Origin of the sequence: Polynucleobacter sp. JS-JIR-II-b4 (assembly GCF_018687815.1) — a bacterium.
Lineage (GTDB): Bacteria > Pseudomonadota > Gammaproteobacteria > Burkholderiales > Burkholderiaceae > Polynucleobacter.
Genome location: NZ_CP061306.1, coordinates 1,024,628 through 1,139,970 on the forward strand (window position 1 = coordinate 1,024,628; position 115,343 = coordinate 1,139,970).

General features: G+C 45.4%; 116 protein-coding genes and 7 tRNA genes (2 of these 123 running past the window's edge). 41 read left to right on the forward strand and 82 right to left on the reverse strand.

The features are described from left to right. The 4 genes in view from ICV90_RS05195 to ftsB are tightly spaced (at most 41 nt apart) and all read left to right on the forward strand, a layout consistent with a single transcriptional unit that may run on beyond the window. Nucleotides 1–1,236, forward strand: the 3' portion of a protein-coding gene (locus tag ICV90_RS05195; protein WP_215356782.1) for a CTP synthase. 426 nt of this gene lie to the left of the window's left edge; only the last 1,236 of its 1,662 coding nucleotides appear in the window; its start codon lies beyond the left edge, outside the window; its stop codon occupies nucleotides 1,234–1,236. A gap of 9 nt (nucleotides 1,237–1,245) precedes the next feature. Then, complete coding sequence (kdsA, locus tag ICV90_RS05200) at nucleotides 1,246–2,109, forward strand: 3-deoxy-8-phosphooctulonate synthase (protein ID WP_215356783.1); 864 nt, start codon at nucleotides 1,246–1,248, stop codon at nucleotides 2,107–2,109. 41 nt (nucleotides 2,110–2,150) lie between these two features. Further along, nucleotides 2,151–3,437 carry a phosphopyruvate hydratase gene (gene eno, locus ICV90_RS05205; protein ID WP_215322172.1) on the forward strand — a complete coding sequence of 429 codons (1,287 nt, stop codon included), beginning with the start codon at nucleotides 2,151–2,153 and terminating at the stop codon, nucleotides 3,435–3,437. A 20-nt stretch (nucleotides 3,438–3,457) separates the two neighbouring features. After that, nucleotides 3,458–3,763 (forward strand): cell division protein FtsB, encoded by a 306-nt coding sequence (gene ftsB, locus ICV90_RS05210; protein ID WP_215356784.1) that lies wholly within the window; start codon nucleotides 3,458–3,460, stop codon nucleotides 3,761–3,763. Between the two features lie 4 nt (nucleotides 3,764–3,767). Here the strand turns inward: ftsB and ICV90_RS05215 are convergent, their stop codons facing one another. Then, the gene (locus ICV90_RS05215; RefSeq protein WP_215356785.1) at nucleotides 3,768–4,733 is read right to left on the reverse strand and encodes an Hsp33 family molecular chaperone HslO; all 966 of its coding nucleotides are present in this window, start codon (nucleotides 4,731–4,733) and stop codon (nucleotides 3,768–3,770) included. 65 nt (nucleotides 4,734–4,798) lie between these two features. Here ICV90_RS05215 and gltX point away from each other — a divergent pair, with 65 nt between their 5' ends. The 4 genes from gltX (at nucleotide 4,799) to ICV90_RS05235 (ending at nucleotide 6,587) form a co-directional block, all read left to right on the forward strand. Beyond that, nucleotides 4,799–6,196, forward strand: coding sequence for a glutamate--tRNA ligase (gene gltX, locus ICV90_RS05220; RefSeq protein ID WP_215356786.1), 1,398 nt, complete (start codon nucleotides 4,799–4,801; stop codon nucleotides 6,194–6,196). A 78-nt stretch (nucleotides 6,197–6,274) separates the two neighbouring features. Next, nucleotides 6,275–6,350 (forward strand) — tRNA-Ala (locus ICV90_RS05225). A gap of 32 nt (nucleotides 6,351–6,382) precedes the next feature. Beyond that, nucleotides 6,383–6,458 (forward strand) — tRNA-Glu (locus tag ICV90_RS05230). A gap of 52 nt (nucleotides 6,459–6,510) precedes the next feature. Continuing rightward, nucleotides 6,511–6,587 (forward strand) — tRNA-Asp (locus tag ICV90_RS05235). A gap of 36 nt (nucleotides 6,588–6,623) precedes the next feature. On the opposite strand, the gene ICV90_RS05240 is transcribed toward ICV90_RS05235, so the two are convergent. Continuing rightward, a complete protein-coding gene (locus tag ICV90_RS05240) occupies nucleotides 6,624–7,478 on the reverse strand; it encodes a carboxylesterase (protein ID WP_215356787.1) in 855 nt (284 codons plus the stop codon). A 58-nt stretch (nucleotides 7,479–7,536) separates the two neighbouring features. Between ICV90_RS05240 and ICV90_RS05245 the strand changes: the two genes are divergently transcribed. Then, a complete protein-coding gene (locus ICV90_RS05245) occupies nucleotides 7,537–8,007 on the forward strand; it encodes a DUF4118 domain-containing protein (protein WP_215356788.1) in 471 nt (156 codons plus the stop codon). A 63-nt stretch (nucleotides 8,008–8,070) separates the two neighbouring features. Here the strand turns inward: ICV90_RS05245 and ICV90_RS05250 are convergent, their stop codons facing one another. Next, nucleotides 8,071–8,667 carry a hypothetical protein gene (locus ICV90_RS05250; protein WP_215356789.1) on the reverse strand — a complete coding sequence of 199 codons (597 nt, stop codon included), beginning with the start codon at nucleotides 8,665–8,667 and terminating at the stop codon, nucleotides 8,071–8,073. Nucleotides 8,668–8,829: 162 nt separating this feature from the next. On the opposite strand from ICV90_RS05250, the gene hyi reads away from it, so the two are divergent. From hyi to ICV90_RS05275, 5 genes are all read left to right on the forward strand, one after another. Continuing rightward, nucleotides 8,830–9,609, forward strand: coding sequence for a hydroxypyruvate isomerase (gene hyi / locus ICV90_RS05255; protein WP_215356790.1), 780 nt, complete (start codon nucleotides 8,830–8,832; stop codon nucleotides 9,607–9,609). 15 nt (nucleotides 9,610–9,624) lie between these two features. Further along, nucleotides 9,625–10,524 carry a 2-hydroxy-3-oxopropionate reductase gene (gene glxR / locus ICV90_RS05260; protein WP_371743811.1) on the forward strand — a complete coding sequence of 300 codons (900 nt, stop codon included), beginning with the start codon at nucleotides 9,625–9,627 and terminating at the stop codon, nucleotides 10,522–10,524. A gap of 9 nt (nucleotides 10,525–10,533) precedes the next feature. Then, nucleotides 10,534–11,118: a YqiA/YcfP family alpha/beta fold hydrolase gene (locus tag ICV90_RS05265; protein WP_215356791.1), complete on the forward strand. Its 585-nt coding sequence runs from the start codon at nucleotides 10,534–10,536 to the stop codon at nucleotides 11,116–11,118. An 83-nt stretch (nucleotides 11,119–11,201) separates the two neighbouring features. Next, nucleotides 11,202–11,771: an HNH endonuclease gene (locus ICV90_RS05270; protein ID WP_371743812.1), complete on the forward strand. Its 570-nt coding sequence runs from the start codon at nucleotides 11,202–11,204 to the stop codon at nucleotides 11,769–11,771. A 254-nt stretch (nucleotides 11,772–12,025) separates the two neighbouring features. Then, entirely contained in the window at nucleotides 12,026–12,772 is a 747-nt protein-coding gene (locus ICV90_RS05275; RefSeq protein WP_251367695.1) for a DUF3108 domain-containing protein, read from the forward strand. A gap of 2 nt (nucleotides 12,773–12,774) precedes the next feature. Here the strand turns inward: ICV90_RS05275 and ICV90_RS05280 are convergent, their stop codons facing one another. From ICV90_RS05280 to mltG, 6 genes are all read right to left on the reverse strand, one after another. Next, nucleotides 12,775–13,296, reverse strand: a complete 522-nt coding sequence (locus ICV90_RS05280) for an ion channel (RefSeq protein ID WP_215356792.1) — start codon at nucleotides 13,294–13,296, stop codon at nucleotides 12,775–12,777. Between the two features lie 73 nt (nucleotides 13,297–13,369). Beyond that, a complete protein-coding gene (locus ICV90_RS05285; protein ID WP_215356793.1) occupies nucleotides 13,370–14,077 on the reverse strand; it encodes an ankyrin repeat domain-containing protein in 708 nt (235 codons plus the stop codon). Further along, the gene (locus tag ICV90_RS05290; protein ID WP_215356794.1) at nucleotides 14,074–14,865 is read right to left on the reverse strand and encodes a TatD family hydrolase; all 792 of its coding nucleotides are present in this window, start codon (nucleotides 14,863–14,865) and stop codon (nucleotides 14,074–14,076) included. Before ICV90_RS05290 ends, ICV90_RS05285 begins: the two co-directional genes overlap by 4 nt. 31 nt (nucleotides 14,866–14,896) lie before the next feature. Further along, nucleotides 14,897–16,018 (reverse strand): DNA polymerase III subunit delta', encoded by a 1,122-nt coding sequence (locus ICV90_RS05295; RefSeq protein ID WP_215356795.1) that lies wholly within the window; start codon nucleotides 16,016–16,018, stop codon nucleotides 14,897–14,899. Further along, a complete protein-coding gene (gene tmk, locus ICV90_RS05300; protein WP_215356796.1) occupies nucleotides 16,019–16,657 on the reverse strand; it encodes a dTMP kinase in 639 nt (212 codons plus the stop codon). It lies immediately after the preceding gene. Between the two features lie 12 nt (nucleotides 16,658–16,669). Continuing rightward, on the reverse strand, nucleotides 16,670–17,743 hold the full coding sequence (gene mltG, locus ICV90_RS05305; protein ID WP_215356797.1) for an endolytic transglycosylase MltG: 1,074 nt from the start codon (nucleotides 17,741–17,743) through the stop codon (nucleotides 16,670–16,672). 20 nt (nucleotides 17,744–17,763) lie between these two features. Between mltG and ICV90_RS05310 the strand changes: the two genes are divergently transcribed. Together ICV90_RS05310 and ICV90_RS05315 are read left to right on the forward strand one after the other, a co-directional pair. Then, a complete protein-coding gene (locus ICV90_RS05310) occupies nucleotides 17,764–18,771 on the forward strand; it encodes a folate-binding protein YgfZ (protein ID WP_215356798.1) in 1,008 nt (335 codons plus the stop codon). A gap of 8 nt (nucleotides 18,772–18,779) precedes the next feature. Continuing rightward, nucleotides 18,780–19,637 (forward strand): NRDE family protein, encoded by an 858-nt coding sequence (locus ICV90_RS05315; protein WP_215356799.1) that lies wholly within the window; start codon nucleotides 18,780–18,782, stop codon nucleotides 19,635–19,637. Between the two features lie 2 nt (nucleotides 19,638–19,639). Here the strand turns inward: ICV90_RS05315 and ICV90_RS05320 are convergent, their stop codons facing one another. Further along, nucleotides 19,640–20,122, reverse strand: a complete 483-nt coding sequence (locus ICV90_RS05320) for a PaaI family thioesterase (RefSeq protein ID WP_215356800.1) — start codon at nucleotides 20,120–20,122, stop codon at nucleotides 19,640–19,642. A gap of 54 nt (nucleotides 20,123–20,176) precedes the next feature. On the opposite strand from ICV90_RS05320, the gene ICV90_RS05325 reads away from it, so the two are divergent. Genes ICV90_RS05325 through ICV90_RS05345 form a run of 5 tightly spaced genes read left to right on the forward strand, consistent with a single transcriptional unit; the run spans nucleotide 20,177 to nucleotide 23,787 of the window. Further along, nucleotides 20,177–21,643 (forward strand): YdiU family protein, encoded by a 1,467-nt coding sequence (locus tag ICV90_RS05325; protein WP_215356801.1) that lies wholly within the window; start codon nucleotides 20,177–20,179, stop codon nucleotides 21,641–21,643. 35 nt (nucleotides 21,644–21,678) lie between these two features. Continuing rightward, nucleotides 21,679–22,092: a peptide-methionine (R)-S-oxide reductase MsrB gene (msrB, locus tag ICV90_RS05330; protein ID WP_215356802.1), complete on the forward strand. Its 414-nt coding sequence runs from the start codon at nucleotides 21,679–21,681 to the stop codon at nucleotides 22,090–22,092. Nucleotides 22,093–22,115: 23 nt separating this feature from the next. Beyond that, nucleotides 22,116–22,664: a septation protein A gene (locus ICV90_RS05335; protein ID WP_215356803.1), complete on the forward strand. Its 549-nt coding sequence runs from the start codon at nucleotides 22,116–22,118 to the stop codon at nucleotides 22,662–22,664. After that, on the forward strand, nucleotides 22,661–22,945 hold the full coding sequence (locus ICV90_RS05340) for a BolA family transcriptional regulator (RefSeq protein WP_215356804.1): 285 nt from the start codon (nucleotides 22,661–22,663) through the stop codon (nucleotides 22,943–22,945). The genes ICV90_RS05335 and ICV90_RS05340 overlap by 4 nt, the downstream gene beginning before the upstream one ends. A 47-nt stretch (nucleotides 22,946–22,992) precedes the next feature. Continuing rightward, on the forward strand, nucleotides 22,993–23,787 hold the full coding sequence (locus ICV90_RS05345; protein ID WP_215356805.1) for a peptidylprolyl isomerase: 795 nt from the start codon (nucleotides 22,993–22,995) through the stop codon (nucleotides 23,785–23,787). Between the two features lie 14 nt (nucleotides 23,788–23,801). Here ICV90_RS05345 and ICV90_RS05350 read toward each other — a convergent pair whose 3' ends face one another. From ICV90_RS05350 to ICV90_RS05365, 4 genes are all read right to left on the reverse strand, one after another. Next, nucleotides 23,802–24,959, reverse strand: a complete 1,158-nt coding sequence (locus ICV90_RS05350; RefSeq protein WP_215356806.1) for an MFS transporter — start codon at nucleotides 24,957–24,959, stop codon at nucleotides 23,802–23,804. Nucleotides 24,960–24,971: 12 nt separating this feature from the next. After that, nucleotides 24,972–26,084 (reverse strand): chorismate synthase, encoded by a 1,113-nt coding sequence (gene aroC, locus ICV90_RS05355; protein ID WP_215356807.1) that lies wholly within the window; start codon nucleotides 26,082–26,084, stop codon nucleotides 24,972–24,974. 43 nt (nucleotides 26,085–26,127) lie between these two features. Then, entirely contained in the window at nucleotides 26,128–26,583 is a 456-nt protein-coding gene (locus tag ICV90_RS05360; RefSeq protein ID WP_215356808.1) for a CBS domain-containing protein, read from the reverse strand. Nucleotides 26,584–26,661: 78 nt separating this feature from the next. After that, nucleotides 26,662–27,510, reverse strand: coding sequence for a YhjD/YihY/BrkB family envelope integrity protein (locus ICV90_RS05365; RefSeq protein ID WP_215356809.1), 849 nt, complete (start codon nucleotides 27,508–27,510; stop codon nucleotides 26,662–26,664). 22 nt (nucleotides 27,511–27,532) lie between these two features. Between ICV90_RS05365 and wrbA the strand changes: the two genes are divergently transcribed. From wrbA to ICV90_RS05385, 4 genes are all read left to right on the forward strand, one after another. Next, entirely contained in the window at nucleotides 27,533–28,141 is a 609-nt protein-coding gene (gene wrbA / locus ICV90_RS05370) for an NAD(P)H:quinone oxidoreductase (RefSeq protein WP_215356810.1), read from the forward strand. 17 nt (nucleotides 28,142–28,158) lie between these two features. Next, nucleotides 28,159–28,542: a DUF2069 domain-containing protein gene (locus tag ICV90_RS05375; RefSeq protein ID WP_215356811.1), complete on the forward strand. Its 384-nt coding sequence runs from the start codon at nucleotides 28,159–28,161 to the stop codon at nucleotides 28,540–28,542. A 2-nt stretch (nucleotides 28,543–28,544) separates the two neighbouring features. After that, a complete protein-coding gene (locus ICV90_RS05380) occupies nucleotides 28,545–29,960 on the forward strand; it encodes an FAD-binding oxidoreductase (RefSeq protein WP_215356812.1) in 1,416 nt (471 codons plus the stop codon). Between the two features lie 90 nt (nucleotides 29,961–30,050). Then, nucleotides 30,051–30,236, forward strand: a complete 186-nt coding sequence (locus tag ICV90_RS05385) for a hypothetical protein (RefSeq protein WP_072582447.1) — start codon at nucleotides 30,051–30,053, stop codon at nucleotides 30,234–30,236. Between the two features lie 67 nt (nucleotides 30,237–30,303). Here ICV90_RS05385 and ICV90_RS05390 read toward each other — a convergent pair whose 3' ends face one another. From ICV90_RS05390 to ICV90_RS05435, 10 genes are all read right to left on the reverse strand, one after another. Beyond that, nucleotides 30,304–31,197 (reverse strand): alpha/beta fold hydrolase, encoded by an 894-nt coding sequence (locus tag ICV90_RS05390; protein WP_215360394.1) that lies wholly within the window; start codon nucleotides 31,195–31,197, stop codon nucleotides 30,304–30,306. A gap of 50 nt (nucleotides 31,198–31,247) precedes the next feature. Further along, nucleotides 31,248–31,511 carry an EF-hand domain-containing protein gene (locus tag ICV90_RS05395; protein WP_215356813.1) on the reverse strand — a complete coding sequence of 88 codons (264 nt, stop codon included), beginning with the start codon at nucleotides 31,509–31,511 and terminating at the stop codon, nucleotides 31,248–31,250. Nucleotides 31,512–31,520: 9 nt separating this feature from the next. After that, complete coding sequence (locus tag ICV90_RS05400) at nucleotides 31,521–32,204, reverse strand: DUF3313 domain-containing protein (RefSeq protein WP_215356814.1); 684 nt, start codon at nucleotides 32,202–32,204, stop codon at nucleotides 31,521–31,523. A 72-nt stretch (nucleotides 32,205–32,276) separates the two neighbouring features. After that, entirely contained in the window at nucleotides 32,277–32,678 is a 402-nt protein-coding gene (locus ICV90_RS05405; protein ID WP_215356815.1) for a hypothetical protein, read from the reverse strand. Nucleotides 32,679–33,030: 352 nt separating this feature from the next. Beyond that, nucleotides 33,031–34,719, reverse strand: coding sequence for an amidohydrolase (locus ICV90_RS05410; protein WP_215356816.1), 1,689 nt, complete (start codon nucleotides 34,717–34,719; stop codon nucleotides 33,031–33,033). 99 nt (nucleotides 34,720–34,818) lie between these two features. Beyond that, nucleotides 34,819–35,940: a choloylglycine hydrolase family protein gene (locus ICV90_RS05415; protein WP_215356817.1), complete on the reverse strand. Its 1,122-nt coding sequence runs from the start codon at nucleotides 35,938–35,940 to the stop codon at nucleotides 34,819–34,821. Between the two features lie 46 nt (nucleotides 35,941–35,986). Then, complete coding sequence (locus ICV90_RS05420; RefSeq protein ID WP_215356818.1) at nucleotides 35,987–36,817, reverse strand: hypothetical protein; 831 nt, start codon at nucleotides 36,815–36,817, stop codon at nucleotides 35,987–35,989. Between the two features lie 18 nt (nucleotides 36,818–36,835). Beyond that, a complete protein-coding gene (locus tag ICV90_RS05425; RefSeq protein ID WP_215356819.1) occupies nucleotides 36,836–37,636 on the reverse strand; it encodes a hypothetical protein in 801 nt (266 codons plus the stop codon). A gap of 97 nt (nucleotides 37,637–37,733) precedes the next feature. Then, nucleotides 37,734–37,810: transfer RNA gene (locus tag ICV90_RS05430), tRNA-Arg, on the reverse strand. Nucleotides 37,811–37,846: 36 nt separating this feature from the next. Beyond that, nucleotides 37,847–37,923: transfer RNA gene (locus tag ICV90_RS05435), tRNA-Pro, on the reverse strand. A gap of 87 nt (nucleotides 37,924–38,010) precedes the next feature. Here ICV90_RS05435 and ICV90_RS05440 point away from each other — a divergent pair. Beyond that, nucleotides 38,011–38,352, forward strand: a complete 342-nt coding sequence (locus ICV90_RS05440) for a hypothetical protein (RefSeq protein ID WP_215356820.1) — start codon at nucleotides 38,011–38,013, stop codon at nucleotides 38,350–38,352. Nucleotides 38,353–38,412: 60 nt separating this feature from the next. Continuing rightward, nucleotides 38,413–40,509: a TonB-dependent receptor gene (locus tag ICV90_RS05445; protein WP_251367696.1), complete on the forward strand. Its 2,097-nt coding sequence runs from the start codon at nucleotides 38,413–38,415 to the stop codon at nucleotides 40,507–40,509. A gap of 10 nt (nucleotides 40,510–40,519) precedes the next feature. On the opposite strand, the gene ICV90_RS05450 is transcribed toward ICV90_RS05445, so the two are convergent. The 7 genes from ICV90_RS05450 to ICV90_RS05480 all read right to left on the reverse strand — a co-directional run bounded on the left by ICV90_RS05450 (nucleotide 40,520) and on the right by ICV90_RS05480 (nucleotide 47,495). Then, the gene (locus tag ICV90_RS05450) at nucleotides 40,520–41,044 is read right to left on the reverse strand and encodes a chromate transporter (protein ID WP_215356821.1); all 525 of its coding nucleotides are present in this window, start codon (nucleotides 41,042–41,044) and stop codon (nucleotides 40,520–40,522) included. Then, nucleotides 41,041–41,607, reverse strand: coding sequence for a chromate transporter (locus ICV90_RS05455; RefSeq protein ID WP_215356822.1), 567 nt, complete (start codon nucleotides 41,605–41,607; stop codon nucleotides 41,041–41,043). The genes ICV90_RS05450 and ICV90_RS05455 overlap by 4 nt, the downstream gene beginning before the upstream one ends. Continuing rightward, nucleotides 41,604–42,431: a hypothetical protein gene (locus tag ICV90_RS05460; protein WP_215356823.1), complete on the reverse strand. Its 828-nt coding sequence runs from the start codon at nucleotides 42,429–42,431 to the stop codon at nucleotides 41,604–41,606. The genes ICV90_RS05455 and ICV90_RS05460 overlap by 4 nt, the downstream gene beginning before the upstream one ends. Nucleotides 42,432–42,534: 103 nt before the next feature. Beyond that, nucleotides 42,535–43,878, reverse strand: coding sequence for a phosphoglucosamine mutase (glmM, locus tag ICV90_RS05465; protein WP_215356824.1), 1,344 nt, complete (start codon nucleotides 43,876–43,878; stop codon nucleotides 42,535–42,537). A 29-nt stretch (nucleotides 43,879–43,907) separates the two neighbouring features. Next, the gene (gene folP, locus ICV90_RS05470; RefSeq protein WP_215356825.1) at nucleotides 43,908–44,747 is read right to left on the reverse strand and encodes a dihydropteroate synthase; all 840 of its coding nucleotides are present in this window, start codon (nucleotides 44,745–44,747) and stop codon (nucleotides 43,908–43,910) included. Nucleotides 44,748–44,796: 49 nt separating this feature from the next. Then, nucleotides 44,797–46,674: an ATP-dependent zinc metalloprotease FtsH gene (gene ftsH / locus ICV90_RS05475; RefSeq protein ID WP_215356826.1), complete on the reverse strand. Its 1,878-nt coding sequence runs from the start codon at nucleotides 46,672–46,674 to the stop codon at nucleotides 44,797–44,799. A 146-nt stretch (nucleotides 46,675–46,820) separates the two neighbouring features. After that, nucleotides 46,821–47,495 carry an RlmE family RNA methyltransferase gene (locus tag ICV90_RS05480; protein WP_215356827.1) on the reverse strand — a complete coding sequence of 225 codons (675 nt, stop codon included), beginning with the start codon at nucleotides 47,493–47,495 and terminating at the stop codon, nucleotides 46,821–46,823. 126 nt (nucleotides 47,496–47,621) lie between these two features. Between ICV90_RS05480 and ICV90_RS05485 the strand changes: the two genes are divergently transcribed. Then, nucleotides 47,622–48,248: a YhbY family RNA-binding protein gene (locus tag ICV90_RS05485; protein WP_215356828.1), complete on the forward strand. Its 627-nt coding sequence runs from the start codon at nucleotides 47,622–47,624 to the stop codon at nucleotides 48,246–48,248. Between the two features lie 28 nt (nucleotides 48,249–48,276). On the opposite strand, the gene ICV90_RS05490 is transcribed toward ICV90_RS05485, so the two are convergent. From ICV90_RS05490 to gloB, 7 genes are all read right to left on the reverse strand, one after another. Further along, on the reverse strand, nucleotides 48,277–48,750 hold the full coding sequence (locus ICV90_RS05490; protein ID WP_215356829.1) for a DUF4149 domain-containing protein: 474 nt from the start codon (nucleotides 48,748–48,750) through the stop codon (nucleotides 48,277–48,279). Further along, complete coding sequence (gene greA / locus ICV90_RS05495) at nucleotides 48,750–49,226, reverse strand: transcription elongation factor GreA (protein WP_072582463.1); 477 nt, start codon at nucleotides 49,224–49,226, stop codon at nucleotides 48,750–48,752. Before greA ends, ICV90_RS05490 begins: the two co-directional genes overlap by 1 nt. A gap of 58 nt (nucleotides 49,227–49,284) precedes the next feature. Beyond that, on the reverse strand, nucleotides 49,285–52,548 hold the full coding sequence (carB, locus tag ICV90_RS05500) for a carbamoyl-phosphate synthase large subunit (RefSeq protein ID WP_215356830.1): 3,264 nt from the start codon (nucleotides 52,546–52,548) through the stop codon (nucleotides 49,285–49,287). Next, nucleotides 52,548–53,732: a glutamine-hydrolyzing carbamoyl-phosphate synthase small subunit gene (gene carA / locus ICV90_RS05505; RefSeq protein WP_215356832.1), complete on the reverse strand. Its 1,185-nt coding sequence runs from the start codon at nucleotides 53,730–53,732 to the stop codon at nucleotides 52,548–52,550. Before carA ends, carB begins: the two co-directional genes overlap by 1 nt. Nucleotides 53,733–53,976: 244 nt before the next feature. Further along, a complete protein-coding gene (locus ICV90_RS05510; RefSeq protein WP_215356835.1) occupies nucleotides 53,977–55,860 on the reverse strand; it encodes a propionate--CoA ligase in 1,884 nt (627 codons plus the stop codon). A gap of 32 nt (nucleotides 55,861–55,892) precedes the next feature. After that, complete coding sequence (locus tag ICV90_RS05515; RefSeq protein ID WP_215356837.1) at nucleotides 55,893–57,329, reverse strand: transglycosylase SLT domain-containing protein; 1,437 nt, start codon at nucleotides 57,327–57,329, stop codon at nucleotides 55,893–55,895. After that, nucleotides 57,329–58,138 (reverse strand): hydroxyacylglutathione hydrolase, encoded by an 810-nt coding sequence (gene gloB, locus ICV90_RS05520; protein WP_215356845.1) that lies wholly within the window; start codon nucleotides 58,136–58,138, stop codon nucleotides 57,329–57,331. The genes ICV90_RS05515 and gloB overlap by 1 nt, the downstream gene beginning before the upstream one ends. Nucleotides 58,139–58,144: 6 nt before the next feature. Between gloB and ICV90_RS05525 the strand changes: the two genes are divergently transcribed. From ICV90_RS05525 to dnaQ, 5 genes are all read left to right on the forward strand, one after another. Then, on the forward strand, nucleotides 58,145–58,963 hold the full coding sequence (locus ICV90_RS05525; RefSeq protein WP_215356846.1) for a class I SAM-dependent methyltransferase: 819 nt from the start codon (nucleotides 58,145–58,147) through the stop codon (nucleotides 58,961–58,963). A 9-nt stretch (nucleotides 58,964–58,972) separates the two neighbouring features. Continuing rightward, nucleotides 58,973–59,437, forward strand: coding sequence for a ribonuclease HI (rnhA, locus tag ICV90_RS05530; protein WP_215356848.1), 465 nt, complete (start codon nucleotides 58,973–58,975; stop codon nucleotides 59,435–59,437). 112 nt (nucleotides 59,438–59,549) lie between these two features. After that, the gene (locus ICV90_RS05535; RefSeq protein WP_215356850.1) at nucleotides 59,550–60,860 is read left to right on the forward strand and encodes an efflux RND transporter periplasmic adaptor subunit; all 1,311 of its coding nucleotides are present in this window, start codon (nucleotides 59,550–59,552) and stop codon (nucleotides 60,858–60,860) included. Continuing rightward, on the forward strand, nucleotides 60,857–63,955 hold the full coding sequence (locus ICV90_RS05540) for an efflux RND transporter permease subunit (protein ID WP_215356852.1): 3,099 nt from the start codon (nucleotides 60,857–60,859) through the stop codon (nucleotides 63,953–63,955). Before ICV90_RS05535 ends, ICV90_RS05540 begins: the two co-directional genes overlap by 4 nt. After that, entirely contained in the window at nucleotides 63,955–64,665 is a 711-nt protein-coding gene (dnaQ, locus tag ICV90_RS05545; protein WP_215356862.1) for a DNA polymerase III subunit epsilon, read from the forward strand. The genes ICV90_RS05540 and dnaQ overlap by 1 nt, the downstream gene beginning before the upstream one ends. 15 nt (nucleotides 64,666–64,680) lie before the next feature. Here dnaQ and ICV90_RS05550 read toward each other — a convergent pair whose 3' ends face one another. Then, complete coding sequence (locus tag ICV90_RS05550; RefSeq protein ID WP_216862533.1) at nucleotides 64,681–65,772, reverse strand: tartrate dehydrogenase; 1,092 nt, start codon at nucleotides 65,770–65,772, stop codon at nucleotides 64,681–64,683. 49 nt (nucleotides 65,773–65,821) lie between these two features. Further along, nucleotides 65,822–66,484, reverse strand: a complete 663-nt coding sequence (locus tag ICV90_RS05555) for a SprT family zinc-dependent metalloprotease (RefSeq protein ID WP_215356864.1) — start codon at nucleotides 66,482–66,484, stop codon at nucleotides 65,822–65,824. Nucleotides 66,485–66,560: 76 nt separating this feature from the next. Between ICV90_RS05555 and ICV90_RS05560 the strand changes: the two genes are divergently transcribed. Beyond that, nucleotides 66,561–67,871, forward strand: a complete 1,311-nt coding sequence (locus ICV90_RS05560; protein WP_215356866.1) for an amidase — start codon at nucleotides 66,561–66,563, stop codon at nucleotides 67,869–67,871. Between the two features lie 8 nt (nucleotides 67,872–67,879). Here ICV90_RS05560 and ICV90_RS05565 read toward each other — a convergent pair whose 3' ends face one another. Next, nucleotides 67,880–68,854, reverse strand: a complete 975-nt coding sequence (locus ICV90_RS05565) for a tripartite tricarboxylate transporter substrate binding protein (RefSeq protein ID WP_215356868.1) — start codon at nucleotides 68,852–68,854, stop codon at nucleotides 67,880–67,882. 30 nt (nucleotides 68,855–68,884) lie between these two features. Further along, nucleotides 68,885–70,006 carry an NADH:flavin oxidoreductase/NADH oxidase gene (locus ICV90_RS05570; protein WP_215356870.1) on the reverse strand — a complete coding sequence of 374 codons (1,122 nt, stop codon included), beginning with the start codon at nucleotides 70,004–70,006 and terminating at the stop codon, nucleotides 68,885–68,887. 161 nt (nucleotides 70,007–70,167) lie between these two features. Here ICV90_RS05570 and ICV90_RS05575 point away from each other — a divergent pair, with 161 nt between their 5' ends. Beyond that, complete coding sequence (locus tag ICV90_RS05575) at nucleotides 70,168–71,688, forward strand: CoA-acylating methylmalonate-semialdehyde dehydrogenase (RefSeq protein ID WP_215356871.1); 1,521 nt, start codon at nucleotides 70,168–70,170, stop codon at nucleotides 71,686–71,688. Nucleotides 71,689–71,756: 68 nt separating this feature from the next. On the opposite strand, the gene ICV90_RS05580 is transcribed toward ICV90_RS05575, so the two are convergent. The 22 genes from ICV90_RS05580 to rpsO form a co-directional block, all read right to left on the reverse strand. Then, a complete protein-coding gene (locus ICV90_RS05580) occupies nucleotides 71,757–72,242 on the reverse strand; it encodes a DUF1178 family protein (protein WP_215356873.1) in 486 nt (161 codons plus the stop codon). A 64-nt stretch (nucleotides 72,243–72,306) separates the two neighbouring features. Further along, entirely contained in the window at nucleotides 72,307–72,906 is a 600-nt protein-coding gene (locus ICV90_RS05585) for an NUDIX domain-containing protein (protein WP_215356874.1), read from the reverse strand. 123 nt (nucleotides 72,907–73,029) lie between these two features. Then, a complete protein-coding gene (gene nuoN, locus ICV90_RS05590; RefSeq protein ID WP_215356876.1) occupies nucleotides 73,030–74,529 on the reverse strand; it encodes an NADH-quinone oxidoreductase subunit NuoN in 1,500 nt (499 codons plus the stop codon). Nucleotides 74,530–74,539: 10 nt separating this feature from the next. Continuing rightward, the gene (locus ICV90_RS05595) at nucleotides 74,540–76,006 is read right to left on the reverse strand and encodes an NADH-quinone oxidoreductase subunit M (RefSeq protein ID WP_215356878.1); all 1,467 of its coding nucleotides are present in this window, start codon (nucleotides 76,004–76,006) and stop codon (nucleotides 74,540–74,542) included. 24 nt (nucleotides 76,007–76,030) lie between these two features. Then, entirely contained in the window at nucleotides 76,031–78,091 is a 2,061-nt protein-coding gene (gene nuoL, locus ICV90_RS05600) for an NADH-quinone oxidoreductase subunit L (protein ID WP_215356880.1), read from the reverse strand. Nucleotides 78,092–78,093: 2 nt separating this feature from the next. After that, complete coding sequence (nuoK, locus tag ICV90_RS05605) at nucleotides 78,094–78,402, reverse strand: NADH-quinone oxidoreductase subunit NuoK (protein WP_072582482.1); 309 nt, start codon at nucleotides 78,400–78,402, stop codon at nucleotides 78,094–78,096. After that, complete coding sequence (locus ICV90_RS05610) at nucleotides 78,399–79,046, reverse strand: NADH-quinone oxidoreductase subunit J (protein WP_215356882.1); 648 nt, start codon at nucleotides 79,044–79,046, stop codon at nucleotides 78,399–78,401. Before ICV90_RS05610 ends, nuoK begins: the two co-directional genes overlap by 4 nt. A 20-nt stretch (nucleotides 79,047–79,066) precedes the next feature. Beyond that, nucleotides 79,067–79,558 (reverse strand): NADH-quinone oxidoreductase subunit NuoI, encoded by a 492-nt coding sequence (gene nuoI, locus ICV90_RS05615; RefSeq protein ID WP_215319862.1) that lies wholly within the window; start codon nucleotides 79,556–79,558, stop codon nucleotides 79,067–79,069. Nucleotides 79,559–79,569: 11 nt separating this feature from the next. Further along, entirely contained in the window at nucleotides 79,570–80,643 is a 1,074-nt protein-coding gene (nuoH, locus tag ICV90_RS05620; RefSeq protein WP_072582485.1) for an NADH-quinone oxidoreductase subunit NuoH, read from the reverse strand. Between the two features lie 8 nt (nucleotides 80,644–80,651). Further along, nucleotides 80,652–82,967, reverse strand: a complete 2,316-nt coding sequence (gene nuoG / locus ICV90_RS05625) for an NADH-quinone oxidoreductase subunit NuoG (protein ID WP_215356884.1) — start codon at nucleotides 82,965–82,967, stop codon at nucleotides 80,652–80,654. A 32-nt stretch (nucleotides 82,968–82,999) separates the two neighbouring features. Then, a complete protein-coding gene (nuoF, locus tag ICV90_RS05630; protein WP_215356886.1) occupies nucleotides 83,000–84,298 on the reverse strand; it encodes an NADH-quinone oxidoreductase subunit NuoF in 1,299 nt (432 codons plus the stop codon). Further along, on the reverse strand, nucleotides 84,295–84,801 hold the full coding sequence (gene nuoE / locus ICV90_RS05635; RefSeq protein ID WP_072582488.1) for an NADH-quinone oxidoreductase subunit NuoE: 507 nt from the start codon (nucleotides 84,799–84,801) through the stop codon (nucleotides 84,295–84,297). The genes nuoF and nuoE overlap by 4 nt, the downstream gene beginning before the upstream one ends. Before the next feature lie 22 nt (nucleotides 84,802–84,823). Next, entirely contained in the window at nucleotides 84,824–86,077 is a 1,254-nt protein-coding gene (locus ICV90_RS05640; RefSeq protein ID WP_215356888.1) for an NADH-quinone oxidoreductase subunit D, read from the reverse strand. Between the two features lie 3 nt (nucleotides 86,078–86,080). Then, a complete protein-coding gene (locus ICV90_RS05645) occupies nucleotides 86,081–86,680 on the reverse strand; it encodes an NADH-quinone oxidoreductase subunit C (protein WP_215356890.1) in 600 nt (199 codons plus the stop codon). Nucleotides 86,681–86,683: 3 nt separating this feature from the next. Next, entirely contained in the window at nucleotides 86,684–87,166 is a 483-nt protein-coding gene (locus ICV90_RS05650) for an NADH-quinone oxidoreductase subunit B family protein (protein ID WP_011902891.1), read from the reverse strand. Between the two features lie 5 nt (nucleotides 87,167–87,171). After that, a complete protein-coding gene (locus tag ICV90_RS05655) occupies nucleotides 87,172–87,531 on the reverse strand; it encodes an NADH-quinone oxidoreductase subunit A (RefSeq protein WP_012357790.1) in 360 nt (119 codons plus the stop codon). A gap of 110 nt (nucleotides 87,532–87,641) precedes the next feature. Next, nucleotides 87,642–87,726, reverse strand: a tRNA-Leu gene (locus tag ICV90_RS05660). Between the two features lie 86 nt (nucleotides 87,727–87,812). After that, a complete protein-coding gene (gene secG, locus ICV90_RS05665; RefSeq protein ID WP_215319874.1) occupies nucleotides 87,813–88,157 on the reverse strand; it encodes a preprotein translocase subunit SecG in 345 nt (114 codons plus the stop codon). A gap of 22 nt (nucleotides 88,158–88,179) precedes the next feature. After that, nucleotides 88,180–88,938, reverse strand: a complete 759-nt coding sequence (gene tpiA / locus ICV90_RS05670) for a triose-phosphate isomerase (RefSeq protein ID WP_215356892.1) — start codon at nucleotides 88,936–88,938, stop codon at nucleotides 88,180–88,182. 17 nt (nucleotides 88,939–88,955) lie between these two features. Further along, nucleotides 88,956–89,954 (reverse strand): NAD(P)H-quinone oxidoreductase, encoded by a 999-nt coding sequence (locus ICV90_RS05675; RefSeq protein WP_215360398.1) that lies wholly within the window; start codon nucleotides 89,952–89,954, stop codon nucleotides 88,956–88,958. Nucleotides 89,955–89,976: 22 nt separating this feature from the next. Continuing rightward, the gene (gene pnp, locus ICV90_RS05680) at nucleotides 89,977–92,136 is read right to left on the reverse strand and encodes a polyribonucleotide nucleotidyltransferase (RefSeq protein ID WP_215356894.1); all 2,160 of its coding nucleotides are present in this window, start codon (nucleotides 92,134–92,136) and stop codon (nucleotides 89,977–89,979) included. Between the two features lie 270 nt (nucleotides 92,137–92,406). Further along, nucleotides 92,407–92,676 carry a 30S ribosomal protein S15 gene (gene rpsO, locus ICV90_RS05685; protein ID WP_011902897.1) on the reverse strand — a complete coding sequence of 90 codons (270 nt, stop codon included), beginning with the start codon at nucleotides 92,674–92,676 and terminating at the stop codon, nucleotides 92,407–92,409. Nucleotides 92,677–92,893: 217 nt separating this feature from the next. On the opposite strand from rpsO, the gene ICV90_RS05690 reads away from it, so the two are divergent. Next, nucleotides 92,894–93,490: a YSC84-related protein gene (locus tag ICV90_RS05690; protein ID WP_215356896.1), complete on the forward strand. Its 597-nt coding sequence runs from the start codon at nucleotides 92,894–92,896 to the stop codon at nucleotides 93,488–93,490. Nucleotides 93,491–93,514: 24 nt separating this feature from the next. Here ICV90_RS05690 and ICV90_RS05695 read toward each other — a convergent pair whose 3' ends face one another. The 6 genes from ICV90_RS05695 to ICV90_RS05720 form a co-directional block, all read right to left on the reverse strand. After that, entirely contained in the window at nucleotides 93,515–95,062 is a 1,548-nt protein-coding gene (locus tag ICV90_RS05695; RefSeq protein WP_215356898.1) for a 2-isopropylmalate synthase, read from the reverse strand. Nucleotides 95,063–95,292: 230 nt separating this feature from the next. Next, nucleotides 95,293–96,156 (reverse strand): CDP-diacylglycerol--serine O-phosphatidyltransferase, encoded by an 864-nt coding sequence (gene pssA, locus ICV90_RS05700; RefSeq protein WP_215356900.1) that lies wholly within the window; start codon nucleotides 96,154–96,156, stop codon nucleotides 95,293–95,295. 28 nt (nucleotides 96,157–96,184) lie between these two features. After that, entirely contained in the window at nucleotides 96,185–96,832 is a 648-nt protein-coding gene (locus ICV90_RS05705) for a phosphatidylserine decarboxylase (protein WP_215356902.1), read from the reverse strand. A gap of 41 nt (nucleotides 96,833–96,873) precedes the next feature. Further along, the gene (gene ilvC / locus ICV90_RS05710) at nucleotides 96,874–97,890 is read right to left on the reverse strand and encodes a ketol-acid reductoisomerase (RefSeq protein WP_046329933.1); all 1,017 of its coding nucleotides are present in this window, start codon (nucleotides 97,888–97,890) and stop codon (nucleotides 96,874–96,876) included. 51 nt (nucleotides 97,891–97,941) lie between these two features. Then, nucleotides 97,942–98,433, reverse strand: a complete 492-nt coding sequence (gene ilvN / locus ICV90_RS05715) for an acetolactate synthase small subunit (protein WP_011902903.1) — start codon at nucleotides 98,431–98,433, stop codon at nucleotides 97,942–97,944. Continuing rightward, nucleotides 98,433–100,220: an acetolactate synthase 3 catalytic subunit gene (locus ICV90_RS05720; protein ID WP_215356910.1), complete on the reverse strand. Its 1,788-nt coding sequence runs from the start codon at nucleotides 100,218–100,220 to the stop codon at nucleotides 98,433–98,435. Before ICV90_RS05720 ends, ilvN begins: the two co-directional genes overlap by 1 nt. A 193-nt stretch (nucleotides 100,221–100,413) precedes the next feature. On the opposite strand from ICV90_RS05720, the gene ICV90_RS05725 reads away from it, so the two are divergent. Genes ICV90_RS05725 through ICV90_RS05740 form a run of 4 tightly spaced genes read left to right on the forward strand, consistent with a single transcriptional unit; the run spans nucleotide 100,414 to nucleotide 102,612 of the window. Beyond that, nucleotides 100,414–100,983, forward strand: a complete 570-nt coding sequence (locus tag ICV90_RS05725) for an RNA polymerase sigma factor (RefSeq protein ID WP_215356912.1) — start codon at nucleotides 100,414–100,416, stop codon at nucleotides 100,981–100,983. Beyond that, nucleotides 100,980–101,438 carry a DUF3619 family protein gene (locus ICV90_RS05730; protein ID WP_215356914.1) on the forward strand — a complete coding sequence of 153 codons (459 nt, stop codon included), beginning with the start codon at nucleotides 100,980–100,982 and terminating at the stop codon, nucleotides 101,436–101,438. The genes ICV90_RS05725 and ICV90_RS05730 overlap by 4 nt, the downstream gene beginning before the upstream one ends. Before the next feature lie 14 nt (nucleotides 101,439–101,452). Continuing rightward, the gene (locus ICV90_RS05735) at nucleotides 101,453–102,067 is read left to right on the forward strand and encodes a DUF3106 domain-containing protein (RefSeq protein WP_215356916.1); all 615 of its coding nucleotides are present in this window, start codon (nucleotides 101,453–101,455) and stop codon (nucleotides 102,065–102,067) included. An 8-nt stretch (nucleotides 102,068–102,075) separates the two neighbouring features. Continuing rightward, a complete protein-coding gene (locus ICV90_RS05740) occupies nucleotides 102,076–102,612 on the forward strand; it encodes an RDD family protein (protein WP_215356918.1) in 537 nt (178 codons plus the stop codon). Nucleotides 102,613–102,635: 23 nt separating this feature from the next. Here ICV90_RS05740 and ICV90_RS05745 read toward each other — a convergent pair whose 3' ends face one another. The 8 genes from ICV90_RS05745 to ICV90_RS05780 form a co-directional block, all read right to left on the reverse strand. After that, a complete protein-coding gene (locus ICV90_RS05745; RefSeq protein ID WP_215356920.1) occupies nucleotides 102,636–105,122 on the reverse strand; it encodes an ABC transporter permease in 2,487 nt (828 codons plus the stop codon). After that, nucleotides 105,119–105,904, reverse strand: coding sequence for an SDR family oxidoreductase (locus ICV90_RS05750; protein ID WP_215356922.1), 786 nt, complete (start codon nucleotides 105,902–105,904; stop codon nucleotides 105,119–105,121). The genes ICV90_RS05745 and ICV90_RS05750 overlap by 4 nt, the downstream gene beginning before the upstream one ends. A gap of 29 nt (nucleotides 105,905–105,933) precedes the next feature. Then, nucleotides 105,934–106,920 carry a tripartite tricarboxylate transporter substrate binding protein BugE gene (locus ICV90_RS05755; RefSeq protein ID WP_215356924.1) on the reverse strand — a complete coding sequence of 329 codons (987 nt, stop codon included), beginning with the start codon at nucleotides 106,918–106,920 and terminating at the stop codon, nucleotides 105,934–105,936. A gap of 4 nt (nucleotides 106,921–106,924) precedes the next feature. Next, nucleotides 106,925–107,551 (reverse strand): membrane integrity-associated transporter subunit PqiC, encoded by a 627-nt coding sequence (locus ICV90_RS05760; RefSeq protein WP_215356926.1) that lies wholly within the window; start codon nucleotides 107,549–107,551, stop codon nucleotides 106,925–106,927. Continuing rightward, the gene (locus tag ICV90_RS05765) at nucleotides 107,548–108,474 is read right to left on the reverse strand and encodes an MlaD family protein (RefSeq protein ID WP_215356928.1); all 927 of its coding nucleotides are present in this window, start codon (nucleotides 108,472–108,474) and stop codon (nucleotides 107,548–107,550) included. The genes ICV90_RS05760 and ICV90_RS05765 overlap by 4 nt, the downstream gene beginning before the upstream one ends. After that, nucleotides 108,471–109,247, reverse strand: a complete 777-nt coding sequence (locus ICV90_RS05770) for an ABC transporter ATP-binding protein (protein WP_215356938.1) — start codon at nucleotides 109,245–109,247, stop codon at nucleotides 108,471–108,473. The genes ICV90_RS05765 and ICV90_RS05770 overlap by 4 nt, the downstream gene beginning before the upstream one ends. Next, the gene (locus tag ICV90_RS05775; protein ID WP_215356940.1) at nucleotides 109,247–110,419 is read right to left on the reverse strand and encodes an ABC transporter permease; all 1,173 of its coding nucleotides are present in this window, start codon (nucleotides 110,417–110,419) and stop codon (nucleotides 109,247–109,249) included. Before ICV90_RS05775 ends, ICV90_RS05770 begins: the two co-directional genes overlap by 1 nt. 89 nt (nucleotides 110,420–110,508) lie before the next feature. Next, nucleotides 110,509–110,585 (reverse strand) — tRNA-Arg (locus ICV90_RS05780). Nucleotides 110,586–110,603: 18 nt separating this feature from the next. Here ICV90_RS05780 and greB point away from each other — a divergent pair. Then, nucleotides 110,604–111,104 carry a transcription elongation factor GreB gene (greB, locus tag ICV90_RS05785; protein ID WP_215356942.1) on the forward strand — a complete coding sequence of 167 codons (501 nt, stop codon included), beginning with the start codon at nucleotides 110,604–110,606 and terminating at the stop codon, nucleotides 111,102–111,104. Between the two features lie 3 nt (nucleotides 111,105–111,107). Here greB and ICV90_RS05790 read toward each other — a convergent pair whose 3' ends face one another. The 4 genes in view from ICV90_RS05790 to ICV90_RS05805 are tightly spaced (at most 44 nt apart) and all read right to left on the reverse strand, a layout consistent with a single transcriptional unit that may run on beyond the window. Then, a complete protein-coding gene (locus ICV90_RS05790) occupies nucleotides 111,108–113,507 on the reverse strand; it encodes a bifunctional (p)ppGpp synthetase/guanosine-3',5'-bis(diphosphate) 3'-pyrophosphohydrolase (RefSeq protein WP_215356944.1) in 2,400 nt (799 codons plus the stop codon). A 15-nt stretch (nucleotides 113,508–113,522) separates the two neighbouring features. Beyond that, complete coding sequence (gene rpoZ / locus ICV90_RS05795) at nucleotides 113,523–113,726, reverse strand: DNA-directed RNA polymerase subunit omega (RefSeq protein WP_011902918.1); 204 nt, start codon at nucleotides 113,724–113,726, stop codon at nucleotides 113,523–113,525. 44 nt (nucleotides 113,727–113,770) lie between these two features. After that, on the reverse strand, nucleotides 113,771–114,409 hold the full coding sequence (gmk, locus tag ICV90_RS05800; protein WP_215356946.1) for a guanylate kinase: 639 nt from the start codon (nucleotides 114,407–114,409) through the stop codon (nucleotides 113,771–113,773). 16 nt (nucleotides 114,410–114,425) lie between these two features. Continuing rightward, a protein-coding gene (locus ICV90_RS05805) for a YicC/YloC family endoribonuclease (RefSeq protein ID WP_215356948.1) crosses the window boundary here: on the reverse strand, nucleotides 114,426–115,343 show its 3' portion. Its footprint extends 12 nt past the window's final position; only the last 918 of its 930 coding nucleotides appear in the window; its start codon lies off the right edge, out of view; it ends in the stop codon at nucleotides 114,426–114,428.

The window sequence follows — 115,343 nt, forward strand, 5'->3', positions numbered from 1 at the left end:
TGCGAAATCGGCGGTACCGTTGGTGATATCGAATCACTACCGTTCTTAGAGGCTGCAAGACAGATGAGCTTGCGACTACCTTTGCATGATTGCGCTTTTGTTCATTTGACTCTCGTGCCTTATATCCATAGCGCCGGTGAGTTAAAAACGAAACCAACGCAACACTCTGTTCAGAAGCTTCGTGAAATTGGCATCATGCCGACAGTATTGCTCTGTCGTGCTGACCGACCAATTCCTGAAGATGAGCGTGCAAAGATTTCTTTGTTCTCTAACGTTCGTGAAGAAGCGGTGATTTCAGTTTGGGATGTAGATACGATATATAAGATTCCTGAAATGCTCCAAGCCCAAGGCATGGATGATTTAATTTGCCGCCAACTAGATCTAAAAGCGAAGCCGGCAGATCTTTCTGTGTGGGCTAATCTAGTTTATGAAATGGCAAATCCACAACATGAAGTGACCATTGGTATGGTTGGTAAATATGTGGAGCTAACAGAGTCTTACAAATCACTTATTGAAGCCTTGCGTCACGCCGGCATTCATACGCATACCCGCGTCAATATTAATTACATCGATTCCGAAGTCATTGAAAAAGATGGCATCGATTGCTTGCAAAATCTCGACGCTATTCTGGTTCCCGGTGGCTTTGGTAAGCGCGGTACTGAAGGAAAAATTGCCGCCATTCGTTATGCGCGTGAAAACAATGTTCCTTACTTGGGAATTTGTTTGGGTATGCAATTGGCTGTGATTGAATTTGCACGCCATGTAGCGAACCTCACAAAAGCTAATAGTACCGAATTCGCCCCTCAGACCGAACAGCCTGTTGTTGCTTTGATAACTGAATGGCTTGATAGAGAAGGTAAGGTTGAAAAGCGCACTAACGACTCTGATTTAGGCGGCACTATGCGTCTTGGTTCGCAACGCTGTCCCGTTAAGGCTGGTACCTTGGCGCATCGTATTTACGGTCCCGAGGTAAACGAGCGTCATCGTCATCGTTATGAGGTTAATAACACCTATGTGCCTCTGCTAGAGAAGTCTGGTTTGATTATTTCAGCTAGAACCCCTAATGAAGAGTTGCCGGAGATGATGGAATTACCTGCATCTATGCATCCTTGGTTCTTTGGCGTGCAGTTTCACCCTGAATTTACTTCGACCCCACGGGATGGTCACCCTTTGTTCTCAGCATTTATTAGCGCTGCACTTGAGCACCAAAAAGCTGCTGAAAAGCAGGCTGCATAAAGGAAGAATATGAGTGCATTTAAGCTGTGTGGCTTTGACATTGGTCTCGATCAACGCTTCTTTTTAATTGCCGGCCCATGCGTCATCGAATCAGAGCAATCTGCTATTGATATTGCGGGTCAATTGAAAGAAATTACTGCTGCTCTGAAGATCCCCTTTATCTACAAGTCATCGTTTGATAAGGCCAATCGTTCATCAGGAACGTCTTTCCGTGGTTTAGGTATGGATAAGGGCTTAGAGATTTTGGCTAAGGTTAAAAAGCAAGTTAATGTTCCGGTGCTTACGGATGTTCATGACATCAGTGAAATTGCTGCCGTAGCTAGCGTTGTAGATGTATTGCAGACCCCGGCATTTTTATGCAGACAAACCGACTTCATTCGTGCCTGCGCTCAAAGTGGCAAGCCCGTGAATTTTAAAAAGGGTCAGTTTCTTTCGCCGCACGAGATGCTGAATGTTATTGAGAAGGCCCGAGTAGCTGCAGCCGAAAAAAATCTTCCAGATCAATTTATGGTTTGCGAACGTGGCGCCTCCTTTGGCTACAACAACCTGGTTTCAGATATGCGTAGCTTGGCAATTCTGCGGGAATCTAACGCGCCAGTAGTATTTGATGCTACTCATTCAGTTCAATTGCCTGGAGGTCAAGGCAACTCTAGCGGCGGTCAACGTGAATTCGTACCCGTTTTGGCGCGTGCTGCTGTAGCAGTCGGCATTAGCGGCCTATTTATGGAAACCCATCCTGATCCAGCAAAAGCATTATCCGATGGACCGAACGCTGTTCCTTTGGATCGCATGAAAGATCTGCTTGAGTCTTTGGTAGCTATCGACAGCGCCGTTAAATCATCGGGAAGTTTTTTAGAAGACAGCTTTAAGTAAATTATTACAACCCATTTCATATTGTTTTAAGGAGAAGGTGCATGAGCGCCATTGTTGACATCATCGGTAGAGAAGTTCTGGATTCACGCGGCAACCCAACGGTTGAGTGCGATGTTTTGCTTGAGTCAGGCGTTATGGGTCGTGCGGCCGTACCTTCTGGAGCTTCCACAGGATCTCGTGAGGCAATTGAGTTGCGCGATGGAGACAAGACACGTTACTTGGGTAAAGGTGTCCTTAAGGCTGTTCAAAACATCAATATTGAGATTGCAGAATCCATTCTTGGACTTGATGCGAGTGAACAAGCTTTTCTTGATCGCACCCTGATTGAATTGGATGGCACTCATAACAAAGCACGCTTAGGTGCTAATGCAACGCTTGCTGTTTCTATGGCTGTTGCTAGAGCTGCAGCTGAAGAAGCGGGCCTGCCTTTATATCGTTATTTTGGCGGCTCTGGCGGTATGCAGTTGCCAGTACCTATGATGAATATCGTGAATGGCGGTGCTCATGCCAATAACAGTTTGGATATTCAAGAATTCATGGTGATGCCAGTTGGAGCTGAAAACTTCCGTGACGCACTCCGTTGTGGAGCAGAGATTTTCCATGAGCTCAAAAAGATCTTAGGTGCTCAAGGTATGCCGACTACTGTTGGTGATGAGGGTGGTTTTGCGCCAAACTTCAAGAGCAATCACGAATGTTTGCAGACCATCATGAAAGCAATTGAGGGTGCAGGCTATACGGCAGGCGAAGATGTTCTATTGGCCCTAGATTGCGCTGCTAGTGAGTTCTACAAAGATGGCAAATATCACTTGTCAGGCGAAGGTCTCCAATTAAGCTCAAGCGAGTTCTCTGATTACCTTGGTAACTTGACAGACCAGTTCCCAATCGTTTCGATTGAGGATGGCATGCATGAAGGTGACTGGGATGGTTGGGCTGACATTACCAAAAAGCTTGGCAAGAAAATTCAATTGGTTGGTGATGATTTATTTGTTACAAACACCCGCATCCTCCAAGAGGGAATAGACAAAGGCATTGCCAACTCTATTCTGATTAAGATTAATCAGATTGGCACTCTGACAGAAACGTTTGCTGCTATTGAGATGGCTAAGCGCGCAAACTACACTGCTGTGATTTCCCATCGCTCTGGCGAGACCGAAGACAGCACCATTGCAGATATTGCTGTTGGCACCAACGCAGGTCAAATTAAAACCGGTTCTTTATCTCGCTCTGATCGCATTGCTAAATATAACCAACTGTTGCGTATTGAAGAAGATCTGGGTGATGTGGCAACTTATCCAGGTAAATCTGTTTTCTATAACCTCAAACGCTAACTCAGAGTTCTTAATAGCTTATGCGGATCGTCATCTACTCCATGCTGGTATTGCTATTAGCAATCCAGTACCCACTTTGGCTGGGTAAGGGTGGATGGCTAAAGGTTTACGAGATGGAGCGTCAGGTAGAGCTTCAAGAGGCTAAAAATAGTCTGTTGGCTCTTCGTAATGCCAAGCTATCTGGCGATGTTAAAGATCTGAAAGATGGCACTCGAGCTATCGAAGAGCGGGCCCGTGTTGAGCATGGCCTAATTAAAGAAGGTGAGTTTTTCGTACAAATCTTGCCAGCGGATAAGACATCAACTTCCCAAGCCACAAAACAGTAACTTTTTAATGACCGCTAGATGGCGGCCTTGTAGCATCACTCAATAAATCAGTTTTAAATACCTGCAGGCAATCAACCGCATCAAAGCGGTATGGTTTTGCACAGAAATCACAGACGGTTTCCACGGCTCCTTGCTCTGCAAGAATGCCTTGAACCTCTTCTTCACCAAGCATTCGCAAGATATCCGCAACCTTAGTACGTGAACATCTACAAGCAAAACGAATTGGGCGAGCAGGGAAGCTGCGTACACCGTTTTCGGCGGACTCTTCTAAAAATAAACGCCTCAAAATAGTCTCTGGTGGAAGCGTTAACAGCTCTTCATCAGTAATTGTTTCACCAAGCGTTTGAATACGTGACCAGCCTTCAGCAGCAACCTGCGGATCTAGATGTGCATGACCCCCAGAATTTGGTAAACGCTGTAGCAATAAGCCGCCAACATGGGTATCGCTGGAAGTAAGCCAAATGCGTGTGTCTAATTGTTCGGAGTTTTGCATATACAGGGCTATAGCCTCTGCAGCGCTGGTGACCGGCTTAATGACTGCACCTTGATGATCTTGTAGCGCTACGATGCCTTGGTAGGGTGCCTGTCCTGGCTCACGGTCTGCTGGATCTAAGGTGATCACCAATCTTCCGCTGCCGCTAACATCCAGTAGATCGGCCAAGGTTGCGTCGGGCATTATTTCAGAGGGGTCTACTGAAAGCTTGACTGTAGCCCTCATGGACAAGTCAGACTTACATTCCACAACCAGAAGCTGTATAGGACCCTTGCTTTGCGCTTGAATGATTAGGGTCCCATCAAATTTAAGGCTGGCACTTAGAAGGGTAGCTGCACCAACGAAGTCGCCTAGTATCCGACGGACGGCAGGGGGGTCATTACGACGCTCTAGAACAGCCTGCCAGGCACTTCCAATTGACACAATTTCCCCACGAACTGGGGCGCCATCGCACATAAAGACTATTAATTCATTCATAGGGCAAAGTATCCACTTTTTTTCGGTTTTAGTCACAGTAAGCCTGACCTGAGATAATGTGATTTATGCATATTCGTACACGTTTCGCCCCAAGTCCCACGGGCTTTATTCATCTGGGAAATCTTCGCAGCGCTCTGTATCCATGGGCCTTTGCACGCCACAATCAAGGCGACTTCATTCTTCGGATTGAGGATACTGACCTTGAGCGTTCATCGCAGGAAGCAGTAGACGTCATCATCGAAGGAATGGCGTGGCTCGGCCTTGATTTGGATGAAGGTCCGATCTATCAGATGCAGCGTATTGATCGATATCGTGAAGTAGTAAAACAAATGCTGGATTCTGGATTGGCCTATCCGTGCTACATGAGCGAAGAAGAGCTCAATAAACTCCGTGATCAGCAAATGGCAAATAAAGAAAAGCCGCGCTATAACGGACTTTGGAGACCTGAGCCTGGCAAAACATTGCCGCCTGTTCCCGAAGGTGTAAACCCAGTAATCCGTTTTAAGAATCCTATTGGTGGGTCAGTAATTTGGAATGACGCCGTCAAAGGTCAAATAGAAATTAGCAATGATGAGTTGGATGATTTGGTTATTGCTAGACCAGACGGAACGCCTACCTATAACTTTTGCGTAGTGATTGATGACATGGATATGAACATCACCCACGTTATTCGGGGTGATGACCACGTCAATAACACCCCAAGACAAATTAACATCATGAAGGCGCTTGGTGGAACCCCGCCTGTCTATGCCCATTTGCCGACCGTCCTCAATGATGCCGGTGAAAAAATGAGCAAGCGTAACGGTGCGATGAGTGTGAGAGATTATCAAAAGGCAGGTTACCTACCTGATGCAATCCTGAATTACCTGGCACGTTTAGGCTGGTCTCATGGCGATGCTGAGGTATTCACTAAAGAGCAATTTGTCGACTGGTTTGATTTGGAAAGTTTAGGTCGCTCACCAGCGCAACATAATCCAGAAAAATTACTTTGGTTAAACCATCAATATATTCAGAATTCGGAACCAACCAAACTAGCAGCTGCAACTAAGCCATTTGCTCATCAGATGGGCATTGACACAGAATCCGGCCCAGACTTTGTTCAGGTAGTTGGTTTATTAAAAGATCGCGCAAATACTTTGATTGAAATTGCAGAAGGGGCTAAGCTGTTCTATTTGCCCGCTCCCAATTTAAGCCCAGAGCAAATCAAAGAAAATATTGCCGAAGCAGTTATTCCTGCATTGAAGGATTTGGTTGAAGCTATTTCAACTGCTGAGCCGACTAAAGAAGCTTATGCGGCTGTTTTTAAGCAAATATTGGCAAAGTACCAAATCAAAATGCCAGCATTAGCAATGCCAGTTCGATACGCATTATTTGCCACTACGCAGACCCCAGCCATTGATTCCGTATTGGTTGTTTTGGGCAAGGAAGAAGCTGTCAAAAGGCTTTCCAAGGTTATCCAATAGAGAATTTGCGCAACTGCACAAAAATAGGATAAAATCTTGGATTGTTTTAGATGTGTTGTAGTTTTATTGCGGGATTTCGGGGGTATAGCTCAGCTGGGAGAGCGCTTGCATGGCATGCAAGAGGTCAGCGGTTCGATCCCGCTTATCTCCACCAAGCATTTAAAATAGTTTTACGTAGTAGTCCAAGTCCCCATCGTCTAGAGGCCTAGGACATCACCCTTTCACGGTGAGTACGGGGGTTCGAATCCCCCTGGGGACGCCAGATTCTTCTGGTAGAAGTAAAGTTGTATGATGTTGTGTTACGCGATGTATTTGGAGCGGTAGTTCAGTTGGTTAGAATATCGGCCTGTCACGCCGAGGGTCGCGGGTTCGAGTCCCGTCCGTTCCGCCAAGACAAATTAAAAGCCCCCTTAATCGGGGGCTTTTTCTATTCGTAGCCAGCTCTTAATTTAAGAACTTTGCGGTTTTCACTGGTTGCTGGAGCAAATTGATGCCGTTCAACTGCGCTAGTTTGTGCGATGAAGTTCAACACTTCGTTCAAAACAATTTCACGCTCGTTATCGATTGTGACAATATGGTAGCTATTTCCCAGCCATATAACGCGACGTACCTCTGACCTGCAGTGCTCAAGAATTTCTTCTGCTGACCATACTGAACATGTGTCGTCCTCCACGGACTGAATTAAGAGCAATCTACATGTAAGATTTTGTAGGTTATTTTTGGCGCTAGACATAAGACCCTTGGCCTCATGAAGATGGCGCGCTGAAATTGAGGCTGCACCTACCTCAGAGACTTTGGAGGTTTTAAACTTTTCGCTAATGCGGCGACGCAAATCAATATTCTTGACACCAAAAGGCTCTCGCTCCGAGTATTCCCATTTGCGCACGCCAAAAAAATAGAAAAAATCGAGAATGGGTCTATAAAACGGCACAGACCAGCCATCATATTTAAGAACAGGCGACATTAGCACTAGAGAAGAGATATCCGTTCTTTGCGTAGCCACTAGGGTTGCCAATGTAGCGCCCATGCTAATTCCCGCCAAATTAACTGTCGAGTAGATTTCCTTCTGCGCGTCAATAATTTGATGGAGTTCCTGAACCCAGCCACCATATTTGCTTGCGGGACCTCCAAACAAAAAACCTGGAATCTCTGGAATCAAAACATCATGACCGGCGACCTCAAGAAAGCGGGGTAGTTGTCCAAGCTCTAAGCCGCTGCCATTAAGGCCGGGGATAAGAATGGTGAGATCCTGCTTGGAGTGAGAAATAACTGGCTCTAACATCGAAATATGGGCTTATTCAAAGAGATGGGTTAGGATACACCGAAATAGGTAAATAAAGATGAGACATAACTTAAACGCAAAACGCTGGTGCTCCAATAAACGCCATGGTTATTTAGTCGCAGTTTTTGGGGTTTTAATCGCCTTTTCTCTACGCTACATCCTTCACCCCTTATTAGGCGGATCTTTACCTCTATTTTTCTTTCAAATTAATACCATTGTGATTGCGTATTTTTTTGGTATCTTCCCGGCGCTCCTTACGCTTGCCTTGAGTGCCCCATTACTAATCTTTTTCTTTATGGAGCCTTTTGGGGCGCTTTCAGTGGTCGACCAAAGGGATGTAACCACCTTATTTGTTTATCTCTCATATACCTTATTAACTGGGGTACTAGTAGAACTTCTGCGCCGTGAGCAATACAACGCAAAAATGGCTGTGTTGGTCAGTGAAACTAGATTAAAGCTCATGGTTGAGGGGGATCAAAAAATGCGTAGCGTCATGAGAAGGTCGCTTACAAAAAGCTCTGCTGAGTAGTTTACTTTTTGCCGAAGCAGAGTAATCCTGACCTTTGACTCTACAAAGGTCAGGTCAAGTAGATTACTTCTTAGGCGTGCTAATAGATGCAGCCATTGCGTCAAAGTAAATCACTTTCACTTGCTCGCCAACATTGATATCCGCCAACAGAGCAGGGTTCTTAACTGCAACAGTGGTGATTTTGCCGCTAGGGCCCTTAACGGAAACTAGTTTTTTCTCGCGATTCACTTCAACAATATCGGCAATGATGGTTGTTTTATTGGTGATCGTCTCAGATGGCTTTTCATCGGCCTTAGATTTGGTTACCGTGTTGGTTTCAACTTTTGAGCGAACACCATCGCTCTTAGTCTTAATTAACTCAATAGCTACAGCGAGTTCATAACTTACACTAACTCGATCGCCTTTTTTGATCTGTGCAAAGTTGGTGATGTCAGGACCGGCAACAAACTTAGATTCGCCCTCCTTATTTTTAAAGGTAATAGTGCGTGTCTTCTTGTCGATCTTCACTACTTCGCCTTCATAAAGCTGGTAACGATTATCAGTTACAGCAGCATCGATCACTGTAGGCTTGGCCGCTGGCGTAGATTGAGCAAAAGCCGAAGAGGATCCAATAAAAAGGGTGGCAATAATCAAAGCAATCGGAGCATATTTAGTATTCATTATTTTCCTTGTATGTAAAAGGTACTAAATTCAATCTTAGCCTATTTTGAGAGCTAATTTGGCCCATAAAGTCAGATAATCGTTGATGAGGCTTAAATAGTTATCTTTTGTTAATATCTCACATCACATTGTTTTGCCTTATTTTGTCTACAAGGAATTTAAATGCCCCAATTCGCCGCCAATCTCACGATGCTTTTTAATGAAGTGCCATTTATGGAGCGTTTTGAAAAAGCAGCGAAGTCTGGATTTCAGGCTGTGGAATTTCTCTTTCCTTATGCCTTCTCTACTGAAGATATCAAGCAAAAGCTAGAGCAAAATAAACTCAAATTAGTTCTTCATAATTTACCTGCTGGTGATTGGGATGAGGGTGAACGCGGCATTGCCTGTTTGCCAGATCGTGTTGCAGAATTTCAGGAGGGCGTTGCTAAAGCTATTCAGTATGCAAAAGCGCTTGATGTTAAGCAGTTAAATTGTTTAGCCGGAAAAATTCCCGCCGGTGCTGATTTAGAGTTATTGCATAAAACATTTATTTCAAACTTACGTTATGCAGCCGATGCTTTAAAAGAAGTCAATATTAAACTTCTCATTGAGCCAATCAATACATTCGATATTCCAGGCTTTTATTTATCTAGAACGCAGCAGGCCTTAGATATCCTGAAAGAAGTGGGCTCAGATAATTTATTTATTCAGTATGACATCTACCATGCCCAGCGTATGGAAGGTGAGCTCTGCAAAACTATAGAAACCAATCTTTCTAAAATTGCACACATTCAATTGGCGGATAACCCTGGCAGAAATGAGCCAGGTACTGGAGAAATTAATTATCCGCATCTATTTGAGTTCATCGATAGCATTGGGTATCAAGGCTGGATTGGTTGCGAATACAAACCAGCATCCAATACTGAAGCAGGATTAGGCTGGATTAAAAATCTAAATAAATAACAATACGGAAACATTATGAGTAAGCAATTAAAGCTAGGATTTGTTGGTTTGGGAATAATGGGTGCGCCCATGGCAGGCCATTTAGTCAATGCAGGGCACGAAGTGTTTATCAACACTCGCAGCAAAGTTCCGGAAGGACTAGCGTCTTCATCTGCAGTGCAATGCTCTTCACCTCAAGAAGTTGCTAGCAAAGCCGACATTATTTTTACTATGGTCCCAGACACTCCTGATGTTGAGAAGGTGCTGTTTGGTGACAACGGAATAGCATCTGGCCTTACCAAAGGGAAGATTGTTGTTGATATGAGCTCCATATCACCAATTTCTACTAAAGAGTTTGCTAAGAAAATAAACGCATTGGGCTGCGATTACTTGGATGCTCCGGTTTCAGGCGGCGAGCTTGGCGCAAAAAATGCAACCCTTTCTATTATGGTTGGTGGAGATGAGGGTGTTTTTGAGAAGGTGAAGCCTGTATTTGAATTGATGGGCAAAAATATTAATCTCGTAGGTAGCAATGGAGATGGTCAAACGGCTAAGGTAGCTAACCAAATCATTGTTGCCCTGAATATTGAAGCTGTAGCAGAAGCGCTCTTGTTTGCCTCTAAAGCTGGCGCTGACCCTGCAAAAGTACGGCAGGCTTTAATGGGTGGTTTTGCAAGCTCTAAGATCTTGGAGGTCCATGGCGAGAGAATGGTCAAGCGTACTTTTGATCCCGGTTTCAGAATTGAATTGCATCAAAAAGATTTGAACCTCGCTCTCAATAGCGCTAGAGCTTTGGGTGTTTCATTACCCAATACGGCTACGGCACAGGAATTATTTAATTCATGTGCAGCTCATGGCGGTAAAGCCTGGGATCACTCAGCAATGGTGCGCGCTTTAGAGAAGCTTGCAAACTTTGAAATTGGACAAAAGGCATAAGCTAATCCTATGTCTTCAACTTTAGTAGTTTATTTGCATGGTTTTCGCTCCTCCCCAAGATCGAGTAAAGCGGTCTTGACGGGGGATGCAGTAAAAGCCTTATCCACATTAGAGAATCAAATTGAGTGGTATTGCCCTCAGTTGTTAGCTTCACCAAAGGCCAGCATGGATATGGTGACACAGTATATTGAAGCATCAACACATGATCATTTGGTGGTTATCGGCTCTTCTTTGGGTGGCTACTACACCAACTACTTGGCCGAGAAATTTGGCTGTAAAGCTGTCATTCTTAATCCGGCAGTTAGAGCGCCAAAAGAGTTGGCGCCGCAAGTTGGAATGTTGACCTCATACGATACCAACGAGCCCTACGATTTCCGCCCAGAATATATTGATGAACTAAAGGCGCTACAGGTTGAAGAGATTAGTATCCCGTCGCGTTACTTTCTAATCGCCGCAAAAGGTGACGAGCTCCTTGATTGGCAAGAAATGGTTGATTTCTACAAGGGTTCAGAGCAGCTGGTACTTGAAGGAGGTGACCATGGTATTTCAGATTACCCAGTTCATTTACCCAAAGTTCTGAATTTCATCTCTTGATAGTGGATTGATTGCTGCCCGCTTCTTCTGTAAGATGATCGAAACGACTGCCGCTCATTTGCGCTGTCTAGAAAGGAGAGTTTGTGCTGAGCATCTTGAAATTAGACGCAGGTGGAATTCCCCAGGGCTGGGTTAATGCAGAAGAAGCCACCAAACAATATGCAGATAGTAGCGTTTTGTGGACTTTAGGTGACCCCATTTTTCAGATGCGCGGTGGCATTTCAAGATCCACCGGTAAACAATCCATTATCGAGTTGCACTCCATCATTGCGGTAAAGGGAAGTGCCAAGATAAATCTTTTTGATGTGGTTCCCGTAATTACAAAACATAAACTGTTTAAGCGTGATCGTGGACTATGCGCCTATTGTGGCGATGCTATACACGAAAACCAAGCTGAAGCCGAGCACATCATTCCCAATAGTCGCGGTGGTAAATACAGTTGGATGAACTTGGTTATCTCCTGCAGGCCTTGCAATCAACATAAAGGCAATCGCACTCCAGAGCAGGCTGGCATGTCCCTGTTGTATACGCCATATTTACCCAGCCTCTATGAAGACATGATTCTAAAAGGGCGCAACATTTTGGCGGACCAAATGGACTTCCTCGCAGCTAATTTACCTAAGAATAGTCGCCTTCTAGAAGGTCTGATCTGAGCTTGAGAATAGGGCGGTGTAATTCATTTCATCCGCCCAAGACATATTCCTTCAGAATCATTCTTGCAGCTTTGCTGCTATCGGTATTAGGGCATCTCACTCTTTTTTTTGGACTTCCTTTTATTTCTTTTTCTGCACCTGCGCCAATCGCAGATGACTTAATCATTAGGACCGAACTAAAAGTAGATCCCCCAAAGAAGATTCAAATTACAAAAGCCCCCAGGAAGATTCCAAAAAAAACTGAATCATCCAACGTGGTTGAAGACTTAAATTCAACTGCAACCGGTCAGCAGGGTGGCGACTCCAATCAGGCGGGCGTAGCTTTCAAATTACCCGAGTCAGGCATCATTTATTACGACTCTTACGTGGATGGTCAAAAGTATCAAACCGGTGAGATCGAATGGAGGGTTGATGGCAATACCTATCGACTCTATATCAACATCCCGTATGCATTTGTTGGCCCGTTTGTTTTTGAATCTCGTGGCTCGGTTGATTCCTATGGAATAGCACCAATTCTCTATTGGTCACAACGGGGCACAAAAACCCCTCGTTATTCACGCTTCGATCGAAATGAAAGTGGGCGAGGGCAGATGTTCTTCTCCGAGAAACCTGAGTTCACTCCGGAAATATTGCCTGGAACCCAAGATCGTTTCAGCTTAATGTTCCAGCTAGCCTCATTATTAAATGGGGATAGCAAATTGGATGAGGCAGGGTCTATTCGGCAAATTCCGGTGGTTGACTACAACACCCTAGAGATGTGGAACTTTAAGAGCTATGGTGAGGTGACTTCAGAGGATATTCCCAGCCTAGGCAAGGCTGTAAATCGTCATTACGCCTTAATGCAACGAGAAAATGACCCTTACAAGCGCCAGGTAGACATCTGGCTTGCAAAAGACCTTGAGTGGCTACCAGGGCGCATTCGCTCTCAAGAATCAAATGGAAGGGTACTAGAGCTTGTTTTCAAGCAAAAGAACCCTATTGCAACTGTAGTTACGCCTTAATTCTAAAAACCAGATCCCGATCTCGGGTTTTGATTATTGTGTCCTAGCAGTGCACCCATCATTGTGTACAGGGCGGCACCTGACATTGATACTGCAAAAATCCCTGAAAAAGAGATGATGATGGGCAGAATACGCCACTGCTCTGATAACTTGTAATCACCATATCCAACAGTCGTATACATTTCACCGGCAAAGTAAAAGGTTTGCGGGTTGGTTGGGAACACCTTTAAGGCTACGCAAATGTAGGCCCAGACTACGATTTCAGCTAAATGGATAGTAATAACTAAGAGTATGGCTGCGAAATACGACAGAAAGCTTGCTCCAACAATGCGCCGTCTCGTCATGACTTGATCGATAGCATGAAATGCACCAGCAATGCCCAGAACAGCAACCGCATGAACAGCCAGCATCAGGCATGCACTTACGACAATCACCCAGATCTGACCATTGCCCATATCTGTATTGATCTCATTGAATAGGGTTCCAAAGCTAGGAAGGTCAGTATTTTGAAAAAGGCTAAGCATGATCGTTCTTGAGTGGGTTGGATTACAAATTTATCTTATTTGACATAATAATGATTATACGCAGATAGGCATATCAGGATTTAGGCTGACCAAGAACCTTAGGCGCCACATAAGGCTGCTTATAAAGCTTCTGCCAGCGTGAACTTAAGCCTTCTGCAATCCATGGCTTCTCGTAAATGAGTGCAATATCAATTGCTGTAAATCCTTGTGAGTTAAGTACCTGCAGATCGGCCCCTTTATCTAGCAATAACTTAACCAATGCTTCATTTCCAGACTGAACCGCCATCATTAGAGGCGTTGTATTGCCAGGACTAGGAGCATCAACAATAGCTCCGTTGGCGAGCAAATACTGGGCAACGTCAAGGTGACCCCTTGAACATGCGTAATGCAATGGAGTCCACCCTATGTGATTAATTTGAGCTTTTTGTACCTGTATGAGGCTCTTTACAAGGACTAAATTGCCCTCAATGGATGCAATCATGAGTGGTGTTTCGCCGAATTTATTGGAAATATCCACATCAGTAGCCTTATTAGTCACTAGAAACGTGATGACATCCACAGACTTGTCCTTAATTGCTAGATTCAGCATTAATTCACCTTTGGCATCGATTGAATTCGGGCTAACACCTTTAGAAACCAGAGATCTAACGGTAGAAACATCGTTAAATTTAGCTGCTTTGGCGAAATCAGCAATATCAGCATCTGATTGGGCTAAAGCGAAGTTGTTTAGGCTAAATAAAACACCAAGCATGCAGATAATTATCTTAATCTTATTTCTCATGAAAATTTCCTATCTATATGAAAACATTCATAAAAATTACTTGAAGTTTGATTAGCCAGGTCTTCAATGGATACACCTTTGAGATTGGCAATATATTCACCGACTTTAGATACCCATGCAGGCTCATTTGTCTTGCCGCGATATGGGATGGGTGCCAAATAAGGTGAATCTGTCTCAATGAGCATTCTATCCAGGGGCACCTGTTTACAGGTTTCTTGGAGTTCTTTAGCGCTTTTGAAGGTCACAATACCCGAAAAAGAGATAAAAAACCCCATATCCATGGCCGCCTTTGCAACATCGTAGGATTCAGTAAAGCAATGCATCACCCCACCAATTTGTTGGGCGCCCTCCTCTTTGAGGATTTTGATGGTGTCCTCAGAAGCAGCTCTTGTATGGATGATGAGAGGCCTCTTAGATGCAATGGAAGCTCTGATATGGGTTCTAAACCGCGCTCGTTGCCATTCCATGGACTCATAACTGCGATCACCCATCCGGTAGTAATCAAGTCCTGTTTCGCCAATTGCAACGATTTTAGGATGCTTCAAAGCCGTCTCAACCAGAAAATCAAAGGTAGGTTCAGGGGTGTCTTCGTAATCAGGATGAACGCCAACAGACGCAAAGAGGTTGGGATGATCTTGCGCTAATTTAAGTACGTTAGGAAAGTCCGGCAAATCAACCGATACACACAAAGCGTGACTTACTTTGGCCGACTGCATATTGCTCAATACTTCCGGTAAACGGGATTGAAATTCCGGGAAATCGAGGTGGCAATGGGAGTCTATGAACATGACTCGTTATTTTAGACTGCCTGAGTTAATTCTATGAGCCAAAAATCTGCTGGTATTGAGAAAGCAATGCTTCTAACTGGATGCGGCTGGCTAGAGGATGATTTTCATGGCGACGAGCCTGTACCAGAGACTTCCATAGCTGGAGCATTTTTTGAACGTTTACTCCTTTTGAAAGGCCCTGAAGGGTAGATATGTGCTTTGGGTAATAACGTGGTGCACCACCTTGGGCAACTGACTGCAAATCTGAGATCCAGCGTTGCATGCTTGCCAAAAGAAAGCCGTATTGAGCCTTGTATGTCTTCTCAGCTGCATCTAGCCAATTCATTCCCGCACCCTGAGCCATCGATTGCAATAAGTAGCGTGATGCCTGAATTGATAGCGTGAGCTCATCCTTCTCATCTTTATTGTGTCTTGCGATCAAAGAGCTCAACACTGAGAATGGCGCCCCACCCTGCTCATCGTAAATGGTCTCGACATCCCCATCATTCACTTTTAGGCCGTTAATATTATTCACCTGGGTTTTTAGCCAAGCCAATCCTTGCTCACGATCAGGGCGTGGTGCAGTCAGAAGTCGGCAGCGCGATCTAATAGTAGGTAAGACGCGATCAACACGATCGGCTAACAATATAAAGATGGTGTTGGCTGGAGGTTCTTCTAGAGATTTTAATAAAGTGTTAGCGGAGTCCGTGCGCAACATTTCTAAGGGATAAATCAATATCACACGATTACCACCGCGATGTGAGCCAATGGAAAGATTTTCTATGGCATGACGGGTTTCTTCAATGGAGATATTTTTCTTCTCCTTTTTTTCGCTTGAATCACTATCATCATCACGTGCCGCTTTACCTCTTTTAGGTGCGTCGTCACCTTCATAATCAGCGTGAGGTAGGAGCTTTCGATGCGTTTCAGGAACTAAAGCAATAAAGTCCGGATGGTTGCCCGTATCAAACCAGTGGCAGGCTTCGCATTGATTACAGGGTTTTATTGCTGCATTTGAATTCTCGCAAAGAAGTGCCTTTGCAAGCTCCACAGAAAACGCAAACTTACCGATACCAGACTGGCCATGCAGCAAAATCGCATTGGGAAAGTTGGCAAAATCCAAGCTTTCCCATAAAGGCTTAAGCCAAGGCGCCATCAGATTATCTTGCTTCACTTAAATCGCAATCTGAATAAGTTTCAGACCGTCCCAAATAGCTTCGGGGGTTTTCGTTGCATCGACTAGATGAAAGCGTAATGAATCATCCTTGGCTCTTCTCAAGTATTCCTGACGAACTCTTTCGAAAAAATCTAGATCCATCTTTTCAAATTTATCTGGGGCACGAACCTTGGAGCGTCGTGCCTCTGCAACCTCTCCAGGTAAGTCAAATAGGATCGTTAAGTTGGGTTGCAAAAGTGAACCATCAGGGCGACCCTGAACCCAGCGCTCTAATTCATTTAACTTTGCTAAGCTCAAGCCGCGACCACCGCCTTGGTAGGCGAAGCTAGCATCTGTAAAGCGATCTGAAATAACAATCTTTCCTGCCGACAGCGCTGGCTCAATGACCTGTGCAATATGTTCACGACGTGCAGCAAACATTAATAAGGCCTCAGTTTCCAAATTCATGGGGGCATCTAAAAGTAGATTGCGCAATTGCTCGCCCAAACCAGTACCACCAGGTTCACGTGTCATCACTACCTCCTTGTTTGGGTAGCGCTCTTGCATCAAATTTCTAAAGGCGTCGACGTGCGTACTCTTTCCTGCGCCATCGATACCTTCGAAACTAATGAAATATCCGTTTTGTGCTGATGTCATAGTCAAATGAATTTAGTTGGCGCCCTTTCCAGGCGCAATTTTGCGTTGATACCGATCTACTGCAGACTCATGCTCTTTTAAGCTTTGAGAAAAGTGACTACTACCATCACCCTTGGCTACGAAAAATAAGGCCTCGCTTTTAGCAGGATGTGCAGCTGCCAAAATAGAGTCCTTACTGGGCATTGCGATGGGGCTAGGAGGTAAACCTTTATGCATATAGGTATTGTAGGCAGTGTCTTTGCGTAAATCCGCTTTCCGCAAATTTCCATCAAATTTAGAGCCTATTCCGTAGATAACCGTAGGATCGGTTTGAAGAGGCATTCCTTTATTGAGTCTATTTATAAATACCGCAGAAATCATATCCCGATCGCTTACGCGGCCAGTTTCCTTTTCGACGATGGAAGACAGAATTAAGAGTTCATAGGGTGTTTTTAAGGGAAGCCCAGGCTCCTTTTGTTCCCAAGCCTGGTTTAGCTGCTTTTGCATGGCTTGTGCGGCTCGGCGATAAATATTTAAATCCGGTTCATCTGGGTCAAATATATAGGTATCAGGAAGAAAAAGTCCTTCATCACTGGGGTAGCTAAGATTGAGGGATTGCAGCAAATTCTTATTGCTCATACCCTTGGTTTGATGGATGAGAGCTGGGTGCATATCGATGATGCTCCGCAGTTGCCAGATAGACATACCCGGAATAATCGCAATACTTTCCCTCACTCGGTCACCGCGTGCTATTTGCAGTAACACTTTTCCGAGGCTCCCTCCTACTGGAAACATATAGGTGCCAGGCTTTAGTTTTGATCCCACGAAAATACTTCTAGCGCCAACCTGGATAGTGAATTTATTGATCGATAAGCCTTGCTCACCCAACTGATCGGCAATGCTAGAAAGGCTTGAATTCGGATTAATCTTCACTTTATAAACAGGTGCGCTATCGACATTGGGAGTGTTGGGCACCACTGGCAGTAAAAAAATACCGCCATAAATTAGACCTAGGAAGATTAACAGAAGGGCAAACCAATACTTGAGACCTCGATCTTTTGACTTTTTCTCAATAAATAGAGATCTGCTCTGAATTTTTCTGCTCATCAGGCTATGATAAAAGGGTCATGATAAATACCCCAAAAATTGAGCAAAACTGGCTAAATAACCTTACTTCCCTACCCTGCAATTTGCCGCAGTGGGGATTGATCCAGGTTGAGGGCCCAGATGCTGCAAGCTTTTTACAAAATCAATTAACAAATTCAGTTTTGGGGCTTAACCGCACCCTTCCCGGTCAAATGGCCCAAAATTTTTCGGGTGTCCGCCTAGTAGGTTATTGCAGCCCTAAAGGGAGATTGCTTGCAAGCGCATGGCTCGGACTGTTTCCATCTGACGAGAACGACGAAGATTGCTTTGCTTTATTTATTTCGAAAGATATTGCCGCAAGTACAGCAAAACGCTTATCCATGTTTGTATTGCGCTCAAAGGTAAAAGTTACCGATGTAACCGAGGATTGGATTATTTCTGGGCTGCATGGTTCTGAGAATCAGGTTGTCGAATTTAAGCTAGATCCTAGCGCTATAGCCTTACGCATGCCCGATGTTTTGGCAAGCAATCAATCGGTTGCACGTCTTTTGTTTGCAATGCCCGTTGATAAGCAATCGAGTGCACTCGATTCTAGTGAACTGCTTGAAGCATGGAATGAGCTTGAGGTCTTAAGTGCTATCCCTAGAATTGTTCAAGTAACACAGGAGCAATTTGTTCCCCAAATGATTAATTTTGAATCTGTGGCCGGCGTTGATTTTAAAAAAGGGTGTTATCCAGGCCAAGAAATCGTTGCTCGTAGCCAATATCGTGGCGCCATCAAGCGTCGACTGCAAATTGCCCATATAGATAGAAGTAGTTCAGATGAAAAATTGGCCGTGCCGGGCGCTGAACTTTTCCACTCCAATGACCCCTCCCAGCCAGCAGGAATGGTTGTTTTATCTGCACATTCTCCAGGGCATAAGGAGCGCATTGACCTTCAAATTGAGTGCAAGTTAGAGGCGCTTGAGAATGGGGAAATTCATCTTGGTAGCGCTGAAGGACCTGTGTTAAAAATAGATTTATTGCCCTACCCTTTGCTCGAAATTTAATAACCCTTATGTGCCTTATTCTCTTCGCTTGGAATTCTCACCCAGAATATTCACTGGTGGTAGCAGCGAACCGTGATGAGTTTTATGAGCGCAATACCGATGGCGTTTCATGGTGGTCTGAACATCCCCATGTTTTAGCTGGCAGAGATCGTGCTGATGTATTGGGTAGTCCTGGAACCTGGCTGGGATTTACCAAGACAGGAAAATTTGCAGCCTTAACGAATGTTCGAGCGCCTAGCGAAAAAAATCCCGATTCTAGAACGCGTGGTGAACTATCTTTGATGTATCTCACTGGCAATGAGCGCCCCTCTGAATTTATCCAAGGCAATGCAAAACGCTTTCAGCAATACAACGGTTTTAATCTTTTGATGGCGGATTTAAGTGACCCAGCAAATGCCGAAATGCATTGGGTTAGCAACCGCATGATGATGGGGCAAAGTATTCGTCCACGCAAAGTTTTTCCACAGCAGACGTTAGAGCCAGGAGTTTATGGTTTATCCAATGCCATGCTTGATACCCCGTGGCCCAAAGTAAATCATCGTGTAGCCGCATTTGCTCAGGCTTTGGCAATGGATCAAGGACAACTTAAAAATGCAGATCCGTATTTAAAGCTATTAGCAGACACCCATCACGCCAGTGATAACGAACTTCCAAGCACGGGGGTTAGTCGCGAATGGGAGAAAGCACTCTCACCAGCGTTTATTAAAACTCCTGCTTATGGAACGCGTTCAAGTACAGTTTTAAGGGTGAGGAAAGATGGTCAGTTTGAGATGGTGGAGCGTCGCTTTGATGCTTCAGGAACTGTAGGCCATGACGTTGTTACAGGTGCCCTTAGCTCTGCATCAGATTCAAATTTATCCGTGTAGCATTATTCATAGCGACCATCATCGTTTATAACTCGATCACCATCCGCATTGCGAGTTGCTAAGCGCTTCAGATACTTGAAGGTGCCGGTAGACATGCAGCAAATTTCACCTTGATCGTTATAAAGCTTGGCCTCGCAAAAAGCCATTGTTGCTGTTCTGCGAACTGTATCAGCCTTGACTCTCAGCACGCCGGTTGCAGCTTGCATGAAATTATTCTTCATCTCAATGGTCACCACACTGCGATCGCCGGGATCGCCGGAACGTGCCGCAACAGCCATAGCTACATCCATCAGCGTTAACAAAACACCTCCATGTGCGACTTCCCAGGTATTGTTATGCTCGGGTTTGAGGGCTAGCAAAATCTCCCCTTTGCCCATTTCAGCACTTAAACAACGAACACCTAAAAGCTTTAAAAAAGGCACATTCAATTCCTCGCCTAAATTAGCTAACTGGGTCTGTGGATTCATTTGGACTTGTTTGTTCATAGGTTAATTTTAGAGCCATGCACGTGATTTAGTAAATCCACCTAGAATACCTCTATGGCCTTTACTTTACGCGGCGATGATGCCTGCCAAGCAACCCTCCCCACCCCGATACCCAATCCCTACTGGGTCGCATTTTCACCCACATCCGCCAAATTGGTGGGTATCGACCTGGACGAAAATAATCTTCCCGTAGATAAAACATGGCTAGAGGTATTGTCTGGGAACGGTTTAAATACAAGCAATCATCAATTTCCAAATCCTATAGCAACAGCCTATAGCGGACATCAATTTGGGGTGTGGGCTGGTCAACTGGGTGATGGACGCGCAATATTGTTAGGCGATATTGCTGGACAAGAATTACAGCTCAAAGGAGCTGGGATAACGCGATTCTCCCGCATGGGTGATGGTCGTGCTGTATTGCGCTCATCTATTAGGGAATTCTTATGCAGCGAGTCAATGCATACTTTGGGAATTCCAACTACAAGAGCGCTATCAATTGTTGGCTCAGACATGCCTGTCAGAAGGGAAACTTTAGAGACTGCAGCAGTTTGTGCTCGCTTGGCGCCAAGCTTTATTCGGGTTGGACACTTTGAGCATTACGCTTCACTACAAAATCATGCAAGGTTAAAAGAGCTCGCAGATTACCTCATAGAAATACATTACCCAGAATCCCTGCAGGCTAACGAGCCCTATTTAGATTTATTCAAAAGAATTAGTGCGCGCAATGCCAAATTAGTCGCTCAATGGCAGGCTGTGGGCTTTTGTCATGGAGTTCTCAATAGTGACAATATCAGCGTACTTGGATTGACGATTGACTATGGCCCTTTTGGATTTTTAGACCAGTTTCAGATCGATCATATTTGCAACCATAGCGATCAAGGTGGTCGTTATGCCTACCATCGTCAACCACAAATCATGCATTGGAATATGGCATGCTTGGCCAGCGCTATGATTCCACTGCTCGAGCTCCGCCATAGCGAAAAAGAAGCGCAAGAGCAATTACGTGCTGCCCTTGAGGAGTTTCCGGTTATTTATGCGAATAAGTGGCAATCGTTGTTTCGTAACAAATTAGGATTTAGTACGGCGCAAGATGGGGACGTCGCTCTGATTGAGCGCTTATTACAGGCAATGCATGATTCAAAAGTGGATTTCACGAACTTCTTTCGCAACCTTGGAAAGCTCAACTCAGATCTGTCTATTTCGCAGATTTCCTTAAGAGATGATTTTATTGACCGTGATGCAATTGATCTTTGGTTTGTTGATTATTTAGCTCGCTTACAGAATGAATCCAGCATTAATTCAGAGCGACACCTAGCAATGAATCGGGTAAACCCAAAATACATCCTGCGAAATCACCTCGCCCAGTTTGCCATTGAGCAGGCGCAGAAAAAAGACTTTTCTGAGGTATCAAAGCTTCTTAAGATTTTAAGTAGCCCCTTTGATGAGCAACCAGATTTTGCTTCTTACTCACTAGCTCCACCGCCTGATATGGACATGGTCGAAGTAAGCTGCTCCTCATAGGCGTTTTATAAGAAAATCATATTATTGGAGTCAACATGAAAAAAACAGATCAAGAATATAAGCAGTCATTAAGTGATATAGAGTATCGAGTCACTCGAGAAGCAGCAACCGAGCGACCTTTTACCGGCAAGTACTGGGATCATTGGGACAAGGGTCGCTATCAGTGTGTTTGCTGCAGTACGCCACTCTTTCTATCAGAGACCAAGTTCGATGCTGGTTGCGGGTGGCCAAGCTATAACGCCCCAGAAGTTGCATCCTCTATTAAGGAAATTCGAGATACTACTCATGGCATGATTCGCACCGAAGTCCGTTGCGCAAATTGTGATGCCCATTTAGGTCATGTATTTGAGGATGGCCCAATGCCAACCGGTTTACGGTACTGCATCAACTCTGCATCCTTGAGTTTTGAGCCAAGTACCAACGCCATACCCGCAAAAAATGAAGAATAAATAAATAGCTGGATAATCACTTTATGAAATTTTTATTCGACCTTTTCCCCATTATTCTCTTCTTTGTCGCCTTTAAGCTGGGCGACATATACACAGCAACCATCGTAGCCATGGTGGCCACTATCGGACAGATTCTTTGGGTCTATTACCGCCATCGCAAGATCGATGCCATGCAATGGATAAGTCTTGTCATGATTGTTGTGTTTGGTAGCCTCACAATCTTCTTGCATGACAAAACATTTATTCAGTTAAAACCAACAGCTCTTTACTGGCTCTTTTCAGGCGCCCTATTCATCAGCGCTCAGTTTTTTCAAAAGAATTGGATACAAGTATTAATGGGAAAGCAGGTAACGCTTAAAGCAAAATCTGCGCATTCAGTTTGGCATAGCCTCAATATAGCTTGGGCTATATTCTTTTTTATCATGGGTGCACTTAATCTTTATATTGCTTTTGAGTACTCAGAAGAAACATGGGTTAACTTTAAGTTGTTTGGAAGTACTGGTCTCTTATTGGTTTTTGTCATTCTTCAAGGGGTTTGGCTCTCTAAGCATATGGAGCATCCAAGCGAATGAGCATCAATCAACAACGCATTGCCGCTTTCGATGAAGATCTTCGCAAAGCTTTTCAGGTACAAGCCTTAAAGATTGAAGATGAAAGTCATCTTCATGCTGGCCATGCAGGCGCGGCTAGTGGCGGCGGCCACTTTCGACTTGAAATCATCGCCCCAGAGTTTAAGGGTTTGAACCTAGTGGCACGTCATAGAGCTGTTTATGCTGCCTTGAATCGCCATATTCCCAAGGAAATTCATGCTTTAACCATTGCCGCCCTAGCCCCAGACGAAGTTGCTGTCTAGGGCTACTTTAGAATGGCGCTATTCCCTTTAATTTAATTATCAAAACCATGATCAATAAACGTCAAATACTCTCAATAAGCCTTCTTGGAGCCGCTCTTTTATCTGCAAATGCAATCGCACAAAATGCCGTCATCGTGAATGGCAAAGCGATTCCTAAAGCCCAATTAGATAAGCTAGTTCAACGTTCAGGACAGCCCGATAACCCGCAGGTACGCGATCAAGCTCGTGAGATGTTGGTAACCCGTGAATTGGTATTGCAGGAGGCTGACAAGCGCGGCGTCATTCAGAATGAAATGGTGCGCGAGCAATTAGAGCAAGCACGCATGGGGGTTTTAGTTGGCGCTGTATTTGAGGATTATGTTGAAAAAGAAGGTGTTGCAGAAGCGGATCTGAAAGCCGCTTATGAATCTGCAAAGGCGCAATACAGTGGTAAGGAATATCACGTAGAACATATCCTGGTAGAAAAAGAAGCGGATGCCAAGGCAATTACTGCGCAGCTTAAGGCAGGCGCTAATTTCGAAGAAATCGCTAAGGCAAAGTCGCTCGACCCTGGCTCTGCTAAAAATGGCGGCGATCTAGGTTGGGTTAGCGATAAAGCATTAGTACCAGAGTTTTCTAAGGCAATGGTCCAACTCAAAAATGGGCAAATTACTGACAAGCCTGTGAAGTCACAGTTTGGTTGGCACATCATTAAAGTGATTGACTCTCGCGATATTCAAGCCCCAAGCTTTGAAGAAATGAAGGCTCAGTTGAAGCAGATGATCATCTCTGATAAGAATTGGCAAAAGGCAAAGTTCTCAGAAATGATGCAAAAACTTCGCGCTAAAGCAAAGATTCAATAAAAAGCTAAGTAGTTCTATTTGGCGGGATAACGTCGCGGTCTGAGTTTTTGGATCGCCATACCCGCCAGTCCGCATGCAAACGCGGACATTACAAATACATCTCTTGGTTGAGATGCTTCCCATATCCAGCCAGCACATAACCCTCCGAGCGTTCCGCCAAGACCGTATGAGATGGTGGCCATCAAAGCTTGACCTCTAGCCTGTACCGGGCCTGTGAACCAGCGTTGCAAAAGTTTTGTAGCGGCACTATGGTGTGCAGCAAATGTGCCAGCATGCATTAATTGCGCCACTATCAAAACAGAAGTGATTGGTAGGAAAGCTATTAAGGCAAATCTGACAACGCCAATTCCAAAGGCAGCCTGCAATATCACCTCGGCATCTAGCCTGCTCAATACCTTACTTTGAAAGTAAAAGAAAATGACTTCGGCAAAAACTCCTAGAGCCCAAAACAGGCCAATCTGAAATTTGTTGTAGCCAAGGTTAGAGAGATAAAGAGAGTAAAAAACATATAAAGCAGCGTGGGCAAAGATCATAAAAAATCCAGACACTAAAAACCACCGAACATCTGGATTAAAAAGCACAACCAATAACTCCCCTTTAACCATTTTGCGACGCTCCATCTTGGGCTCGTGCAAACAAAAGGTAATAAGAGCTAAGGCTAGTAAAACAACGGTGCCCACAATGGGATAAAGCCCAATGCTCTTGCGCTGGAATAGCTCTCCTGCGGCAAGAACCATGGCAATAAAGCCGATAGACCCCCACAGACGCAAGCGTCCGTAACGCTTATCGAAGGAATTATCTTTATATAAGGCATGAATAGTGGCTGACTCACCAAGCGGCATCAAACTACTCAAAATGGTGTGCAACACAAACATCCAAATAAAAAACCCGATGTAGCTGTGCAAGAAATAAATGCATAAGAAAACAACCGCCGCAAGACATGCGCAGAATCGAATAATGCTAATCCGATTAGAAAGGTAGTCCGATAACCAACCCCAAGAAAATGGACCAACAATGCGGGTGATCTGTAACATAGACATCAATGCAGCAATTTCTATAACGCTAAAGCCCCGTTCTAAAAAGAACAAGCTGGCATATGGAGAAACCAACCCAACATAAGCGAAATATAAAAAGAAAAAGGACCCGAAGGCCCAGCGTAGCGAAGGCGTCATCGATTAAGCCAATTAATCGCGCAATGAGCCTGGTTGAGAGGCTGGAATAGATGCGGCATCTGGAACATCAGCACATTGAGCGCGATGGCGTAGAGCATGATCCATTAAAACAAGCGCCAACATTGCTTCAGCAATCGGTGTTGCACGAATACCAACGCAAGGGTCATGCCTGCCTTTGGTTTGAACTGTAATCGGCTTTCCATCTAAATCAATGGATTGCTTTGGGCTCATGATGCTAGAAGTTGGCTTGATCGCAATGGAAATACGCAGATCTTGACCGCTGCTAATGCCACCCAGGGTGCCCCCAGAATTATTCGTTGCAAAGCCATCGGGATGAAGCTCATCTCCATGCTCGCTACCACGTTGAGACACTGACTTAAAGCCAGCGCCAATCTCAACACCCTTCACTGCATTGATACCCATCATGGCATGCGCAATATCGGCATCCAATTTATCAAACAAAGGCTCACCCAGACCTGCAGGAACATTACGAGCTCGTACCTCGATACGTGCCCCACAAGAGTCCCCTGCTTTACGCAAGTCATCCATATAGACTTCAAGCTGAGGGATGATTTCTGCATTTGCGGCAAAAAATGGATTCTGATCAATCTGAGCAATATCTTTAAATGGAATTTCAAGTTCGCCCAATTGACTCATGTAGCCATAAAACTCAGTGCCATATTTTTCATGAAGCCATTTTTTTGCAATCGCTGCCGCAGCAACAACGGGCGCTGTTAAGCGAGCCGATGAGCGACCTCCACCACGGGGATCACGAATGCCATATTTATTTTGATACGCATAATCTGCGTGACCAGGCCTAAAGGTCTGCAAGATGTCGCCATAGTCTTGACTGCGTTGGTCTGTATTACGAATTAATAGCGCAATAGGCGTACCTGTTGTCTTACCCTCAAACACGCCAGAAAGGATCTCAACTTTGTCCTCTTCTTTGCGCTGCGTAACGTGACGGGATGTGCCTGGTTTGCGACGATCTAAGTCCAGCTGAATGTCGGCTTCAGAAAGATTCATGCCTGGTGGGCAACCATCAACCACCGCCCCGATTGCGGGACCGTGGGATTCACCAAAAGTGGTAACAGTAAAAAGGAGGCCTAAAGTATTTCCTGACATATCGACATTATGTCATTTGTCGGAAAATGATGGCTAGAACGACTTAGGACGCTGCTTTTTCAGTATCTTCCGGCCAATCACGAATATAGGCCTTGAGCATCGTATTTTCAAAGTCCTGGGCCTCCACTACCGATTTCGCTACGTCGTAGAAAGAAATAACGCCCATCAACATCTTTTGATCGACTACTGGCAAATAGCGTGCATGGTCTACCAGCATCATGCGCCGAACCTCATCAATCTCGGTTTCCATATTGCAGGTCAAAGGTATTTTATTCATTACGGAGTTCACTTGAAGACCTTCAAGCTTGCCGTGATGCTTAGCTAAAGCGGCAATGACTTCACGGAAGGTCAGAATGCCAACCAGCTTGTCATACTCCATGACCACTAATGAACCAATGTCGTGCTCACTCATTACTAGCACTGCAGTTTGCAGAGCTGTATCAGGGGCTACTGTAAAAAGGGTGCTGCCCTTGACGCGTAATATGTCACGTACTTTCATTTGGTCTCCGAAAACAATGTATTTATAGATCCAATATAGACTCAAGGTCTCCGCGAATCAAGAGCTTAGGCGCAACTTTTAGTAACGAATAACCCTAATGACGCCGCTTCGAATATCCGGCAAATTAGCAACCAATACCGCTCCGGTTAAGGTAATCCACCAGGTCATATAGATCCACGTTAAACCCAGAGGCAAGATCGCAAAAGCGCCATATACCGTCTTATAGAAGGCTGTGTTGCCCAAGAAAATGGCAAAACCAAACTTCATTAGCTCAAAGGCAAGTGCCGCTACGAAAGCTCCTGCAAAGGCGTCTCGCCACAAAATTTTAGCGTAAGGAAGAATTTTGTAGACCACTGCATAGACCAGGATGGCCAAAAAGATTGGGGCAATCGCAGCCACTAATTGAAAGCCAAAAGATACCGCGCTGATCCAGCCTTCTGAGGCACTAAATAAAACGCCACTTAAGTAAATGCCAACGCCAAGCATGATTGGACCTAGGATAGTTGCTGCACTATAGATCACAATTTTTTTATACAAAGGGCGTCTTGCAGTGACCTTGAATATTTGGTTAAAGGCACCCTCTATCACCGCCAAAGTCATGATTGTCGTGATGATCAGTCCGGCCAAGCCCACATAGGTTAAGCCTTTTGCTTGGGATGAGAATTGTTCTAAGTAAATGAATACCTGTTGGTTAATGCCGCCCGGCATATAAGTGTCCAAAAGCCAGGATCTAAAGGTATTCTTAACTTGGATGACGCTTGGGAGGTGACCAATCAACATGGTGGCGATTGTCACCATCGGCACCATCGATAGGGTTGTTGTAAATGCCAGGCTAGCTGCAATTTGCTTCAAATTTTGACCGCGATTTCGCTCCCAGATCTCTTTAGCCAGAGAGAGCCATAATTGGGGGTTACGAATAAGGCGCATCGCCGTATCATAAGAGATCAATATGAGCCAACACGATATTTTAGTTTTGTACTACTCCCGTTATGGTGCAACCAAGGATCTGGCGCGCCTGATTGCCGAGGGTATCGAGAGCGTATCAGGGGCAAATGCCCGCTTGAGAACCGTACCCCCCATATCTGCGGTTTGTGAGGCTACAGAGGCAGCCGTTCCCCAGGATGGAGCGCCTTACGCTGAATATTCAGACCTAAAGGAGTGCATTGGTCTTGCTTTAGGGTCTCCGACTCGTTTTGGCAATATGGCGGCGCCGATGAAATACTTTTGGGACGGTAGTTCTTCAGAGTGGTTGAATGGCGCCTTAATTGGTAAGCCGGCCTGCGTCTTTACGAGTACCGGCAGCATGCATGGCGGTCAAGAAAGCACCCTCTTAACAATGATGATTCCACTGATGCATCACGGCATGATGCTGATGGGGATTCCTTACAGCGAGCCTGACCTCATGTCTTCCAATACTGGTGGCAGTCCCTATGGAGTAACTCATCTCGCCCATGCCGATGGACGTGCGCCTATCAGCCCCGAAGAGCAGCGTCTAGCAAAGGCACAGGGTAAGCGTTTAGCTGAAACTGCCTTAATGCTTTTTCAAAATAAAAGGTAATCCATTCAGCCGTCATCATGATAAAAAAGATTCTCGACAAAAATCCATACCAACTTATAGCAACAGCTGCTTTTATTGATTTATTTATCTTGTGTGCCTGTTGGGAGTGGTTCGTCTCCCCTCTCCGACCTGGTGGATCCTGGTTAATCCTGAAAGGCGTACCTTTGCTATTCGCTATTCCTGGGATATGGAAAGGTAAGGTTTACACAATGCAGTGGGCCTCAATGTTGATACTGCTATATACAACTGAAGGCTTGGTTCGCATTCTCGAAACAGGGACCAACTTTTGGCTTGCTTTGCTAGAAATTATTCTCTCAACTATCGGCTTTGTTTGTTTACTCATGTATTTAAAGCCCATCAAAAAAGAAGCTAAGGCTCTCAAGAAGGCAGCTGCGGAGTAAGAATGCAAAACTTCATCAATCAGCTATCTACAGTACTTGAGACAAAATATATTCTGACTCAAGATGAGGATAAAGCGCCCTACTTAACTGATTGGCGTAAACGCTTTACGGGAAAAGCACTTGCAGTTCTTTTGCCTGGTAATGCTGCTGAAGTAGCAAGTATCGTCAAGCTCTGCGCTGCAAGCCAGGTTGCTATAGTCCCTCAAGGTGGGCATACCGGCTTTTGTGGCGGCGCTACACCCGATAACAGCGGTAAGCAAGTCATCCTCAATCTCAAGCGCATGAATCAGATTCGTGAAATCGATACTGCCAATCAAACCATCACACTTGAGGCGGGATGCATTTTGCAAGCCGTGCAAGAAAAAGCCGCTGAACAGGGATTTTTATTCCCCTTAAGTCTGGGTGCTGAGGGTAGTTGCATGATCGGCGGCAACTTAGCAACCAATGCCGGTGGAACCAATGTGCTTCGCTACGGAAATGCACGTGATCTATGTCTAGGTCTTGAAGTTGTTACTGCTAAAGGTGAGATTTGGAATGGCATCAAAGGTTTGCGCAAGGACAATACGGGTTACGATTTGCGTGACTTGTTTGTTGGATCTGAAGGTACCTTGGGAATCATTACCGCTGCAGTCATGAAGTTATACCCACTACCGATCTCTCAATGGACTACCCTAGTCGCATGTGAAACCATCGCCTCTTCAATTGCACTTTTAAATCTCTTTCAGAAGCGCGCAACCTCATTGCTAACCGGTTTTGAAATGATGACGCAGGAGTCTTTGGAGTTAAATGAGAAGCACTTTCCTCAAATGGCAAATCCACTCCAAGATAATCCGCCATTTACCCTACTGATTGAATTGTCAGATCATGAGAGCGAGGATCATGTCAGGCAACTTCTGGAAACTATTTTGGAGGAAGCCTTCGAATCTGGTCTTATCAGCGACGCCGTTGTTGCCAGCAACTTAAGTCAAGCCAATGCTTTTTGGCATATGCGGGAACACATTACGCTAGCGCAAGCTGAAGAAGGCGCAAACCTCAAACATGACATCACCATCCCCCTTTCATCGCTTGATCGCTTTATCAAAGAAACCGATGCCCTGATGACGGCAAAGTTTCCGGGTGTCAGAATCATCAATTTTGGCCATTTAGGGGATGGAAACCTGCATTACAACATTGCCCCACCCTTGGGCACAGATCCCAAGACTTTCAACGAAGCAAATGAAAAACCCATCCATGAGCTCGTATATGCCCAGGTCGAGCGCTGTAATGGCTCCATTTCTGCAGAACACGGTGTAGGACAGCTTAAATTAGAGGGCTTAAGGGCTCATAAGGGTGAAGTGGCCCACGAGCTCATGAAGACCCTCAAAAGAGCTTTAGATCCCCAAAATATCCTTAATCCCCATAAAGTTGTCTCCATTTAAGAAAAACAGCTGCTTTTTTGATAAATATTTTGTAATTCGTGTCATCTCGACCGCTTTTCCATGCGTTGTATAGCCATGGAGGTGACAATTATGTCAACAAGACTCAAACGTTGGGCCCGTGCAATTCAAGAGATCGACTTGTCCACAAGGACGCCTGAAGTAGCTATTGGCTATCTGGACAGCAAATACCGCGATATTGCTTGGCGTTATATCCGCATCCTTGGCTTCGAGCGCACTATTAGCTTCATGGCAAGCAATAACTTCCACCCTGAGTGATTGTTAAAAAACCCTAAATATTTGATTTATTTAGGGTTTTTTGTTTTGAAGCTTGCTTATTGAGCTTTTAGCCAAAGAATTGTCTGGCCTCTGCCAGCAAAACGTCAGGAATCTCTTCTGGTATGTAGTGACCACTGGGAACAGCTTTTCCAGCAACATCCTTGGCCACAACCCTCCAGTCCTCTAAGGGTTTAAAGCACTGGTTTACTAAACCATGCTCACCCCACAACACCTTCAGCGGCATCTTCAGCATCTTGCCTGCAGCACGATCCGAGCGATCGTGAATAAGGTCGATCGTAGCGGCAGCTCGGTAATCTTCACACATCGCATGCATGCTTTCTAGATGACTAGCCCCAACCAAATACTCCGACCATCGATCTGGGGAAAATATCCCCGTGCCCGCATGGCGACCCATATGATTTTTAAGCCAATATTCTGGATTGGCACCGATCAGAGTTTCTGGAACTGGTTCTGGCTGTATCAGGAAGAACCAATGCCAATATCCCTTAGCAAATTCCATAGTGGTGTTCTCATACATTGTTAATGTTGGAGAGATATCCAAAACCATTAATCGCAAGACACTTTCAGGGAAGTCCATTGCCAGGCGATGAGAAACTCTTCCGCCTCTGTCATGCCCAAGCAAGAAGAATTGATTAAAACCTAAACTTTTCATCAATGCATGTTGATCTGCGGCCATTGATCTTTTTGAATACGTTGAGTGATCACTTTTGCCATGAGGCTTTGATGACGCACCGTAACCCCTTAAATCTGCAGCAACTACCGTAAAGCTTTTGGCTAACTCCGGCGCCACTTGACTCCAGATTGCCTTTGTTTGTGGGAAGCCATGAAGCAACAATAATGGAGGACCGCTGCCACCGATTAGATAGGAGATCTCTATAGAGCCCTCTTCAGAGTCAGTGTGAAATGTTTTAGCTTCAAAACCAGGAAAAGATACAAACATCATTCACCCAATAAAAAAGAGCCTCCTAAGAGGCCCTTATATTTTAAATATTAACGATTAGCCATAGCCTGAATTTCAGCCACGGTTACATAACCTTTGTTGCTTGAGTCGATGTAACTAAAGTGGTCATAAATACGAGGCATGCAACCATTGGCCTCTTCTCGAGTTAACTTGCCATCATGATTTACATCGCATTTAGCAAATCGCTCAGCAATTTCTTTATCGCGAGTTGCATCATCAGCTATAGCCAGCAATGGAATTCCAATCAAGGATGCTAAGGCAATGGCGACTATTTTTTGAATAAGTGTGTTCATGATGAAAACTTATTGACCAGTTGGCATTGGGTTAGCTGATGTTTCCATTGCTGAGCGGACCACTTTCTTCGCCATTGCAACAAATGAATCTGCAGATCCGGAGTTAGTTCTAAAGGATTCACCTTGTATAGTGATCAAACCTTCTCCTAATAATTGTTTTGATTGACTATCCGTAATTTTGCTCTCAACCAACAGCGCTGGTGTTTTGGAATTTACACCGCCAGCATAAGCAGCAGCATTCATTGCCAAACCAATTGGTGTGAAATTCCATGGTTGCAAGCTATCGGCTGAACTTTCGGCGCCAGTAATGCCAACAGAGATGCGTGCAACACCAGGTCCTGGTTTATTAACTATCTTGATAGTGCCGCGAGAATTAACAGCCTCAACCATAGATGCTTGGAGCGCAGCTTTTGCCTTATTAATATCATCCAGGCTGACTGACTTGGTGGCATTTTGATTCAGGTAAATCGGGTCCAAGATTACTGCAGTATATGAACCGGGGTTCACGCCTGAAATACGATATCTCCAAATACGAGTATCTTTATCAGCGCTAGCCATTGGAACCAACAGATTGTAATCAGGCAAAAATCCAGATCTAGGCATTGGCTGCGTAGCCAATTTAGGTGCATTGCTACATGCAGCCAAAGTCATTGCTGTAGCAAATGATGCTAACAGTACTTTCATTTTATTCATGGTGATTCCGAGTGATGGGTTAAGTTACTTTGTAAGACTTCCATTAATAAAGATCATCATACCTAGATCAATTTAGTCCGGGGCTGGACATGGCAAGGTTCCGCCTGTCTTTTTATGAATCTGGGGTTTGCATTCAACTTGAGCGGGAGTCGTCTGAGGTAAGCCAGCCGGCGCTGACGATTGAACATTATTTAATGGTGTCTGCACTGAAGTTGATGTAGTTGCTGTAGTTGGCGAAGAAGCGACTGGATTGCTCACTGCCGGAGCCGGCTTTGCTGGAGCTAAACCAACCTCTCTATAAAACGCCTTATCTGAACCAGGGCAAGGCATTAAAGCACCTGTTTTGGCGTTCACAACATCTTTACACTGGGGATTGGCCTCAAGACGTGCCTCTAACTTCGCTGTGGAGCACGAACAAAGAATTAGAGCTGAACAAATTAAATATGGGTAAATCTTAATTAAATGGATATTCATCAAGGCATTCTATGACAATACAGGAAAAAGATAACCATAAAAGATTACAACTCTGGAAGCTATAGTACGAAAGGAGGATGTTTGGCCTGCCCAGCACGATTCGAACGTGCGACCTACGCCTTAGAAGAATTCGTGGCTGCTTAAATATGCAATTATTTCAATGACTTACAGCGTAAAAATGGCGCTGTGTAATAAACTGTGCAACGCGGCTTGAAGGATATTTGGGTGATCTGAATTATTTACTGTCGGTTAAACTGACACTAGATCGTGAGAACCAGTGTGATCTGATCTAGACCATGCAAAAAAATATCGCCCGAAGGATACTTAACTTCAAAAAAACAATTTTGTCCAACTATGGACGAATAAACAAATCCTTACCATTCTTAATGGTCTTCACAATCTGAATATCCTTAATTTCCATTGGGTCCACTTTCATTGGATTGCGGTCAAGAATCACCATATCCGCAAGTTTTCCAGCTGTAATAGTGCCCTTTAATGCCTCTTCTTTGTACTGATATGCAGGCACAGAAGTAAAGCCACGTAGCGCTGTATAGGGATCAAGGCGTTGACCAGAGCCTAAACTGCTGCCTCCATAGGTCTTGCGATTAACCGCAGTCCAAATCGTAAACAATGCGCTTGGCCCTGATGATGGCGTGTCATTATGAAGACCAAATTGCATACCTTTTGTCTTAGCCGAATTGAGCGGAACCATATTGTTAGCCCTCTCATCCCCTAGAATCTTTCTATATACATCGCCATACATCCAAATATGGTTAGGCATAAATTGAGGCAGGATTTTATGGGTTTTGTATTGGTCCAATTGATCATCACGAACAAAGAATGAATGGGAGATCACTGATCTACGATCTTCAGTAACACCCGTTTCTTTTATTGCTTTAGAAATTCCAGAAAGCGCCATATCAATACCGGCATCGCCATTGGAATAGCCGAAGTACTGGATATTCTTTTCATAAGCTAACTTTGCGTACTTATTAACCAAATCCTGGGAAGCAACAGCCATACCGCGCCATTCTTTTGGAAATCCTGTGGTGTCGTTATAAGGCTTGGTGAAATAGGCCAAACGCAGTTGTGGCGCACCGTCTGTAGAAACCAGTATTCCAGCAACCTTAAAGCCGCCATCACCCTTGGTATAGACTCCAAAAGGATAATTTTTATTAGTTGCAAGCAATTGATCAACCACATCATAGGTGGGCAACGCAATCAGGTCTAAGCTGATCACATTACGATCAACTGCTTGGCGCATATTACTAATATCTTGAATCGTAGTTTCATAACTTTGCGCAGTAGTGTATCCATTTGAGACATAGATCTGTTCGGCTTTGCGATAAGTTTTCATCATTAAATCTTGAGAATACTTACCAAATACCTTCGCTGTTGCCTCGAAATTAGGATCACCAATCAACTCACCAGTAAGTTTTCCTGTCTTTGGATCAACGGGCAGCATGCCTTGTGTCACTTTAGTGGCTTTGGTAAATCCTAGCTTCTTTAGACCCGCAGAATTCACAATCCCGGTCAAGGTAGAAATATTATTAACAAATACTGGTTGATTCGGAAATGCTGCATCTAACTGAGCAATAGTTAAGGGGCCGTCGGTAAGAAAAGCGTCTGCATACTCTGCGCCAATAATCCAACCATTAAATGGCCTCGCTTCTGCTTTCAAGCGGTCTATTAGCTGCTTAGTAGTTTTCGGCGGATTTTTTGAAAAGTACCCCAGATTGACAGCGAGAGTGTTCTGAGCAATCAGGGTAAAGTGGCCCCAGGCATCAATAAAGCCTGGCAATAAAGTTTGACCTTTTAAATCCTGCATTACTGGATTAGCGCCGGCTCCATTTAAAGCGTCTCGCAGATTACCGACATAAGCGATCTTCTTGCCCTTCACTACGACTGCTTCAACATACTGTGGCTTATCACCCTCCATCGTCAAGATGTCGCCATTGAAATAAATCACTGCATTGTCAGCAAAGACCGGGATGGCTAGCGAAAGAAAAACTGCAGAGAAAATAATTTTGAGGATACGCATAAATGGCCGAGGTATTAAGGTTTTGAAATTTTCATGAACAAATGAACCTATTTTGATGCACTAAAAAATAAACCACCCGAAGGCGGTTTATCTACTAATTTATTTTAAGAGTTCTGCTGTCAAATCGTTTTGTGGGTAAGGCAATTTATCCACTAACCAGCTTTTCGTTTTTCCAGATTTAAACATTTGGTTCAAATCAATCTCGATAAAGTTGGTACGACTTGCATAATTAGCAATCTTCATCTTGTTATTTTTTAAATCCTTCAGATTGATCCACTGCGTGTAATCAGAGACTACCTGCTTGCCATCAGTAGATCTTGCAACTCCCATAGGAATGTCCACATTATCTAAAATATGGCCCGTTAACGCAACAGCATCAATGCTATTGCTAGGCTGATAGGCAAGCTGTTTGAGATAAGCAGCTCTGACAAAACGCGATGGTGGCGTGTAATCCGCAGGCAAGCCAATCAAACCACCGCCCTGTCCTAACTCAGTTACATTAACTTTCCCAACAGTCACAGAGGGGGTAGCAGTTGCTGTTAGTGACAAATAGTTGCGTACGTTATTCAGGTGCCAGTCATAGGTTGGAGCATTGGTTAAGACGCCTGCAAGATTATTGTGGATAACCATTTGGCCTTTTACAAACTCAATCACGATACTCTCGCCACTTCGATCAGTTAAAACAAAATGCAACCATGGTGGGGTTGGCAAACCCTTTACTTCACTTGGATCAAACCAAACTTTGTATTTAGGTAATTCATTACGCAACTCTTTGACTGTAGCAAACATCCCCAAAACAAAGCCGCCTAAATTGAGAATCGAAACGTAGTTTTTGTCTTGCGGGCTGACTGTCTGGTATTCAGTAAAGCCTGGCAAGAAGTTTCCACTAATCGCAAGACCAGCTTCATTTTGACCCTCTAAGTAGGCAGGTGGTCCTGGTAGGATGGCTGGTGAGATACCTGCAAATCCATATTTACTCGACAAACTGCTTGCAGGTAATTTCATTGAACTAGGCGCAGTTAAGGCGATAGCTGTACCTTTGGGATTGACGGTTAATTGCCACTTCATATCAAAAGCCCACTCCATTGTTCTACCCGCAACAACAGAGCCATCTTTTGCAGTGATATTCACAGCAGTACATGCCTCACTCAAAAAGGGAGCAAATACTAAGGTTAGCGAGAGTGATGTAGCAATAATTTTATGAGTGATGATTTGTTTCATATGAATCCTTATATAAAGCCTGGTATCAGTCTTCCAACGCTTTCGTTTATTTCAAAATGACTAAAGTTGCTGTGGCACGAGCGCCCCATCCTGACGGACCACCTGGAGTATTGCTAATGTAATACATAGGGCCAGCGGCAAACTGCAAAGGTACGCCATCAAATACCATTAATTTCGATACGCCGGCATATAAGGGGTTGGAAGTACGATGCGTGTCGTAGTTATATTGCGCCTCCATATTCACGGTATAAGTAAATGCATCCTTGTTGGTGAAAGCGACAAACGGTTGGCCATATAAATTGTTTTGCGTGCCAAAGCTTGGATTGCCACCTACACTCCAAGATTGATAACCTAGTAATCCATACGTCCAGGGACCATGACGATTCAGAACTACACCCGTCACACCAGCACCAGTTTGTTGTGAGCCAAACTTGCCGCTATTGCCCGAGGGAGATACAGCATAGGGACCCACCCCCCAGATCCAAGATGAATTGGTGTTAGGTGCATAGAACGATTCCACCGTAACACTAGCAATGCCATAACCCGAAAATGATTGTCCATTCGCAGCCTGAACACTGACCTCTCTTACACCGGCAACAATCGGGCGAACAATAAAAGTATCTCCGCCACCAAGATCAAATGGAGTTACTGGCTGAAAGAGCAAGGTCTGCTCTGAACCCCCCTGATTTTTACCGACACCACGACTAAATTCGTATTGCAGTGGTACCGAAATCATATTGGCAATCGGGTTGGCTAGTTTTTTAGCAATGCCGACCTTATCCACACCCCCATCAGGAGCGCTACTGCTTTGAGCAGCTACTAGGCTAGACAATGTAGTCGCTGCGATAACGACAAGAATACGTTTGAATGTTTTCATGGGATCAGTGATTCAGAATCAAAATTTAAAGGTAATGGCAGCTTGCGGACCTTGCATCGTGGTCTTTTGCAAAACACCACCAGCCTTCATGTCGTAATACAACGCGCGATACGTCAATGACGCATCAATCAAGCTACCAAATGATTTACCAATGCCAGCCATTACCTGCCATGTCAAATTCGTAGTGCCACCACCGCCGCCGATATCAGCATAGGCAGGCAGATACCAACTTGAATCAGCGATACGGTAACGACCTTTAGCACCGATGATAGGGTCGACCGTCGAGGTTTTCTTTGAAATCGTTTCTTTTTCAGAAGTACCAACTAAATTGCCGCTTAAGGTGGCCGTGATATCAATTGCCCGAGCTCCTAGCAATGCGTCAACATATGCGTCCCGCGTATTAGCAAGCGTATAAGTTGCGGCGCCAGTTAAAATTGTTTGCTGCAGCGTAATTTTGTCTGCTACGGTGGCAGCGCCGCCATATACGGGAACTGATCCTGAATGTTGCAACGTGGCTGAAACAAGATCGCCCATAATGCCCCAGTTACCCTTGTGTGCTTCAGCAGCCATCATTGCGCCAGACTTGAGATTGCTGAGCACATTGCTCGAAGAAAAATCAGCAGTTTTCGCGAGGCCATTATCAAAATTGATAGTGCCTTTAATTCCAGGCGCCCATACATAGGGGGTAACTTCAAAGCGCCATTCTTGCGAGACTTTTGGTAGTGGATTTGATGTATTACTATCTTGAGCAAACACTGGTGCAGCTACGATTAAAGTCGACAAAAAACCGACCAGTGTTCTTTTTGAGAATATTGGCATCCCTACCCCTTTGAATTTATATATTAGTTACAGTTATTAGATATGATAAGTACTTTAGTACTGTCTAGGACGTAGTTGTCAATATTTTTGAAGTTTTTGGCCTGCCCAGCACGATTCGAACGTGCGACCTACGCCTTAGAAGGGCGTTGCTCTATCCAGCTGAGCTATGGGCAGTTATATGCTGGGTATATCTAGAACAATAAGGGAAAGTGGTCGGAGTACAAGGATTCGAACCTTGGACCCCCTGCTCCCAAAGCAGGTGCGCTACCAGGCTGCGCTACACTCCGACGGAATCGATATTCTACACCGAGAAGGCCATTCCAGGCAAATCCTGTAAGATTCGTCCCATGGTTGCCTATTTTTCAAGCAAATTTATGAAGCAAATTCATGCTGCGTTTACAGCGGCATTGCTAGTATTTTGCTTGCTTGGCACCCACTGGATAGGCCTCTCACATAGCATTTCTCATACTGGCTTCCAAAATCAAGTACTGGAAGCTAATACCTCTGCCAATATTGATAAGAGTTTCAATCACAGCTCGGATGTCTGTCATTTGTTTGACGCACTTTCACTTGCAGGATTTGTACCAAGTAATCACATTCAAGCCCCGGTTATTCTTGTCAGCGCTTTAGATCTACAAAATTCAAGCAATCCTTCGTTGCGAAGCTTGACTGGTAGCTCTTACCACTCACGCGCTCCCCCTACTTTCATCCTTTAAAACAAAGCGCTCTATTGCGCACCTCCGTTTTAATTGCTCACCATGTATTGGTGAATCTGGATGAATATGAATTATCGTTTTACACAATTTTCTTGCAATCGTCTAATGGCACTGGCCTGCACTTTGCTAATGAATCCTGCTTGGTCTCAAAACCAAGCAGAGGCTTTGCCTCAACTAGATGTCACAGGTGTGCGAGAAAGTGGCCAAGGTTTCCTCTCGCCAAATAAAGTATTAGCTGGTGATGAACTTCAAAACAAGCTTTCCGGAACTCTAGGAGCAACACTTGCCAATGAACTGGGAATATCTGCAACTGGCTATGGGGCAGGATCTTCAAGACCAGTTATTCGAGGCCTAGATGGCGCGCGAGTACAAATCTTGCAGAACGGCTTATCGGTTGGTGATGTTTCCAGCATCTCGCCAGACCATGCGGTTGCAAGCCCAATGCAAAATACCCATCAGATAGAAATCTTGCGTGGTGCCTCTGCCCTGCTTTATGGATCAGGCTCAAGCGGTGGCCTGGTAAACGTTGTGAATGATCGCATTGTCACCTCAATGCCTGATGCGGTATCTGGCGCACTCAATACCAGCTACGAAACAGTGAATCAAGGTAAGACTGCCAATATTGAATTAGATGCACCTGCGGGGCCTTTAGCGCTCCACTTTGATTCAGCAATCAGTAATTCGAATAACTATCGCATCCCAGGCTTTGCAGAACAAGGTGGACCAAATGCTAATTGGTCTATCAATCCAGGTCAGCCAGTGAATATCCCCTACAGCGGCAAGTTACCCTTCTCTTTTAGCAATGAAAATAGTATGGGCTTAGGAGCGAGCTATGTTCGCTCCGATGGATACACCGGCATCTCTTTAGAGCGCATGAATCACAACTACGGAATTCCTACTGCAGAAGGTGGATTTATTCAGCAGTCGCAGAATCGTTACGATTTTGCTCACCAAACTAATGATCCGTTTGATGGCTTTAACTCGGTCAAAATTAGTGCTGCCAATACCAATTACCAACACACCGAATTTACTAATAATGGGGTTGCCTCCACACAATGGAACAACACTGCCACTGAAGCTAGGCTAGAGTTGGCACACAAAGAATTGCTGGGATCCAAGGGTATATTAGGCGCGCAAATTACCGGCGCAACTCTAAATGCCACAGATTTATCTACGAATAATTACGCTATTGTTCCGCAGACAAAATCGAATGCAACTGCCCTATTTTTGGTTGAAGAAGGTCGATACGGCCCTTTAAAAACAAGTCTTGGGGCTCGCTATAGCTACACCACCCAAAATCCGAATTCTGGGACTCAGTTTCCAAGTGTAAGCAGTCAGGAATTTGTCCCGACATCTTATGGCCCTCCATCACTACAGAGTAGACAATTTAATTTAATGTCCTATTCAGCTGGTGGAATGTTCGATATTGCCAAAGGATACGGCATAGGTCTTGCCTATACAGTCTCTCAAAGAGCGCCATCTGCACAAGAGCTTTACTCCTATGGACCTCATGATTCAACCGCAACATTCGATATCGGTAATGCAAACCTAAGCACAGAAACATCACATAATTTAGAACTGAGCTTTCAGAAAAGCCTAGGAGTAATCCGTAGCAAAGCTAGTATTTACAGGAACCAATTTAGTAACTACATCTATGGCTACTACACTGGCGCCTATAGCCAAGCCAATGAAAACTTTTCAGTAGTTCAAGCCTCTCAAGCGAATGCCTCTATTCAAGGTGCAGAAGCAGAGCTTAGCTATAACTGGAATGAGACCGGCGTGGGGGGCAGATTGTTTGGTGATGTATCACAAGGAACATTTACCGCCGGAGGCAATCTTCCGCTACAACCGGCACCACGTCTAGGCAGTGAATTGGCTTACCAACGTAACGGCTGGTTAACAAGTGCTACCTATATTTACAGCTATCAACAAAACAAGTTGGCTAGCTGGGAAATCGGCCCAACACCAAGTTACAATCTTGTGAATGCCAACCTCTCCTACACTGAGCGCATTGGAAAAGTGAATTGGACTGGGTATCTCATCCTAAAGAACCTACTTAATGAAGAGATTCGCTACGCTACATCACCCATGGCAGTACGACTATATGCGCCACAACCAGGAAGAAGTCTCATGGTTGGCGTTCGCGCAGCCTTTTAATAAAGGCACACTAAAGATATTTGAGTAGTAAAAATCCAAGTAGTCCTGAACCGAGAATTACAAATACAGGATTAATTTTTGTTCTCAGAATGAAATACAGGGAAATTAAAGCCAACCCCAAAGTTATGGGGCTAACGATAGAGGATTTAGCTACAGCATAGACGCCGGATGCCATTAAGCCGATTGAAATGGGCTCTAAAGCATTTTGAATGCTTCTACGCCAAGGGCCTTCTCCAAAACGATTCCAGATGCGACCAGCATAAAAGCACAAAATACTCGATGGCAAGAAAAATGAGAGCAGAACAACTCCAGCTCCTACTAAGCCAGCAACCTGAAATCCGATCACTAAGACCATCAGCATATTAGGGCCTGGTGCAATTTGTCCGATACTATAAATATGTACAAAACGCAGGTGATCAATACCAAATTGATGAGCCAGTAAGGTTTGCATCTCCGGCAATACAGCGGTCCCGCCCCCTACTGCCAGGAGTGACAGCAAGCCAAAGCTGAGTGCCAATGAAACTAAATGACTCATGAGCTAACCCTTGGGCGATACATATAAATTGCTATCGGGGCCATTATTAACAGGACGATGGGTAGGCTTAGCTTTACAAGACTCATCAAAATAAAGGTTGGAACAATAATGAGAAGTGACTTGAGATGCTTCCAGTGCTCGTCACCAATCCGATAAGTAATTGCCGCCAGTAGGCCGCATGCAGCTGCTGCAACTCCAGACAAAATGATATTTGCTAGTGGGTGATCTGTATTCGTGGTGTACGCAACACCAATAATTAGTACAAATAGAGATCCGGGAAGTATTAAGCCGATAGTTGCCACGAAAGCGCCTAGCATGCCACGCAAATGATCTCCGGTTAACACCGCTAAGTTCACTGAATTTAAGCCCGGCATAGTTTGGCTAATTGCAAGATAGCCCATGAATTCATCGGCAGTCAGCCAGCACCTTTTTTCAATTAAAAGAATGCGCTCATAGGCAATAATTCCCCCACCAAAACTTATGGCACCGATGAGCAAAAACTGGAAAAAGAGGTCATATAAACTTACTGACAGCTTTTTATCAGTTAAGTTTGTGGAGCTCATTCAGGCTTTCCATAGATTAATGCCGTTTTTGTACTACCAATTTCTAACCAATCAGCTAATTCAGTTTGAAGCTTTTTAAAAAACTTATCAGCCCTCTTGTGAGCCTTGGCTTGTGAGCGATTTTCATCGTTTACGCGATATGAAAAGGCAAGCTCGCCTACGATAGGGTCGCCAGCAGTCCTCATCCAAATAGCAATTTCACAATGAGCTTGCACACCATCCCCAAAAACCAGATTTCCCAATGGCAGACAGGCTTCAAGTATCTTATTGTTAGGACCACCAACAATATGCACAGGCGTTTTTTTATCTATTGAAAGATATGCCATGCCTGGGAAATACTCACAAATCGCACTAATTGATCTATCAAATAAGCTATCTATTGGAACCGCATCCAAAATTGCATTATTCGAGTAAATTTGACGTTTAGAGCCCAGGGCATCACCACGTAATATTTCCTCTTTGAAGCGAGCTCTGGATTTTATTTTCTTTTGTGGGGTTGGATTAAATTTGGACGCATGCTCCATGTCATGGGTTCGACACTTGAGTGTGACTTCTGCATAGTCATCAACCCACACATTCTGTCGCGACTCTCGAACGCGCAAAATAATATTATTTAAACGGAAATCCTCACCAGGAGTATCGTAAAAATAAATATTTCTTAGCCCAGTATTTGCATTATCAAGATGAAAGAAATTCACCTTACTTTTCTTGCAAAACTTCACAATTTGTTCGCTAAGAAGCAATATTCTGCCGTGACGATCGAGGCCCTGAGGCTTGATTAATAGCTTAAACTCTCTATTGGTGATGGATGGATGCAGTTTCATTAAATAACCCCCCTGTTTTCTTGAGCTTATCACTAACGCATGAAATTAAATCAGTTCATGAGGCTGTTTATGGGTAAACCAAGCCCCTAGCGAATTGAGGGGGTTAGGCAGTAGGAATCAAATCAGCAATGCTTTTGGCTGCACTCATTGCAATATCAGCATTTTTGGTCTCAACCATAACGCGCAATAATGGTTCAGTACCAGATGCTCGTATCAGAACCCTACCAATGTTTTGGAGATCAGCCTCAACCTTCGTAATTTGACTTTTTAACTTCTCGTCTGTTTTCCAGTCGTAACCAGATTTGAATTTCACATTCAATAGTATCTGTGGGAATACTTTGACGGAATCCAGCAATTGCGCAAGACTCTTTTTGTTTTGGCTCATTGCTGCCAGCACTTGAAGTGCCGCAATAGTGCCGTCACCTGTGGAGTGTTGGTCTAAGCAAAGCAAGTGACCCGAACCTTCACCACCAATAATCCAACCATTTTGTTTGAGCAATTCCAAAACATAACGATCGCCTACATTGGCGCGCTCAAAACCGATGCCTAGGTCTTTAATAGCGTTTTCAACTGCAAGATTGGTCATTAGAGTGCCTACTGCACCACCAATCTGCTGGCCACGATCTAGGCGATCTTTTGCCAAAACATATAGAAGCTCATCACCATTAAATAAACGACCAGAAGCATCAACCATTTGCAAGCGATCAGCATCTCCATCTAGAGCAATACCTAGATCCGCTTTTACTTCTTTAACTTTGGTGATTAAGGCTGCTGGAGCTGTTGCTCCGCAACCATCATTGATATTGCGACCATCTGGGCTCACGCCGATGGAGATCACTTCGGCACCTAGCTCATGAAAAACATGGGGGGCTGTGTGATATGCGGCTCCATTGGCGCAATCTACTACAAGCTTTAACCCCTTAAGATTTAGCTCGCCCGGAAATGTTGATTTACAAAACTCAATATAGCGTCCTGCGGCATCATCTAAGCGAAAGGCTTTACCAAGCTCTTTTGAATTTACACAACCCATGGGTTTTTCTAATTCAGCTTCAATGGCAAGCTCAAACTCATCTGACAACTTATCGCCTTTTGCAGAGAAAAACTTGATGCCGTTATCTTGATAAGGGTTATGAGAGGCGGAGATCACTAAGCCGGCGGATAAACGCAATGCCTTGGTAAGGTATGCAACGCCAGGGGTTGGAATGGGGCCGCAGAGCATAACGTCAACTCCGGCAGCAGCAAACCCAGCCTCTAATGCAGCTTCCAACAAATATCCTGATACGCGCGTGTCTTTACCTATGAGAATTTTGCAGCGTTCACCCGGCTTGGCTTCACGTGTTAATACTTTGCCGGCAGCATAGCCAAGGCGTGTCATAAATTCAGGGACGATAGGAAATTGGCCTACTTCGCCTCGAATGCCATCAGTGCCAAAGTATTGTTTTTTCATGGGTTTCATTATAAAACTTAGATGTGTAACTAAGTATTTATAGCCTCCCAAAGCTTTAGAGCATCAACAGTCTCGGGAACATCATGAACCCGGACAATTTGAGCGCCACGATCGGCAGCCATAATTGCTGCAGCAATACTTGGGGCAACACGTTCGTTAGTGTCTTTACCAGTAATTTTGCCAATCATCGATTTACGTGAAATTCCCGCCAATACAGGAAGGCCTAAAGTCGAGAAGTCAGCAAAGTGAGCCAGCATATTGAGGTTATGTTGCAAGCTCTTACCAAAACCAAATCCCGGATCAATAGCAATCCGGTCACTGCTGATGCCTTTAGAAATTAGAAGCTTCGTTCTATCATTAAGAAACTGTCTTACCTCTGTAATGACGTCCTGATATTCAGGGTTAAATTGCATTGTTAAGGGGTCGCGTTGCATGTGCATTAATACAATGCCGCAGTCGCGATCTTCCATTACGGCTTCTATAGCTCCAGCCTGCCTGAGGGCCCAAATATCATTTACACAATCTACGCCAGCATGCAAGGCTTGGCGCATTGTTTCTGCTTTATAAGTATCTATTGATAAAGGAACTCCGCAATCCTTCAGTGCCTCAATGACCGGAAGCACTCTGTCCAACTCTTCTTGCAGCTCAACTGGTGCAGCACCAGGACGAGTTGATTCCCCACCAATGTCAATGAGATCAACCCCGTTTTTAATCATCAACTCCGCTTGCGCAATAGCATCCTTAGCACTTCTGAATTTACCGCCATCAGAAAAAGAATCTGGTGTTGCATTCAGAATGCCCATCACAATCGGGCGCTTACGCTTGTTGAAGTCAAAAAGAAAACGCCCACAACGCCAAGTTGTGGGCATATCTTGAAGACTTTGATAATGCATCAAAGACTGCAGCTAAATATAGCTCTTAAGCTGTAGCTGGAGCACTGCCAGTAGCAGGGCCAGGGGTGCCAGCAGAATTACCAAACTGGGTTGCTGGTGGTGGCTTGGGTGCGCGCGGCGGGCGACCTTCCATGATGTCATTGATTTGCTCAGCGTCAATGGTTTCCCATTCAAGCAAAGCTGCAACCATTGCCTCAACCTTATCTCGGTTTTGTTCCAAGATCGATCTAGCTAAAGCATATTGGCTATCAATCAACGTACGTATTTCAGCATCTACCTTTTGTTGAGTCAGTTCAGATACTGTTTTGGTACTGTTGCGTCCAAAAATACTTTCTGATTCGGTATCAACATAAACCATGGTGCCCAAGCTATCACTCATGCCATAACGAGTCACCATATCACGAGCCATTTTCGTAGCGCGTTCAAAGTCATTGGATGCGCCAGTACTTGAGGAGTGCAAGAACACCTCTTCAGCAGCACGACCACCAAACAAAATAGCTAACTCCTCCATCATGCGATCTTTATATAAGTTCACACGATCAAATTCAGGTAACTGCCAAGTCACACCCAACGCCATTCCTCGCGGCATGATGGTGACTTTATGTACAGGGTCAGCCTTAGGCAAAACCTTAGCTACAACAGCATGACCAGACTCATGGTAAGCAGTGTTACGACGTTCTTCTTCGCGCATCACAGCAGACTTGCGCTCAGGACCCATATAGATCTTGTCTTTAGCGTCCTCAAAGTCTTTCATGTCTACTGCACGTTTATTGCGACGTGCTGCAAACAATGCAGATTCATTTACCAAGTTCGCTAAATCTGCTCCTGAGAAACCAGGAGTGCCGCGAGCCAAAACAGCAGCATTAACGTCGGGATCAATTGGAACCTTGCGCATATGCACTTGCAAAATTTGCTCACGACCACGAATATCTGGCAAACCTACGTGCACTTGTCGATCGAAACGTCCTGGACGCAATAAGGCTTTATCAAGAACATCAGAGCGGTTAGTGGCAGCTACTACGATAACGCCACTATTACTTTCAAAACCATCCATCTCAACCAACATTTGGTTTAGTGTTTGTTCACGTTCGTCATTTCCACCACCCATACCAGCGCCACGATGACGACCTACAGCATCAATCTCATCAATGAAGATGATGCAGGGAGAATTTTTCTTGGCGTTTTCAAACATGTCACGAACACGTGATGCACCAACACCAACAAACATCTCAACAAAGTCAGAACCGGAGATTGAGAAGAAAGGAACCTTCGCCTCGCCTGCAATGGCGCGAGCCAAAAGAGTCTTACCAGTGCCCGGAGGACCTACGAGCAATACGCCATGCGGAATACGACCACCAAGCTTTTGAAACTTTTGTGGATCTTTTAAGAAATCGACAATTTCAAAGACCTCTTCTTTGGCTTCATCGCAGCCTGCAACGTCGGCAAAGGTAACCGTATTACTATTCTCATCAATCAAACGCGCTTTAGATTTACCAAAGGAGAATGCACCACCCTTACCGCCACCTTGCATTTGGCGCATCATGAAAAACCAAAAGCCAATAATTAATAAGGTAGGGCCAAGATAGTACAAAGCAGAGACCAACATATTCGGTTCGTCATCAGCTTTCCCGGTAACTTGAACTCCATATTTCATGAGATCGCCAACCATCCAGATATCACCTGGAGAGATGATGGAGTATTTAGTGCCGTCAGCAGGCGTTACTTGTAATGTGCGACCTTGCACATCAACACGCTTTACTTTGCCGGCTTTAGCGTCATCCATGAATTGGGAATACGTCACCTGAGTTTGGTCCTTAGGCTTATCAAACTGTTTAAAAACAGTGAAAAGCACCAAGCCCACAATGAGCCACACACCGATTTTTTGGAACATATTGCTGTTCAAAATGAGTCCTTTGCTGGAGTGAACCAGGAGTTAAAGCGATTTGCTTCCTAAGTATTTGATTCTACTACCACCCTTTTTCAAGAGCTAATGGCATATATATTTGATAAAACCCTATAAAAACGGGGGTATTAGCCAGTATTTAGAGCCTATTTCGGAGGTTTTAGGTTTCTACCCAAAAGGAAGATCTCAGAAGACTTTGCTCTAGATGCTTTAGGTTTACGGGAGGCAACGGTTTTAAAGACCTTTTTAAAGGATTCCACTATCTGGCTATAGCCACTACCGTTAAAACATTTAATTAAAAGCGCACCCTCAGGTTTCAGATGAGCAGTAGCGAAGTCTAGGGCTATCTCTGCTAAAAAAGCCATTCTGGCAGCATCAGCAACGCCAACCCCAGAAAGGTTTGGCGCCATGTCTGATAAAACCAAGTCGACTTTGCCTTCAGCACTCTTCGGTAAAAGCGCCTCTAAAGCAGCAAGCCCCTCTTCTTCCCTAAAATCGCCCTGAATAAAGCTTACGTCAGCTATATCTTCCATTGGCAAAATATCGATGGCAATAATCTGACCATCTGGCTTGCCTGACTCAATTTTGGGATTGCTTTTACCAAGCTCAGTGAGGCGATTGCGGACGTACTGAGACCAACTCCCGGGAGCGCTCCCTAAGTCCACAATAGTCATACCTGCCTTGATAAGATGATCTTGCTCGTCAATTTCAGTGAGCTTATAAACCGCTCTAGCGCGATAGCCCTCTTTTTGAGCCATCTTCACATAGGGATCGGATAGATGATCCTGCAACCAACTTTTATTAAATTTATTCTTTGCCACAACTTACCCACTTTCGCCCTCCATTTTCCTAGTTTCTGACCTCTAAAGCAAAAGGAATCGATCAAAATACAGGCAAATTCAAGCTAAAAGGGCTATTTTGACCCTCAATGCTCTATCATCAACCCCATGACTGCACTCACCATTACCCCTGCACAACGTAAATCCCTCAAAGCTGACGCTCACGACCTAAGTCCTGTTGTCATGATTGGTGGCGATGGCTTAACACCTGCTGTAATCAAAGAAGCTAAATTAGCCATTAATCATCACGGATTAATTAAGATCCGTGTTTTTGGTGATGAGCGCGAAGCACGCATTGCTATGTATGAAGAGCTTTGCGACAAACTTAATGCTGCTCCTGTTCAACATATCGGCAAGTTACTCGTGTTATGGAAACCAAAAGATATGGTGGATGAGGCCTTTAGTAATCTTGGTAGATCAAGTAAGCAAACTAAAAAATCTTTGCAGGCTCCTCGTACGAAACGCCAGCCAAATCGTGCTCCAGCAAAAGCTGGTGTGCGTACTAGCACTTCTGAAAGATCGGATCGTCGCTCTGCTTCAAATGCGGCACCATTTGCACGTGCTGCGGCAGTGAAATCGGCAACACCTAAGAAGCGGGTTTTACGCTCTGAAGCGGCGGAATCAAAAATTGGCTGGTCTTCTCCCGGCTACAGAAAAGCAGTTGCTGCACCAGCACCAATTAAGAAACGTAAAGTCAGAATGAGCAGCACTAAGAAAAAGTCACTTGGCTCTTAATTTAAGCAAGTGAAATAGAGAAACGCCGCTAGTCGGCGTTTTTTGTTGCCCGCCAAACTAAGGCTAGGCCGAGTACCGACTGAATCATAAAGATTGCACTAGAAACGCCATGTAGGCGAGCAAACATTGAGGCATTAGTTGACTCGCGAACTGACAAGCCTAAATAGAGCGCTTGATCCCTCAGCGAATCCATCCAAGGAATAATGATGAATGCTGCAGCAACAGTGCATGCGAGCATTCCCAATAAGATCCAACGAACGATGCGGTAATGGTCGCCACCCCGTCTTACTAGGTGATTTGCCATCACCATTAGAAATGCGCTTAAGGCGACACCGATATAGGCAGTGGTTTTGAAGAGATTTGCTGCAACCATGCCGGCAACCTGTCTGTCTCCCAAACTAGAGAACAGCACGGGCACCACTAGAAATCCAATGGTGATGAAGCTACCAACCCAAAGACCTGAAATCAGGCTAAATATTCTTTGGGTGCGGATGTGGGGCATTAGACGTAACGCACAGCCAAGATTTCAACTTCGCGATTGCCGCCTGGGGCTTGTACAGCAACAACGTCACCCTCTTCTTTACCTATTAAGGCACGAGCTATCGGTGAGCTGATGGAGATTTTCTTAACGGCAATATCCGCCTCATCATCTCCAACGATTTGATAGGTGAGCTTAGTGCCATCTTCTAAGTCCTCAAGATCAACAGTAGCACCAAATACTATGCGGCCAGCAACATCCAAAGTAGCGGGGTCAATAATTTGAGCTGCCGATAACTTGCCTTCTAACTCTTGAATGCGGCCTTCAATGAAGCCCTGCTTTTCTTTGGCAGCATCGTATTCAGCATTCTCAGAAAGATCGCCTTGAGCACGTGCCTCAGAGATGGCATTGATAACAGAAGGACGTTCAACGTGTTTAAGACGGTGCAGCTCCTCTTTGAGAAGTTCTGCACCGCGCTTAGTAATCGGAATTGTGCTCATGAAACTAGCCTAACTTAAATTCTTGCGCAAAATCGCGCGTATAAAAGTCAATTTTAGATTAAATGAGCTCGCGATGTAAGTTTTGCAAGGAATAAACCTCGAGGGAGTCGAGTCGGCCATTTTCAGAGGCTAACAAACCATCCATCACTGCTCGTGCTGCACTAATAGTCGTGTAATACGTAACGCCATTAGCCTGAGCGCTGGTTCGAATCGATCTAGAGTCAGCAATCGCCGTCCGGGTCTCATCCACAGTAGTAAATACCAATGAAATCTCACCATTCTTGATGAAATCCACAATATGGGGACGTCCATCCTTTACTTTATTAACTACTTTTACCGGTAAACCAGCCGCTTCAATTGCTGCTGCAGTACCTTTAGTCGCAACCATCGGGAAGCCCAGTTGATGCAACAACTTAGCAACTTCAATTGCTTTTGGCTTGTCACTATCTTTGACAGTCAAAAGAACCGTTCCGCTCTTCGGCAACTTGATGCCAGCGCCCAATTGTGACTTAAATAAAGCCTCACCAAAGGTCTTGCCAACACCCATCACTTCGCCAGTGGAACGCATTTCTGGTCCGAGAATTGGATCAATACCTGGGAATTTATTAAACGGAAATACAGCTTCCTTGACTGAGAAGTATGGCGGCTTCACTTCAGTCTTAATACCCTGCTGCTCTAGAGTCTGACCAACCATACAACGTGCAGCAATCTTCGCCAACTGCAGACCGGTGGCTTTTGATACAAACGGTACGGTACGAGAAGCGCGTGGATTTACTTCCAAGACATAGATGACATCTTTGCCATCTACATTCTGAATCGCAAACTGGACGTTCATTAAACCAACAACATTCAGTCCTTTAGCCATCGCCGCAGTTTGGCGTTTAATCTCCTCCACCGTTGCATCGGATAACGAATATGGAGGCAATGAGCAGGCTGAATCGCCAGAGTGAACACCGGCTTGCTCGATATGCTCCATGACGCCACCTATAAATACAGCTGTGCCATCGCTAATGCAATCAACGTCACATTCGATAGCATCATTCAAGAAGCGATCTAGAAGCACAGGAGAGTCATGGGATACTTTAACGGCTTCACGCATGTAACGCTCAAGGTCGCGACCATCATGAACGATTTCCATTGCACGACCACCCAAGACATAGGAAGGACGAACCACTAATGGATAACCAATTTCCTCGGCGAGCTTGAGAGCCTCTTCTTCAGTACGCGCTGTACGGTTAGGAGGCTGACGCAATCCGAGATCCTGTAGTAGCTTCTGGAAGCGTTCGCGGTCTTCTGCTGCATCAATCATGTCTGGTGAAGTACCGATAATTGGCACACCATTGCGTTCAAGATCTAAAGCCAATTTCAAAGGTGTTTGACCACCGTATTGAACAATGACGCCCTTTGGTTTTTCTTTAGCAACAATCTCTAATACATCTTCAAGAGTTAGTGGCTCAAAGTACAGGCGATCTGATGTGTCGTAGTCAGTCGATACGGTTTCAGGGTTGCAGTTAACCATGATGGTTTCGTAACCATCATCACGCATTGCTAAAGCAGCATGCACGCAGCAATAGTCAAACTCAATACCTTGACCAATGCGGTTAGGGCCTCCGCCCAAAACCATGATCTTCTCTTTATTGGTCGGCTGTGACTCGCACTCACCATGCTCTGCTTCATAGGTTGAATACAAATAAGCAGTGTTAGTCGAGAATTCAGCAGCACATGTATCAACACGCTTATAGACTGGAACAACTTTCAATCGATGGCGCGCAGCACGAAGGGACGCAGCGTCAACTTTGAGTAACTTTGCTAAGCGACGATCGGAGAAACCTTTTTGCTTTACAAAGCGTAACTCTGGGGCTGTTAGGCTATCGATCTTGCGCTGCTTAAGCTCAGTCTCTATAGTGATAAGTTCTTCAATTTGCTCCAGGAACCAAGGATCAACTTTAGTTTCACTATAGATCTCATCAAGACCCATACCCATGCGGAATGCGTCTGCCAAATACCAAATACGATCCGGACCAGGCTCATTGATTTCATTAATGATGTCATCAAGATCAGTGGATATTTCATCTAAGCCGTCAACACCAACCTCAAGACCGCGAAGCGCTTTCTGGAAAGACTCTTGGAAAGTCCGGCCAATGGCCATGACTTCGCCTACTGACTTCATCTGCGTTGTTAGACGGGAATCAGCCTGTGGGAACTTCTCAAATGCAAAACGTGGAATCTTGGTAACAACGTAATCGATTGAAGGCTCGAATGATGCTGGTGTGGCGCCACCAGTAATATCATTCTTGAGTTCATCAAGGGTATAGCCTACGGCCAATTTAGCCGCAATCTTTGCAATTGGGAAACCTGTAGCCTTTGAAGCCAAAGCCGATGAACGGGATACCCGTGGATTCATCTCAATGACGATCATGCGACCATCCACTGGATTAATCGAGAACTGAACGTTAGATCCACCGGTATCAACGCCAATCTCTCTCAGCACCGCAATCGATGCATTACGCATGATTTGATATTCTTTATCCGTCAAAGTTTGCGCAGGCGCTACGGTAATTGAGTCACCGGTATGCACGCCCATTGGATCTAAATTTTCAATTGAGCAAACGATGATGCAGTTGTCATTGCGATCGCGCACGACTTCCATCTCGAATTCTTTCCAGCCCAAGAGAGACTCTTCGATCAAGAGCTCACGTGTTGGTGATAAATCGAGACCACGTTTACAAATTTCTTCAAATTCTTCACGGTTATAGGCAATACCTCCACCCGATCCGCCCATGGTGAATGATGGACGAATGACTACCGGGAAACCTGAGCTGCCAGTTTGCTTCTGAATTTGCTGCTGAACCTCATGAGCCTCATCCATTGAGTGCGCAATGCCAGACTTTGCAGAGCCAAGGCCAATTTTGGTCATGGCCTCTTTAAACTTTTGACGATCTTCTGCTTTATCAATGGCTTCTGGTGAAGCGCCAATCAGTTCGCAGCCGTATTTCTCTAAAACACCATGACGGTGAAGATCTAACGCGCAGTTCAGTGCAGTCTGGCCACCCATAGTTGGCAAAATGGCATCAGGCTTTTCTGTAGCAATAATGCGTTCAACTACTTCCCAAGTAATCGGCTCGATGTATGTAACGTCAGCCATCTCTGGATCAGTCATGATGGTTGCAGGATTACTGTTGACCAAAATTACTTTGTAGCCCTCATCACGCAATGCCTTACAAGCTTGCGCTCCGGAGTAGTCAAACTCACAGGCCTGTCCAATCACAATCGGACCAGCTCCAATAATCAGGATGCTCTTAATGTCGCTACGCTTAGGCATTATTTGCCCTCCTTCTTGGCAGCATTCATTAGCTCCACAAAACGATCAAATAAATAGGCAATGTCATGAGGACCTGGTGAGGCCTCAGGATGTCCTTGGAAACACAGTGCTGGCTTGTCATTCCATGCCAAACCTTGTAAAGACCCATCAAATAAAGACACGTGGGTTACGCGAATATTGCTTGGTAAAGTATTGGCATCAACAGCAAATCCATGATTTTGAGAAGTAATGGCAACACGACCTGTATCCAAATCTTTCACAGGGTGATTAGCGCCATGGTGGCCAAATTTCATTTTTAATGTCTTGGCGCCTGCTGCAAGACCCATGATTTGATGACCTAAACAGATACCAAAGGTTGGCACACCTTTTTCAATAATTTCTTTTGCGGCAGCAATAGCGTAGTCGCATGGACCAGGATCACCAGGGCCATTTGAGAAGAACACACCGTCCGGATTCATGGCCAGCACTTCGGCTGCGCTAGTTTGCGCAGGCACAACTGTTAATTCACAGCCACGCTCAGTCAGCATGCGCAAGATATTGCGTTTCACACCAAAGTCGTAAGCAACTACCTTTTTGATTGGCTTGCTAGTATCTAATGTTCTATAAGCAGGCTTGCCATTTGGCCCGTGAAGATCCCATTCTGCCTCGCGCCACTCATAGGCTTTCTTGGTAGTCACTACCTTTGCAAGATCTAGGCCTGACATGCCAGGAAAAGCTTTAGCAAGCTCAAGAGCCTTCGCTCCCAAAGATTCATAGCTATCGCCTAATTTGCCAGCAACAATAGCGCCGGATTGCGCGCCTTTGTCACGCAGAATTCTGGTGAGCATACGTGTATCTATGCCAGCAATCCCTAAGACACCTGCTTTGGTAAGGTAGTCATCCAAAGAACCCTCTGAGCGGAAATTGGATACGCGTTTTGGAAGATCCTTCACCACCAAGCCTGCTGCATGAATCTGATCTGATTCCGCATCTTGAGCGTTTACACCGACATTGCCGATGTGCGGATAAGTTAAGGTAACAATTTGGCGTGAGTAGCTGGGATCAGTAATGATCTCTTGATATCCAGTCAATGCGGTATTGAATACGACTTCGCCAGTAGTTTCGCCAGGGGCGCCAATGCTAAAACCGGGAAATAATGTGCCGTCGGCTAGGGCCAACACGGCTGGGGGAAAAGAAGGAAGCAAGGGTGACAAACCATCTCCAGTCCCTGCTCCATCCGACGCTCAAAACCCCAAAAAAGACTAGCCCGGGGATATTTTTGCGGGTGGTGAGTGTCTTTAAGCGCTAGGGTATTTATTAAGTTTCGAACCTTGCAATCATAACATTTTTGCTCGTAAACCCTTGGATATACAGCCAAATGGGGGCTGGAAGGTAAAAAGCTCCCCTTGCCTAATGGCTGGGAGAGCAATTTATCCGAAAATGGGTGTTTTAAGCCTTGGCGCTTTGCTCAATGATGGTCTTAATTTGAGCTAAAACAGACTGGTCATCCATCGTGCTGATATCACCAGGATCACGCCCTTCGGCTACAGCCTGCAGTGCGCGACGAACAATCTTGCCCGAACGTGTCTTTGGCAACGCAGTAACTATATAAACTCGCCCGGGTCGCGCAATCGCTCCTAAAGTGGTATCGACAGTCTTCATGCACTCTGCTTCCAAAGTAGCAGTATTGGATGCATCTTTTGGAATCACAAAGGCAATCGCGGCTTGCCCCTTTAATTTATCTTCAATACCAACCACGGCAACTTCTGAAACATTCGGATGGCTAGAAATACTTTCTTCGATTTCGCGAGTACCAAGGCGATGTCCAGCTACGTTGATCACGTCATCCGTACGACCCAAGATGAAGAAATAGCCATCTTTATCTTTAATGCCCCAGTCAAAGGTGGAGTAAATTAATTTGCCTGGAATTGTTTCCCAATAAGTGCTAACAAAGCGCTTGTCATCACCCCAAACTGTTTGCATACAGCCAGGAGGCAATGGACCTTCAATAGCAATGACTCCCTTTTGATCTGGGCCCAGCTCCTCGGAGGTAGCATCATCAAGCAACTTCATGTTGTAACCAAATGATGGCACGCCTGGCGAGCCAAATTTATGTGGCATGACTTCAACGCCACGTTGAATAGCCAGCATTGGCCAACCTGTTTCTGTCTGCCAATAGTTATCCACGATCGGCTTATTAATTGCACCATGAATCCAACTTGCAGTTGGTTCATCCAAGGGCTCACCCGCCAGGAACAGAGCGCGCAATTTAGAAAGGTCATATTTGGTTAAGAACGCGGGGTCTTGTTTCTTCAGAACGCGAACTGCAGTTGGCGCAGAAAACATGACTGACACTTTGTACTTATCTACTAGCTCCCACCAAATGCCTGCGTCAGGACGCAAAGGGGTACCTTCGTACATGATCGTAGCCATACCAGATAGCAATGGCGCATAAATAATGTAGCTGTGGCCAACAACCCAACCAATATCGGACGTACAGAACATGGTCTCACCAGCATTGCCAGTAAAGATATGTTTCATCGAGGCGGCGAGAGCCACTGCATAGCCGCCTGTATCACGCTGAACACCTTTAGGCTTTCCAGTTGTACCGGAGGTATACAAAATATAAGAAGGATGTGTTGCATCAACCCACTCAACAGGCACAACATCATTTAAATGCTTTTGGCGTTCGCTTGCGTAATCTAAATCACGTCCGGCAACGGTGGTGAATTCAGTCAAACCGCGATTCACAATCAAGACCTTTTCAGGCTTGTATTCAGCCAGAGTAATAGCCTCATCCAGTAATGGCTTGTATGGAACCGCCTTGCCACCACGTGCACCTGCTTCTGCAGTAACAATCAGTTTTGGTTTTGCATCATCAATACGAGACGCCAGGCTGTGGGATGCAAAGCCTCCAAATACAACAGAGTGAATAGCACCAATACGGGCGCACGCCAACATAGCAAAACAAGCTTCAGCAATCATTGGCATGTAAATGAGTACACGATCACCCTTTTTAACGCCTGCCGCTTTGTAGATTGCTGCCATACGATTCACTTCTTCGTATAACTCTTTAAAGGTATATGCCTTCTCTTGATTGGTTTCTGTAGAAACCGCAACCAAGGCAATTTGATCTGGACGATCTTTTAAGTGACGATCTACTGCGTTGTAGCAAAGATTCGTTGAGCCACCCTCAAACCATTTAGCAAATGGAGGGTTGTCGTAATTGAGTACTTTGTTAAAAGGTTTTTCCCAATGTATTAACTGCGCTTGCTCACCCCAAAATCCATCTGGGTCTTTAATTGAACGTTCGTGGTGTGCTTTGTAGGACATGGTCAACCTGATCTCTTAAAAAGTTACTCAAATTACTGACTCTTGCTCACCCCTTTACTAGCGTTGCCGCTGGCTGAGGTAGGTGAACTACCATTTTTCGCAGATTTTGCAAGCCCTGTCGATGCGGATTTATGCTGAGATGCAGCATTTTTTGCAGAAGAATTACCCTTAGAGGTGCCCTTATCTACTGTTTTGGTGTTGCTGGGTGCTACACATTTACTTGATTTAGCCCCTTTTGCACCCTTTGCTGGTTTGGGGCATTTAGGCGCAGGTGGAGCTGGCTTTTCTAAGCTGAGGCTAGCATTTTCAGCCATAGCAGTTGAAACATCGCCCGGTCTACGACTGGTTTTGGGAATCAGCACGGTAGAGCCCGCCCGTATACGCATTCCCCTTGGAATGCCGTTGACCTCGCGCAGAGTATCTATATCCACCCCTAACGTTTTAGCTGCCTGATCAACACTTTCTGTTTTAGATACTTGAACAGCAGTCCACGACGAAAGAGGTTTAGGGTATTGCTTGAGGTTATCTTGAAAGATCTCAGCATGCGCAAACGGCAAAAGAATTTGCTGGTTAGCATTACTCAAAATAACTGGCTTATTAAAAGACGGATTCAGGCTATGGAATTCATCCGCTGGTATTTCGGCTAATTTAATAACTAGAGAAACGTCGATATCGCTACCCACATCAACTGCAACAAAATAGGGGTGATTTTCTAAATCAGGAAGCACAATGCCATATGCCTGTGGATCCAACACAATTTGACGATACGCCATTAATTTAGGAACGTAATTTCTAGTTTCGCGCGGTAAGGTCAAGCTCTCATAATCTATAGGCAAGCCTGCAGCGGCATTACGCTTTTGCGCTTTAGTAATGTTGCCAGCACCCCAGTTATAAGCTGCAAGTGCTAATTCCCAACTCCCAAATTGATTATTCAAACGTTGCAAGTAATCTAAAGCCGCATCCGTAGACTGGACAACATCTCGACGCTCATCCCTAAATACGTTTTGCGTAAGTCGAAAGTCTTTGCCAGTAGCCGGCATAAATTGCCATAAACCGACTGCCTTCGCACTTGACTTTGCATTGGTTACAAAAGCACTTTCAACAAATGGAAGAAGTGCAATTTCGGTAGGCATATTGCGCGCATTTACTTCTTGAACGATGTAAAACAAATAGCGTGAAGAACGCGTCATCGAGCGATTCACATAGTCCGGTCTTGCCGCCAGCCAGCGAACCTGTTCAATCTCTAGGGGGGTATTCATGGGCTCCATTTGAAAGCCATCACGAATGCGTATCCACAGGTTGTCAGAAGGCGCATAAACCTTGCTAACGGATTGATTTTTGAGGTTAACCCTTGCGGCCCTGGAAGCCTTTGAATTCGCTTTCGTTGGCGTATCGGAAGACCAATCGCCGGTGCCAGCGCAACCACTCAACAAAGCAGCAATCACTACTACTGCATACATCATCCGCATTAGAAGCGATCTTTCCAGCCACGAATGACTGCCAATACATGTGCAGGCGTTGGCAATGATGTCTGGCCTGAAACCTCTTTAGCCATTGCAATGACTTCGGCTTGATCGCAACGCATGAAAGGATTTACCTGGAGTTCTTGCCCAATAGTCGTTGGTAGTGTTGGCAAGCCTTGCTCTCGCAGAGATTTAGCCTGGTCCGCCCATGAGAGTAGATTAAGGTTGTTGGGCTCTACAGCTAAGGCAAAGCGAATATTCGATAAGGTGTACTCATGAGTGCAATACACCAAAGTATTTTTTGGAAGTGAGGCGAACTTACCTAGCGATTCCGTCATTTGCGTAGGCGTACCCTCGAACAATCTTCCACAACCCGAGGCGAATAAAGTATCCCCACAGAACAGCATTGGCTCAACAACATTTGCTTGCATGTTTGCAAAGTAAGCAATGTGGCTTAAGGTATGCCCAGGAACTTCGAGAACCTTCAAGCTAATACGTGGGGAAGCAATTTCAAATTTATCGTCCTGCATTACGACATTAGTACGACCTGGAATATCGTCACCAACTGGGCCATAAACAGGCAGATCTGCATTCAAACTTTGCAATAAGTTGAGAATGCCACCCGTATGGTCTGCATGGTGGTGAGTAATGAGAATGCCCTTGAGGGTCAAATGATTTGCGCTCAGGTACTCCAAAACTGGTGCTGAATCACCTGGATCCACCACTAAAGCAGAGCTGCCATCGTGAATGCACCAGATATAGTTATCATCAAAAGCCGGAATGGGCCAAACCTGCAATAAAGTATTCTTATCCATAGACCGATGATACCAACCCCACCCATACCCTCTCAGACACCTGCACCTCCCTGGAGCTCATGGGAAAAATGGCTCCAATCCCCTCCTGGACGCTATGTTCTAGCTTGGGAGCAACGGTGTTTTGACCAAATTGTTGCTGATGTCTTTGGCTTTCATGCTGTGCAAATAGGTCTACCTCAGATAAACACACTAAGTGAAAATCGGATGCCTTTGCATGCAATCCTGATTCACTCTAACGATAGCCGCTCTCATGCAAGTAATTACAACTGGCATTTAATTGAAGGCGACTCTACAGACCTCCCCTTTGCCAGTGAAAGTCTGGATCTGATTGTTCTACCCCATGTTTTGGAATTTGCTGCAGATCCCCATCAAATATTGCGCGAAGTCGATCGAGTACTTCGACCCGAAGGTCGTTTAATTATTTCTGGCTTTAATCCCGCAAGTCTGTGGGGTGCCAGACAATATCTCAGTAGATTGGTTGGAACCCCTTATCTCCCTAGAGATGGTCAATTTATTAGCCTCATCCGCATAAAAGATTGGCTCGAGTTGCTTAACTTTTCCTTAGACCGCGGTCACTTTGGTTGCTATAAATTTCCCCTGCAGGGTGAAACTGCTATGGGCAAGATGAATTTTCTTGAAAAAATGGGAAATCGTTGGTGGCCTATATTTGGGGCTGTTTTTTTAGTTTCCGCCATAAAGCGCCAACAAGGAATACGTCTCATTGGCCCGGCATCACTTGTTCGCATACCAGCCATTAAGCAGCTAAGTCCTGCTGCTGAGAGAAGCAATCTCCAAAAACGCCTCAAAAACGAGAATTCCAAGTAAATTATTGCTATGCCGCATTCGAAATCCCATCCTCACCACCCTCACATCGTGATCTACACCGATGGCGCCTGCAAAGGCAATCCTGGCCCCGGGGGCTGGGGGGCTGTTTTGAGATCAGGCGGTCATGAAAAGCATATCCATGGAGGCGAAAAGCTCACCACCAACAATCGCATGGAAATTTGTGCCGTTATTTTTGCCTTAAAAGCACTCAAACAACGCAGCACTGTCGAGCTATGGACAGACTCTCAATATGTCCAAAAAGGCGTTACAGAATGGCTAGAGGGATGGAAAAAACGGGGCTGGAAGACTGCTAGCAAGGATCCGGTCAAAAACGCAGATCTCTGGCAGGAGCTGGACTCCCTGCTCCCAGGACATGAGATCTCCTGGCACTGGGTTAGAGGGCACAACGGACACCCCGGAAATGAGTTAGCTGACCAATTAGCCAATAAGGGTGTTGGGGAGTTTTTGCCATAGGGCAAATGCATCTCAAGAGCCTCCTTTTCAGCCATCTTATGAGAGAATGATCCTGCTCTAATTAGCTTAGAAACAGTATAAAACCCACATAAAAACCTAGAAAAACGAGACTGTGTCAAAAATAGAATCTTCACTCGATAAGGCTTTTGCCAAACTCGTTCAATTTAAAGATATAGGCAAAGTTCGCCTGTGCGCCCTTTGGCAAATATATTCACCCCAATTAGACCAAGTCAAGAAACTAGATTTCGCGACAGTAAAATCTTTTGTAATCAGATTTAAATGGCGCTTGCTATTAATTCTGCTCCTACTCTATGCAGGCTCAAAGGCATATGATTATTTTTTCCCAGCCTCTGCTAAATCTGGCGGCCCAGTTACCATAACATCATTCGTAGCCCAGAAAAAAGATGTGCCTCTAATTATCGAGGCGACTGGCACTATTGTTTCCAACAGCATTGTTGATATTCGCCCAATGGTCACCAATACCGTCGCTACAATTCAGGTAAAAGATGGCCAAGAAGTCAAAGCTGGCGATCTGCTATTTACCTTAGATGACCGCAACGATAAAGCGAACTATGAGAAGCTCAAAGCCCTTGCTGATGATGCTCAAAAACAATATCTACGCGCCAAAGAATTAGTGGCTAAAAACTTTATTTCCAAGGCCGCTCTAGAAACTACATTGGCTAATGCCAAGTCAGCGCAAGCTGCAGCCCGCGCGGCAGAAGTGCAGCTCTCTTTTGATTACATTAAGTCCCCAATTGATGGTCGCGCTGGTATCGTCAATGTGTTCCCGGGCTCCTTGGTTCAAGCTAGCAATATTGTTTCCACTGCGACAAGCTCAACAGCTACATCTAGCGTTGGATCCATGGTGACCATTACCCAATTGAACCCAATTAATGTTCAGTTTGTCATTCCAGAAAAAGATATTCCCATCATCTTGGAGAACCAATTAGACGGTGATGCGATGAATGTTACGGTAACTGTAGGCGATAGCGGTAAAAGAGCTTACGAAGGAAAAGTGCTGGTTGTTGATAACCAAGTCGACCCTTCGATTGCGGCGGTACGCGTGAAAGCACAAATCCCGAATGACTCCAAAACACTTTTGCCGGGTGAATTTGCTCGCGTATCCCTAGTGGCCAATACTTTGAAGGATGCCTTAGCCATTCCATCGCAAGCAGTAGTGATCAACCCCCGCGGAAAACTTGTTTATGTTGTCGATAAAGATGACAAAGTGGCAGCCAAGCCCGTAAAAGTAGTTTATGACTACCAAGGATTGTCTGTTGTCACCGGTATAGATGCTGGCGATAGAGTGGTGGTTGAGGGCAAGCAGAATTTGCGCCCAGGAAGCAAAGTCCGCGAGGATAAATCAGCCGCACCACAAGCAACTGCTACCTCTACAACTCCAACAGCCCCAGAGAAAAAATGACACTCTCCGAATTATGTATTCGGCGCCCTGTAATGACGGTGTTGCTCTCGATAGCAACGGTCATCGCAGGGGCTGTTGCCTACATGAAAATTCCAGTAGCTGCGCTACCTAGTTTTAATACGCCAGTTATTTCTGTAAGCGCATCTTTACCGGGTGCGTCACCAGAAAACATGGCTGCCTCGGTAGCCCTTCCCCTTGAAAAAGAATTTTCGACGATTGATGGCATCACCGTAATTAGCTCCACCAATTCCTTGGGCAGTACGAGCATTACTTTGGAATTCAATAACGATCGAGATATTGATAAAGCCGCAGTTGACGTTCAAGCGGCCCTGTTGAGAGCCCAAAAGCGCTTACCGATTGAAATGACGGTACCACCGTCCTACCGTAAGATAAATCCAGCCGACACTCCTGTTCTAGTGGTGCGCATGAGTTCGCCATCAATCAGCCTCTCGGACCTCAATCAATACGCAGAAAATTTACTTTCACCAAACCTATCGACCATTAGCGGTGTAGCGCAAGTTCTTGTTTATGGTGCAAAGCGTTATGCGGTTCGCGTACGAGTTCATCCAGACGCTCTTGCTAATCGCAATCTCACTATTGACGATATCGCTGTTGCTATCAACAAAGCTAATTCCAATAGTCCTGTAGGGGTTTTAGACGGACCCCGTCAGGCCATCACCATTTATGCCAACCCACAATTAGTAAGACCTGAAGAGTTTGCCAATTTAATTGTTAGCCAAAAAAATGGTCTTCCGATCTACCTTAAGGATGTTGCTGACGTTATCGAAAGTTATGAGGACGTTAAGACATTAGCCAGCTCGAATGGTGAACGCTCAATTGCGATTGCAGTATTACGTCAACCAAGTGCAAATACGGTGGATGTTGTTAACTCCGTTAAGGCATTGCTACCTCAATTACAAAAACAGATGCCGGAATCTGTTCGAATGCAATTGTTGAATGACCGCTCGCTCTCCATTCTAGAAGCGATACATGACGTTAATCTCACATTAGCTTTAACGATCTTATTGGTTGTTATGGTGATTTTCTTATTCCTGAAACATGTTTCAGCAACAGTCATCCCCTCTATCAGTCTTCCAATCTCACTGATCGGGGCATTCTTTTTGCTCTATTTTTTGGGATACAGCTTAGATAACATATCGCTTCTGGGTATAACGCTTGCTGTAGGCTTGGTTGTTGATGATGCAATTGTGGTGCTTGAAAACATCATGCGTTATGTTGAACAAGGTATGGACCCACTCAAAGCATCCCTCAAAGGTAGCAAAGAAGTGGGCTTTACGATTATTTCCATTTCTATTTCTTTAGTGGCTGTATTTATTCCACTCTTCTTTATGGCTGGTCCTATTGGCCTTCTGTTTAGAGAATTTGCGGTAGTGGTTTCACTTTCTATTTTGGTGTCAGCAGTCGTATCGCTCACGGTTGTGCCAATGCTATGCAGTCGCTTCCTGCCAAAACCAGGTGAGCATGCCAAGGAATATGCGATCAATAAGAAGTTTGATCGCGTCTTTGACTGGATGCTAAAAACCTATATTCGCTACCTTGATCTGGCTCTTAATAATCGTAAAAAAGTGTTATGGGGCGCTCTTTCCACCTTTGTCATTACCGTGGTTTTATTTGTCTATAGCCCGAAGGGTTTCTTTCCAGAAGAAGATATTGGGCAAATTCAAGCAACCACTGAGGCATCTGAAGATATCTCCTTTAAAGCGATGTTGGCACTACAGGACAGAGCTGCAGAACTCGTCAATAAAGATCCGAATGTGGATAGCTCTATTTCAGTCATTGGCGGTGGTGCGAGCTCAGGCTACAACACCGGCAGGATTTTTATCATTCTTAAGCCCAAGGGCGATCGCGCTAAGATGGCGCAGGTCATGGAGGGGTTAAGAAATAAATTTAAAGAGATTCCCGGTCTTCAGGTTTATATGCGCCCGGTCCAAAACTTACAATTAGGCGGCAAAAATAGTAAAAGCCGCTACCAATTTACTTTGCAAAGCGTTGGTTTTGAAGGCGTGAATGAATGGGCGGATAAGTTGATGCAGAAGATGCGTGCTGACCCGCTTTTCCGTGACGTTACCAGTGACTCACAGCTAAAAGGTCTCAACGTCAAGATCAATATTGATCGTGAAAAAGCGGCTAGTGCCGGCGTTACGATTGCTGATATCCGTACCGCCCTCTACTCCGCCTACGGTGAGAAGCAGGTATCTACTATCTATACACCAGTCAATACTTATTACGTGATCCTGGAAGCTGCTGAAGAAGACCGTCAATATGAGACTGATCTCAATAAGATTTTTGTGAGGGGTCGGGCAACTGACAAACTGATCCCGCTATCCAGTGTTGCTAGCTTTACTCGCCAAATCGGCCCAACTGCCGTAAACCATCAAGGTCAAATTCCGGCCGTAACCCTTTCATTCAATCTTGCTCCCGATGTCTTCTTAGGTGATGCAACGAAAAAGATTGAGGAATACGCCAAGGAAATTGGCTTACCCGCTTCCATCATCACGAGTTACGGTGGAGATGCGGCAGTATTTAAAAGCAACCAATCAGGCCAGCTGGTACTAATTCTATCGGCTCTAGGCGTAATTTATATATTACTTGGCGTGCTTTACGAGAGTTACATTCATCCGCTGACTATTTTGGCTGGTTTGCCATCTGCTGCGATTGGCGCCATCCTTGCTTTGCGCATCTTTGGCTTCGAGCTAACCGTCGTTGCATCGATCGGCATTTTATTATTGATCGGCATTGTTAAGAAAAATGCGATCTTAATGATTGACTTTGCCTTAGATGCACAGCGTAACCAAGGCATGTCTCCTGAAAAAGCCATTCGCGAAGCATGCATCTTGCGTTTCCGGCCTATTATGATGACAACCGTTGCAGCCCTAATGGGTGCGCTCCCGATTGCTTTTGGATTGGGGGCTGGCGCAGAGTTACGTCAACCTTTAGGCATTAGTGTTGCTGGCGGTCTGATTTTTTCTCAGTTCGTAACATTGATCATTACACCCGTGATTTATCTCTATCTGGATAAATATGCCGGTAACGGTCCGATGGATATTCCACCTGCTGTTCTAGAGGGCACCTAATGCGTCAAGTTATTCTCGATACCGAAACTACTGGCCTTAATCCAGCCACTGGCGACCGGATTATTGAAATTGGTTGCGTTGAGATGGTTGGTCGTCGTCTAACCGATAGAACTTTCCATTACTACATTAATCCTGAACGCGATATTGATGCCGGCGCCTTTGCAGTCCACGGACTTTCTAGAGAGTTTTTATCTGATAAACCAACCTTTGCAAACATTGTTGAGCAGTTAATTGAGTTTGTAGATGGCGCTGAAATTGTGATTCATAACGCAGCCTTCGATTTGGGATTCTTGGATAACGAGTTTGCCCTTTTAAAGCGCCCGCCATTCAGAAATTTAGCCTCTAAGATTACCGACACCCTGCTCGACGCACGTCAAATGTTCCCCGGAAAGCGCAATTCATTAGATGCACTGTGTGAACGTTTTTCAATTAGTAATAAACACCGTACTTTGCACGGTGCTTTATTAGACGCCCAGTTGCTGGCTGAAGTTTACGTATCGATGACTAGAGGTCAAGAAGACCTTTCTATTGATCTGATTGACTACACAGTGGGAGCAGACTCTACTGGCCATGCCAAGGCATTGCCAACGAATCTGATGGTGCTTTCAGCCTCCGATGACGATCTACAAAGCCATGAAAAAATCTTGGCAGAAATTGCCAAGGCAAGTAAAAAGGACCCCGTTTGGAGTCCTTTAAATGCTACTGCCTAATTAGTAGATTACTAGTTAGATTGCTGCGGCAATCGCCTTACCCAAATCATCTGTCTTAGCGGTGCCACCAAGATCTGGTGTCAAAGGCGCATGTCCTGGACCAGATGCCAATACCTTTTCAATGGCACTAAATATTGCTTTACCAGCCTCTGGATAACCAAGGTGATCTAACATCATCGCCCCACTCCAAATCTGACCAATCGGGTTGGCGATCATTTTGCCAAAGATATCAGGCGCTGAACCGTGAACTGGCTCAAACAGGGAGGGGAATTTACCTTCAGGATTGATGCTGCCGGATGGTGCTACTGCAATGGTGCCGGTACACGCGGGACCTAAGTCGGAGAGAATATCTCCAAATAAATTGCTCGCTACTACAACGTCAAACCGATCTGGATTCATAACGAAGTGAGCAGCCAAAATATCAATATGATATTTGTCAGCCCTAACGTCAGCAAATTTCTTAGACATCGCCTCTACACGCTCATCCCAATAAGGCATGGTGATGGCAATACCATTTGATTTGGTTGCGGAAGTTAAATGCTTTTTAGGGCGACTTTGGGCTAAGTCAAAAGCGTATTGCAAAATTCGGTCAACGCCTTGTCTAGTGAAAACAGATTCTTGAATCACGATCTCACGATCGGTATCCGGGAACATCTTGCCACCAACGCTGGAGTATTCACCTTCAGTGTTCTCGCGAACTACAAAGAAATCGATGTCACCAGGCTTACGGTTGGCCAGGGGGCATGGCACTCCCGGCAATAAACGTACTGGACGCAAATTGACGTACTGATCAAAGCCACGGCGAAATTGAATTAAGCTTCCCCAAAGCGATACATGGTCAGGCAGAATGTCCGGCATGCCGACTGCGCCAAAAAAGATCGCGTCGTACTTCATGAGGATATCGAACCAATCATCCGGCATCATCTTGCCATGCTTGAGATAGTAATCACAGCTCGCAAAATCAAAATGATCAAACTGCATACCAAGATTAAATTTACGATTGGCCGCCTCTAGCGCGCGCACACCCTCTGGCATGACTTCCTTGCCAATACCGTCTCCGGGAATAACGGCAATCTTAGGATTTTTAAATATTTTCTTTGCGTTCATAAATGATGTGTCTCGTTTTATTTTTGTTGAAGATGAATTTTACAAATAACTAGCTAATAGCGCGACGGATTTCATCTGGCGCCTTCTTGCTACCCTTTCCAACTGATTCACTATCGTAATCAGTGGTATTTTCGATTGTCTCTGGAACATCTTCCAGCATCCGGATGTTGTCCTTGGGACAGATGGGTGCGCCATAACTGGCCCATTTCTTGAGCAAGGTCACCTCGTAGCCACATTGACCACATTTGGCCTTACTTCGACTGGCATTGCTAGGCCTTGGGGGTGGGAAAACAATCGCCTGGTGCGGGTAAGGGCCAAGCTCCTGACTAATCATCATCAGCCTTACAGTGAGCTCCTCAGTGGCATGAGCCATTCTGGCGGGGCCTTCCAGACCCACCGTTTGAGCGATTCCCTTGAAATCTTCGCCATGGCCGCTAAAGCAGTCATCCACCGCATGACAGAGCTCATGAACCAAGGTATCTAAAAGCTGTACGGGTTCGTCCAACTTAGGGGATATGAATATCTCATTCACGCCACCACCTGAGCGCTCACGAGGCCAACATTGCCCCAGTGTCGTTCTAGGGCTACTAGAGGCTGGGAATCCGCATGAGACCCTGACGGGAGGGATTGCATAACCTGCTTTTGAAAAGACCGGCTCAAGATGCCTTACTGCATCTTCAAGCCAGGCCTCACGGACTGTATGTTGCTTCATTTAACTTCTCTTCTATCGAAATCTAGGACAAAAACCATCAATTGCGATCATACGCCACCATAAGTAGAATGAGTCCATGAAAGATCTAGAAAGCCTAAGCGCTACCCAAGCCATCAAAGCCCTCTCTAAGAGGGAAATTAAAGCCACTGATTTACTCCTATCCTGCCTAGACCGCATAGGGCAAAAAGAGAGCGTTGTTAAGGCTTGGGCAAGCCTGGGTAAGGAAAATGCCTTATCTCGCGCCAAACAGCTTGATAAGGGCGCCTTTCAGGGTCTATTACATGGTCTCCCAATTGGGGTGAAGGATCTTTATGACACCTATGATTTGCCGACCTCCTATGGTTCACCCATTTACGCCAACCACTATCCAGTCGCTGATGCTGTGGCGGTTGCCCTGATGCGACAGTCTGGTGCCATTATTTTAGGCAAAACTGTTACAACAGAGTTTGCAACATTTAAGAGTGGCTTAACAACGAATCCACATAACCCAAAGCACACTCCCGGCGGATCCTCTAGCGGCTCTGCTGCTGCAGTAGCCGATTTCATGGTTCCACTAGCAACCGGCAGTCAAACTGCTGGGTCAATCATTCGCCCTGCTTCTTTTTGTGGTGTAGTGGGTTTTAAACCTAGTTACGGCAAAGTGAGTATTGCGGGAATTAAAAGTCTTTCTGTAACACTCGACACCATGGGTTGCTTTGGTAGAACAGTAGAAGATGTGGGGCTCGGTGTAGCAGCTATGAGTGGCGATCATCGACTAGCAAAAATTGAAGTCTTGCATAACAAACCTCGCATTGCCATTTGCAAAACATCTAACTGGCCGTTTGCACAAAAGGAAAATGCAACAGCTCTTGCTGTTGCCCGGCATACTGCCGAGATGATTGCCAAAGGCACTGTAATTGATCTGAAGTTACCAAAGACATGTGATGGACTCACCCAAGCCCAAACTCGCATCATGATCTCTGAAATATCACGCAGCCTTACTTTTGAACGAGTGCATTACGCTAAAAAGCTCAGCCCACAACTTCTAAAGCAACTTAGTGAAGGCGCTGAAATTAGCTACGAGCAATATGCAAAAGATTTGAGCCTTGCCGATAGATCAAGGGAGGCCATGGAAGACTTATTTAATAATGAAGTTGATATCTTGATTGGCCCAAGTGCAAATGGCGAAGCGCCCAACATCAAAGATGGTACTGGAGATCCTCTTTTTTCTAGAGCTTGGACTCTTCTAGGTTTGCCCTGCATCAATATCAACGTAAGCAGTGGCCCCAACGGATTGCCAGTAGGCGTGCAACTCATTGCAGGCCCAGGTAAAGATCATTTCTTATTAAGCGCTGCCCGGGCATTTACATTGGCATTGCCTGACCCCACCCTGCGAGATCAGGCTTAGCCAAGCTCTTAATCGAGAGTAATGTTTGCCGCTTTAATTGCTTTAGCCCAGAAAGGGATCTCTTTCTTAACTAGCGCATCGGTTTGGTTTGGTCCCAAGTAACGAAGTTCAACACCAGCAGCATCCGCACGCTCTTTAATTTCAGGCAATGCTAAGCTCTGCTTTACAGAATTAGTGAGCTTGGTAACGACTGGTGCAGGAGTTCCGGCAGGCGCATAGAGGGCCACCCATGATTCCAACTGAAATGATGGTAGACCAGCTTCAGCGGTGGTTGGTACGTTTGGCATACCAGGGTGACGATTTTTGCCGGTCACAGCAAGTCCCTTGAGTTTTCCACTTTGGACGTGTTGCATGACTGAGGGTGGCGTACTAATAAATACCTGTACCTGCCCCGCCAAAACATCCTGAATGGCTGGCCCAGATCCCTTGTATGGAACATGCACCATATCTACACCGGTAGTTTGCTTGAAGATTTCCGTACCAATATGCGATACAGAACCATTGCCCTGTGAGGCGTAATTTAATTTACCTGGATTAGCTTTTGCATATGCAATGAATTCCTTCAGATTATTTACTGGAACTGAAGGGTGTACTGCAATGACATTGGTTGAAACAGTCAGCAAAGCAATTGGCGAGAAATCTTTAATTGGGTCCCACGGAAGCTTATCGAATAAAGCGGGATTACCAACGTGATATCCAGAATAGGAAATTAATAAGGTATAGCCATCGGGCTTTGCTTTGGCAACATACTGATAGGCCGTGTTACCGCTTGCTCCCGGCTTATTGTCAACAATCACTGGTTGACCGATCACACGTGTTAATGGTTCACTCAATAGACGTGCCGAAGTATCAACCAGCCCGCCTGGTGGATTAGGCACTACTAAAGTAATTGGACGATCCGGAAAGGATTCAGCCATAACTAGGCATGAAATCCCAAGCCCCAAAATTACAAGCGCACTGCGTACCACTGAATATTTTTTCATTACTGTCTCCAACGTATGATTTTTGAGTACTTATCTCTGCCCTACTTTTACGTCACCAAATACGGCTTGCGCTTCTCGAGGTAAACAACGCCAATAACGCTCATTTGCGGTAACTGTGCCACCAAGGGCTGCTGCAGCTTCCCAACCCCAGCGAGGCTTGTATAGGAATGCTCTAGCCAAAGCTATGAGATCCGCATCACCCGCTTGCAAAATATCTTCGGCTTGCTGGGGCTCGGTAATGAGTCCAACAGTCATGGTTGGCAAACTAGATTGGTCTTTAACTATCTTTGCGAAAGGCACTTGGTAATTTGGACCAATTGCAATCTTTTGTTTTGGCGAAATACCACCAGAAGAAATGTGTACAAAATCACAACCCAAAGGTTTAAGTTGTTTTGCAAAATTCGCTGTTTCTTCCGGAGTCCAGCCACCCTCAATCCAATCGCTAGCTGAAATGCGTATGCCAAGCACACCTTGGTATGCCGCTCTTACTGCAGCAAATAACTCCAATGGAAAGCGAATGCGGTTTTCAAATGAGCCGCCATACTCATCAGTGCGTTGATTGGCGATAGGAGATAAAAATTGATGTAACAAGTATCCATGAGCACCATGGAGTTCAATCCCATCAATTCCAATACGATCTGCACGCTTTGCTGATGCTACAAAATCATCAATCAACTTTTTTAATTCAACCTTACTCAATTCATGAGGTAAACGCTCTCCATCTAACTGGGGGATCGCTGAGGGCGCTAGTGTTTCCCATCCACCCTGATCCGTTGAGAGCAATTGTCCGCCGTCCCAGGGTGTCGCACTGGATGCTTTTCGACCAGCATGAGCTAGCTGAATAAAAACAGGCGTAGCAGGAGCCAGACCACGCGCACGACTCAGTTTGTCCTTAAGGGCTGCTTCAGTGCGATCATCCCAAAGTCCCAAACATGCTGGCGTAATTCGGGCCTCTGGGCTTACCCCAGTGGCCTCAATAATGAAGAGGGCTGCACCGCTATTGAGTAAATTTCCCCAATGCATGAGGTGCCAGTCTGTTGCCTCGCCATTATTGGCCGAATATTGGCACATCGGGGCAACCACAATGCGATTTGCGAGTTCTAGAGGTCCCCGCGGGGAATTGAGGGTATAGCTCGAAAATAAAAGACTCATAAATGCCTTGAAAAGCCCAAAAATAGGTCAAAAATACGAAAATTGCCGTAAAGCGATAGAATACTTAAAAAGCAGAATAAACGAGACAGCGAAGTCGTGCAGGCTAATTGGCCAAACGGCTTTTTTAATAAAAACCTGAAAAATACTCACCACAAGAGATTATGAACGCACCTCAAGCCTTTGAATCAAAAGAAGATATTGGCCACTTTGTTGGCGGCAATGTAGTTAACCCTAAAGATGGTCGCTTTGCCGATGTTTACAACCCAACCAAAGGAACTGTAGCGCGCCGTGTTGCGCTTGCTAGCCGCAAAGAGGTTGATGCAGTTGTAGCCAATGCCCAAACAGCATTTACGTCATGGAGTCAAACCTCCCCATTGCGCCGTGCACGCATCATGTTTAAGTATCTTGAATTGCTAAACGCTCATCGCGATGAGTTGGCAGCCATCATTACAGCAGAACATGGCAAGGTATTTACCGATGCCCAAGGGGAAGTAACACGCGGTATTGAGATTGTGGAATTTGCTACTGGCATTCCTGAGCTACTCAAAGGCGACTACACCGAGCAAGTATCGACAGGTATCGATAACTGGGTTATGCGTCAGCCTTTAGGTGTAGTTGCTGGTATCACCCCATTTAACTTCCCAGTCATGGTGCCAATGTGGATGTTCCCGGTTGCGATTGCTTGCGGCAACACTTTCATTCTCAAACCTAGCCCTACAGATCCTTCAGCTTCATTGTTCATGGCGAAGCTCCTCAAGGAAGCTGGCCTACCGGATGGCGTATTCAACGTTGTTCAAGGTGACAAAGAAGCGGTTGATGCCTTAATTGAAAATCCAGATGTTAAAGCGGTTAGTTTTGTGGGCTCCACTCCAATTGCCAATTACATCTATGAGCGCTGCTCCCACTTTGGCAAGCGCTCCCAAGCTTTAGGCGGCGCAAAGAACCACATGGTGATCATGCCTGACGCTGATATTGATAAAGCAATTGATGCCCTAGTTGGCGCAGCATACGGCTCCGCTGGCGAACGCTGTATGGCTATTTCTGTAGCGGTGTTGGTTGGTGATGTGGCAGAGAAGATCATGCCAAAGCTAATCGAGCGCACCAAGACACTAAAAGTTAAAAACGGCATGGAACTTGATGCTGAGATGGGTCCAATTGTTACTAAAGCAGCCCTAGAGCGCATTACTGGCTATATTGAGGCTGGTGTAGCTTCGGGCGCAAAACTCCTTGTTGATGGCCGCGGACTCAAAGTTCCTGGCAACGAGAACGGCTTCTTCATCGGCGGCACATTGTTTGATAACGTCACACCAGACATGAAGATTTACTTAGAAGAAATCTTTGGACCAGTTTTGTCCTGCTTGCGTGTTGCTAACTTTACGGATGCCCTTAACTTAGTTAACTCTTGCGAATTTGGCAATGGTGTAGCCTGCTTCACAAGCGATGGCAATATTGCCCGTGAATTTGCTCGTCGTGTACAAGTAGGCATGGTTGGTATTAACGTACCAATTCCAGTACCTATGGCATGGCACGGCTTTGGTGGTTGGAAAAAGTCGATCTTTGGCGATATGCATGCATACGGCAAAGAAGGCGTACGTTTCTACACCAAGCAAAAGAGTGTGATGCAACGCTGGCCTGAGAGTATTGCCAAAGGCGCAGAGTTTGTAATGCCTACCTCCAAGTAATATCAGGAAGTGATTAGCAAAAAAGCGATCTTCGGATCGCTTTTTGTTTGCCAGGATGAAGTAAAAAATTACTGTAGTGTATTTTTAAGAGCGGGAATCATTGGCATCGAGAGGACATCGATGCCCTCTTCTCGTAAGGCTTCAGCCTCATCGAAAGTAGTTTGCCCACGAATACTTCGTTCAGGAGATTCTTTGTAGTGAATTTTTCTGGCCTCATCGGCAAAGGAATTACCAACATCCTCAGAGCGACCCATTAGCTCACGCATACCTTTCAAAAAGGCGGCCTGTACTTGAGCCTCGAGATGAGAATGGTCGCTACCAGTCAAAGCAACAACGCCCCCACTAAGACTTTCAGATTCAGCCTTAGGTAAAGCTAACTCAGTAGAGCTTGATTTGCCAATATGCGGAGCTGAGGGCATGCGGGTGATTTCTGTGCTGTCGCATACTGGACACGCAAGCATCCCCTTGTCCTGCTGAGCAAGGCAATCTTCTTCTGAAGCAAACCATCCTTCAAAGCGATGGTCTAGGGGGCAGGCTAAGTTATAAACTTTCATAAAACGTATATAAGGGCAAAAATGATAAATTCAATACCCTATTTTAATCGGGTTTGAATGCGCCCTATTCGATTGGATGCGGCTTTACTAAGCCCCTACGATAGCGATCAAGCCAATAGGTGGCTATCGTGGTTTTGACGTCCGTAATCTCGCCATCCTCAACCCAGGATATCAATTGCTCCAATGGAGTAGCAAATACGTCCAAAAATTCTTCATCATCTAGATGGCTTTTACCAGGGATCAATTCCTCTGCCAGATAGATATCAATGAACTCTGTTGAATACGAAATTACAGGATGAATACGACGAATGAAACTCCATTTTTTGGCCGTATACCCAGTTTCTTCTTTAAGCTCTCGCTGCGCACAAACTAGATGATCTTCCCTGGGGTCTAACTTTCCCGCAGGAATTTCAATACAAGCTTTTGCAATCGGATAGCGATACTGTCGCTCGAGCAACACACGACCATCATCCAAGATCGCAACAATAGCTACAGCACCCGGATGGGTTAAATATTCGCGTATCGCCTCTTCACCATCAGGCAATGACACTTTATCTCGCTTCATCTTTAAAAAGATGCCGCCGTAAATATCTTCGCCAGATAAACGCTCTTCACGTAAATGTTTATCACCAGTCGGTAGATCTTCAAATGATTTTTCAGTCATAGGTCTTAGTACATATTCCGTCTGTTATTGATTAAACAAGCTTAACTAAATTGAATGTCATTTTGATGGCACCTGAAATGATAAAGGCCCCTTACGGAGCCTTTAGGTAGATGTTAATTCCTTTTAAGATCCCAGTAAGGTACGGCGCATTGCATCTAAGCAAAGACTCATTAAACCCGCAGGAACAATGCCGATCACTAAAACCAGAATGCTATTGAGACTCAAGAGCCCTTTGGCAAAGCCTGAACCAGAAATTGCAATCTCATGCTCAGGCTCATCGAAGTACATGACCTTAACCACTCTGAGGTAATAGAAAGCACCAATCAAAGAGGCAATCACAGCAATTACAGCCAAGAATGTATGCTCCGCATCTACCAAGGCTTCCAAAACACCTAACTTAGCGGCAAAGCCAACCGTAGGCGGAATACCGGCCAAGGAGAACATCATTACCAGACCAATAAAAGCAAACCACGGATGCTTCTTATTGAGTCCTTTTAAGCCATCCAATGTTTCGCAGTCATAACCTTTGCGCGACAAAGCCATCAATAAGCCGAAGGTGCCAAGGGTTGTCAACACATAGGTAATTGCGTAGAATATTGCCGCACTAAATGCGTGATCATCAAAAACAGACAGCATACCCAAGAGAACAAAGCCCATTTGTGCAATGGCAGAATAAGCCAGCATGCGCTTGATGTTGGTTTGCGCAATCGCAGTCACGTTACCTACAACTAGTGATAGAACTGCGAGCAAAACCAGCATTGGCTGCCAATCGCCCAATAAAGGCAATAAGGTATTTACCAATAAGCGGAATAACAATGCAAATGCAGCTAATTTTGGAGCTGCAGCAATCATTAATGTCACAGCAGTAGGCGCACCTTGATAGACGTCCGGTACCCACATATGAAATGGCACCACACCCAACTTGAAGGCCAAACCGGCAACAATAAATACCAAGCCAAACGCCATCACCAAATGGTTTACACGAGGGTCGGCAACGGTTTTAAAGATTTCAATAAGGTCAAGCGATCCGGTGACACCGTAGAGCATCGACATGCCATAAAGTAAGAAACCGGATGCTAATGCACCCAAGATAAAGTACTTAATACCGGCTTCCACACTCTTTTCGCTGCTGTGACGCATTGCAACCAATGCGTATGTAGGTAAAGCCATCAACTCCAAGCCTAGGTATAGAGTTAATAGATTTGCACCAGAGATCAATACAAACTGGCCAAGCAAAGCAAGCAGAGCCAAGACAATGAAGTCAGGACGGAACAAGGCACGATCCATCAAATATTGCTTGGAGTAAATCAAGCTCACCAAAACAGCGATGCATGAACATGCCTTGAGCAAGTTAGAAAATGGATCAGACTGAAATAGGCCATTCATTGCCACTAGCGCTAGGTCTCCCATGCGGCCAATAAAAGCAAAAATGAGATACCCCAATAAGATCAGTGAGAAAAAGTACACGAAGCCAACTCCACGCGGAGTATGAAAGATGTCTTGCTCAACACCAGGGGTAGATGTCACTCTTTCGCGAACATAAACGCTAGCAACCAATAACAAACAGGTTGCTACAAGTAAAACAAGTTCCGGCAGGATGGCGTAAAGGTCGAATGCTTGCATTTGTACTTACTCAGAGTTTGCTGACAGCAACATGCTGCAACAGATTAATTACAGCTGGATGAATGATGTCCGTGAATGGTTTTGGATAGACACCCATACCAATTACACAGATAGATAAAACTGCCATCAAGAAATATTCGCGACAGTTCAAGTCCTTCAACTCTTCAACGTGAGCATTGTTAACGGTACCGAAAAATACGCGCTTCACCATCCACAAGGAATATGCGGCACCCAAGATCAATGCTGTAGCAGCCAGGATACCGATGACAAAGTCATAATCAACTGCAGCCAAAATCACCATGAATTCACCAACAAAACCAGAGGTAGCAGGTAAACCACAGTTGGCCATCGCCATTAGTACGGCAAATGCAGTAAATGCTGGCATGCGATGCACTACGCCACCATAATCAGCAATCTGACGGGTATGCATGCGGTCATAAAGGACGCCAATGGACAAGAACATCGCACCGGCAACAAAGCCGTGTGAAATCATCTGCACAATGCCGCCCTCAATACCCAGCGGACTAAAAAGGAAGAAGCCTAAGGTTACAAAGCCCATGTGAGCAACTGAAGAATAGGCAACCAGTTTTTTCATGTCTTTTTGAACAAGAGCAACTGCACCTACATAAATTACCGCCACTAAAGACAAGAAGATGACAAATGGCCCTAAGTACTGGCTTGCATCTGGGGCAATTGGTAAAGAGAAACGCAGGAAACCATACGCACCTAATTTCAGCATGATCGCTGCCAAGACCACTGAACCGCCTGTTGGTGCCTCAACGTGTACGTCTGGTAACCAAGTATGCAATGGCCACATTGGAACCTTAACAGCAAAAGCCATAAAGAATGCTGCAAACAATAGGATCTGCTCAACAATATCTAGTCGGGCATTTTGCCAAGCCAGAATATCGAATGTATTAGTCACGTTGTACAGATACAGCATGGCAATTAAGGTAAGCAATGAGCCAAGCAAGGTGTACAAGAAGAACTTGAATGCTGCATAAATACGGTTATGCCCTCCCCATACACCAATGATGATGTACATCGGAATTAATGTCGCTTCAAAGAAGACGTAAAACAGTAATGCATCAAGGGCACAAAATACGCCGATCATTAATCCAGAAAGGATCATGAATGAGGCCATGTATTGCGACACTTTAGTCTGAATCACTTCCCACGCTGCAATCACCACGATGATGTTGATGAACGCTGTTAAAACAATGAACCAAACAGAAATACCGTCAATACCGAGGTGGTAATTAATGTCGTAACGTGGAATCCAGCTGATCTTTTCAACGAACTGCATTCCAGAATTAGCGATGTCGAAATTAATCAGCAATGGGAGAGTTGCAATAAAGCTGAGAACGGCTCCAATGAGAGTCAACCAGCGCACACCAGCAGTTGATCTTTCAGACCCATAAAACAAAATAATGAGTCCAAAGACAATCGGGGTCCAAATGGCGTAAGAAAGAATCATAGTGGCTACTTAAGTAACAAAGGCCTAGCGAACAAAAGGCAGGTAAGCATACAAAACCCAAGCCAACAATACCGCTAGACCCGCAATCATTGCGAAGGCATAGTGGTAGAGATAACCGGATTGCAAATGACGGATTACTCCAGCAAAGCGCCCTACCGCATGCGCACTGCCATTAACAAAGAAACCGTCGATGATCTTTTGATCACCGCGATGCCATAAGAAGCTGCCGATCCAAATAAGGCCTTTAGCAAAAACAGCTTGGTTAATTTCATCGAGGTAGTACTTGTTATCAAATAATTTCTTAATTGGTGCAAATGTTTCGGCAACTTTGGCTGGTAGCTTGGGCGCCCAGAGATAACCAATCGCAGCAGTCAACACGCCAAGTACTACCAACAACAAGACTGGTGAAGTGAATGCATGAATTGCCATTGCAACCGGACCATGGAACTCATCTTCCAACTCTTTCATCACCGGATGCCGAGCTAAGTCAATAAAGATGGAATCGCCAAAGTAAGTTCCGAATAACAAGGGAGAGATGGTGTAGAAACCAATGATCACGGATGGAATTGCCAATAGAATCAATGGCAAGGTCACAACGAATGGTGATTCGTGTGGCTTTTGACCTGGAGCTAAACCATGATGTGCATGATCATCACCCTGCTCCGCATGATCATGATGATGGTCGTGAGCATGTGAACCCTCATGACCCCAACGTGCTTTACCGTGGAATACGTAGAAATATAAACGGAATGAATACAGAGCCGTTACGAATACACTAGCCATGACAGCAAAGTAAGCAAAACCTGAACCAGGGATATGACTTGCAGCTACCGCTTCAATAATGGAGTCTTTTGAATAGAAGCCAGAGAAGAATGGGGTTCCCACCAGAGCCAGATTGCCTAACAGCATCATCAAGCAAGTAATTGGCATATATTTCCAGAGACCACCCATCTTGCGCATATCTTGTTCGTGATGCATTCCAAGAATTACGCTACCTGCAGCAAGGAATAGCAATGCTTTAAAGAAAGCGTGCGTCATCAAATGGAAGATAGCCACTGGGTATGCAGATACACCCAAAGCGACTGTCATATATCCCAGCTGAGATAAGGTCGAATAAGCAACAACGCGCTTGATATCGTTTTGCACAATACCGAGGAAGCCCATAAAGAGTGCTGTAATTGAACCAATCACCAAGATAAAGCTCAGCGCGACATCTGAAAGCTCAAACAGTGGTGACATGCGTGACACCATGAAAATACCAGCAGTAACCATGGTTGCAGCATGAATCAATGCAGAGATTGGTGTTGGACCTTCCATCGAATCTGGTAGCCAAACGTGTAATGGGAATTGGGCTGACTTACCCATTGCACCAATAAATAAACAGATGCAGGTAACGGTCATCAAATTCCAGCTAGTACCTGGCAATGTCTGGGCTGCTAAAGCAGAATTCTGCGCGAAGATCACGTCATATTGCATCGAGCCAGTACTGGCCAACAGAATACCGATGCCCAAGATGAAACCAAAGTCACCAACGCGGTTAACTAAGAAAGCCTTCATATTGGCAAACACTGCAGACTGGCGCTCAAAGTAAAAGCCAATCAACAAATAAGAAACCACACCCACAGCTTCCCAGCCAAAGAAGAGTTGCAATAAGTTATTACTCATCACCAACATCAACATAGCAAAGGTGAATAAGGAGATGTAGGAGAAGAAGCGGTTGTAACCTTCTTCACCGTGCATATAGCCAATGGTGTAGATGTGGACCATCAATGACACAAAGGTAACGACGCACATCATGGTTGCCGTTAAAGGGTCAATCAGGAAGCCAATATCTAAATTGAGTTCGCCTAATTGCATCCAATGGTAAACAGTTCCATTGAAATAGAAGCCATCCATCACTTGAACTAATACATTGCAGGAAAGCACGAATGCAATGGTTACGCCCAAAATAGTCACAAACTGACTAGCCCCATGACCAATGCGATTGCCGCCTAATTTGGTGCCAAAGAAACCAGCGATGATGGAGCCGACTAAAGGTGCCAAAGGAATGGCGCAAAGTACAGGTATGTTTAAGGTCAATTGCATGACTAGCCTTTAAGGTGGTCAAGATCATCGGCATTAATCGTGTCAACCTTACGGAAGAGCACAACCAAAATTGCCAAGCCGATAGCCGCCTCAGCAGCTGCCACAGTCAAAATAAAGAATACGAATACTTGACCAGCCATATCACCCAAATAATGGGAGAAAGCTACAAAGTTCATGTTCACCGAGAGAAGCATCAGCTCAATTGCCATCAGCAAAACGATGACATTCTTGCGGTTTAAGAAAATTCCGATAACGCTAGTTGCAAATAAGATCGCACCCAGCACTAAATAATGAGCGAGAGTGATATTCATTTCTTCTCCCCTCTTGTATCTTGCTTTGCAGCCATGTCTGAACCCATTTTCACAATGCGCATGCGATCTGCTGCAACGACATTGACTTGCTCGTGAACATTCTGCGATTTAGAGTCTTTGCGATTACGCAATGTCAATGCAACTGCGGCAATAATCGCCACTAGTAAGATCACACCAGCAACTTCAAAGGCGTATACATAATCCACAAAGATCAACATGCCCAAAGCTTGGGTATTGCTAGCCATCATTTCTTCTGGCATAGGTTGCACTGGAGCATTGGTTCCGATAAAGCTACGAATAATCACAATCGAAAGCTCTAGAACAATAACGGCACCCATCAAGAAGGCAACTGGCAGAAACTTTTTAAAATCGCGACGTAAATGCTCAATATCTAAGTCCAGCATCATCACTACGAAGAGGAACAGGACCATGACTGCGCCAACATAAACTAGTATCAGGGCCAAGCTTAAGAACTCTGCCTTGAGCAACATCCAAAGGCCTGATGCGCAAAAGAACGCTAATACCAAAAATAGTGCTGCATGCACTGGGTTACGAGCCGTAATCACGCGAAGCCCAGAAATCACCAATAAGCCTGCAAAGCCATAGAAGAACATGGCAAATAAAGTAGATGGATCGAATGTCATATTAGTTAAGCTCGATTCGATTAACGGTAAGGTGCATCAGCTGCACGGTTAGCGGCAATATCTTTTTCGTATTTATCGCCCACAGCTAAAAGCATATCTTTGGTGAAGTACAAGTCACCGCGCTTATCGCCGAAATACTCAAAAATATTTGTTTCAACAATAGCGTCTACTGGGCAAGCCTCTTCACAGAAACCACAAAAAATACATTTAGTAAGGTCAATGTCATAACGGCTGGTACGACGAGTGCCGTCATCACGTTCAGCAGTTTCAATGGTGATGGCATAAGCTGGGCATACTGCTTCACATAACTTGCAGCCAATACAGCGCTCTTCACCATTTTCATAACGACGAAGTGCATGTAAACCACGAAAGCGACTAGATAACGGCGTCTTCTCTTCTGGGTATTGAACGGTAATTTTTGGCTTGAAGAGATAGCGACCAGTAATAGACATACCGACCAAGATGTCTCTTAGCATCAAGCTATCGAGGAATTGGGAAATTTTCTTAAACATGATTTATCAACTTATTTCCAAATATTCCATGGTGAGACAACCCACGCGCCGATAACAACCACCCAAAATACTGAGATGGGAATAAAGATTTTCCAACCCAAACGCATAATTTGGTCATAGCGATAGCGCGGTAATGTAGCGCGTAACCAAATAACGCAGGATAAAAGGAAGAATGTTTTACCAAATAACCAGAAGAACCCTGGAATATCACGCAAGATTGGCAAGTCAACAATCGGCAACCAACCGCCTAAGAACATGATGGATGCAACAGCTGCAATCAAAATCATGTTGGCATATTCAGCCAAGAAGAACATGGCAAAAGACATGCCTGAATACTCAACCATGTGTCCAGCTACGATCTCGGATTCACCCTCAACCACGTCAAATGGATGGCGGTTTGTTTCAGCAACACCAGAGATAAAGTAAATCAAGAACATTGGCAGTAAAGGCAGCCAATTCCACGAGAGGAAATTAAGGCCCATGCTGGCAAAGTAGCCCTGCTCTTGTGAGGTTACGATGGCACTTAAATTTAATGAACCCGAGGTAAGCAAGACGGTAACCAATGCAAAACCCATTGCAATCTCATAGGAGATCATTTGGGCTGATGCGCGCATTGCACCGAGGAATGGATATTTAGAGTTAGAGGACCAACCAGCCAAGATGACCCCATAAACACCAATAGAAGAAATAGCCATGATGTACAGCAAGCCTGCGTTTACATCAGCCAAAACCATCTTTGCCTGAAATGGAATCACCGCCCAAGCAGCAAATGCAGGCATGATCACCATGATTGGTGCAATGAAGTACAAAACCTTACTAGCTTGAGCAGGTGCAATGATCTCTTTCATCAAGAGCTTTAATGCATCAGCAATTGGCTGCAATAAACCCAATGGACCTACGCGATTTGGGCCAAGACGAATATGCATCCAGCCAATCAACTTTCTTTCCCAAAGGGTTAGATAGGCAACGCAACCAAACATCGGCAATACGATGATCACAATACGAATCAATGCCCAAACCAAGGGCCACAATGAGCCAAAAATAGCCTCACCTTGAGTGGTAATGAGGTTCAAGAAATTATCCATCTCGTCCCTTATGCCTTACTAATAGTTACTGGACCAAACATCGATCCCAATTTGGCACTTGCCATGGTGCCAGCAGAAATTCTGACAGCTCCAGGCGCTAAATTAACTTCTAATGTTGCCGGCATATCAACTGAATGAGAGTCTTGGGTAACGCGCACTGCATCACCCTCTTTGAGACCCAATTCAGCAAAAGTAATTTTATTTAGGCCTACCTGATTGCCGCGCTTAGCATCACGCGTTAAATGCAAGGCTGAAGAACGCCGTACGATTTGGTCGCCAGCATAAATATTGACATCAGCCAAACGCTCGAGACCATTGAAAGGCGCTAGATTTCCATTGGCAATCGAAGAGCTAGAAGCTTTGTTATTTAAGCGATTGCAATAACCATCGTCCAATGCTTCTCCTAGGACTTCCTCAGGAGCATTAAACAAGAAACCGTCTAAACCTAAGAGCCCGCCTAATACGCGCAATACTTTCCATGCTGGACGTGAATCACCTAAAGGCTTCACTGAAGGCTGGACAGTTTGAACTCTTCCCTCTAAATTCACAAAGGTAGAGACTGTTTCTGAGAAAACTGAAGTAGGCAGAATGACATCAGCTACCTCCATCAAGTCAGAACTCTTATAAGCGCTCAAAGCAATAACGGTGTTAGCCTTTTCCAGGGCTGCACGAGCAGCTGCTGGGTTTGGCAAATCTGAATCTGGCTCGATATTCATCAAGATCACTGCGCGACGTTCGCCAGATAAGACTGACTCAACACCCACGCCGTTAGCATTCACTAAAGATGCACCAACTGCGTTTCCGCCAACCGGCAGGAAGCCTAAAGTAGCACCAGTCTGATCAGCAATAAATTGCGCCATAACGTGCAAGTCAGAAGCATGGTGATGCGCAATAGCAGCAGAACCGAGCAATACAGCCTTTGACTCACCGGAAAGCAAGCTATCTGCAATCTTCTGCGCCGCAGGAGAAACGGTTAGATTAAATGTGCCAACTGGCGCTGTTACTGATTTTGCTTTTGCAACAGCAAGTGCAACTTCACTCAATGCATTCAACCATGCGCTTGGAACTACTGAAATACCGCTACTTGGAATCAACCAGTCATCACCACCCGCATCAATACGTAATACTTGTAAGGCGCGTTTGCTGGCAGTACGAATACGAGCAGCCAATACAGGCTGGTCTTTGCGTAAGAAACTACCAATAACTAATACACGATCCAATTCATTGATCTTGGCGATTGGCATACCCAACCATGGCGCTGCTGCTGCATTTTTTACATCCGTTTGGCGCAATCGAGCTTCCATTTGATTGGAGCCAAGGCCACGCACTAGCTTTTGCAAGAGGTGCAATTCCTCAGTAGAAGATATTGGGTGGGCTAAAGCACCAATGGACTCGGGGCCACTTTCTGCTGAAATTGTTTTCAGAGAATGAGCAACATAATCTAAAGCTGACTGCCAATCTGTTTCTAACCACTGGCCGCCCTGCTTCACCATTGGCGTGGTTACACGGTCAGCACTATTTAAACCTTCATAAGAGAAGCGATCACGATCACTAATCCAGCATTCATTAATGGCTTCGTTCTCTAGAGCAACTACACGCATGACTTTATTAGCTTTAGTCTGAACTGTAGTGTTGGCACCTAAGCTATCGTGCGGACTAACTGAACGTTTACGTCCGAGTTCCCATGTACGAGCTGCATAACGGAATGGCTTGCTGGTTAAAGCGCCAACTGGACACAAATCAATCATGTTTCCAGACAACTCTGAATCTACCGTCTGACCAACGAAGGTGGTGATCTCAGAATGCTCACCACGGTTGACCATACCCAGCTCCATAACACCGGCAACTTCTTGGCCGAAGCGTACGCAACGAGTGCAATGGATGCAACGCGTCATCTCTTGCATGGAGATCAATGGGCCAACATTCTTATGGAAGACAACACGCTTCTCTTCATCGTAACGTGAGTTTGATTTTCCGTAACCAACCGCTAAGTCTTGTAATTGACACTCGCCACCCTGATCGCAAATTGGGCAATCTAATGGATGGTTAATGAGCAAGAATTCCATGACAGAACGCTGGGCTTCTACAGCTTTGGCAGAATGCGTAAACACCTTCATACCTTGAGTTACTGGTGTAGCACAAGCGGGAAGAGGTTTAGGGGCCTTCTCTACTTCAACCAAACACATGCGGCAGTTAGCGGCAATCGATAACTTCTTGTGATAGCAGAAGTGAGGAACGTAGGTGCCGAGCTTGTTCGCGGCGTGCATCACCATCGAACCTTGCGGAACTTCTACAGTCTTACCATCTAATTCGATTTCTACCATGCTCACTTTTAGATATCCCGTGCTCTAAATCTTTATAAAGGTTGTGCAGAATCTAAGCAGCGCTTATGTTCTACGTGATACGCAAATTCATCCATGTAATGTTTCAACATGCCACGAACCGGCATTGCTGCTGCATCACCTAAAGCGCAAATCGTACGACCTTGAATATTGGCAGCTACGTCATTCAGCAAATCCAAGTCCTCTGGACGCCCTTCACCATGTTCAATGCGATGAACAATGCGCCATAACCAACCAGTACCTTCGCGACATGGTGTGCATTGACCACATGATTCTTCGTGATAGAAATAGGACAAACGCTCTAAGGCGCGGACCATACAACGGGTCTCGTTCATCACGATCACGGCACCAGAACCCAACATAGATCCTGCCTTTGCAATACTGTCGTAATCCATAGTCAGATCCATCATCTGCGCACCAGGAACAACCGGCGCAGAAGATCCTCCAGGAATCACAGCCTTCAAAGCCTTGCCATCACGCATACCGCCAGCAAGCTTTAAGAGCTCTGCAAATGGAGTGCCCAACGGAATTTCATAGTTGCCTGGATGAACTACGTCACCCGATACCGAGAATATTTTGGTTCCACCATTATTGGGTTTTCCAAGCTCTAAATAGGCTGGACCGCCAATGGCCAAAATGAATGGCACAGCAGCAAATGTCTCAGTGTTATTAATGGTTGTTGGCTTGCCATACAAACCAAAGCTTGCCGGGAATGGTGGCTTAAAGCGCGGCTGACCTTTTTTACCTTCTAAAGACTCAAGCAAGGCCGTTTCTTCACCGCAAATATAAGCACCCCAACCTGGGGATGCGTGTAACTGGAAGGAAAAATCGCTTCCTAAAATTTTGTCACCCAGATATCCTGCTGCTCGCGCTTCTTCAAGCGCCTCTTCGAAGCGAGAATACACATCCCAGATTTCACCGTGGATATAGTTGTAACCAACAGTAATCCCCATTGTGTAGGCACCGATGATCATGCCTTCAATCAAAGCGTGTGGGTTATAGCGCATGATGTCACGGTCTTTAAAAGTACCCGGCTCACCTTCATCGCTATTACAAACTAAATATTTTTGCCCCGGGAATTGACGGGGCATGAAGCTCCACTTCAAACCCGTTGGAAAGCCTGCGCCTCCACGACCACGTAATGAAGAAGCTTTTAATTCAGCGATGATGGCATCAGGAGAAACTTTGTCATTAATTAAACGACGTAATTGTTGATAGCCGCCACGACTTTCGTAATCCTTTAAACGCCAGTTATCTCCATTTAATCCAGCGAGGATTAAAGGCTTGATATGGCGATCGTGCAAGCTGGTCATGCTGCTTTCCCTTCTGCACGTAACTCACTCAATAAAGCATCAATCTTTTCTTTGCTCATAAAACTGCACATGCGCTTGTCATTCACCAACATCACTGGTGAATCACCACAGGCGCCCATACACTCACCCTCTTTCAAGGTAAACGTCCCACATGGGGTAGTTTCGTTGTAGCCAATACCTAAAGTCTCTTTGAGGTATGTTGCTGCGGTTTCACCATGAGTTAATTGGCATGGCAAATTAGTGCAAATCACCAATTTGTACTTACCAATTTTCTTGGTGTTGTACATATTGTAGAAAGTTGCGACTTCATCAACAGCAATGCTTGGCATTTCTAAAATCTGGGCAACCGTTTCAATAACTTCAGGAGAAACCCAGCCCACCTCAGTTTGAGCAGCAATCAAACAAGCCATCACAGCGGATTGCTTATGCTCAGCAGGATACTTAGCGATATTGCGATGAATATCAGCCAGTGTTTTATCGGATAGTTGCAGAGTCGTAGTCATTAAATATTCCTTGGCACGCCTATTAGCGGTCAATCTCCCCGAACACAATATCTTGGGTACCAATAATGGTTACTGCATCAGCCAACATGTGGCCACGTGACATCTCGTCCATTGCCGACAAGTGCGCAAATCCTGGCGCACGAATCTTCATACGATATGGTTTATTTGCCCCATCAGAAATCAGGTAAATACCAAATTCACCTTTAGGATGCTCAACGGCTGAGTAAGCCTCGCCGTCTGGAACGTGAATGCCTTCAGTAAATAATTTGAAATGGTGAATCAACTCTTCCATATTGGTTTTCATGTCCACGCGCTTTGGCGGGGAAACCTTATGGTTGTCACTCATCACAGGACCTGGATTAGCCTTTAACCAAGCAACGCACTGTTTGATGATGCGATTGGATTGACGCATTTCTTCCATGCGCACTAAATAACGATCATAAGAATCGCCATTCACACCAACAGGAATATCAAAATCTAAACGGTCATAGACTTCATATGGTTGCTTCTTACGTAAATCCCACTCGATACCTGAACCACGTAGCATCGGACCGGTAAATCCGAGCTGCAATGCACGCTCTGGAGTCACAATACCGATATTCACCAATCGCTGCTTCCAAATGCGGTTATCAGTTAAGAGGTTGCAGTACTCATCTACATTGGCATCAAAGCCATTAGTAAATTGCTCAATGAAGTCCAATAATGTGCCGCTACGGTTTTCATTCAAACGCTTAATGGCAGATGTACTACGAATCTTGTTCTTAGTGTATTGAGCCATTTGATCAGGCAGGTCACGATAAACGCCACCTGGACGATAGTAAGCGGCATGCATACGTGCACCAGATACCGCCTCATACATATCAAAGATATCTTCGCGATCACGGAAAGCGTACAAGAAAACAGCCATCGCACCAACGTCCAGACCATGACAACCAATCCAAAGCAAGTGATTTAGCAAGCGAGTGAGCTCGTCATACATCACGCGGATATATTGAGCACGCAACGGAACATCAACTTGCAGTAATTTTTCAATGGCCATGACATAAGCATGCTCATTGGACATCATGGAAACGTAATCTAAACGATCCATGTAAGGAACGTTTTGAATCCAAGTACGTGTTTCAGCTAATTTTTCTGTCGCGCGATGTAATAAACCGATATGCGGGTCAGCGCGCTGGATCACTTCACCATCGAGCTCAAGCACTAGACGTAATACGCCATGCGCTGCAGGATGCTGAGGACCAAAATTGAGGGTGTAGTTCTTAATTTGTGCCATGACTTAAACCGGACCTCCGTACTGCTCTTCACGAACAATGCGTGGAGTAATTTCGCGAGCCTCAATCGTGACCGGTTGATAGACAACGCGCTTCAACTCTGGGTCATAGCGCATTTCCACATTACCGCTGATTGGGAAATCTTTTCTAAATGGATGACCAATGAAGCCATAGTCAGTCAGAATGCGACGCAAGTCTTCGTGACCGTCAAATAGAATGCCGTAGAGATCGAAAGCTTCACGCTCAAACCAATTGGCTGCAGCCCAAACTGGTGTAATTGAGGCTACTAATGGGTAGCTATCGTCGGGCGCAAAAACACGAACACGTAAACGCCAGTTGTGTTGCAAAGAAAGTAGATGACTTACAACGCCAAAGCGCAGACCGCTCCATGCCCCATCACGAAAATCTTGATAGTCAACACCACACAGATCTATCAATTGCTCAAAAGCAAGTGAAGGATCATCACGCAACAACATGGCAGATTCAAAATAAGTGTCTGCATTAACAACTACAGTCACCTCACCTAATGCAATCTCAATGGATTTAGCGCGCTTACCTAAAACTTTTTCTAAGTTGGCTGCTAATTGAATTAAACGATCTGACATAACTTAAGCCTTCCGCGCAATCGTGCTCGTACGAGCAATCTTAGATTGCAGCTGAATAATTCCGTAGATGAGCGCCTCTGCAGTTGGAGGGCATCCTGGAACATAAATATCGACTGGCACAATGCGGTCACAACCGCGAACTACTGAATATGAGTTATGGTAATAGCCGCCACCATTGGCACAAGAACCCATGGAAATTACCCAGCGTGGTTCTGGCATTTGGTCGTAAACCTTGCGCAATGCAGGAGCCATCTTGTTGCATAGCGTGCCTGCAACAATCATCAAATCGGATTGACGTGGAGAAGGACGAAATACAACGCCAAATCGATCCAAGTCATAACGGGAGGCGCCTGCATGCATCATCTCAACAGCACAACAAGCCAGACCAAAGGTCATGGGCCATAAGGAGCCATTACGTGTCCAGTTAATTAGCTGATCAGCAGTGGTGGTTACAAAACCTTCTTTAAGTACGCCTTCTAATGCCATATCTATCACTCCCAGTCGAGAGCGCCCTTTTTCCAGATATATACAAATCCCACAATGAATTCCAATAAGAAAATCACCATAGAGGCGTAGCCAAGCCATCCAATATCACGTAGAGCTACACCCCATGGGAATAGGAATGCAGTTTCTAAGTCAAACAGGATGAAGAGAATGGCGATTAAGTAGTAACGCACGTCAAACTTCATACGCGCATCTTCGAATGCTTCAAAACCGCACTCATACGGAGAGAGTTTTTCAGCGTCAGGCTTCGAAGGAGCCAAGATTTTTCCGAGGAACATGGGGACTAATCCCACCCCAATACCTACGAGGATAAAAAGCAGAACAGGAAAGTAATTAGCGAGATTCAAAATAGCCCTGATTCGTTTGTCTGGTAAATCCTAAAAACAGCAAATTATTACTTATTCCACTACATAGGGCATTGATTTAGAGCAAAAAAATGCATATCAATACCCATTATTGGTGCCGACGGCGAGACTCGAACTCGCACAGCCTAAGCCACTACCCCCTCAAGATAGCGTGTCTACCAATTTCACCACGTCGGCATCTTGCAAAACTCATCAATTCTACTGCATTGCACAAGTGCACTACCCCAAATTCTGGGCTAGAAAATCTGTAAAAACCAACTGTTTTACTTAGGAACTGCTGGTTTGCTTGGGTCCTGTGTTGGGGCTACTGGAGCGGCTGGCGTTGCTGCCGGGGCTACAGTTCCGGAGAGGACACCAGGACTTACTTCCTTCTTGTTACCAATCCAAGTAATTCCTAAAGTGCAAAGGAAGAAAACTGCTGCAAAAACAGCCGTTGTATGGGACAAGAAATTAGCAGATCCACTAGCGCCAAAGAGGCTACCGGAAGAGCCCGAACCAAAGGCAGCGCCCATATCGGCACCCTTACCTTGCTGTAATAGCACCAATAGAATGACAGCCAAAGCTGAAATTACCTGCAATACGATTAATAAAGTCTTAAACCATTCCACAGCTTATCTCCAAATAAAAAATCTATGCCTGACAAATAGCTAGAAAGTCTTGGGGATTCAAGGATGCTCCCCCAACCAATCCACCATCTATATCTGGCATGGCAAATAATTCAACAGCATTGTCAGGCTTGACACTGCCGCCGTACAAAATTCCAACGTGAGATGCAACATCCTCATTAAATTCAGCCAATTGCAGACGAATAGCACGATGCATATCTTGCGCAACTTGGGCGCTGGCAACTTTGCCTGTACCGATCGCCCATACTGGCTCATAAGCAATTAAGCAATCAGCAAGACGATCTTGTAAAACACCCGCCTGCTTTGCAACTTGAGCACAAACAATCTCTTCCGCCCTGCCCGAATTTCTCTCATCAGCAGTCTCACCCACACAAATCACTGGAGTCATGCCATTGTCCAACACCTCGAGGGCTTTAGCAGCAACAGCCTCATCAACCTCTTGGTGCATTTGACGGCGCTCAGAGTGCCCAACGATGACATAAGTACAACCAAGTTCTTTGAGCATTGAGGCAGCAACCTCACCGGTATAAGCGCCTGAACCATGGGCTGATGCATCTTGTGCGCCTAGATTCAAAAAAGCCAATGAATGCTCTTTAATCAACTGCGCACATTGGGATAAATACGTAAATGGCGGGCAAACCGCATATTTACGTCCTGACGGCATTCCACTCTCCATGCCACGAGCAACGGTTTTGATCCAATCTTGATTACTTGCAAGACTGCCATTCATTTTCCAATTGCCGATAACGATGAGTGGTCGCATAGGGGTAATGAATATTTCTAAACAGTTAAAACAATTTTGCCAACGTGCTCGGATGACTCCATCAATGCATGAGCATCTGCCGCTTGATCTAGCGTAAACGTTTTATAAATGACTGGCTTTAGTTTGCCAGCATTGAGCAAAGGCCAAACATTCTCAAAAAGCTGTTTGGTAATTTGCTTCTTAAATGAAACTGGGCGTGGACGTAAGGTTGAGCCGGTAATCGTTAAGCGACGGCGCAGAATCTGATTGGTACTCACTTCTGCTTTTGATCCGCCCTGGATTGCAATAATCACAATGCGCCCATCATCAGCGAGACAGTCAATTTCTTTTTGCACGTAAGCGCCGGTGACCATATCAAGAATGACATTAACGCCTTTGCCATCTGTTGCCTTCTTCACTTCTTCTACAAAATCTTGTGTCTTGTAATTGATAGCGAGATCAGCACCCAATGCTACACATGCGGCACATTTTTCATCCGTACCAGCAGTTACAAATACTTTATGGCCTAAGGCTTTGGCGATCAGGATTGCAGTCACGCCGATACCACTGGAGCCACCTTGAACCAATAAAGTTTCGCCTTCGGCCAATTGACCCCGCATGAAGACGTTGCTCCATACGGTATAAAACGTTTCAGGCAAAGCTGCAGCTTCTTGATCAGTAAACCCCTTAGGGTAAGGCAAGCACTGGGCTACAGGCGCAGTACACAAGTCAGCGTAACCACCACCTTGAACGAGTGCACAAACCTTATCACCCAGCTTTAAGCCAAATACATTATCAGGATGAGATAAATCACCGCCGACGATTTCACCGGCAACTTCAAGACCGGGAATATCAGATGCGCCAGCTGGAACAGGGTAATGCCCCTTGCGTTGTAAAACGTCAGGTCGATTAATTCCAGCTGCCAGAACTTTGATCAAAATTTCACCAGTCCCAGCAGCAGGAGCTGCTGGATCAGGGCGAGTAGTTGGCACCAGCATTTCTGGGGCACCAAACTCCTTAATTTCAATAACGCGCATAAATACTCCCGAGGCTTCTTGCTTAGGCAGTTTCGTCAGATGCAGGAGTTGCTTCAACAGCAACGCCAGCCAAAGGAGCAATCGTGCCTCCTTCATCAGCCATCGCAGCTTTCAATGACAAACGTAAACGGCCACGCTCATCAGCAGCAAGCAATTTCACGCGAACCACTTGGCCTTCTGCCAAATAGTCTTTAACTTCTTTTACACGCTCATTAGAAATCTCAGAGATGTGCAAGAGGCCATCTTTACCAGGAAGAATGTTGACCAAAGCGCCGAATTCGAGCAACTTCACAACTGGGCCTTCGTAGATCTTACCTACTTCAGCTTCAGCGGTAATGCCTTCGATACGCGCTTTAGCTTCAGCCATACCTTCAGCGGAAGTAGAAGCAATTGTTACAGTGCCATCATCTTTGATGTCGATGCTGCAGCCAGTTTCTTTGGTCAAGGCTTGAATTGTTGCGCCGCCTTTACCGATTACTTCACGGATCTTGTCTGGATGAATCTTGAAAGAAACCATACGTGGGGCATGAGCTGACAATTCTGTACGAACTGAACCCATTGCTTCTTGCATTTTGCTCAAGATATGCAAACGGCCTTCTTTAGCTTGAGCCAAAGCGACTTGCATAATTTCTTTAGTAATGCCCTGAACTTTAATGTCCATCTGGAGCGCAGTAATACCGTTAGCAGTACCTGCCACTTTAAAGTCCATGTCACCCAAGTGATCTTCGTCACCCAAGATATCAGTCAATACAGCAAAACGATTGCCGTCAAGAATCAAGCCCATTGCTACGCCAGCAACGTGTGCTTTAACTGGAACACCAGCATCCATCATTGCTAAACAGCCGCCGCAAACAGAAGCCATGGATGAAGAACCATTGGACTCTGTAATTTCTGAAACCACGCGAATGCTGTATGCAAAATCTTCAGCACTTGGCAATACTGGAATCAATGCACGCTTAGCCAAACGGCCATGACCAATTTCACGACGTTTTGGGCTACCTACACGGCCAGTTTCACCAGTGGCGAACGGAGGCATGTTGTAGTGGAACATGAAACGATCGCGGTATTCACCTTCGAGCGCATCAATGATTTGTTCATCACGAGCAGTACCTAAAGTTGCAACAACGAGAGCCTGTGTTTCACCACGGGTAAACAAGGCAGAACCGTGTGTACGTGGCAATACGCCGTTACGAATTTCAATCGGACGGACAGTGCGTGTATCGCGACCATCAATACGTGGCTCACCGTTCAAAATCTGGCTACGAACAATCTTCGCCTCGATTTCAAACAAGATGTCGTTAACAGCTACCGCGTCAACATCACCCTCTTCTTGTAACTTAGCTACAACTTCTTTAGTAATTTCTTTGAGTTTGTCTGAACGAGCCCCTTTTTGACGAATCTGATAAGCCTCGCGCAATGGCGCTTCAGCCAAAGCAGTAACCTTGGCGATAAATGGCTCATCTTTAGGAGCAGCAGTCCAATCCCACTCTGGCTTACCAGCTTCAGAAACCAATTCGTTGATAGCGTTAATCGCAGTCTGCATTTGGTCGTGACCATATACAACTGCACCTAACATGACTTCTTCAGAAAGCTGGTTAGCTTCAGACTCAACCATCAATACAGCGGCTTGTGTACCAGCAACGATCAAATCAAGTTCGCTAGTAGCTTGCTCTGTACGAGTTGGGTTCAAGAGGTATTGACCATTAGCGTAACCAACGCGTGCTGCGCCAACTGGGCCAGCAAATGGAATACCTGAAATAGCCAATGCTGCAGAAGCAGCGATCAAAGCAGGAATATCAGAAGGAACATCAGGGTTGATAGACAACACATGAACAACTACTTGAACTTCGTTCAAGAAGCCTTCTGGAAACAAAGGACGTAATGGACGGTCGATCAAGCGGGAGATCAATGTCTCACCTTCTGATGGACGACCTTCGCGACGGAAGAAGCCGCCCGGAATCTTACCTGCTGCGTATGTTTTTTCTAGGTAGTCAACAGTCAACGGGAAAAAAGACTGGCCTGGCTTTGCAGACTTAGAGGCTACTACTGTGCCCATTACTACTGTGTCATCAACGTTAACAATAACAGCGCCACCGGATTGACGGGCGATCTCGCCTGTTTCCATAGTTACCTGATGATTGCCCCATTGAAAACTTTTTACTGCTTTTTTAAACATTGTCATTCTGATCTTCTCCAAATTGTTCACGCAAAACTCACATGAGAGTTGCGCTTGTCGTGGGATAAAGCAGTGTCACGACAACACTGGAGCGATTTAAGATCACAAGGGATGCCATTCCAGGGAGACTCTGAATCAACTTTCAGAAGCTCATTGGAATGACACAATCCCCTACACAAATAATCTTGAAGCGCCCAAAAAAAACATGCCATCTGCTTAAGACTGAATCCGCTAAGAAACAACCCTAAGATAGATGGCATTGCATACCGATAAGAATTACTTACGGAGACCTAATTTCTCAATCAATGCGCGATAGCGATCCAAATCTTTGCCTTTGAGGTAATCCAAGAGGCGACGGCGACGTGAAACCATCTTCAACAAACCACGACGGCTGTGATGATCTTTAGCGTTAGCCTTGAAATGGGGGGTTAATTCATTGATGCGGGCTGTGAGCAATGAAACTTGAACTTCAGGGCTACCCGTATCGTTTGCGCTGCGCGCGTTATCTTTGACGATTTCCGCCGTTTTAATATCAGCAACTGCCATTTTTAATACTCCTTACTTGCGAACACTTGAGCTTTCACCCAACCTGTGTCGTGCGTGTTTAACAAAATAAAACAAAAAAGCTTTATAAATCAAAGCCATCGAATTGTAGCAGACTGCGCCCTAAAAGATCGTGCAAGGCACCAGATATTGGTATGCTGTTGGTATAAATGACACAGAAAAACATTAAAAAACTATATAAATCAATAACTTATAAATAATGAACCCTATTTTCCGCTCCTTGGCGACCCTCGTTACCCTCTATTTTTGTCTAAACGGTGCTGTTTTGGCGCAATTTTCGAACCCATTTGGATCAGATAAAACGGTTGCCCAGCAACGCCAAGAAATCCTCAAAAAGAATGATGAAATTTTGAGGCACCTATACCAAGTACAACCCAAAGCCAAAGAGCTCATTGATAAATCCGTTGGATATGCGACCTTTAGCAACTTCGGCATGAAGATTCTGATTGCAGGAGGTGGAACCGGTAGCGGCGTTGTGATTCTCAAAGCAAATAAGAAGACCATCTATATGAATATGGCTGAAGTTCAGGCTGGCTTGGGTTTTGGCATCAAATCATTTCAGAATATTTTTGTATTTGAAACTGAGGCAGCCATGAACGATTTTGTAAATTCTGGATGGACGTTTGGTGGGCAAGTTACAGCAGCAGCCAAATACGAGAAAAATGGAGACGCCTATCAAGACGCTACCGTAGTTGCCCCAGGAGTTTTAATGTACCAATTGACAGACTCTGGCCTTGCTGCTGAAATCACCGGCAAAGGCACCAAGTACTATAAAAACACTGACTTAAATAAGTAAATCTCTTTACAGATGATTCAATGATTAAGGAGTCATCTGTGCATTGAGCTTAGCTTGACTCGGATCATGCAATTTGTTCAAAGCAGATAAATAGGCTTTTGCGGAAGCGGCAATGATGTCTGGGTCGGTACCTACCCCATTCACAATACGACCACCTTTTGCCAAGCGTACAGTAACCTCACCTTGAGACTGCGTACCTGAAGTAATGGCATTGACAGAATAGAGCAACTGCTCTGCCCCACTCTTAGCAATTTCTTCAATCGCATTCAAACTCGCATCTACTGGACCATTACCTTCTGCTTCAGAGCTAATCTCTTTATCACCCATGCGGAACGTCACGCGAGATTTAGGGCGCTCGCCAGTTTCGGAATGTTGACTTAAAGAAATAAATTTATAGTGTTCACCCTCTTCTGCCGCTGCAGAATCTGACATGATGGCAATAATATCTTCATCAAAAATCTCAGACTTTTGGTCAGCTAACGCTTTAAATCTGGTGAAAGCTTCGTTCAAATCAGCCTCGGCCTCAACAGTAATACCCAATTCTTGCAAGCGCTGTTTAAAGGCGTTACGACCGGATAATTTACCCAAAACAATCTTATTAGCAGACCAACCCACATCTTCTGCGCGCATGATTTCATAAGTGTCACGGTTCTTCAAAATACCGTCTTGATGAATGCCTGAAGTATGTGCGAAGGCATTTGCACCGACGACCGCCTTGTTAGGCTGGACCACAAAGCCGGTGATCTGAGATACCAATTTAGATGCTGGAACAATTTGCGTTGCATCGATGCCGCACACCATATCAAAGTAGTCTTTACGAGTGCGCAAAGCCATCACAATTTCTTCTAAAGCAGTATTACCTGCACGCTCGCCCAAGCCATTGATCGTGCACTCAATTTGACGTGCTCCGCCAATCTTTACACCCGCCAAGGAATTAGCAACCGCCATTCCCAAGTCGTTATGGCAATGCACTGACCAGACCGCTTTATCGGAGTTAGGCACGCGGGTTCGCAAAGTCTTAATAAACTCTCCATACAACTCAGGAGTGGCATAACCTACGGTATCAGGAATGTTGATAGTAGATGCACCTTCGTTAATAACCGCCTCAACTACCCTACACAAGAAATCCATTTCTGAGCGATAGCCATCCTCTGCAGAAAACTCAATATCTTCAGCTAAGTTACGCGCAAAACGGATGGAGCGTTTAGCCTGTTCTAAAACCTCTTCTGGAGACATGCGTAATTTCACGGCCATGTGTAATGGACTTGTTGCCAAGAATGCATGAATACGCTTGGCGTTTGCCGCCTGCAATGCATCGGCGGCTCGTGTGATGTCTTTATCATTCGCCCTAGCCAACGAGCAAACAATAGAGTCCTTAACAGCAGCTGCAACCGCAGATATAGCTTGGAAGTCACCCTCCGAGCTAGCAGCAAAGCCAGCCTCGATCACATCTACTTTAAGACGTTCTAACTGACGAGCAATGCGTACTTTTTCGTCTTTAGTCATGGATGCGCCAGGTGACTGTTCACCATCTCGCAAGGTGGTATCAAAAATGATTACTTTGTCGCTCATCACTACTCTCCGGTTTTAAATACTTCTGAACTTCTTCAGATAACACAATCTCATAAAACAAAAACCCCAGCAATTAGCTGGGGCTGGTATGTGGTGGTTAATGAATCTGCTTTATCTCATTAACTCAGGCCTTACCCGCCCCAAGCTTTAGGCTTAGTGCTAGCAGAAGGAGGCCAGTTAAAGGTGAGAAATTCATCAACATGGAATTAATATACCCCAAAAATAGGGAATTAGCTAAAACGTTTACCGCTGAGACGCTCCCAAGCCCAAATTACATAGCCAGAGATGGAATACACCACGAATAAACCAAACAGCGTTAAGGGTGGATTTGAGGATATCAAGACAAAGGTCAAGATCATTAAAACCATCACACCAAATGGCACGCGGTAACGGACATCCAGGGCCTTACCACTATAAAAACGGGCATTAGAAACCATGGTGAGTCCGGCGTAGACGGCGATAAAGAAGGTAATCCAAGGGATTGCAGTATCGCGAACTGGAATCTTATTGTCATCAGCCAACCAAATAAAGCCCGCCATTAATGCACCAGCAGCCGGACTTGGTAGTCCTTGAAAAAACTTCTTATCCACTACGCCAGTATTTACATTAAAGCGGGCTAAACGCAAGGCAGCACCAGCACAGTATGTGAATGCTGCTAACCATCCCCACTTACCCAAATCTTTTAAAGCCCACTCATAAGCAACCAATGCAGGCGCAACCCCAAATGAAACCATATCAGCAAGAGAATCATACTGCTCACCAAAAGCGCTTTGAGTGTTGGTCATACGGGCTACACGGCCATCCATGCCGTCTAATACCATTGAAGCAAAGATAGCGATTGCTGCAATCTCAAACTGGTGATTCATTGCGTTCACAATGGCATAGAAGCCGCAAAACAAAGCTGCGGTTGTAAAGGCATTTGGAAGAAGATAGATACCCTTGCTGCGTAAGCGGGGCTTTTGAGGATGCAACTCCTCTACTTCGTAATCAATACCATCACCTAAGTCTTCAGCCCATTGATCTTCTGAAGAAGTAACGCGCCTCTGGGAGAGACGGCTTCGGTCAATACGACCACGACGGCGAAATGTAGTCAAAGAATATCCCAGTGAATAATATTTCGAATCAATCCAAACCAGGCAAACGAGCCAAGGCTGTATTTGTTGCAAATACTTTATCACCAACGCTCACTAGCGGCTCTGCAGTCAGTGGCAAATAAATATCTACTCGCGAACCAAAGCGAATAAATCCATAGCGCTCACCTGCTTTGAGGCGATCGCCAACATGAATGTAGCAAAGAATACGGCGGGCAATTAAGCCAGCAACCTGGACTAAGGTAACTACTTGGCCATTAGCATCGATAACAACGGCGTTACGCTCGTTCTCAGTAGATGCCTTATCCAAATCCGCATTCACAAATTTACCCGGGAAGTATTGAATCTCTTTCACCAAGCCATTTACCGCACTACGATTAGAGTGCACATTAAATACGTTCATGAATACGCTGATTTTGAGCGCTTCACGGCCAGCATATGGATCATTAGTTTTTTCAACGACAACAATCCGGCCATCAGCTGGAGATAAAACAAGATCGCGACCTAAAGCAGGAATACGCTGCGGGTCACGAAAGAACTGCAGAACAAAGAAAAAAATGATCCAAAGAGGCCATGACCAAGCTATCCCACCTAAATAGTGAACTAGCAAAGTCAATGCCCCCACTAACGCTAAATACGGCCAACCTTCTTTCGCAATAATGGGGTGCGGATACATCATCTTTGTTCTGAGCCTTTTATTGAACTGCTATTAGTAGATGCTTAGTTCTTAGTCTGGTCAACTAATTTGTTCTTAGCAATCCAAGGCATCATGGCGCGCAATTTAGCACCAACAACTTCGATGTCATGTTCAGCATTCAAACGACGACGTGAAATCAAAGTAGGCGCACCTGCTTTGTTCTCCAAGATAAAGCTCTTAGCGTACTCACCAGTCTGAATATCTTTCAAGCACTGACGCATTGCATTCTTAGTATCTTCAGTCACAACACGTGGGCCAGTAACGTACTCACCGTACTCAGCGTTGTTAGAGATGGAATAGTTCATATTGGCAATACCACCTTCGTAGATCAAGTCAACAATCAACTTGAGCTCATGCAAGCACTCGAAGTAAGCCATTTCAGGAGCGTAACCAGCTTCAACCAAAGTCTCAAAACCAGCTTTGATCAATTCAACCGCGCCACCACAAAGAACAGCCTGCTCACCGAACAAGTCAGTTTCAGTTTCTTCGCGGAAGTTCGTTTCGATAATGCCAGCACGGCCACCACCGTTTGCAGTTGCATAAGACAGCGCAACATCACGAGCAGAGCCAGATTTATCCTGGTAAACAGCGATCAGATGAGGAACACCGCCACCTTGAGCGTATGTACCACGAACTGTATGACCAGGCGCCTTAGGGGCAATCATGATCACATCTAAGTCAGCGCGTGGCTGAACTTGACCGTAGTGAACGTTAAAGCCATGAGCAAACGCCAATGCAGCGCCCTGCTTAATGTTGCCGTGAACTTCTTTGCTGTAAACATCAGCAATTTGCTCATCTGGCAAGAGCATCATGACTACGTCTGCATCTTTAACCGCTTCGCCAACTTCTTTTACCGTTAAGCCAGCATTCGCAGCCTTGCTCCAGGAAGCACCATCTTTACGCAAACCAACAGTAACGTTACAGCCGGAATCTTTCAGATTCAATGCGTGCGCGTGACCCTGTGAACCATAACCAATGATGGTGACTTTCTTGCCCTTAATGAGGGACAAATCAGCGTCTTTATCGTAAAAAACTTTCATGCTCTTTCCTTGTATTGAAAATGTAATTAATGCAGTAATCAGTTAAAAAAATTAAACCTTGAGGATACGTTCACCGCGACCAATCCCAGAACCACCCGAACGGACGGTCTCCAGAATCGATGCGCGATCGATCGAATCAATAAAGGCATCCAACTTGGCACCATCACCTGTTAACTCGATGGTGTAACTCTTATCAGTCACATCAATGATGCGACCGCGGAAGATATCAGTAGTACGTTTGAGCTCCTCGCGTTCTTTACCTACCGCACGTACTTTAATCATCATGAGCTCCCGCTCAATATGCGGACCTTCGCTTAAATCAAATACTTTTACTACCTCAACCAAACGGTTTAGGTGCTTAGTAATCTGTTCAATGACATCGTCCGAACCAAAAGTGACGATAGTCATGCGAGATAGGGATGGATCTTCAGTAGGTGCAACACTCAAAGTATCAATGTTGTAACCACGCGCAGAAAATAAACCCACTACACGCGATAAGGCACCCGGCTCGTTCTCTATGAGTACAGAAATGATGTGTCGCATTAGAGATCCTCACTACCCAAAAGCATTTCAGTAATACCCTTGCCTGCTTGAACCATAGGCCAAACGTTTTCTTCTGGGTCAGTCTGGAAATCCATAAACACCGTACGATCTTTTAAGCGAATTGCCTCTTTAAGCGCACCCTCAACATCGGATTTTTTCTCGATACGCATACCAACGTGACCATAGGCCTCTGCCAACTTCACAAAGTCAGGCAAAGAATCCATGTATGAGCTGGAATAACGTTTGTTATAGGTGAGCTCTTGCCACTGGCGAACCATACCTAGGTAACGATTGTTCAAGGACACGATCTTCACGGGAGTGTTGTATTGCTTGCAGGTAGAGAGCTCCTGAATACACATCTGAATAGAGCCTTCACCAGTAATGGCGAATACATCCTTATCAGGAAATGCTTTCTTGATACCCATGGCATAAGGCAAACCTACACCCATGGTACCCAGACCACCTGAATTAATCCAACGACGTGGCTGATCAAACTTATAGAACTGAGCTGCCCACATTTGATGCTGACCTACGTCAGATGTGATGAATGCATCACCTCCAGTGAGCTCCCACAACTTTTGAACCACATACTGTGGCTTAACAATTTGTGACGCTTCGTCGTACTTCAAGCAATCTTTTTTGCGCCACTCATTAATCTGATCCCACCAAGCAGCAACTTTGTCGCCATTTTTGCGTGGGCCAGCAGCTTTCAATTGGGCAGTCATCTCTACCAATACTTCTTTGAGATTACCAACAATAGGAACATCTACTTTGACACGCTTCGAGATAACGGAGGGGTCAATATCAATATGAATAATCTTGCGCGGATGACTTGCAAAGTGCTGTGTATTCCCAATCACGCGGTCATCAAAACGAGCGCCAATAGCAATTAACACATCACTGTGTTGCATCGCCATATTGGCTTCATAAGTACCATGCATGCCGAGCATGCCCAAGAACTGAGGACTTGTGCCAGGAAAACCGCCCAAGCCCATCAAGGTATTGGTAACTGGATAACCAAGTAAGTCGGCAAACTCTTTGAGCTCTGGAGCAGCATCAGAAAGGATAACGCCACCGCCGGTATAGATGTATGGACGCTCCGCCTCTTGCAGTAACGCTACCGCTTTACGAATCTGACCGCTGTGACCCTTTACAACAGGGTTGTAAGAGCGCATCTCCAAAGTCTCTGGATAAACAAATGGTCCTTTAGCAGCTGATACGTCTTTAGGAATATCAATCAATACAGGACCAGGGCGGCCTGTCTGCGCGATATGGAAAGCCTTCTTCAATACCAGCGGAAGATCTTTAACATCTTTTACTAAGAAGTTGTGCTTCACCACCGGGCGTGTGATACCAACGGTATCTGCCTCTTGGAAAGCATCTTCACCAATCGCGTACGTTGGGACGTTACCGCTGATGATCACCATTGGGATCGAATCGGTATAGGCGGTTGCGATACCGGTCACCGCATTGGTAACACCAGGACCGGAGGTAACTAATGCAACGCCAACCTTACCGGTTGCGCGCGCATAACCATCGGCAGCATGAACTGCTGCTTGCTCATGGCGAACCAAAATATGTTCGAACTTGTCTTGTTTAAAAATTTCATCGTAGATGAAGAGAACGGATCCGCCTGGGTAACCCCAGACAAATTCAACACCCTCTTTGTGCAATGCATGCACGAGCATTTCAGCACCAATCATTTCTGGAGGCGCTTCTACGAGATTTGTATTTGCTGTGTCTTTGTTAGCTTTAGTAGCTAAAAATTCGGCGCTGCTTGTATTCATTTTCCTTCGTCCTTTGCAATTTTCGGCAAAAAATTGTTTGGTCTGTTCTATCTCTTGCTTTTGGCCTGAGTTCGAACGGCGCTGCTACCGGAAAAAACCACTTCTTGAATGAGATTCTAGGTAGTAAGCCCTATATTCTATAGCAATCCCCTAAAATGACTCAATTCTTACAGATTCAGGTCTAATCCATTGCATGGCATCAGCCCAAGAACTATCCGACTTTCTCAGTAGTGTTGAGCAGCGTGCTTTTAAGCAGGCGGTTTACGCCGTGCGTGACGACGATGCTGCGATGGATATCGTGCAAGATGCCATGATCAAATTAGCCGAGAAATACGGTGATAGACCAGCAGGAGAACTTCCCCTGGTATTCACCAGAATTCTGCAAAATCGCATTCATGATTGGTTTAGAAGGCAAAAGGTTAGAAATACCTGGGTCACCTTGTTTTCCAATATGGGCAAAAAATCCGATGAAAGCGATGATTTTGACCCTTTAGAGTCCCTTGCAGCCCCTGATGACAGTGAAATTCACCAAGATGGGGCTCAAAAGCTTGAAAAAAGTCAGCTTTTACAGGCCCTTGAGTCAGAAATATCTAAATTGCCTGTACGTCAACGAGAAGCCTTCCTGATGCGTTATTGGGATGAGCTAAGCATTACTGAGACGGCCAAAACAATGAGTTGTAGTGAAGGAAGCGTCAAAACGCACTGTTCTAGAGCCACCCAGACATTAGCTAAAGCATTGAAATTAAAAGGAATTACGCTGTGAAACACTTTGATGACCAATTTACCCAGACCCAAGTCGACCAATTTGGCCAGGCTAGCGCTGCCCTGCTTCGTCAAGGTACTCAGAGCATTCCCAAGCATCTGAAAGATCGCCTATATGCAGCACGTATGAAGGCCCTTTCAGTTAGAAAACCTGAAAAAGTACGCATTCAGAAGCAAGTATTTGCTGGTTCATCGCGTAATTGGACCTCTGGATCTAATAGCCTCTGGGATAGCGTTGGCTGGATTGCTCCGCTAGTGGTCCTCGTATTTGGCCTGATTGGCATTGCCCAATGGCAAGATGATTCTCGTATTAATGACATTGCCGAAGTGGATGCCGCTCTTTTGTCTGATGATGTGCCTCCTGATGCATATGCAGACAGTGGATTTATGGCCTTCCTCAAAAACGGCCCTCTCTCCGAATCTGATAGCCAATCCGACTTAGTACGCAGCAAATAATCTTGACTCGTTTGATGTCTATGAGAACTAGAACAGGTCAAGTTTGTGGCGCTGCCCTATTGGCATTTTTCTGCGCCGCCCAGGCGAGTCCAGCACTTGCGCAAGGTGCGCCTAGCGCTCCGCATGGAAAGGCTACGGCCATTCCTGAAAAGAAACCTGATGGTACTTGGGATGGTTTAAAGCCAGCACAACAGAAAATTCTTGCGCCGCTAGAAAGCGACTGGGATTACATGTTGCCCGATAGTCGCAAAAAATGGATTCAGGTTGCCAACATTTATCCCAAGATGAGCGCACAAGATCAAGAGCGACTTCAGTCTCGTATGACAAGCTGGTCCAATCTTTCGCAGAAGGATCGTCGCATTGCCCGCGAAAACTACCTCACCAGCCTAAAATTCCCTGCAGAGAAAAAAGCGGAGGCATGGTATGCCTACCAAAAGCTGAGTGATGAGCAAAAGAAGAAATTGGCTGACTCTGAACTAAAGAAGAAGCCTACTGCCGCTAATGCCCCAACACTTCAGCAACATCCTATTTCACCTAAGGCTGCTCTCCCCGCCGCCGTCATTGCTCCGAGCGCACCTGCGCCAGCAGATGGTGCCGGTTCTAATGCAGAAGCCGGCTCCCCTTATTAAGCGGTCGCATGACACCTGCTGAATTAGACGCATTACCCTCACCTCAATTTTGGCGACGAGTATCTTGCTGCCTCTATGAACAGCTCGTATTGCTTGGCGTCATTGCCTTTACTTTTCTAGTCCCTAATCTTGGCTTGGGGATGCTATTAGGTATCTCATTACCCAGCTGGCTGACATTTATATATCTCTACGCTGTGCTGGGGATTTATTTTGTTTGGTACTGGACTAAATCTGGTCAAACTCTCGCCATGCAAACATGGCGGGTTCGCCTTGTTGGACGCGGCGGTTTCAATCTCACTAAACGACAAGCCTTTTGGCGTTATGTCTATGGCTCGCTCTGGCTCATTCCTTGTGTACTATTGCAATGGGTATTTCATTTAGAGAAATGGCAAATTATTGAAATGCTATTCACTGTAGCTTTGTTAATTTGGCCACTGAGCATCTATTTAGATCGTCAGAGTTTTCTATATCGACAAAGCCTTCCAGACCGCTTCGCTGGCACACGATTGGTTGAGCTCCCCAAAAACCTCGTTACCTTGAATTAAGAGCTGCGTCTTGATTTTCTAACTTAGGCTTCTCGTAAACATTCCACTGCAGTCGCCTTCTGAATTCTTCTCTGAAAGCGATATCCAGAAGCAAGGCAAGCGCTAATCCCAAATGCAACACCCATGAATAAGGCCTCTCCAAAGGCATTAAATGGAATCTCCATCACGAAATAGCCCAAAGCCCAAGCTGCGGCACCAGAGGCTAGGCCTGCTAGAAACCCCGCTATCAAGCCAATCATGACTAATTCAATATTCGCAATCTGAGCTAAGGTATTTTGAGAGGCTCCCAAAGCTTTTAATAGGGCCGCATTTTTATAACGCTCATCTTGAGTAGCTGCGATCGCTGACATTAAAACCAAGAACGCTGCTGCAATCGTAAATGCCAATAGCAAACCCAATACTGAGGAAAGCTTATTCAATACTTCCTGTATTTGTTGCAGCGAGGCTGAAACATCCACAATAGTTAAATTGGGGTAGGCCTGGCTCAGATCAAAATCCAAAGATTCTTGTTTGGGCGATTGGTAATAAGAGGTAATCCAAGATTGCGGCAATGATTGCAACTGTACAGGCGGCATGATCACGAAAAAGTTCACGCGCATCGATCCCCAGTCAAGCTTTCGCAAGGAAGTAATTGGGGCAACAATTTTTTCTCCGGCAACCTCAAAGGTTAACTGATCACCCAATTTCAATTTCAAGGTTTTGGCGATGCCGGTTTCCATCGAAATCTGCGGCGCATCGCCCTCAATCCACTTGCCCGTTAGGATTTGATTGCCTGATGGCAACTGGTCGGTATAGGATAAATTGAACTCTCGATCGATTAAGCGCTTTGCATTTTCTTCTACATAGTCGTTAGGCGTGATGTCTTTGCCATTCACCTCAATCAAGCGGCCACGTACCATTGGATAAAACTGCGGAGCTGTAACGCCTGCATTCTGAAGAGACTCTGTAAGCCCCTGCTTCTGATCGCCTTGAACATTAATCATGAAGCGATTAGGCGCATCACTCGGTATATTGCCTTGCCAGGCACTTAAGAAATCAGCTCGCAATAGCAATACCAATAAGAGCGCCATTAATGCAATACCGAGCGTTGTAATTTGCACCACTGCGAGACCCGTTCTTCGACCTTGAGCAAGAATGACAAACCCCAGAGAAAAACCTTGAGTACGTATCCTGCAAAGCAGCTTCAATATGCCCCAAGATGCAGTGGCAAAAATCAGGATGGCAAGACCAAAACTAAGGCTTGTCCATAACGCTAGTTTCCAGTCGCGTGCCGCAAGCATGATCAATATCACTGCCGCAACTAATCCACATACAGCAGTCCAAATAGTGGAGACGCCGATGCCATCAAATTCTTTTCTAATCAATCTGATTGGGGAAACTTTTACCAAGCTGAACATTGCCGGGCCAGCGAAACCAAATAATAAGAACCAAGCCACCAGCACACTCCAAAGGACAGGTCCAAAAGAGACGGGCGGCAATTCTGTTAAGACTAGATTACCCAAAAGAAGAGTTAATACAAATTGGCCAAGGTAACCCAAAATAGAGCCCATCAACGCGGCTATGAAGCCAAGCGCTAAAAGAGTCTGCCCTTGTCGTCTAAGGATCATGGTGGAGCTGGCTCCAAGACATTTCAGAACAGCACAGGTATTTGCCTGTTTGCGTGTGTAGCGATGAGCCGATAAAGCAATGGCAACCGCAGCTACCATCGCAGTTAATAAAGCAATCAAGGAGAGAAAACGATCTGCGCGCCCAAGTGTTTTGCGCATCAAGGGTTGTGCATTCTCTAAAGTTTCAATGCGAACACCTTTAATGCTCTCGGATTCAATATATTGACTTGCCCATTGGCCATAAGAATGAATTTGCTCATCAGAACCAGCCAATAACAATCGGTAGGTTACTCTGCTACCAAGACCAATCAGTCCAGTATCAGCAAGATCAGACATGGGCATCATGACGCGGGGTGCAAAGTTCATAAACCCTGCCCCACGATCGAGTTCACGCTCTAAAATTCCACCGATCACAAAGACTTTTTGACCAAGCTGAATGGAGTCGCCTTCATTTGCATGCAGGCTCGCCAACATAGCGGGGTCAACCCACACTGATCCCTCATGAGGTCCGGTAGTCAATGTCTTGTCTTGAGACATGGATTGAACACGCAAAGCGCCACGCAGGGGATATTGAGGGCTTACCGCCTTAAGTGAAGCAAGCTTGCTGTGTGAACCTACAGTTGCCATGCTCGGAAACACGATTGTCTGAGCTAGCTGTAGGCCCCTGCTCTTTGCCTCATCTAAAAAGAGATTGGGTAAAGGCTGGTCAGAAACGATCAGCAAGTCCGAAGCTAAGAGTTGGCGGGCATCGGATGCAAAAGCCCTTTGCATTCGATCTGCTAAAAAAGTGACACTAGATAACGCTGTTACCGAAAGAATTAAGGCAACGAATAGCCAAGCTAACTCGCTTGAACGTAAATCACGTCTCAAACCACCCAAGAAACGAAGTAATGATTTAATCAAATGGCCTGAATTTGACCGCCATCAATACGCATGACGGTACCAGTAATAAATGAGGCATTTTGGCTAGCTAAAAATGCAGCGGCATCACCATACTCCTTGGGATCGCCATACCTACCCATTGGAATTTGTCTTAAGCTGGCTTTAACGACATCTTCATAGCTAGTGCCTTCCCGCTTTGCGCGCGCTTCATCCAACTGACGCAGACGAGCAGTTGCAATTCTTCCAGGCATGATGACGTTAACAGTAATGGCTTCGGCAGCCACTTCTGCAGCCAATGTTTTCGACCACGCCAGCAATGCAGCACGCAAGGTATTGGAAATGGCTAGATTTTTAATCGGCGCAATAGCGCCTGAAGTGGTGCTGGTAATAATGCGGCCCCACTTACGCTGGCGCATGCCAGGAAGTATTCGATCGGTAATAGCAATGAGCGATAAAACCATGTCGTTAAAGCTCTTTTGCCAAAGCGCCGGATCTTGGCCGGCTGCTGGTGTTGGCGGCGGCCCACCTGTGTTATTAATCAAAATATCGATGGGTCCAAGTTCCTGCTCTACTTTTGAGACCAAGCTATCAATAACCGAAGAATCCGCTAGATCCCAATTAAGTGCCAAAGCCTGTCCACCTGCAGCCTCTATCAACCTCACCGACTCACTCAAGCCCTCAGCATTTCTACCGGTAACAGCTACCTTGACACCCTCTTTGGCCAATGACACTGCCATTGCCTGACCCAAGCCACGGCTAGAAGCCATTACCAATGCAACCTTACCCTTTAATCCTAAGTCCATCTCATCTCCAAAAACTAATTTTTATATATTTAATCTAACTGCAATTTCTGCTTTGCAACCACCTCTTTATAGACGGTGTACTCAGCTTTAATTTCTTTTGCAAACGCCTCAGATCCATTCACGTTGATGATTGAGCCAGTATCTTCAATACGCTTCTTAACCGCAGGATCAGTCACTACTTTTTGTAAAGCGGCGGTATATTTATCCACGATATCTTTTGGCATTCCTGCAGGCCCCAATAGACCGTAATAAGCCATCCGATTAACTGGCGCTAAACCCACTTCAGCAAAAGTAGGTACATTGGGTAATTGAGCCAAGCGCTTAGGTGCAGCTACCACAATCGGCACAAGCTTACCGTCTTTGATGAAGGGTAAAGACGATGGCAAATTGTCAAAGATCATAGAGACCTGACCGCCCACTGTGTCGGCTAATGCTGGACCAGCTCCACGATAAGGAATATGAACAATAAATACCCCAGTCAAACTCTTGAAAAGCTCGGTTTGAAGGTGTCCAATACCGCCAGTACCGGAGCTTGAATAAGAATACTTTCCAGGGTTGGCTTTCAAAACCTGCATAAAGGTTTTGAAATCCTTTGCCGGAAATGATGGATTTACTGCAATGATGTTCGGTGTCGCAGCAATATTGCTAATGGCCGTGAAGTCCGTAACAGGATCGTAGCCAATCTTTGGGTTAATCGCTGGATTGGCTGCAGTAGTAGAAACGGTAGCCATACCAATGGTGTAACCATCTTTCGGTGAGCGCATCACTTCCAACGCGCCAATAGAACCACCACCGCCTGCTTTATTTTCGACAATTACCGGTTGACCCAACTGACGACCCAAAGCATCACCAACGGCTCGCGCAATGATGTCTGTACTGCCGCCGGGTGCAAATGGAACAACCAGGCGAATCGGTTTATTCGGAAATGTATCTGCGTGGACAGCATTCAGGGAACTTGCGGCAACAAGGAATGCTGCTCCAACGAATTTGAAGATGTTTACTGAGTTGTATTTCATAAAATTACTGACCTAAAGGTTTTGGTAAATTGCCGGCGTATTTATAAAGTTGCGCCTCATACTCTTGGAAAATCTGAGCCAGTGCTTCTTGCAGGCCCAATACCAGCGCTTCAGGAGTATTGTCTTTGAGGGCTACGCGCTTGGTATAGCGGTTTGCACCAATCAAGGGATTTGCTTTGCCGGCATTAGTTGCACTCAAGAAAAACTCTACACTCACTACCGCCTCTGGTTGTTTACGATAATCACCATAAAACTCCTCTACAGTTGCCTGTAAATAATAGTAAGGAAAGAAGCTATTACTTTGACCTACTGTTGAGGAGAAAATATTCGCCTTATTCATCCACTGGCGTTCAGCGTTCCCAATCATTTCAGCAGGAATAGTCGCGTACACGTTATAAAAATCTTTTTCATAACGTTGATCACCAGTACGGTAGACCAAAGACCTGCCATCAAAAGGCGGCGTCACCGAGACAGAGCCCATCTTTAGCCAAATATCTGTGCGGGCTTGACGCGGTGCCGCGGTTCTATCTGGAGATACCATCCAGGTAGTGGGCCCTACTGGGGGTCTGGTAGGCAAGGAGCAAGAGGTTAAGCCCAAGATAGCAAAGCCAAATAAAATTCGCTTGATCATTTCTGAGCTCCAGACTGACCGCCGCTACTAGTGGGTGTAATTTTCTTTGGTGGGTCGCTCCAAATTAAGCTTGATGGCGATTGACTTGCAATACGGCTAAATTCATTTAGATTCTCGCTCGCCTGCTTAATATTTTCTATTGTCAACACGGTATCGCCCTGCACACTCGTAATAGTTTGGCGCAAAGAGGAGGTGGCCGCTACTAATTCACGCATCAGAACACCGAGCTCTTCTTTATCGGTTGCCTTATTAATGCGAGCCATGATGACGTTTAACTGCTTAACCGATTCAATCATGCCTTCATTACCCCTGCCATCTCCTGCCATCATCACATTAAGATTACCTAGCAAGGCATCCAATTTTTTCTGTGTGCCATCGATATTCATATTATTTAAGGCACCAATCAGATTCTGAATACCCGAAATAATTTCATCCGCTTGGTTTGGCATAGATGGGATTACTGGATACTCGGGCTTCCAAGAAAAAGGGAGAGCGGGAGTATCGGATGCATGAGCAATAAAATCAAACTCAACGTAATTTACACCCGTAATGCCCATAGATTTGATGCGAGCTCGCAAATTATTTTTTACAAACTCGCTAATTTGATCTTCATTTACTTTGTCACCAAAAATTTGCATTCTGACGACAACATACTGACGGCGATCATGAAAAGGTAAATTTCGTTCGTAGATATCACCAGATAGGCCGATCGATGTGACCTGACCAATCTTAACTCCACGAAACCGTACAGCCGCCCCTGCATCTAAGCCTGTTACAGACTGCTTGATATAGGTTTCGACCATAAATGATTTTTGGAAAAATTTGCCTCCGCCAAAAATGAGAATCACAGCAATCAGTGCACCAATTGCGGCAAGCACAAAAGCGCCTAAGCGAAAATAATTGGGATTTGAGTTATTACTCATGCTGCGTCCTTGCTCATAATACGATTGAAGAATTGATGCACCCGTGGATCTTTACTGGTATCGCGCAATACTTTTGGATCACCCTCAGCAATAATTCCCTTAGCCCCTTTATCCAGCATGATTACTTTGTCAGCAATAGCATAGATGCTGGCAAGTTCATGGGATACGATGACAAAGGTGATGCCTAGGTTTTTTGATAAATCCTGGATTGTGCTGTCGAGATCTGCAGACGTAATAGGATCCAAGCCAGCAGATGGCTCATCTAAGAATAATATTTTGGGATCTAGCGCCATGGCCCGAGCGATCGCCGCCCTCTTTTGCATGCCTCCACTAATTTCACTGGGCATATAAGACTCATAAGGCAACAGACCGACTAAATCCAACTTGCAACGCGCCAGTAAATCCATTTGCGCTTGGGTTAGCTGGGTATATTCCTGCATAAACAAAGTCACGTTATCGAGCAAGTTCATGGAACCAAATAAGGCACCTTGTTGATACATCACGCCAAAGCTGGTCATGATCTTCTGGCGCTCCGCTCCAGCTGCAGTAGTAATGTTTTGCCCTTCAATCAGAACATCACCAGATAAGGGCTGATAGAGACCGAACAAGTTTTTTAACAAGCTAGACTTGCCGCAACCTGAGCCGCCCAGAATCACAAAAATTTCACCGTAATTCACCGTGAAATTCAGATTTTGCATCAGGACGTTAGAGCCATAACCTACAGTGAGGTTTTGAACATCAATTGCGCATTGTGATTTATTTGGCGTGTCCATCAGAAACCTGTCTTATAGGAAATGAAGGCAAAAATACCATCAACTAGCACAATCAAAACAATACTACTAACGACTGCTCTTGTAGCTGAAATACCAACTGCAGCCGCACCATTTCCCGTTTGCATGCCACGCAGGCAACCAACCGCTGAAACAACCACGCCAAAAAGCGTCGCTTTAATTAAACCTGAGCCAATATCTTCGATATCTACAGCCGAGAGCATGCCGTTGTAGAAGTTAATAAATGGAATGCCGTAAATCAACATCGTCAACATCGAGGAAAAAATACTGACGATGTCAGCAAACAAAGTCAAAATAGGCGCAACCAAAATACCCGCCAGAACACGTGGAACAACTAAAAAACGAATTGGGCTTAAGCCGCCAGAAACCAGCGCATCTACCTCACTATTAACAGTCATCGTGCCAATCTCGGCAGCAAATGCTGCTGAGGAACGTCCTGCTAACAAAATGGCGGTAATTAATGGGCCCATTTCTCGCACAATACCCAAAGCCGCCAACGGGCCGACAAAGGATACGGCGCCAAATTGCTGCATACCAATAGCAGCCTGAAAAGACAGGATGACGCCAATCAAAAACGCGACTAGTCCAACGATAGGTAATGCTGCAATACCCGCTTGCACAGCAGCGTTCACAAAATCACCCCAGCGCACTTGCTTGGGGTAACGAATAGACCAAGCTAAATCAGCCGCAAGATGTCCGGTAAATGAAATTAATCCAACAGCATCATCAATTAAATTTTGTGTTGCCATTCCTGTACTGACAACAAAACTTCTTTTGGGCTTTACAACTGGAACGGGAAATAAATTACCGATCGGATTGAATTCAGTTAGTAAAGGTTCATAGCGAGGATCTAAGCCCACGACATCAAACTTTGCACCCGCTGTTGTTTGCGCCTCTTCAATCCCAATCAGAAATGCGATACCAGCCCCATCTAAAAAAGTGACTTTGCTTGCATCAAAAGTCAGGGACTTGCTTTTGCCATCACCCTGCTTGAGCCACACATCTTGAGAATCACGGATTTGAGTCCAAACACCGCCCAAGGAATAGACGTTCACATTGCCACTCATTAGTACTTTGGCGTTATTGGCATCTATCTGTGACCAAACAGCCACTGGGGCGTCAGAAACGGCAGAAATGGTGTCAGAAGTGCTCATAAGCAGACTATAAGGTATCTCTGTGAAAGATCTGAGAAAAGCCTATAAAGAGAAAGGGCCCAGTCTTTCAACTAGGCCCTCATATAGTTTGGTGCGGCTGGCAGGAATTGAACCCACGACCCCTTGGTTCGTAGCCAAGTACTCTATCCAGCTGAGCTACAGCCGCAACAGCCATAATTATGCCATGGAAGAGAAGAACTACATCACCCCCGCTGGTCACGAACGCATTAAGACCGAGCTCCTTCAGCTCTTAAACCTTGATAGACCGGAGGTTGTCAAGGTTGTGCACTGGGCTGCCAGCAATGGCGATCGATCTGAAAATGGTGACTATATCTATGGGAAAAAGCGCTTAAGGGAGATAGATAGACGGATCCGCTTCCTTAATAAACGTCTAGAATTTGCCGTGGTTGTCGATAATTCTGCTCGAAAATCAGGGGAAAATGACTCTGAGCAGGTGTTCTTTGGGGCTACTGTGACCTACGCAACCCTGGAAGGACCCGAAGCCAACAAGAAGACCCTAATCACAATTGTGGGCGTTGATGAGGTTGATCTGGATAAAGGGCATGTCAGTTGGGTCTCACCTATAGCCAAGGCCTTAATCAAGTCTCGGATCGGAGACTGTGTTTTTATACAAACACCCACAGGCCCCGCTGAAATTGAAATCTTAGACGTTCAATACTTATAGAGTTCAAACAGCGCGAGTACGGGTTACCCGCATGACATCGGGATTGGCGCGCAAACTGCGCATCACCTTAGAAAGGTGCAATCGGTCATAAACTTGGATCGTAAAGCGAATAGTTACCGAGTCTTCTTTGAAGCGATCTTCCATGGATACATTCATGATGTTGGAGTCTGCCGAAGTAACACTACTCGCCACCCTAGCCAAAACTCCCTTACCTTGGCGCGTGTCGATCGCTAGGTCCACTTCAAACTCACGATTTAGCTCTTTGCCCCACTCAACCTCAACCCACTTATCACTATCCTTAGAGAGCATGCGCAATGCCACTGTACAGTCGTTGGTGTGAACTTGTAATCCTTCACCCTTACCAAGATAACCAATGATGTTATCGCCTGGTATAGGATGGCAGCAAGTTTGGAAATGAATCGAATTACCCTCACGCCCATCAACTAGGATAGCTTGGCGTTGATGATGATGATAATGGCTTGCCTCTTGATTCGGCGCGACCCAATCCGCAACTCCCAAACGCATTTGCTCGGCACCGCCTTCATCATCGATCAAAATTTTCAGCCGAATAGCCAGCTCCTGGGGAGAGCGTCGTCCTAAAGCAATGTTGACACATGCTTCTTCGCGGGTTTTATCACCCGTCCAATGCGTTAGCTTTTCCCAAATTTCTGGACTTAACAAGGCAGCATCAACGCCCTGCTGACGTAAAGCGTTTGCTAAAAGTCGCTCACCTAGTTGAAGCGATTCAGAATAATGTTTTGTTTTAAGGGAGTGTCGTATAGAAGCACGAGCTTTGCCAGTCCGCACAAATGCCAGCCAACCTGGATTGGGTTGTGAGCTTGCTGAAGTAATGACTTCAACAATGTCACTATTCTTCAGCTCGCTACGTAAAGGCAATTGCAAGCCATTGATTTTGACTGCTACGCAGGTATTACCCAGATCACTATGGATAGAGTAAGCAAAATCTAGAGCAGTTGCGCCCCTTGGTAAGGCCCTAATCTGCCCAGTGGGTGTAAACACATAAACTGCATCTGGGAACAAGTCAATTTTGACGTGTTCTAAAAATTCTTGAGAGTCACCGCTGCTATCCTGAATATCAATCAAGGACTGCAGCCATTGGTGGGCTCTGTTTTGCACCTCACTCATATCAGGGGAGCCGTCTTTATAAGCCCAATGCGCAGCTACCCCAGCCTCAGCTACCGCATGCATTTCCGTTGTACGAATCTGAAACTCTACTGGCACTCCTGAAGGACCCAATAAAGTGGTGTGTAAGGATTGATAGCCGTTTAATTTGGGGATCGCAATGTAATCCTTAAATTTCCCTGGCATGGGCTTGTATAGAGAATGCAAGATACCGAGTGCGCGATAGCATGCATCAATCGAATGTACGGTAACCCGGAATGCATACACATCTAATACCTGCGAAAAGCTTAAATGCTTTGAGCGCATCTTGGTATAGATACTGAAGAGTGTTTTCTCACGACCGCGCAGATCTACCTCTAAATTGGCTTTAGCAAAGGCCATGCGTGAAGCCTGCAAAATCTTTTCAACCATTTCCTTGCGGTTGCCGCGTGCACGCTTAACGGCTCCCTCAATGACTCGGAAACGCATGGGCATAGAGTAACGGAAGCTGAGATCTTGTAGATCACGGTAAATGATGTTCAACCCAAGACGATGGGCGATTGGTGCGTAGATTTCGATTGTTTCAGCGGCTACACGACGGCGCTTCTCCATGGGTACAGCGTCCAGGGTGCGCATATTGTGGGTGCGGTCAGCAAGCTTGACCAAGATGACTCGAACGTCGCGCGCCATGGCCATGAACATCTTGCGAAAGCTCTCTGCTTGCGCCTCCGCATGACTTTGAAACTCTAATTTATCGAGCTTTGTTAAGCCTTCAACTAGCTCAGCTACTTTATTACCGAACTTTTCAACTAAGTCTGCCTTTGTACAGCCAGTATCTTCAATCACATCATGCATCAACGCAGCCATGATGGATTGCGCATCCAAGCGCCACGTTGCGCATAGTTCAGCTACAGCAACTGGATGGGTAATGTAAGGTTCGCCGCTATGACGGTATTGGCCTAGATGAGCAGCATCAGAAAACTGAAATGCTTTTTTGATTTGTGCAATTTCTTCAGGCTTGAGATAGGAAAGCTTTGCTAGCAATCCCTCAATAGAAACCACCTGGTGTTTGAGAGGAAGAATGGGCGCTGATGTCGGGCCGAATAAATGCCGACTCGATTGCGCCAACAAACTCGCAATGATGGATTTTTTACCGCTTTGAATTGGTGTGTCGGAATTGATATCCAACAACTGTGCTTGAGTAGGGTCAAGCGAAGCATCCTTAGACGAGATGCCTCCTACTTTATCCGATGTATTGACTAGTCCTAAAGGGAGCTCCACACCGGAACCCCTTAATTACAAAGGTACTTTGGTCAACATGTCACGGTCAGTCACGCCAGCAGCTACTTCGCGCAATGCAACTACGGTAGCTTTATCTCTGGACTCAACACGTGGGGAGTGACCTTGCACCAATTGGCGGGCACGATATGTCGCGGCCAAAACCAATTCAAAACGATTAGGGATAGTTTTAAGGCAATCTTCTACAGTAATACGTGCCATGCTGGACTCACTTAATTTAGCTTCAATACCTATAGGATAACTGATTAGACCCCGAGGCGCTTCAAAAGGGCTGGATTTCTGGCCATACTGGGCCCAGAACGCAAGCGGCTCGAAGCCAAGATATGCTTTAAATCGATCAATGCCTGATCAAATAAATCATTCACCACGATGTAATCAGCCTCATGAGCATGCAGAAGCTCTACGTGGGCAGCTGCCAAGCGACGCTGGATTGTGGCTTCATCATCCTGACCGCGCTTACGTAGCCGCTCTTCTAAAGCCTCTATCGATGGCGGGAAGATAAAGATCCACTGCACAGAAGGTATTAACTTCCGAATTTGTTGAGCGCCCTGCCAATCAATCTCCAACATGACATCGCTACCCGCCTGCATTTGAGACTCAATCCAAGGTTTTGAAGTCCCATAAAAATGACCATGGACTTCTGCCCACTCTAAAAAATGTCCCTGATCACGTTCTTGCAGAAAATCTTCTTTTGTCAGAAAGCGGTAATCCTTGCCATCTACTTCACCAGGTCGCGGTGCTCGCGTGGTAGTTGATAAAGATAACTTCAATCCGGCCTCGTCTTTAAGTAAGGCATTCACTAAAGAGGATTTACCTGCGCCTGAGGGCGCAACAATCATCAACATACTGCCTTGGTAGGATGGTGTCGGAGTGGAGTTAGTCATAAATCAATAATATGGATTACTCGAGGTTTTGAACTTGCTCACGCATTTGCTCAATGAATAACTTGAGCTCTAGAGCTGCTTGTGTGCATTCTTCTGATACAGACTTAGAACTTAGGGTGTTGGCTTCGCGATTCAGTTCTTGCATCAAAAAATCTAAACGCTTACCAACAGGGCCTTTGCCTGCAAGTGCGGTATCTACTGCCTGAAGGTGAGTCTTTAAGCGTGCGAACTCTTCCGCCACATCGATGCGCACCGCATAAAGCACAACCTCTTGACGAATACGCTCCATTAGTTCGGCACCCGCCTTGGCTTGTTCTTGAGCAGCTAATGCTTCAGCCAATCGCTCTGTGAGCTTTTCTTGATACTGAGCCACGTACTCTGGAACTTTAGGTTCAATCACCTTAACGATGTCATGCATCTTGCCGGTAATGCTAGTTAGAACGGCAACCAGGGCCCTGCCTTCTGAATGGCGACTCTCCATGAGAGCTACAAGCGCTGCGCGCCCAGCTTCAACTGTGGCAGTGATCCAGCTATCTTCTTCGCCACGAGGCTCAGAAACAATGCCAGGCCAACGCAACACTTCAGCAATACTCAATTCTTGCGCTTTCGGAAAAGCTTCTTGGGCTTTTTCCTGCAGGGTATACAGGGCATCAAGGCGATCTCGACTTATGGCACCCAAAGCATGTGGATTACTTTTGGCAGCACCTGCTACTGCGCTATTGACCCGCCATGCCGCCCTAAACTCGACTTTTCCGCGCGATAGGCTTTGGGTAGCCAGCTCTCGCAAGGCAGGCTCTGCCCCACGACACTCGTCCGGAAGACGAAATCCTAGATCCAGAAAGCGGCTATTAACAGCCCGACATTCCACCTGCAGATCAGCAACTACACCAGCTCCTAGGGAGACTTGGCGAGAAGCGCTGCCATAACCAGTCAT

Bases quoted from the DNA above. Each gene is read 5' to 3' on its own strand.
- kdsA (WP_215356783.1), top strand. From the start codon at position 1,246: ATGAGTGCATTTAAGCTGTGTGGCTTTGACATTGGTCTCGATCAACGC.
- eno (WP_215322172.1), top strand. From the start codon at position 2,151: ATGAGCGCCATTGTTGACATCATCGGTAGAGAAGTTCTGGATTCACGC.
- ftsB (WP_215356784.1), top strand. From the start codon at position 3,458: ATGCGGATCGTCATCTACTCCATGCTGGTATTGCTATTAGCAATCCAG.
- ICV90_RS05215 (WP_215356785.1), bottom strand. From the start codon at position 4,733: ATGAATGAATTAATAGTCTTTATGTGCGATGGCGCCCCAGTTCGTGGG.
- gltX (WP_215356786.1), top strand. From the start codon at position 4,799: ATGCATATTCGTACACGTTTCGCCCCAAGTCCCACGGGCTTTATTCAT.
- ICV90_RS05240 (WP_215356787.1), bottom strand. From the start codon at position 7,478: ATGTTAGAGCCAGTTATTTCTCACTCCAAGCAGGATCTCACCATTCTT.
- ICV90_RS05245 (WP_215356788.1), top strand. From the start codon at position 7,537: ATGAGACATAACTTAAACGCAAAACGCTGGTGCTCCAATAAACGCCAT.
- ICV90_RS05250 (WP_215356789.1), bottom strand. From the start codon at position 8,667: ATGAATACTAAATATGCTCCGATTGCTTTGATTATTGCCACCCTTTTT.
- hyi (WP_215356790.1), top strand. From the start codon at position 8,830: ATGCCCCAATTCGCCGCCAATCTCACGATGCTTTTTAATGAAGTGCCA.
- glxR (WP_371743811.1), top strand. From the start codon at position 9,625: ATGAGTAAGCAATTAAAGCTAGGATTTGTTGGTTTGGGAATAATGGGT.
- ICV90_RS05265 (WP_215356791.1), top strand. From the start codon at position 10,534: ATGTCTTCAACTTTAGTAGTTTATTTGCATGGTTTTCGCTCCTCCCCA.
- ICV90_RS05280 (WP_215356792.1), bottom strand. From the start codon at position 13,296: ATGCTTAGCCTTTTTCAAAATACTGACCTTCCTAGCTTTGGAACCCTA.
- ICV90_RS05285 (WP_215356793.1), bottom strand. From the start codon at position 14,077: ATGAGAAATAAGATTAAGATAATTATCTGCATGCTTGGTGTTTTATTT.
- ICV90_RS05290 (WP_215356794.1), bottom strand. From the start codon at position 14,865: ATGTTCATAGACTCCCATTGCCACCTCGATTTCCCGGAATTTCAATCC.
- tmk (WP_215356796.1), bottom strand. From the start codon at position 16,657: ATGACATCAGCACAAAACGGATATTTCATTAGTTTCGAAGGTATCGAT.
- mltG (WP_215356797.1), bottom strand. From the start codon at position 17,743: ATGAGCAGAAAAATTCAGAGCAGATCTCTATTTATTGAGAAAAAGTCA.
- ICV90_RS05310 (WP_215356798.1), top strand. From the start codon at position 17,764: ATGATAAATACCCCAAAAATTGAGCAAAACTGGCTAAATAACCTTACT.
- ICV90_RS05315 (WP_215356799.1), top strand. From the start codon at position 18,780: ATGTGCCTTATTCTCTTCGCTTGGAATTCTCACCCAGAATATTCACTG.
- ICV90_RS05320 (WP_215356800.1), bottom strand. From the start codon at position 20,122: ATGAACAAACAAGTCCAAATGAATCCACAGACCCAGTTAGCTAATTTA.
- ICV90_RS05325 (WP_215356801.1), top strand. From the start codon at position 20,177: ATGGCCTTTACTTTACGCGGCGATGATGCCTGCCAAGCAACCCTCCCC.
- msrB (WP_215356802.1), top strand. From the start codon at position 21,679: ATGAAAAAAACAGATCAAGAATATAAGCAGTCATTAAGTGATATAGAG.
- ICV90_RS05335 (WP_215356803.1), top strand. From the start codon at position 22,116: ATGAAATTTTTATTCGACCTTTTCCCCATTATTCTCTTCTTTGTCGCC.
- ICV90_RS05340 (WP_215356804.1), top strand. From the start codon at position 22,661: ATGAGCATCAATCAACAACGCATTGCCGCTTTCGATGAAGATCTTCGC.
- ICV90_RS05345 (WP_215356805.1), top strand. From the start codon at position 22,993: ATGATCAATAAACGTCAAATACTCTCAATAAGCCTTCTTGGAGCCGCT.
- ICV90_RS05350 (WP_215356806.1), bottom strand. From the start codon at position 24,959: ATGACGCCTTCGCTACGCTGGGCCTTCGGGTCCTTTTTCTTTTTATAT.
- aroC (WP_215356807.1), bottom strand. From the start codon at position 26,084: ATGTCAGGAAATACTTTAGGCCTCCTTTTTACTGTTACCACTTTTGGT.
- ICV90_RS05360 (WP_215356808.1), bottom strand. From the start codon at position 26,583: ATGAAAGTACGTGACATATTACGCGTCAAGGGCAGCACCCTTTTTACA.
- ICV90_RS05365 (WP_215356809.1), bottom strand. From the start codon at position 27,510: ATGCGCCTTATTCGTAACCCCCAATTATGGCTCTCTCTGGCTAAAGAG.
- wrbA (WP_215356810.1), top strand. From the start codon at position 27,533: ATGAGCCAACACGATATTTTAGTTTTGTACTACTCCCGTTATGGTGCA.
- ICV90_RS05375 (WP_215356811.1), top strand. From the start codon at position 28,159: ATGATAAAAAAGATTCTCGACAAAAATCCATACCAACTTATAGCAACA.
- ICV90_RS05380 (WP_215356812.1), top strand. From the start codon at position 28,545: ATGCAAAACTTCATCAATCAGCTATCTACAGTACTTGAGACAAAATAT.
- ICV90_RS05385 (WP_072582447.1), top strand. From the start codon at position 30,051: ATGTCAACAAGACTCAAACGTTGGGCCCGTGCAATTCAAGAGATCGAC.
- ICV90_RS05390 (WP_215360394.1), bottom strand. From the start codon at position 31,197: ATGTTTGTATCTTTTCCTGGTTTTGAAGCTAAAACATTTCACACTGAC.
- ICV90_RS05395 (WP_215356813.1), bottom strand. From the start codon at position 31,511: ATGAACACACTTATTCAAAAAATAGTCGCCATTGCCTTAGCATCCTTG.
- ICV90_RS05400 (WP_215356814.1), bottom strand. From the start codon at position 32,204: ATGAATAAAATGAAAGTACTGTTAGCATCATTTGCTACAGCAATGACT.
- ICV90_RS05405 (WP_215356815.1), bottom strand. From the start codon at position 32,678: ATGAATATCCATTTAATTAAGATTTACCCATATTTAATTTGTTCAGCT.
- ICV90_RS05410 (WP_215356816.1), bottom strand. From the start codon at position 34,719: ATGCGTATCCTCAAAATTATTTTCTCTGCAGTTTTTCTTTCGCTAGCC.
- ICV90_RS05415 (WP_215356817.1), bottom strand. From the start codon at position 35,940: ATGAAACAAATCATCACTCATAAAATTATTGCTACATCACTCTCGCTA.
- ICV90_RS05420 (WP_215356818.1), bottom strand. From the start codon at position 36,817: ATGAAAACATTCAAACGTATTCTTGTCGTTATCGCAGCGACTACATTG.
- ICV90_RS05425 (WP_215356819.1), bottom strand. From the start codon at position 37,636: ATGCCAATATTCTCAAAAAGAACACTGGTCGGTTTTTTGTCGACTTTA.
- ICV90_RS05440 (WP_215356820.1), top strand. From the start codon at position 38,011: ATGAAGCAAATTCATGCTGCGTTTACAGCGGCATTGCTAGTATTTTGC.
- ICV90_RS05445 (WP_251367696.1), top strand. From the start codon at position 38,413: ATGAATATGAATTATCGTTTTACACAATTTTCTTGCAATCGTCTAATG.
- ICV90_RS05450 (WP_215356821.1), bottom strand. From the start codon at position 41,044: ATGAGTCATTTAGTTTCATTGGCACTCAGCTTTGGCTTGCTGTCACTC.
- ICV90_RS05455 (WP_215356822.1), bottom strand. From the start codon at position 41,607: ATGAGCTCCACAAACTTAACTGATAAAAAGCTGTCAGTAAGTTTATAT.
- ICV90_RS05460 (WP_215356823.1), bottom strand. From the start codon at position 42,431: ATGAAACTGCATCCATCCATCACCAATAGAGAGTTTAAGCTATTAATC.
- glmM (WP_215356824.1), bottom strand. From the start codon at position 43,878: ATGAAAAAACAATACTTTGGCACTGATGGCATTCGAGGCGAAGTAGGC.
- folP (WP_215356825.1), bottom strand. From the start codon at position 44,747: ATGCCCACAACTTGGCGTTGTGGGCGTTTTCTTTTTGACTTCAACAAG.
- ICV90_RS05485 (WP_215356828.1), top strand. From the start codon at position 47,622: ATGACTGCACTCACCATTACCCCTGCACAACGTAAATCCCTCAAAGCT.
- ICV90_RS05490 (WP_215356829.1), bottom strand. From the start codon at position 48,750: ATGCCCCACATCCGCACCCAAAGAATATTTAGCCTGATTTCAGGTCTT.
- greA (WP_072582463.1), bottom strand. From the start codon at position 49,226: ATGAGCACAATTCCGATTACTAAGCGCGGTGCAGAACTTCTCAAAGAG.
- carB (WP_215356830.1), bottom strand. From the start codon at position 52,548: ATGCCTAAGCGTAGCGACATTAAGAGCATCCTGATTATTGGAGCTGGT.
- ICV90_RS05510 (WP_215356835.1), bottom strand. From the start codon at position 55,860: ATGTCCTACAAAGCACACCACGAACGTTCAATTAAAGACCCAGATGGA.
- ICV90_RS05515 (WP_215356837.1), bottom strand. From the start codon at position 57,329: ATGCGGATGATGTATGCAGTAGTAGTGATTGCTGCTTTGTTGAGTGGT.
- gloB (WP_215356845.1), bottom strand. From the start codon at position 58,138: ATGGATAAGAATACTTTATTGCAGGTTTGGCCCATTCCGGCTTTTGAT.
- ICV90_RS05525 (WP_215356846.1), top strand. From the start codon at position 58,145: ATGATACCAACCCCACCCATACCCTCTCAGACACCTGCACCTCCCTGG.
- rnhA (WP_215356848.1), top strand. From the start codon at position 58,973: ATGCCGCATTCGAAATCCCATCCTCACCACCCTCACATCGTGATCTAC.
- ICV90_RS05540 (WP_215356852.1), top strand. From the start codon at position 60,857: ATGACACTCTCCGAATTATGTATTCGGCGCCCTGTAATGACGGTGTTG.
- dnaQ (WP_215356862.1), top strand. From the start codon at position 63,955: ATGCGTCAAGTTATTCTCGATACCGAAACTACTGGCCTTAATCCAGCC.
- ICV90_RS05550 (WP_216862533.1), bottom strand. From the start codon at position 65,772: ATGAACGCAAAGAAAATATTTAAAAATCCTAAGATTGCCGTTATTCCC.
- ICV90_RS05555 (WP_215356864.1), bottom strand. From the start codon at position 66,484: ATGAAGCAACATACAGTCCGTGAGGCCTGGCTTGAAGATGCAGTAAGG.
- ICV90_RS05560 (WP_215356866.1), top strand. From the start codon at position 66,561: ATGAAAGATCTAGAAAGCCTAAGCGCTACCCAAGCCATCAAAGCCCTC.
- ICV90_RS05565 (WP_215356868.1), bottom strand. From the start codon at position 68,854: ATGAAAAAATATTCAGTGGTACGCAGTGCGCTTGTAATTTTGGGGCTT.
- ICV90_RS05570 (WP_215356870.1), bottom strand. From the start codon at position 70,006: ATGAGTCTTTTATTTTCGAGCTATACCCTCAATTCCCCGCGGGGACCT.
- ICV90_RS05575 (WP_215356871.1), top strand. From the start codon at position 70,168: ATGAACGCACCTCAAGCCTTTGAATCAAAAGAAGATATTGGCCACTTT.
- ICV90_RS05580 (WP_215356873.1), bottom strand. From the start codon at position 72,242: ATGAAAGTTTATAACTTAGCCTGCCCCCTAGACCATCGCTTTGAAGGA.
- ICV90_RS05585 (WP_215356874.1), bottom strand. From the start codon at position 72,906: ATGACTGAAAAATCATTTGAAGATCTACCGACTGGTGATAAACATTTA.
- nuoN (WP_215356876.1), bottom strand. From the start codon at position 74,529: ATGCAAGCATTCGACCTTTACGCCATCCTGCCGGAACTTGTTTTACTT.
- ICV90_RS05595 (WP_215356878.1), bottom strand. From the start codon at position 76,006: ATGATTCTTTCTTACGCCATTTGGACCCCGATTGTCTTTGGACTCATT.
- nuoL (WP_215356880.1), bottom strand. From the start codon at position 78,091: ATGCAATTGACCTTAAACATACCTGTACTTTGCGCCATTCCTTTGGCA.
- nuoK (WP_072582482.1), bottom strand. From the start codon at position 78,402: ATGAATATCACTCTCGCTCATTATTTAGTGCTGGGTGCGATCTTATTT.
- ICV90_RS05610 (WP_215356882.1), bottom strand. From the start codon at position 79,046: ATGACATTCGATCCATCTACTTTATTTGCCATGTTCTTCTATGGCTTT.
- nuoI (WP_215319862.1), bottom strand. From the start codon at position 79,558: ATGTTTAAGAAAATTTCCCAATTCCTCGATAGCTTGATGCTAAGAGAC.
- nuoH (WP_072582485.1), bottom strand. From the start codon at position 80,643: ATGGATAATTTCTTGAACCTCATTACCACTCAAGGTGAGGCTATTTTT.
- nuoG (WP_215356884.1), bottom strand. From the start codon at position 82,967: ATGGTAGAAATCGAATTAGATGGTAAGACTGTAGAAGTTCCGCAAGGT.
- nuoF (WP_215356886.1), bottom strand. From the start codon at position 84,298: ATGACCAGCTTGCACGATCGCCATATCAAGCCTTTAATCCTCGCTGGA.
- nuoE (WP_072582488.1), bottom strand. From the start codon at position 84,801: ATGACTACGACTCTGCAACTATCCGATAAAACACTGGCTGATATTCAT.
- ICV90_RS05640 (WP_215356888.1), bottom strand. From the start codon at position 86,077: ATGGCACAAATTAAGAACTACACCCTCAATTTTGGTCCTCAGCATCCT.
- ICV90_RS05645 (WP_215356890.1), bottom strand. From the start codon at position 86,680: ATGTCAGATCGTTTAATTCAATTAGCAGCCAACTTAGAAAAAGTTTTA.
- ICV90_RS05650 (WP_011902891.1), bottom strand. From the start codon at position 87,166: ATGGCATTAGAAGGCGTACTTAAAGAAGGTTTTGTAACCACCACTGCT.
- tpiA (WP_215356892.1), bottom strand. From the start codon at position 88,938: ATGCGACCACTCATCGTTATCGGCAATTGGAAAATGAATGGCAGTCTT.
- ICV90_RS05675 (WP_215360398.1), bottom strand. From the start codon at position 89,954: ATGCGCGTTATTGAAATTAAGGAGTTTGGTGCCCCAGAAATGCTGGTG.
- pnp (WP_215356894.1), bottom strand. From the start codon at position 92,136: ATGACAATGTTTAAAAAAGCAGTAAAAAGTTTTCAATGGGGCAATCAT.
- rpsO (WP_011902897.1), bottom strand. From the start codon at position 92,676: ATGGCAGTTGCTGATATTAAAACGGCGGAAATCGTCAAAGATAACGCG.
- ICV90_RS05690 (WP_215356896.1), top strand. From the start codon at position 92,894: ATGAACCCTATTTTCCGCTCCTTGGCGACCCTCGTTACCCTCTATTTT.
- ICV90_RS05695 (WP_215356898.1), bottom strand. From the start codon at position 95,062: ATGAGCGACAAAGTAATCATTTTTGATACCACCTTGCGAGATGGTGAA.
- ICV90_RS05705 (WP_215356902.1), bottom strand. From the start codon at position 96,832: ATGATGTATCCGCACCCCATTATTGCGAAAGAAGGTTGGCCGTATTTA.
- ilvC (WP_046329933.1), bottom strand. From the start codon at position 97,890: ATGAAAGTTTTTTACGATAAAGACGCTGATTTGTCCCTCATTAAGGGC.
- ilvN (WP_011902903.1), bottom strand. From the start codon at position 98,433: ATGCGACACATCATTTCTGTACTCATAGAGAACGAGCCGGGTGCCTTA.
- ICV90_RS05720 (WP_215356910.1), bottom strand. From the start codon at position 100,220: ATGAATACAAGCAGCGCCGAATTTTTAGCTACTAAAGCTAACAAAGAC.
- ICV90_RS05725 (WP_215356912.1), top strand. From the start codon at position 100,414: ATGGCATCAGCCCAAGAACTATCCGACTTTCTCAGTAGTGTTGAGCAG.
- ICV90_RS05735 (WP_215356916.1), top strand. From the start codon at position 101,453: ATGTCTATGAGAACTAGAACAGGTCAAGTTTGTGGCGCTGCCCTATTG.
- ICV90_RS05740 (WP_215356918.1), top strand. From the start codon at position 102,076: ATGACACCTGCTGAATTAGACGCATTACCCTCACCTCAATTTTGGCGA.
- ICV90_RS05750 (WP_215356922.1), bottom strand. From the start codon at position 105,904: ATGGACTTAGGATTAAAGGGTAAGGTTGCATTGGTAATGGCTTCTAGC.
- ICV90_RS05755 (WP_215356924.1), bottom strand. From the start codon at position 106,920: ATGAAATACAACTCAGTAAACATCTTCAAATTCGTTGGAGCAGCATTC.
- ICV90_RS05760 (WP_215356926.1), bottom strand. From the start codon at position 107,551: ATGATCAAGCGAATTTTATTTGGCTTTGCTATCTTGGGCTTAACCTCT.
- ICV90_RS05765 (WP_215356928.1), bottom strand. From the start codon at position 108,474: ATGAGTAATAACTCAAATCCCAATTATTTTCGCTTAGGCGCTTTTGTG.
- ICV90_RS05770 (WP_215356938.1), bottom strand. From the start codon at position 109,247: ATGGACACGCCAAATAAATCACAATGCGCAATTGATGTTCAAAACCTC.
- ICV90_RS05775 (WP_215356940.1), bottom strand. From the start codon at position 110,419: ATGAGCACTTCTGACACCATTTCTGCCGTTTCTGACGCCCCAGTGGCT.
- greB (WP_215356942.1), top strand. From the start codon at position 110,604: ATGGAAGAGAAGAACTACATCACCCCCGCTGGTCACGAACGCATTAAG.
- rpoZ (WP_011902918.1), bottom strand. From the start codon at position 113,726: ATGGCACGTATTACTGTAGAAGATTGCCTTAAAACTATCCCTAATCGT.
- gmk (WP_215356946.1), bottom strand. From the start codon at position 114,409: ATGACTAACTCCACTCCGACACCATCCTACCAAGGCAGTATGTTGATG.